The organism is Muricoccus harenae, assembly GCF_009848505.1.
In the GTDB taxonomy this organism is placed as follows: Bacteria; Pseudomonadota; Alphaproteobacteria; order Acetobacterales; family Acetobacteraceae; genus Roseomonas; species Roseomonas harenae.
Genome location: NZ_WWDL01000023.1, coordinates 1 through 96,091, shown reverse-complemented (window position 1 = coordinate 96,091; position 96,091 = coordinate 1). Strand labels below are relative to the sequence as shown.

The 96,091-nt window shown below is 69.4% G+C and carries 96 protein-coding genes; 51 read left to right on the top strand and 45 right to left on the bottom strand.

The annotated features are described in order from the left end of the window. Together GSE44_RS16850 and GSE44_RS16845 are read left to right on the top strand one after the other, a co-directional pair. A partial coding sequence (locus tag GSE44_RS16850; RefSeq protein ID WP_328799090.1) for a TCP-1/cpn60 chaperonin family protein occupies window positions 1-728 on the top strand: 728 nt, incomplete at its 5' end. Window positions 729-825: 97 nt separating this feature from the next. After that, complete coding sequence (locus GSE44_RS16845) at window positions 826-1,035, top strand: cold-shock protein (RefSeq protein WP_159349990.1); 210 nt, start codon at window positions 826-828, stop codon at window positions 1,033-1,035. A gap of 31 nt (window positions 1,036-1,066) precedes the next feature. Here the strand turns inward: GSE44_RS16845 and GSE44_RS16840 are convergent, their stop codons facing one another. The 3 genes from GSE44_RS16840 to GSE44_RS16830 form a co-directional block, all read right to left on the bottom strand. Next, window positions 1,067-1,564, bottom strand: a complete 498-nt coding sequence (locus GSE44_RS16840; protein ID WP_159349989.1) for a hypothetical protein — start codon at window positions 1,562-1,564, stop codon at window positions 1,067-1,069. A 217-nt stretch (window positions 1,565-1,781) separates the two neighbouring features. Next, window positions 1,782-1,934: a hypothetical protein gene (locus GSE44_RS16835; RefSeq protein WP_159349988.1), complete on the bottom strand. Its 153-nt coding sequence runs from the start codon at window positions 1,932-1,934 to the stop codon at window positions 1,782-1,784. Between the two features lie 144 nt (window positions 1,935-2,078). Next, the gene (locus GSE44_RS16830) at window positions 2,079-2,510 is read right to left on the bottom strand and encodes a TolB-like translocation protein (RefSeq protein ID WP_159349987.1); all 432 of its coding nucleotides are present in this window, start codon (window positions 2,508-2,510) and stop codon (window positions 2,079-2,081) included. Window positions 2,511-3,377: 867 nt separating this feature from the next. Here GSE44_RS16830 and GSE44_RS16825 point away from each other — a divergent pair. Further along, window positions 3,378-3,638 carry a hypothetical protein gene (locus tag GSE44_RS16825; protein WP_159349986.1) on the top strand — a complete coding sequence of 87 codons (261 nt, stop codon included), beginning with the start codon at window positions 3,378-3,380 and terminating at the stop codon, window positions 3,636-3,638. A gap of 58 nt (window positions 3,639-3,696) precedes the next feature. On the opposite strand, the gene GSE44_RS16820 is transcribed toward GSE44_RS16825, so the two are convergent. Together GSE44_RS16820 and GSE44_RS16815 are read right to left on the bottom strand one after the other, a co-directional pair. Next, window positions 3,697-4,131 (bottom strand): tellurite resistance TerB family protein, encoded by a 435-nt coding sequence (locus GSE44_RS16820; protein WP_159349985.1) that lies wholly within the window; start codon window positions 4,129-4,131, stop codon window positions 3,697-3,699. A gap of 51 nt (window positions 4,132-4,182) precedes the next feature. Next, a complete protein-coding gene (locus GSE44_RS16815; protein ID WP_159349984.1) occupies window positions 4,183-7,014 on the bottom strand; it encodes an ATP-dependent DNA helicase in 2,832 nt (943 codons plus the stop codon). A 207-nt stretch (window positions 7,015-7,221) separates the two neighbouring features. Between GSE44_RS16815 and GSE44_RS16810 the strand changes: the two genes are divergently transcribed. Both GSE44_RS16810 and GSE44_RS16805 read left to right on the top strand, forming a co-directional pair. Continuing rightward, window positions 7,222-8,730: a catalase gene (locus tag GSE44_RS16810; RefSeq protein ID WP_159349983.1), complete on the top strand. Its 1,509-nt coding sequence runs from the start codon at window positions 7,222-7,224 to the stop codon at window positions 8,728-8,730. 232 nt (window positions 8,731-8,962) lie between these two features. After that, entirely contained in the window at window positions 8,963-9,616 is a 654-nt protein-coding gene (locus tag GSE44_RS16805) for a hypothetical protein (RefSeq protein WP_159349982.1), read from the top strand. A 137-nt stretch (window positions 9,617-9,753) separates the two neighbouring features. Here the strand turns inward: GSE44_RS16805 and GSE44_RS16800 are convergent, their stop codons facing one another. Next, entirely contained in the window at window positions 9,754-10,761 is a 1,008-nt protein-coding gene (locus GSE44_RS16800; RefSeq protein WP_159349981.1) for an aspartate-semialdehyde dehydrogenase, read from the bottom strand. A gap of 205 nt (window positions 10,762-10,966) precedes the next feature. Between GSE44_RS16800 and GSE44_RS16795 the strand changes: the two genes are divergently transcribed. Further along, window positions 10,967-12,598: a lysine--tRNA ligase gene (locus GSE44_RS16795; RefSeq protein ID WP_159349980.1), complete on the top strand. Its 1,632-nt coding sequence runs from the start codon at window positions 10,967-10,969 to the stop codon at window positions 12,596-12,598. Continuing rightward, complete coding sequence (locus tag GSE44_RS16790; RefSeq protein ID WP_159349979.1) at window positions 12,595-14,526, top strand: phosphatidylglycerol lysyltransferase domain-containing protein; 1,932 nt, start codon at window positions 12,595-12,597, stop codon at window positions 14,524-14,526. Before GSE44_RS16795 ends, GSE44_RS16790 begins: the two co-directional genes overlap by 4 nt. Before the next feature lie 30 nt (window positions 14,527-14,556). On the opposite strand, the gene GSE44_RS16785 is transcribed toward GSE44_RS16790, so the two are convergent. After that, entirely contained in the window at window positions 14,557-15,192 is a 636-nt protein-coding gene (locus GSE44_RS16785) for a S24 family peptidase (protein ID WP_159349978.1), read from the bottom strand. Between the two features lie 124 nt (window positions 15,193-15,316). On the opposite strand from GSE44_RS16785, the gene GSE44_RS16780 reads away from it, so the two are divergent. The 9 genes from GSE44_RS16780 (at window position 15,317) to GSE44_RS16740 (ending at window position 22,457) form a co-directional block, all read left to right on the top strand. Continuing rightward, window positions 15,317-15,760: a hypothetical protein gene (locus tag GSE44_RS16780; RefSeq protein WP_159349977.1), complete on the top strand. Its 444-nt coding sequence runs from the start codon at window positions 15,317-15,319 to the stop codon at window positions 15,758-15,760. A 4-nt stretch (window positions 15,761-15,764) separates the two neighbouring features. Next, the gene (locus tag GSE44_RS16775) at window positions 15,765-16,295 is read left to right on the top strand and encodes a hypothetical protein (protein ID WP_235924897.1); all 531 of its coding nucleotides are present in this window, start codon (window positions 15,765-15,767) and stop codon (window positions 16,293-16,295) included. 197 nt (window positions 16,296-16,492) lie between these two features. Then, the gene (locus GSE44_RS16770; protein WP_159349976.1) at window positions 16,493-17,932 is read left to right on the top strand and encodes a portal protein; all 1,440 of its coding nucleotides are present in this window, start codon (window positions 16,493-16,495) and stop codon (window positions 17,930-17,932) included. Next, window positions 17,929-18,591, top strand: coding sequence for a hypothetical protein (locus tag GSE44_RS16765; protein ID WP_328799089.1), 663 nt, complete (start codon window positions 17,929-17,931; stop codon window positions 18,589-18,591). Before GSE44_RS16770 ends, GSE44_RS16765 begins: the two co-directional genes overlap by 4 nt. 538 nt (window positions 18,592-19,129) lie before the next feature. Further along, window positions 19,130-19,963: a phage capsid protein gene (locus GSE44_RS16760; RefSeq protein ID WP_159349975.1), complete on the top strand. Its 834-nt coding sequence runs from the start codon at window positions 19,130-19,132 to the stop codon at window positions 19,961-19,963. Between the two features lie 272 nt (window positions 19,964-20,235). Next, the gene (locus GSE44_RS16755; RefSeq protein ID WP_457852168.1) at window positions 20,236-20,670 is read left to right on the top strand and encodes a hypothetical protein; all 435 of its coding nucleotides are present in this window, start codon (window positions 20,236-20,238) and stop codon (window positions 20,668-20,670) included. A 139-nt stretch (window positions 20,671-20,809) separates the two neighbouring features. Further along, window positions 20,810-21,538 carry an NUMOD3 domain-containing DNA-binding protein gene (locus tag GSE44_RS16750; protein WP_159349974.1) on the top strand — a complete coding sequence of 243 codons (729 nt, stop codon included), beginning with the start codon at window positions 20,810-20,812 and terminating at the stop codon, window positions 21,536-21,538. After that, on the top strand, window positions 21,535-21,906 hold the full coding sequence (locus GSE44_RS16745; RefSeq protein WP_159349973.1) for a hypothetical protein: 372 nt from the start codon (window positions 21,535-21,537) through the stop codon (window positions 21,904-21,906). Before GSE44_RS16750 ends, GSE44_RS16745 begins: the two co-directional genes overlap by 4 nt. Before the next feature lie 101 nt (window positions 21,907-22,007). Then, window positions 22,008-22,457 carry a hypothetical protein gene (locus GSE44_RS16740; protein WP_159349972.1) on the top strand — a complete coding sequence of 150 codons (450 nt, stop codon included), beginning with the start codon at window positions 22,008-22,010 and terminating at the stop codon, window positions 22,455-22,457. 99 nt (window positions 22,458-22,556) lie between these two features. Here GSE44_RS16740 and GSE44_RS16735 read toward each other — a convergent pair whose 3' ends face one another. Then, window positions 22,557-23,105, bottom strand: coding sequence for a hypothetical protein (locus GSE44_RS16735; RefSeq protein ID WP_159349971.1), 549 nt, complete (start codon window positions 23,103-23,105; stop codon window positions 22,557-22,559). Window positions 23,106-23,315: 210 nt separating this feature from the next. After that, entirely contained in the window at window positions 23,316-23,831 is a 516-nt protein-coding gene (locus GSE44_RS16730; RefSeq protein ID WP_159349970.1) for a papain-like cysteine protease family protein, read from the bottom strand. Between the two features lie 844 nt (window positions 23,832-24,675). On the opposite strand from GSE44_RS16730, the gene GSE44_RS16725 reads away from it, so the two are divergent. Together GSE44_RS16725 and GSE44_RS16720 are read left to right on the top strand one after the other, a co-directional pair. After that, window positions 24,676-25,518: a hypothetical protein gene (locus GSE44_RS16725; RefSeq protein WP_159349969.1), complete on the top strand. Its 843-nt coding sequence runs from the start codon at window positions 24,676-24,678 to the stop codon at window positions 25,516-25,518. 55 nt (window positions 25,519-25,573) lie between these two features. Beyond that, window positions 25,574-26,695, top strand: a complete 1,122-nt coding sequence (locus GSE44_RS16720) for a hypothetical protein (RefSeq protein WP_159349968.1) — start codon at window positions 25,574-25,576, stop codon at window positions 26,693-26,695. 42 nt (window positions 26,696-26,737) lie between these two features. On the opposite strand, the gene GSE44_RS16715 is transcribed toward GSE44_RS16720, so the two are convergent. Both GSE44_RS16715 and GSE44_RS16705 read right to left on the bottom strand, forming a co-directional pair. Beyond that, a complete protein-coding gene (locus GSE44_RS16715; protein ID WP_159349967.1) occupies window positions 26,738-28,408 on the bottom strand; it encodes a recombinase family protein in 1,671 nt (556 codons plus the stop codon). Between the two features lie 285 nt (window positions 28,409-28,693). After that, complete coding sequence (locus GSE44_RS16705; RefSeq protein WP_159349965.1) at window positions 28,694-28,915, bottom strand: hypothetical protein; 222 nt, start codon at window positions 28,913-28,915, stop codon at window positions 28,694-28,696. Window positions 28,916-29,001: 86 nt separating this feature from the next. On the opposite strand from GSE44_RS16705, the gene GSE44_RS16700 reads away from it, so the two are divergent. From GSE44_RS16700 to GSE44_RS16690, 3 genes are read left to right on the top strand one after another with little or no spacing between them, the layout of a single operon-like run. Next, the gene (locus GSE44_RS16700; RefSeq protein WP_159349964.1) at window positions 29,002-29,361 is read left to right on the top strand and encodes a hypothetical protein; all 360 of its coding nucleotides are present in this window, start codon (window positions 29,002-29,004) and stop codon (window positions 29,359-29,361) included. Between the two features lies 1 nt (window position 29,362). Further along, complete coding sequence (locus GSE44_RS16695) at window positions 29,363-29,884, top strand: cell wall hydrolase (protein WP_159349963.1); 522 nt, start codon at window positions 29,363-29,365, stop codon at window positions 29,882-29,884. 17 nt (window positions 29,885-29,901) lie between these two features. Continuing rightward, window positions 29,902-30,258 carry a DUF952 domain-containing protein gene (locus tag GSE44_RS16690; protein WP_159349962.1) on the top strand — a complete coding sequence of 119 codons (357 nt, stop codon included), beginning with the start codon at window positions 29,902-29,904 and terminating at the stop codon, window positions 30,256-30,258. Between the two features lie 9 nt (window positions 30,259-30,267). Here GSE44_RS16690 and GSE44_RS16685 read toward each other — a convergent pair whose 3' ends face one another. After that, a complete protein-coding gene (locus tag GSE44_RS16685; RefSeq protein WP_235924896.1) occupies window positions 30,268-31,113 on the bottom strand; it encodes a DMT family transporter in 846 nt (281 codons plus the stop codon). A gap of 127 nt (window positions 31,114-31,240) precedes the next feature. Here GSE44_RS16685 and GSE44_RS16680 point away from each other — a divergent pair, with 127 nt between their 5' ends. From GSE44_RS16680 to GSE44_RS16670, 3 genes are read left to right on the top strand one after another with little or no spacing between them, the layout of a single operon-like run. Beyond that, the gene (locus tag GSE44_RS16680; protein ID WP_159349961.1) at window positions 31,241-32,299 is read left to right on the top strand and encodes a quinone-dependent dihydroorotate dehydrogenase; all 1,059 of its coding nucleotides are present in this window, start codon (window positions 31,241-31,243) and stop codon (window positions 32,297-32,299) included. Further along, window positions 32,299-33,156: a TIGR01459 family HAD-type hydrolase gene (locus tag GSE44_RS16675; RefSeq protein ID WP_159349960.1), complete on the top strand. Its 858-nt coding sequence runs from the start codon at window positions 32,299-32,301 to the stop codon at window positions 33,154-33,156. Before GSE44_RS16680 ends, GSE44_RS16675 begins: the two co-directional genes overlap by 1 nt. 7 nt (window positions 33,157-33,163) lie before the next feature. Beyond that, window positions 33,164-34,357 (top strand): multidrug effflux MFS transporter, encoded by a 1,194-nt coding sequence (locus GSE44_RS16670; RefSeq protein WP_235924894.1) that lies wholly within the window; start codon window positions 33,164-33,166, stop codon window positions 34,355-34,357. Between the two features lie 27 nt (window positions 34,358-34,384). On the opposite strand, the gene GSE44_RS16665 is transcribed toward GSE44_RS16670, so the two are convergent. Further along, a complete protein-coding gene (locus GSE44_RS16665) occupies window positions 34,385-34,609 on the bottom strand; it encodes a hypothetical protein (protein WP_159349958.1) in 225 nt (74 codons plus the stop codon). A 79-nt stretch (window positions 34,610-34,688) separates the two neighbouring features. Continuing rightward, window positions 34,689-35,810: a glycosyl hydrolase family 8 gene (locus tag GSE44_RS16660; RefSeq protein ID WP_159349957.1), complete on the bottom strand. Its 1,122-nt coding sequence runs from the start codon at window positions 35,808-35,810 to the stop codon at window positions 34,689-34,691. A 205-nt stretch (window positions 35,811-36,015) separates the two neighbouring features. Between GSE44_RS16660 and GSE44_RS16655 the strand changes: the two genes are divergently transcribed. After that, window positions 36,016-36,360, top strand: a complete 345-nt coding sequence (locus tag GSE44_RS16655) for an Hpt domain-containing protein (protein WP_159349956.1) — start codon at window positions 36,016-36,018, stop codon at window positions 36,358-36,360. Here the strand turns inward: GSE44_RS16655 and GSE44_RS16650 are convergent. Both GSE44_RS16650 and GSE44_RS16645 read right to left on the bottom strand, forming a co-directional pair. Beyond that, the gene (locus GSE44_RS16650) at window positions 36,357-38,966 is read right to left on the bottom strand and encodes a hybrid sensor histidine kinase/response regulator (RefSeq protein WP_159349955.1); all 2,610 of its coding nucleotides are present in this window, start codon (window positions 38,964-38,966) and stop codon (window positions 36,357-36,359) included. The two genes, GSE44_RS16655 and GSE44_RS16650, sit on opposite strands and share 4 nt — an antisense overlap. Before the next feature lie 213 nt (window positions 38,967-39,179). Continuing rightward, entirely contained in the window at window positions 39,180-39,857 is a 678-nt protein-coding gene (locus GSE44_RS16645; protein ID WP_159349954.1) for a GntR family transcriptional regulator, read from the bottom strand. A 92-nt stretch (window positions 39,858-39,949) separates the two neighbouring features. On the opposite strand from GSE44_RS16645, the gene GSE44_RS16640 reads away from it, so the two are divergent. From GSE44_RS16640 to GSE44_RS16630, 3 genes are all read left to right on the top strand, one after another. Continuing rightward, entirely contained in the window at window positions 39,950-41,176 is a 1,227-nt protein-coding gene (locus tag GSE44_RS16640) for a CaiB/BaiF CoA transferase family protein (RefSeq protein WP_159349953.1), read from the top strand. 41 nt (window positions 41,177-41,217) lie between these two features. Beyond that, window positions 41,218-42,033: an enoyl-CoA hydratase gene (locus GSE44_RS16635; protein WP_159349952.1), complete on the top strand. Its 816-nt coding sequence runs from the start codon at window positions 41,218-41,220 to the stop codon at window positions 42,031-42,033. Window positions 42,034-42,143: 110 nt separating this feature from the next. Next, on the top strand, window positions 42,144-43,124 hold the full coding sequence (locus tag GSE44_RS16630; protein WP_159349951.1) for a Bug family tripartite tricarboxylate transporter substrate binding protein: 981 nt from the start codon (window positions 42,144-42,146) through the stop codon (window positions 43,122-43,124). A gap of 108 nt (window positions 43,125-43,232) precedes the next feature. Here the strand turns inward: GSE44_RS16630 and GSE44_RS16625 are convergent, their stop codons facing one another. The 7 genes from GSE44_RS16625 to GSE44_RS16595 form a co-directional block, all read right to left on the bottom strand. After that, entirely contained in the window at window positions 43,233-43,541 is a 309-nt protein-coding gene (locus tag GSE44_RS16625; RefSeq protein ID WP_159349950.1) for a hypothetical protein, read from the bottom strand. Between the two features lie 425 nt (window positions 43,542-43,966). Further along, window positions 43,967-45,379 (bottom strand): hypothetical protein, encoded by a 1,413-nt coding sequence (locus GSE44_RS16620; protein WP_159349949.1) that lies wholly within the window; start codon window positions 45,377-45,379, stop codon window positions 43,967-43,969. Then, entirely contained in the window at window positions 45,337-46,671 is a 1,335-nt protein-coding gene (locus GSE44_RS16615) for a hypothetical protein (RefSeq protein ID WP_159349948.1), read from the bottom strand. Before GSE44_RS16615 ends, GSE44_RS16620 begins: the two co-directional genes overlap by 43 nt. Before the next feature lie 56 nt (window positions 46,672-46,727). After that, on the bottom strand, window positions 46,728-47,447 hold the full coding sequence (locus tag GSE44_RS16610) for a M48 family metallopeptidase (protein WP_159349947.1): 720 nt from the start codon (window positions 47,445-47,447) through the stop codon (window positions 46,728-46,730). Window positions 47,448-47,649: 202 nt separating this feature from the next. Beyond that, the gene (locus tag GSE44_RS16605; RefSeq protein ID WP_159349946.1) at window positions 47,650-47,964 is read right to left on the bottom strand and encodes a cupin domain-containing protein; all 315 of its coding nucleotides are present in this window, start codon (window positions 47,962-47,964) and stop codon (window positions 47,650-47,652) included. A 16-nt stretch (window positions 47,965-47,980) separates the two neighbouring features. Further along, a complete protein-coding gene (locus GSE44_RS16600; protein WP_159349945.1) occupies window positions 47,981-48,940 on the bottom strand; it encodes a dihydrodipicolinate synthase family protein in 960 nt (319 codons plus the stop codon). After that, window positions 48,937-49,461 carry a YcgN family cysteine cluster protein gene (locus GSE44_RS16595; RefSeq protein ID WP_159349944.1) on the bottom strand — a complete coding sequence of 175 codons (525 nt, stop codon included), beginning with the start codon at window positions 49,459-49,461 and terminating at the stop codon, window positions 48,937-48,939. The genes GSE44_RS16600 and GSE44_RS16595 overlap by 4 nt, the downstream gene beginning before the upstream one ends. 38 nt (window positions 49,462-49,499) lie before the next feature. Here GSE44_RS16595 and GSE44_RS16590 point away from each other — a divergent pair, with 38 nt between their 5' ends. After that, window positions 49,500-50,009 carry an MmcB family DNA repair protein gene (locus GSE44_RS16590; RefSeq protein WP_235924893.1) on the top strand — a complete coding sequence of 170 codons (510 nt, stop codon included), beginning with the start codon at window positions 49,500-49,502 and terminating at the stop codon, window positions 50,007-50,009. A gap of 143 nt (window positions 50,010-50,152) precedes the next feature. After that, window positions 50,153-50,710, top strand: a complete 558-nt coding sequence (locus GSE44_RS16585) for a DUF4142 domain-containing protein (protein ID WP_159349943.1) — start codon at window positions 50,153-50,155, stop codon at window positions 50,708-50,710. A 55-nt stretch (window positions 50,711-50,765) separates the two neighbouring features. Here the strand turns inward: GSE44_RS16585 and rfaE1 are convergent, their stop codons facing one another. Further along, window positions 50,766-52,217 carry a D-glycero-beta-D-manno-heptose-7-phosphate kinase gene (gene rfaE1 / locus GSE44_RS16580; protein WP_159349997.1) on the bottom strand — a complete coding sequence of 484 codons (1,452 nt, stop codon included), beginning with the start codon at window positions 52,215-52,217 and terminating at the stop codon, window positions 50,766-50,768. A 283-nt stretch (window positions 52,218-52,500) separates the two neighbouring features. Between rfaE1 and GSE44_RS16575 the strand changes: the two genes are divergently transcribed. The 5 genes from GSE44_RS16575 (at window position 52,501) to GSE44_RS16555 (ending at window position 56,005) form a co-directional block, all read left to right on the top strand. Next, window positions 52,501-53,070 carry a hypothetical protein gene (locus GSE44_RS16575; RefSeq protein ID WP_159349942.1) on the top strand — a complete coding sequence of 190 codons (570 nt, stop codon included), beginning with the start codon at window positions 52,501-52,503 and terminating at the stop codon, window positions 53,068-53,070. Further along, entirely contained in the window at window positions 53,028-53,255 is a 228-nt protein-coding gene (locus tag GSE44_RS16570) for a hypothetical protein (RefSeq protein WP_159349941.1), read from the top strand. Before GSE44_RS16575 ends, GSE44_RS16570 begins: the two co-directional genes overlap by 43 nt. Beyond that, window positions 53,252-54,427, top strand: coding sequence for a hypothetical protein (locus GSE44_RS16565; protein ID WP_159349940.1), 1,176 nt, complete (start codon window positions 53,252-53,254; stop codon window positions 54,425-54,427). The genes GSE44_RS16570 and GSE44_RS16565 overlap by 4 nt, the downstream gene beginning before the upstream one ends. Window positions 54,428-54,489: 62 nt before the next feature. Further along, a complete protein-coding gene (locus tag GSE44_RS16560) occupies window positions 54,490-55,116 on the top strand; it encodes a histidine phosphatase family protein (RefSeq protein WP_235924891.1) in 627 nt (208 codons plus the stop codon). 82 nt (window positions 55,117-55,198) lie between these two features. Beyond that, window positions 55,199-56,005 (top strand): lipid-binding SYLF domain-containing protein, encoded by an 807-nt coding sequence (locus GSE44_RS16555; protein ID WP_159349939.1) that lies wholly within the window; start codon window positions 55,199-55,201, stop codon window positions 56,003-56,005. A gap of 26 nt (window positions 56,006-56,031) precedes the next feature. On the opposite strand, the gene ggt is transcribed toward GSE44_RS16555, so the two are convergent. After that, complete coding sequence (gene ggt, locus GSE44_RS16550; RefSeq protein WP_201306112.1) at window positions 56,032-57,666, bottom strand: gamma-glutamyltransferase; 1,635 nt, start codon at window positions 57,664-57,666, stop codon at window positions 56,032-56,034. Between the two features lie 71 nt (window positions 57,667-57,737). Continuing rightward, window positions 57,738-58,943 (bottom strand): MFS transporter, encoded by a 1,206-nt coding sequence (locus GSE44_RS16545; protein WP_159349938.1) that lies wholly within the window; start codon window positions 58,941-58,943, stop codon window positions 57,738-57,740. A gap of 204 nt (window positions 58,944-59,147) precedes the next feature. Between GSE44_RS16545 and GSE44_RS16540 the strand changes: the two genes are divergently transcribed. Continuing rightward, a complete protein-coding gene (locus GSE44_RS16540; RefSeq protein WP_159349937.1) occupies window positions 59,148-59,888 on the top strand; it encodes an SDR family NAD(P)-dependent oxidoreductase in 741 nt (246 codons plus the stop codon). Window positions 59,889-59,918: 30 nt separating this feature from the next. Beyond that, entirely contained in the window at window positions 59,919-60,644 is a 726-nt protein-coding gene (locus tag GSE44_RS16535) for a haloacid dehalogenase type II (protein WP_201306110.1), read from the top strand. Between the two features lie 77 nt (window positions 60,645-60,721). Here GSE44_RS16535 and GSE44_RS16530 read toward each other — a convergent pair whose 3' ends face one another. Then, a complete protein-coding gene (locus GSE44_RS16530) occupies window positions 60,722-61,162 on the bottom strand; it encodes a hypothetical protein (RefSeq protein WP_159349936.1) in 441 nt (146 codons plus the stop codon). A gap of 9 nt (window positions 61,163-61,171) precedes the next feature. On the opposite strand from GSE44_RS16530, the gene GSE44_RS16525 reads away from it, so the two are divergent. Beyond that, complete coding sequence (locus GSE44_RS16525) at window positions 61,172-61,996, top strand: PAS domain-containing protein (protein ID WP_159349935.1); 825 nt, start codon at window positions 61,172-61,174, stop codon at window positions 61,994-61,996. A 289-nt stretch (window positions 61,997-62,285) separates the two neighbouring features. Here GSE44_RS16525 and GSE44_RS16520 read toward each other — a convergent pair whose 3' ends face one another. Continuing rightward, the gene (locus tag GSE44_RS16520) at window positions 62,286-63,131 is read right to left on the bottom strand and encodes an NUDIX hydrolase (RefSeq protein ID WP_159349934.1); all 846 of its coding nucleotides are present in this window, start codon (window positions 63,129-63,131) and stop codon (window positions 62,286-62,288) included. Between the two features lie 207 nt (window positions 63,132-63,338). Between GSE44_RS16520 and GSE44_RS16515 the strand changes: the two genes are divergently transcribed. From GSE44_RS16515 to GSE44_RS16500, 4 genes are all read left to right on the top strand, one after another. Further along, window positions 63,339-65,291, top strand: a complete 1,953-nt coding sequence (locus tag GSE44_RS16515) for an ABCB family ABC transporter ATP-binding protein/permease (protein ID WP_235924890.1) — start codon at window positions 63,339-63,341, stop codon at window positions 65,289-65,291. 38 nt (window positions 65,292-65,329) lie between these two features. Beyond that, complete coding sequence (locus GSE44_RS16510) at window positions 65,330-65,596, top strand: hypothetical protein (RefSeq protein ID WP_159349933.1); 267 nt, start codon at window positions 65,330-65,332, stop codon at window positions 65,594-65,596. Between the two features lie 150 nt (window positions 65,597-65,746). Beyond that, window positions 65,747-66,043, top strand: coding sequence for a 50S ribosomal protein L28 (gene rpmB / locus GSE44_RS16505; protein WP_159349932.1), 297 nt, complete (start codon window positions 65,747-65,749; stop codon window positions 66,041-66,043). Window positions 66,044-66,162: 119 nt separating this feature from the next. Next, entirely contained in the window at window positions 66,163-66,927 is a 765-nt protein-coding gene (locus GSE44_RS16500; RefSeq protein WP_159349931.1) for a sensor histidine kinase, read from the top strand. Here GSE44_RS16500 and GSE44_RS16495 read toward each other — a convergent pair. The 5 genes from GSE44_RS16495 to GSE44_RS16475 are packed head-to-tail and all read right to left on the bottom strand — an operon-like array spanning window position 66,912 to window position 72,068. Continuing rightward, on the bottom strand, window positions 66,912-67,886 hold the full coding sequence (locus GSE44_RS16495) for an esterase-like activity of phytase family protein (protein ID WP_159349930.1): 975 nt from the start codon (window positions 67,884-67,886) through the stop codon (window positions 66,912-66,914). The genes GSE44_RS16500 and GSE44_RS16495 overlap by 16 nt on opposite strands. 31 nt (window positions 67,887-67,917) lie before the next feature. Then, complete coding sequence (cobT, locus tag GSE44_RS16490) at window positions 67,918-69,795, bottom strand: cobaltochelatase subunit CobT (RefSeq protein ID WP_159349929.1); 1,878 nt, start codon at window positions 69,793-69,795, stop codon at window positions 67,918-67,920. Continuing rightward, on the bottom strand, window positions 69,792-70,427 hold the full coding sequence (locus GSE44_RS16485; RefSeq protein ID WP_159349928.1) for a glutathione S-transferase family protein: 636 nt from the start codon (window positions 70,425-70,427) through the stop codon (window positions 69,792-69,794). The genes cobT and GSE44_RS16485 overlap by 4 nt, the downstream gene beginning before the upstream one ends. Before the next feature lie 7 nt (window positions 70,428-70,434). Then, complete coding sequence (gene cobS / locus GSE44_RS16480; protein WP_159349927.1) at window positions 70,435-71,433, bottom strand: cobaltochelatase subunit CobS; 999 nt, start codon at window positions 71,431-71,433, stop codon at window positions 70,435-70,437. 47 nt (window positions 71,434-71,480) lie between these two features. Beyond that, window positions 71,481-72,068: a J domain-containing protein gene (locus GSE44_RS16475; RefSeq protein WP_159349926.1), complete on the bottom strand. Its 588-nt coding sequence runs from the start codon at window positions 72,066-72,068 to the stop codon at window positions 71,481-71,483. A gap of 90 nt (window positions 72,069-72,158) precedes the next feature. Between GSE44_RS16475 and GSE44_RS16470 the strand changes: the two genes are divergently transcribed. Beyond that, window positions 72,159-72,446, top strand: a complete 288-nt coding sequence (locus GSE44_RS16470) for a BolA family protein (protein WP_159349925.1) — start codon at window positions 72,159-72,161, stop codon at window positions 72,444-72,446. A 13-nt stretch (window positions 72,447-72,459) separates the two neighbouring features. On the opposite strand, the gene GSE44_RS16465 is transcribed toward GSE44_RS16470, so the two are convergent. Continuing rightward, window positions 72,460-73,014 (bottom strand): DUF2889 domain-containing protein, encoded by a 555-nt coding sequence (locus GSE44_RS16465; protein ID WP_159349924.1) that lies wholly within the window; start codon window positions 73,012-73,014, stop codon window positions 72,460-72,462. 93 nt (window positions 73,015-73,107) lie between these two features. Continuing rightward, the gene (gene aroB, locus GSE44_RS16460) at window positions 73,108-74,826 is read right to left on the bottom strand and encodes a 3-dehydroquinate synthase (RefSeq protein WP_235924889.1); all 1,719 of its coding nucleotides are present in this window, start codon (window positions 74,824-74,826) and stop codon (window positions 73,108-73,110) included. A gap of 126 nt (window positions 74,827-74,952) precedes the next feature. Here aroB and GSE44_RS25355 point away from each other — a divergent pair, with 126 nt between their 5' ends. Both GSE44_RS25355 and GSE44_RS16455 read left to right on the top strand, forming a co-directional pair. Further along, entirely contained in the window at window positions 74,953-75,099 is a 147-nt protein-coding gene (locus GSE44_RS25355; RefSeq protein ID WP_201306108.1) for a hypothetical protein, read from the top strand. 24 nt (window positions 75,100-75,123) lie between these two features. Continuing rightward, window positions 75,124-76,014, top strand: coding sequence for a tyrosine recombinase (locus GSE44_RS16455; RefSeq protein WP_159349922.1), 891 nt, complete (start codon window positions 75,124-75,126; stop codon window positions 76,012-76,014). 58 nt (window positions 76,015-76,072) lie between these two features. Here the strand turns inward: GSE44_RS16455 and GSE44_RS16450 are convergent, their stop codons facing one another. Further along, a complete protein-coding gene (locus GSE44_RS16450) occupies window positions 76,073-76,819 on the bottom strand; it encodes an SDR family oxidoreductase (protein ID WP_159349921.1) in 747 nt (248 codons plus the stop codon). 37 nt (window positions 76,820-76,856) lie between these two features. Then, window positions 76,857-77,852 (bottom strand): Bug family tripartite tricarboxylate transporter substrate binding protein, encoded by a 996-nt coding sequence (locus GSE44_RS16445; protein ID WP_159349920.1) that lies wholly within the window; start codon window positions 77,850-77,852, stop codon window positions 76,857-76,859. Between the two features lie 194 nt (window positions 77,853-78,046). On the opposite strand from GSE44_RS16445, the gene GSE44_RS16440 reads away from it, so the two are divergent. Together GSE44_RS16440 and GSE44_RS16435 are read left to right on the top strand one after the other, a co-directional pair. Further along, window positions 78,047-79,003: an acetyl-CoA carboxylase carboxyltransferase subunit alpha gene (locus tag GSE44_RS16440; protein ID WP_159349919.1), complete on the top strand. Its 957-nt coding sequence runs from the start codon at window positions 78,047-78,049 to the stop codon at window positions 79,001-79,003. Next, a complete protein-coding gene (locus GSE44_RS16435; protein WP_159349918.1) occupies window positions 79,000-79,347 on the top strand; it encodes a hypothetical protein in 348 nt (115 codons plus the stop codon). Before GSE44_RS16440 ends, GSE44_RS16435 begins: the two co-directional genes overlap by 4 nt. 16 nt (window positions 79,348-79,363) lie before the next feature. Here the strand turns inward: GSE44_RS16435 and GSE44_RS16430 are convergent, their stop codons facing one another. The 3 genes from GSE44_RS16430 to GSE44_RS16420 form a co-directional block, all read right to left on the bottom strand. Next, the gene (locus tag GSE44_RS16430) at window positions 79,364-79,738 is read right to left on the bottom strand and encodes a hypothetical protein (protein ID WP_159349917.1); all 375 of its coding nucleotides are present in this window, start codon (window positions 79,736-79,738) and stop codon (window positions 79,364-79,366) included. A gap of 124 nt (window positions 79,739-79,862) precedes the next feature. After that, window positions 79,863-80,978, bottom strand: coding sequence for a bifunctional DNA-binding transcriptional regulator/O6-methylguanine-DNA methyltransferase Ada (gene ada, locus GSE44_RS16425; RefSeq protein WP_457852167.1), 1,116 nt, complete (start codon window positions 80,976-80,978; stop codon window positions 79,863-79,865). Between the two features lie 75 nt (window positions 80,979-81,053). Further along, window positions 81,054-83,354 carry a penicillin acylase family protein gene (locus GSE44_RS16420; RefSeq protein ID WP_159349916.1) on the bottom strand — a complete coding sequence of 767 codons (2,301 nt, stop codon included), beginning with the start codon at window positions 83,352-83,354 and terminating at the stop codon, window positions 81,054-81,056. Window positions 83,355-83,509: 155 nt separating this feature from the next. On the opposite strand from GSE44_RS16420, the gene GSE44_RS16415 reads away from it, so the two are divergent. Together GSE44_RS16415 and GSE44_RS16410 are read left to right on the top strand one after the other, a co-directional pair. After that, window positions 83,510-84,205 (top strand): GntR family transcriptional regulator, encoded by a 696-nt coding sequence (locus GSE44_RS16415; RefSeq protein WP_159349915.1) that lies wholly within the window; start codon window positions 83,510-83,512, stop codon window positions 84,203-84,205. Between the two features lie 67 nt (window positions 84,206-84,272). Then, on the top strand, window positions 84,273-86,438 hold the full coding sequence (locus GSE44_RS16410) for an alpha-ketoacid dehydrogenase subunit alpha/beta (RefSeq protein WP_159349914.1): 2,166 nt from the start codon (window positions 84,273-84,275) through the stop codon (window positions 86,436-86,438). A 62-nt stretch (window positions 86,439-86,500) separates the two neighbouring features. Here GSE44_RS16410 and GSE44_RS16405 read toward each other — a convergent pair whose 3' ends face one another. Both GSE44_RS16405 and GSE44_RS16400 read right to left on the bottom strand, forming a co-directional pair. Continuing rightward, complete coding sequence (locus GSE44_RS16405) at window positions 86,501-88,012, bottom strand: ABC transporter substrate-binding protein (protein WP_159349913.1); 1,512 nt, start codon at window positions 88,010-88,012, stop codon at window positions 86,501-86,503. A 139-nt stretch (window positions 88,013-88,151) separates the two neighbouring features. Continuing rightward, a complete protein-coding gene (locus GSE44_RS16400) occupies window positions 88,152-89,732 on the bottom strand; it encodes an ABC transporter substrate-binding protein (RefSeq protein ID WP_235924888.1) in 1,581 nt (526 codons plus the stop codon). 197 nt (window positions 89,733-89,929) lie between these two features. Here GSE44_RS16400 and GSE44_RS16395 point away from each other — a divergent pair, with 197 nt between their 5' ends. Together GSE44_RS16395 and GSE44_RS16390 are read left to right on the top strand one after the other, a co-directional pair. Then, on the top strand, window positions 89,930-91,363 hold the full coding sequence (locus tag GSE44_RS16395; RefSeq protein ID WP_159349912.1) for an amidase: 1,434 nt from the start codon (window positions 89,930-89,932) through the stop codon (window positions 91,361-91,363). A 90-nt stretch (window positions 91,364-91,453) separates the two neighbouring features. Further along, window positions 91,454-92,095 carry an ABC transporter substrate-binding protein gene (locus GSE44_RS16390; RefSeq protein WP_159349911.1) on the top strand — a complete coding sequence of 214 codons (642 nt, stop codon included), beginning with the start codon at window positions 91,454-91,456 and terminating at the stop codon, window positions 92,093-92,095. Between the two features lie 89 nt (window positions 92,096-92,184). Here the strand turns inward: GSE44_RS16390 and GSE44_RS16385 are convergent, their stop codons facing one another. The 3 genes from GSE44_RS16385 to GSE44_RS16375 all read right to left on the bottom strand — a co-directional run. Beyond that, the gene (locus tag GSE44_RS16385; protein WP_159349910.1) at window positions 92,185-92,922 is read right to left on the bottom strand and encodes an MlaA family lipoprotein; all 738 of its coding nucleotides are present in this window, start codon (window positions 92,920-92,922) and stop codon (window positions 92,185-92,187) included. 78 nt (window positions 92,923-93,000) lie between these two features. Then, on the bottom strand, window positions 93,001-95,595 hold the full coding sequence (gene hpnN, locus GSE44_RS16380; RefSeq protein ID WP_235924887.1) for a hopanoid transporter HpnN: 2,595 nt from the start codon (window positions 95,593-95,595) through the stop codon (window positions 93,001-93,003). A gap of 140 nt (window positions 95,596-95,735) precedes the next feature. Continuing rightward, on the bottom strand, window positions 95,736-96,091 hold a 356-nt coding region (locus GSE44_RS16375), incomplete at its 5' end, for a transketolase C-terminal domain-containing protein (protein ID WP_328799088.1).

Sequence of the window (96,091 nt, the reverse complement as noted above, 5' to 3'; positions counted from 1 at the left end):
TCAAGCTCGAGACCGTGACGCTTAACCAGCTCGGCCGTGCGAAGAACATTCGCATCGAGAAGGAGAACACCACGATCATCGACGGCGCCGGCGAGAAGGAGGCCATCCAGGGCCGCGTCGAGCAGATTAAGGCGCAGATCGAGGAGACCACCTCGGACTACGACCGCGAGAAGCTGCAGGAGCGCCTGGCGAAGCTGGCTGGCGGCGTGGCCGTCATCCGCGTCGGCGGTTCCTCCGAGGTCGAGGTGAAGGAGCGCAAGGATCGCGTCGACGACGCGCTGCATGCAACCCGCGCCGCGGTCGAGGAAGGCATCGTTCCGGGTGGTGGCGTGGCCCTGCTGCGCGCCAGCCTGAAGCTGTCCGAGCTCAAGGGCCTGAACAACGACGAGCAGGTCGGTATCGAGATCGTGCGCCGCGCGATCGCCGTGCCGCTGAAGCAGATCGCTGAGAACGCCGGCAAGGACGGTGCGGTCATCGCCGGTGAGGTGCTCCGCAGCGACGCCTATGAGTACGGCTATGACGCCCAGACCGACGAGTACAAGAACCTCGTCGAGGCCGGCATCATCGACCCGACCAAGGTCGTGCGCACGGCCCTGCAGGATGCGGCTTCCGTCGCCTCCCTGCTGATCACCACCGAAGCGATGGTGGCTGAGCGTCCGTCCAAGGCTTCTGCCCCGGCCGGTGGCCCCGGCGGCGGCATGGGCGGCATGGGCGACATGGACTTCTGATCCGTTCGCGGACCAGGACTTCACGAGAGGGGGCGGCCCGGCGACGGGCCGCCCCTTTTTCGTTATGGAATTCGAGGATTTCGGCGGGAGGCGCGCGATGCCGACGGGAACGGTGATCTGGTACCAGCCGCACAAGGGCTACGGCTTCATCCGGCCCGATGATGGCGGACCTGACGTGATGGTACATGCCTCGGCCGTGGAAGCTGCCGGGCGGCGGGAGCTGAAGAAGGGCGAGGAGATCGCCTATGAGGTGGAGCAGCGGCCGAAGAAGCCGGCGCCCTCCGTCACGCGCATCCTGCCGGGCTAGCCAAGACGGCCAGCCCGGCGTCGGTGGGCGGCTATTCCTCCCAGACGCGCAGGGCGGAGGCGTTGCGGAGCACGCCCTTCGCCCGTTCAGCATGGTCCGTGTTGGCCGCCGCCACGATCAGCACGGCGACCGCCTTCTCCTCATCAGGCTTGACGTCGGGGTTGGCCGCGGCCGCCACGCCTTCGCTCGCGGCGCCGGCGCCCAGCCCGGCCAGAGCGGCGGCCGCGATGGCCGGCAGGGCCGCGCCACCCGTGGCCACGACGACACCCGCCGCCGCCATTCCGGCGCCCGAGGCTGCCAGGCCGGTTCCCATGGTGCGGAGGTTGCGATGCTCATCCTCCTGCAGCCGGTCGTCCATCTCATTTGGCGCGTGCGGCGGCTCCTGGCTCACCTCGGCGGTGCGGATGGTGATCCGGTCGCGGGGGATGGCTTCGGCATCGAGGTACTGAAGGGCGGACTCGGCCGCTTCCCGGGTGGCGAAGGTCGCCACGACGTGGCGGTGCGTGCCCTGGTTCTGTGTCTCCGACATGTCCTGCTCCCTTGCGCTGTCATGCCGAGGAACGCGGCTGCGGCGGGGTTGTTGCCGCCTTCAGGTTCCGAAGTCTCAAAGGCCGGCCGCCGGTGCTGAACTCTGGCTCAGCGCGGTAAACCACGGGATGGGCCGCGGCCGGGGCCCCGCGCCACCGAGGTCGATCGGTCCCCTGCTTGCATGTGGCAGGGCGAGACCGGAGGCGCGGAGGGCTTGCTTAGCTCGTGGCTGCGATCAGGTCCGCCACAGGCACCACGGCGACATCGGCCACGCCGCGGACGAGGGTCGTATAGATCACCACGCTGTCGGATGCGTCGAACTTCGGATGGGGGTGCTGATGCAGGGCATCTTCCGCGGGCGCCTCCGGCATCCGGGCGATCTCCACCATCCTGCCGGTCGTCCGGTTGAGGAAGCGTACCAGCCAGGCGGGGCCTCCCTTATTGGCCCCGATGCGATGATCGGCAACGATATAGCGCTCACACGTGCTGACATGGGCATGCCAGCCCGTGCCAGGCTAGACGAGCTCGGCCTCGCCGCCGTCCACCGGCACGCGCATCACCCCCTGGCGATAGGCGACGATCCAGACATGCTGGCCATCGGCGCTCCAGACCTCATGGCCATAGCCACGGCCTGACGGGCCGAAAGGCGTGAGGCGCCCGTTCAGGTCATAGAGGAACATGCGGTGGTCATAGGGCGTCGTCTCGCCCGTGATCAAGTTTACATCATCATCCCTTGCGAGAAGCACCAGATCGGGGTCGGTTGGCGAAAATTGCGCGTGGTTGAAGTTCAGCGGGCTGCTGAAGTGCGGCGTGTAGGTCTTGCTCTCCAACTCGACGGTTCCAAGGATGCTGTGCAGGCCGATGCGGCTATCCAGGAATGCGTGCTTGCCATCGGCGCTGAGGCTGATCTGCGTTGCCACGCGCCGCACGAACCGGTTCTTGATCATCTCGTAGGGCTAAGCCTCCGCAGAAGCTCGGCACACTGTCCGGCAGCGGACCTCGCCGCCATACGCCGGTGGTGTTGCACCATACCACCTCGCCGGTGTCCGGGAGGGCCACGGCACATGCCTCCGTGAACTGCATGTCCCCGAAACTTCGGATTTCCCGCCGAACCAGATCGACCACGCCCAGCATGCGTCCGCTGGCTGCGGTTCCCGCCCAAGGTGTTGACCAGGCGAACCAGAGATAGCGGAAATCCCGGTCGCAGCAGGATCTGCTGAAGTAGAGAGACTGCTGCGAATACCCGGCCGTGCTCCGCAGGTGATAGCCTGTGATCCCGCTTCTTTCGCTGGTCACAGGCGTGAAGAGGTCGTCCCCGGTCAGGGCTTTCATGACAGCCGATGTGCTCGCATGGGCCAATATTGTCTCGCCCTCTTGTGACGGGGCAAGGCAAGGCTTGTGGCAAGGCGTTCTGATCACTGGATCGTCCTCGAGCCGAGCGTCGCGCGTTCCGGCGGAGCATGGCGGCCATCAGGCTGGCCCTGCGGACAAATCGCGGCCGCATAATTATTTCTGGAAGTAACCGTTCCATTCTTGTAAACGGGCGCCGACCCGGCCCTGCGAAGGACTGGATAAGGTTGCCGGCGGGCTGGGGACCAGTTCGCCAACCTGCCGGTGACCTTTGTGAGCCGATGACGAAGTCCTGTCTGGCGCGTGAGGCCCCCTTTGTGTGGTGCCTCTGCCGCTCACACGTGAAATTTCTGAAGCTGCAACGGAATTGCTTGCTGCATTCGTGAGTACGTTAACTAACTGCCCCCTAGAACGTCCGAAGTGTTGCAAGCCGGGGGGCTTACGGACGCGGGAGGGGGAAGCTCATGACCGAGAATCGGCAATCCGGGCCAGATGTCGTCAAGCGGGCGGTTCAGCCCGTGCTTGAGGCATTATTCCAGGAACGATGCTGCGAAGGTGACCTCACCTCAAGCATGGCGCGGTTTCGCGCCGCGCTTGCGTTAGCCCTGGAAGCACCGCCGACTGAGACTGATGTCGTGAGTGTGATGATGAGCCGTGCCGTCATCGCCGCTGGCTTCGAGGCCGCGTTGCAGGAGATCGAGGAAAAGGTGATGGGGCCGCTCTAGCGGGCGGCCGTGGCGGCGCGGGCTGATCGCGCCGCCCGGAGCCGGTCTGGCGCGGACTTCAGATAACCTGAAAGCGTGCCTTGGCTGCTCGCTCGATGGCGCCGGCAACCAGGCGATCAATATCGAGGGTTATGCGGAAATCCTGGAGGAAGCGAAGTTCCTCCTGAGTGGCGTCGCCATCGGCCGCGGCGATCTCGCAGGCGAGGAGATAGGCCGTTTCGCGCAGGCGGGGCGGCAGGGCGTCGCGGATCATCTCCGCGGCCCGGTCGAGGCCTTCCGTCTGGTCGAGCAGCGTGAGGACGACCTCCGTCACCGTGCCGATCTCGTTGGTGTGGAAATCGCTGAAGACCGGCAGCTCACGCACCAGGCGGGACATGGCGGCAAGCTCGGCATCGGACATGCCGCGGTCGCTCACCCCCATCAGCACCATGGCGCAAACCAGGGCTTCCTGCGCCGTGAAGCGCGTGGGAAGGGAGGTGGGGGCGGTGTCCATGAGGTTCGTGTCCATCGTGGTGAAAGGCTTCGCAGGCTGCGGGGCGCGCCGTCAATTGCCTGGGTGATCACCATTCAGGAAGCGGCGGGTTTCGCGCACCGCCTCGGCCAAGCCCATGCGGTGCGCGATGACGCCATCCGGCAGCCCCGCAAGCAGGCGGGAGGGGGCGCGGGCATCGAGCAGGACGAAGACGCCGCGGTCGTCGGCGCGGCGGATCAGCCGGCCAAAGGCCTGGCGCAGCCGGTGCCGGGCGATAGCGTCGTCATAGGCCTTGGGGCGGGCGCCGGAGAGATGGGTGCGCCGCTCCCGGTGCAGGATGGTGGGGCGGGGCCAGGGGATGCGGTCGAAGACCAGCAGGCGGAGGGAGCGGCCGGGTACGTCCACGCCATCCCGCAGGGCGTCGGTGCCGAGGAGGCAGGAGTCTTCCTCGGCGCGGAAGACGTCCACCAGGGTGGCGTTGTCCATCGCGTCGACATGCTGGGCGTAAAAGGGAAGGCCGGCGGCCTCCAGCCCCGGGGCCATGCGGGCATGGGCGTCCCGCAATCGGCGGATGGCGGTGAAGAGGCCGAGGGCGCCGCCGCCGGAGGCGCGAAAGAGCTGCTCCATGGCCATGGCGGCCTGGGGGCCTTCGCGGGAGACATCCGTCACCACGATCGCCAGGGTCTGGTTTGGATAGTCGAAGGGTGAGGGCACCGCCGCGCGGATGGCGGGGGTGGGAAGGTGGATGGCGCCGGTGCGGGTCTCGGCCTCCTCCCAGGCGTGCTCCGGGTCGCCCTCGCCGCTATCGCGGAGAGTGGCGGAGGTGATGAGCAGGCCATGCGCCGGCGCGGCAACGGCGGCGGCGAAGGGCTCGGTCGGATCAAGAAAATGGCGGTGCAGCGCGGCGTCGATCACCCGGCCATCGCGGCGGGTGATGGCGAGCCAATCCACATGGGCGGGGCGGGTGCCGGGCTCAGGGGTGCGATCGGCGAGGGCCCTGAGCATGGAGCGCCAGGCGCCGAGGGGGCGCAGGCCCCGGCGGTCCACGGTGCGGCGTGCGGTGTCCAGCCGGATGCGGTCGCCGGTTTCGAGCTCGGCGTCCGGATCCTCGAGCAACCCGCTGATGCGGGCGTGGAGGGCACGGAGCGGAGTCTCGATGAGGGCAAGGGCTGCCTCCAGCGCCGCGCCCGCCTCGGAGACACCGGGGTTGAGCGGGTGGAGGTCGCATTCGGCATCGTAGCCCGTGTCGGCCTCCGGGCTGCGGGCGAGGACCTGGAGGATGATGGTGCGGAGGAAGGCCTCGCCCGGGTTGGTCCTGGCGGGAACGCCCGGAAGGGGCTCCTCCTCCTCCAATTCATAGGGGTCGTGCTCCTCCGGCTCGCCGAGACGCGAGCCCCATCCGGGGCCGGGCAGGGCGCCGGCATGGCGCAGCGCCTCATCCACGAGCGGGAGGAGGGCCGGGTGGTCGGCGGTGATCTCCTCCAGGCGGCGGCGCAACCCGCGGGCGCGGCCGCGCGCGCCCTCGGCGCCCAGGAGCCAGCGGCGGAGCTCCGCCATCTCGCCGCCGCTGATCTCGGCGGAGAAGGCGCTGTCAGCGGCATCGAAGAGGTGGTGGCCTTCGTCGAAAACGTAGCGCAGCGCAGGGCGGTCCTCGCCGCCGCCGAGCGCGGCATGGATCATGACCAGGGCGTGGTTGGCGATGACCAGCCGCGCGGTGCGGGCGCGGCGGATGGAGTGCTCCACGAAGCAGCGGCGCCAATGCGGGCAGGCGGAGTGGATGCATTCGCCGCGGCGGTCGGTCAGGCCCGCGACATGGCCCCAGGGGAAAAGCTCCGCGATCCAGCCGGGGAAGTCGCCGCCCTGCATGTCACCATCCCGCGTGGCGGCGGCCCAGCGGGAGACAAGGGAGAGTGCGAGCAGGCGGGAAGGCATGGCGCCGTTCACCGCCTCCTCGTGGTTCAGCAGGCAGAGGTAGTTCTCGCGGCCCTTGCGGATGACGATGTGGCGGCGGCGGTCTTCCGGGTCCGGGTAGAGGCGGAAGAGTTCCTGGTCGATCTGGCGCTGCAGATTGCGCGTGTAGGTGCTGATCCAGACCGGGGCGCCGTTGCGCTCGGCCCAGAGGGAGGCCGGGGCGATGTAGCCGAGGGTCTTGCCGGTGCCGGTTCCTGCTTCGGCCAGGACGAGCTGCGGCTGGCCCTCGGCCTCGCGCGGGGCGAAGGCGAGGGCGGCGGCGGAGGCATAGTCGGCCTGGGCGGGGCGCGTCTCGGCACCCTCGCCGAGGATTTCGGCCAGGCGCTTGCGGGCTTCCAGCGGGGCGACGGGGATGGAGGCGGGCGGGGTAGGGGGCGCCGTTTCCTCCCATTCGGGAAGGCGGCGCCAGACCTTCAGCGCGTCGGTCGATGGGCGAGGATCGGGCTGGCCGAGGGCAGCGAGGATGCTGGGCGCCCACACCCAGTCTGAGGCGTCGCGCAGCCGGGCGGCGAGCTGTCCGGCATCGCGGTTGAGCAGCGTGTGGCGGCTGCCGGCGAGGCGGCGGAGGAGGGTGGTCGCGATCTCCGGCAGGAGGATAGCGGCGGCTTCGTCATCCTTCGGAGCGTCCAGCTCCAGCGCCTGGGCCAGGCCGCGCGGCGTGGGGGCGGCAGGCTGGGCGGGAAGGATGAAGGCGAAGAGCTCGAGCAGGTCGTAGGCGACGGAGAAGGGGGCGAGGTTCAGGCGCCTTGCCGTCGCGGGGGCATGGACCAGCAGAGGGGGCGGAAGGTCGGCGAGGCGATGGGCGAGGGCCCCGTTCTGGAGCGTCCCGATCTCGCCGTCTGGAGTAACGAGCGTGGCGCGGCCGATTCCGGCCACCAGGGCGGGCGCTTCGGGCAGCAGCAGGCGCGGCGTGGTGGACGAGTTAGGCGGCATTGGCGGCTTCTTAGCGGGCTTGGGCGCCGGTGCCTATTTGTTCCCTGGAGCAGAAGGCGGACGGTTATCCACCACGAAGTATTGAGAACGCGAGCTTGGCCTGTTTCGGCGAGATCGGACTAACTACGCCTGTATTTATTGCGCCGGCTGAAACGATGCGGAGACATCGGAGGCGCACGGCGAGGGTGACAGAAGGAGAGAATCAGTATGGCGGACGAGAGGAAGAGTGTGTCGGGCCCAGGCCTGACGACGCGCCAGGGACATCCCGTCTACGACAATCAGAACACGCGCAGCGTCGGACCCCGTGGGCCCCTGGTGCTCGAGGACTATCACTACCTCGAGAAAATCACGCATTTCGACCGCGAGCGCATCCCGGAGCGGGTGGTGCATGCCCGCGGCGCCGCCGCCCATGGCATCTTCATCCCGACCGGCATGGCGGGCGACGACCCGGTCACAAAATACACACGCGCCAAGGTGTTTCGGAAAGGCACGCAGACGCCGATCTTCCTGCGCTTTTCGACGGTGATCCATGGCGGGCACAGCCCGGAGACTCTGCGCGACCCGCGCGGCTTCGCCATCAAGTTCTACACTGAGGACGGCAACTGGGACCTGGTGGGGAACAACCTGAAGGTCTTCTTCATCCGGGATCCGCTGAAGTTCCCGGACATGGTGCATGCCTTCAAGCCGGACCCGATCCACAACCGCCAGAAGATGAACCGGTTCTTCGACTTCGTGAGCATGTCGCCGGAAGCGACCCACATGATCACCTGGCTGTTCTCCCCATGGGGGATCCCGGCTGACTACCGCCACATGCAGGGTTCCGGCGTGAACACCTACAAGCTGGTGGACCCCGAGGGGAAGACGGTTCTCTGCAAGTTCCACTTCCAGCCACGGCAGGGAATCAAGAACCTGACGCAGGCGGAGGCGCAGGCGATCCAGGCGAAGGACTTCAACCACGCCACTGGCGACCTCTATGACTCGATCGAGCGCGGCGAGTTCCCGGAATGGGACATGTTCATCCAGGTGATGAGCGATGACGAGCATCCGGAGCTGGATTGGGATCCGTTGGACGTCACCAAGCTCTGGCCTGAGGATCAGTTCCCGATGCTGCATGTCGGGCACATCCAGCTGAACCGGAACCCGTCCGACTACCACAATGAGGTGGAGCAGGCGGCCTTCGGCACGGGGGTGCTGGTGGACGGGATCGACTTCTCCGAGGACAAGCTGCTGCAGGGCCGCACCTTCGCCTATTCGGACACGCAGCGTTACCGCGTGGGGCCGAACTACCTGCAGCTGCCGATCAACGCGCCGAAATGCCCTTACGCTACCAACCAGCGCGGTGGGCAGATGAGCTACAAGGTTGATGGGGCCGACCAGGGCGCCGATCCGCACATCAACTTCGAGCCGACCAACTTCAAGGGACTGCAGGAGCAGCAGCGGACCGCGCCACCGCCGCGTCCCTTCGTGCAGGGCGAGATCGGGCGGCAGAGGATCGAGCGAACCGCCAACTTCAAGCAGGCCGGGGAGCGCTGGCGCGCCTTCAGTGATGAGGAGCGGAACGAGTTGGTGATGAACCTCGTTGGTGCGCTGTCCGAATGCGAGCCGGTGATCCGGGAGAAGATGGTTAGCCACTTCACCCAGGCCGATGCTGAATACGGGCGCCGGGTGGCGGAAGGGCTGGGCATGGCCGCGCCGTCGAAGCAGGCTGCGGAGTGAGGTGAGGCCGCCCGGCGACGGGCGGCTTCAGGACAGGAGGCGGAGGAGCAGGTGCTTCTCCGCCTTTTCTCTTGGCGGGCTGCCGCGGCCGGCGAAGCACTTCGTTACGGACGCCCTCTGTAAGTGCCGGAAATCGCTTCCTATCCTTTGGCCAAGCCGAGCCCCGCTGCATGCTTTCGGCGGCTTCGCCCTGTGTCCTCTTCGCGCTGTTTGCATGAGCACGGAGATCATCATGCCTAAGACCAAGACTGCACTCCTTGCCGGCGCTGCCGCGCTGGCCCTTACCAGCTTCGCCGGACTGGCCGAGGCCAGGAGCCCTGACTTCCAGGTCATGACGATCGAGCTTCCCGGTCGCGGGATCGGGGAGATCCGCTATGTCGGGAATGTCGCGCCCCGGATCGTCCTGGCACCGGTTGCCGTGCCAGTCGCAGCCTGGGCGCCGGCTGCACCTCTCTTCTGGGCCGGGTCGCCCTTCTCGGTGCTGAACCAGATTTCGCTCGAGATGGACCGGCAGATCGCCAGCCTCCTTCATGCCCAGGCGGCCACCCTGCGGCAGGTCGCGCGCCCTGATGGGCTGGGCGGGATCGGCACCGGGACGATTCCTCCTGGCAGCGTCGGCTTCACCTCCGTGACCACCTCCACGGGCAGCGGCGTATGCACCCAGACCGTGCGGATCATCCGCGCACCGGGCGAGGCGCGGCCTAATGTCGTGTCCTATCGTTCCGGTGACTGCGGGCCGCAGGTGAATGGCACCCTGCCGGTGGAGGTTCCGGCGCTGCGCCCGGCCGAGCGCCAACCGCGGACCCTTTCGGTGGAGACGGAGGCGCCGCCATCCAGTGCGCGGCCGGGCACCGGGCTGCTGCGCTGGACCTCCTGGCGCGGCTGACGCCCCGCCCGGCTGCCTGTTACGCCACAGGGCGACGACTGCGCGTGCGCATTGCGCTTGCGCATAAAGAAAGGGGGGAGAGCCGCCGGCTCTCCCCCCTTCATCATGGAACGGCCGGGGCAGGCGCCCCGCCTGGTTCAGGCCGCCAGCTTGACCGGCAGGGCCTCGGCGATCTGCACCGCGTTCAGGGCGGCGCCCTTGAGGAGCTGGTCGCCGCAAACGAAGAAGTCGAGGCCGCAATCGCCGAAGACGGGGTTGGACCGGATGCGGCCGGCCTCCACGTCGTAGCGGCCGCTGGCGGTCAGCGGCATCGGGTAGACGGCATTCGCCACGTCGTCCGTCAGCTTCACGCCCGGAGCGGTGGCGAGGACGGCGCGCGCGGCCTCCGGCGTCACGGGGCGCTCGGTTTCGATCGTCACAGCCTCGGCATGGGCGCGGAGCGTCGGGACACGGACGGCGGTGCAGGAAATCAGGAGATCCGGCAGGCCCATGATCTTCCGGGTCTCCCAGGTCACCTTCATCTCTTCCCGCGTGTAGCCATTGGGTTGGAAGCTATCGATATGCGGGATGAGGTTCATCGGCAGCGGGTGGCGGAAGACGCTGTTCTTCGCCTGGCCGCCATTCACCAGAACCTCGCGCAGGCCCTGTTCCAGCTCCTGCATCCCCTCGGCGCCGGCGCCGGAGGAGGCCTGGTAGGTGGAGACGATCACGCGCTTCAGGCCGAATTCACGGTGCAGCGGGGCCAGCGCCACGGCCAGGATGGCGGTGGTGCAGTTCGGGTTCGCGATCAGCCGGGCACCGTGGCCGGCCGAGGCGTTCACCTCTGGCACCACCAGCGGAACGTCAGCCTCAAGCCGGAAAGCGGAGGAATTATCGACCACCACGGCCCCGGCCGCGACCAGGTGTCGGGCATGGGCCTTGGACCAGTCGCCGGAGACGGCGAGCAGGGCCAGGTCCAGCTTCGGCGGATTGGCCGGGTCGTAGACCTCGATGGTTTTCTCCCCGAAGGGGGTGGGAATTCGGGTCCCTGCGCTGCGGGTCGAGGCGAAGAGGCGCAGCTCGGTCACCGGGTAGCCACGGTCCCCCAGGACCTGCACCAGTTCCTTACCGACCGCGCCCGTCGCACCGAAAACCCCAACGCGCATGACCTGCCATCCTCTCGAGGCGTTGTTGGGGGGCGGTCCCGGAGGGCCCACCCCTGCCAAAGTGGCAGTGGGCTTATACAGGTGGTGGAGCCTGATGCGAGACGCGCGTTTCGTAGGGCAGGAATGCCCGCGTGTCGGCCACGCGAGCGGGCAGGAAGGCCTCCGCGTTGACCGCGCAGGGGCGCGGGGGCAATTGGGGGCCGCCATGGAACGTCTCCCCGCCGATCCCTCCCTGCGCGACACCCGCGCCTGGCCCTTCGAGGAGGCGGCGAAGGTCGCCGACCGCGCCTCGGTGAGGGCGAAAGGCGTGGCGCTGTTCGAAACGGGCTACGGCCCCTCGGGCCTGCCTCATATCGGCACCTTCGGGGAGGTGGCGCGGACCACTTGGGTACGCCGGGCCTTCGAGCGGCTGACGGGCCTGCCCACTCGCCTCCTGGCGTTCTCGGACGACATGGACGCCCTTCGGAAGGTGCCGGACAACGTCCCCAACCCCGAGTTGCTGCGGGCCAATCTGGGCAAGCCGGTGACGCGAATTCCCGATCCCTTCGGCACGCATGACAGCTACGGGGCGCATAACAATGCCCGGTTGCGCGCCTTCCTCGACGAATTCGGCTTCGACTACGAATTCGCCTCCTCGACCGACTATTACACCTCCGGCCGCTTCGACGCGGCGCTGCTGCGGATGCTGGCGCTGCATGAAGAGGTGCGGCAGGTGATCCTGCCGACGCTGGGGCCGGACCGCCGCGCCACCTACTCACCCTTCCTGCCGATCCATCCAAAGACCGGGCTGGTGATGCAGGTGCCGGTGGATGAGACGCGGCCGGAGGCCGGGACCATCGTCTGGCGCGATCCGGAGACGGGGGAGCGTTTCGAGACGCCGGTGACGGGTGGCCATGTGAAGGCGCAGTGGAAGGCCGACTGGGCGCTGCGCTGGTATGCGCTGGGCGTCGATTACGAGATGTCCGGCAAGGACCTGATCGACAGCGTGAAGCTGTCCTCCGCCATTTGCCGGGTGCTGGGCGGCGAGCCGCCGGTGGGTTTCACCTATGAGCTGTTCCTCGATGCCCAGGGCCAAAAGATCAGCAAGAGCAAGGGCAACGGGCTGACCATCGACGAGTGGCTGCGCTACGCGCCGCCCGAGAGCCTGTCGCTCTTCATGTTCCAGCAGCCGGGCCGGGCGAAGCGGCTGCATTTCGACGTGATCCCGCGGGCGACAGACGAGTATCTGGCGAATGTGGAGAAGCTGCGGGCCACACCGGACCCGGCGAATCCGGCCTGGCACATCCATGGCGGGGTGCTGCCCAACGGCGCGGGCAGCCCGATCACCTTCACGCTGCTGCTGAACCTCGCCGTCGCGGCTAATGCCGAGACGCCGGAGATGCTGTGGGGTTATCTCCGCCGCCATGCGCCGGAGGCCACGCCCGAGGCATCGCCCATGCTGGCGGTGCTGGTGGAGCGGGCCTCGGCCTATTACCGGGACATGGTGAAGCCGACGAAGCGCTTCCGCCTGGCGACGGAGCCCGAGCGCGAGGCGCTGCTGCACCTGGCCTCGCTGCTGCGGGAAAACCAGGCGCGGATTGAGGCACTGCCCGCGGGCGAGCGGCCCTCGGCCATCCAGGACCTGGTCTATGACGCGGGCCGGCGGGAGCCTTTCCTGCAGCCGGGCAAGGATCCATCCCGCCCCGGCGTATCGCGGGCCTGGTTCGCGGCGATCTACCAGGTGCTGCTGGGGCAGGAGGAAGGGCCGCGCTTCGGCGGCTTCGTCGCGCTCTATGGCATTTCCGAAACCGTCGCCTTGATCGAGGGCACGCTCGCGCGGAGTGCGGACGCCGTATGAACTGGGCGCTGATCCGCAGGCACGGACCAACCGTCTTCGGACTGATCCTGCTGGTCGGCGCGCTCTATGTCGTGCAGCGGGAGTTCCGAAACCTCTCGGTGGAGGATGTGGGGAGCGCGCTCGAGGCGACCTCGGCGCGCCAACTCTGGGTGGCCGGGGCCTGGACGGTCATCGCCTATGCGGTGTTGACGATCTACGATCGGCTGGGTTCGGTCTATGCCGGCAAGCCGATCTCCTACCTGCGGACCTCCCTGGCTTCCTTCTGCGCTTACACGCTGGCGCATAATCTGGGCTTCGCGGCGGTTTCCGGCGCCGCGGTGCGCTACCGCTTCTACGCGGCCTGGGGACTGACCTCGGTCGAGATCGCCAAGGTCATCGCCTTCACCTCCCTGACCTTCGGCCTGGGTGGATTTGCCCTGGGCGGGCTGGTGCTGGTGCTGGAACCCTCCGTCCTGCCCTGGGTGGGTGAGGGGGAGCTGGTGCCGCCCTGGGCGGCGCAGGCGGTCGGCGTCGTCATGTGGTGCATCTCCGGCACCTATGTGCTGCTCTCGCGCCTCTGGCCGTCCTTCACCATCTTCGGCCATCAGATCGACCTGCCGGGCTTCCGCATGGCGGTGGCGCAGGTGCTGCTGGCGAGCGTGGACGTGGCCGTGACGGCGGCGATCTTCTACGCGCTACTGCCCGAGGCGCCGGGGCTGACCTTCTGGAAGTTCCTAGGCATCTACATCGCCGCCTATACGGCGGGGCTGGCGGCCAGCGTGCCGGGGGGCCTCGGCGTGTTCGACGGCTTCATCCTGCTCAGCCTGGAGCCCTACCTGCCCTCCGCCCAGGTGGTGGGGGCGGTGCTGCTGTTCCGGCTGTTCTACTACATCGTCCCGCTCTTCCTGGCGGGCGGGCTCTTCGCGACCTTCGAGCTGAACCAGCGACGCGCCGTCATGGGGCGGATGCAGGCCGAGACGCGGGTAACGGGTGCGCTGGAAGTGCCGGTACTGTCCGGGCTGACCGGCCTCGGCGGGGTGGTCCTGCTCTTCGTCGGCGCGCTGCCGGCGCATGGGGCGGATATCGCACGCTGGGGCGGGGAATGGGCGGCGCTGGCGAGCCAGTTCGCAGCCTCGGTCGTCGGCTCGCTGCTGCTGGTGGTGTCCTACGGCATGCTGCGGCGGCTGCGGATCGCCTGGTGGGCGGGGCTGTTCCTGCTGCTGAACGGAGTGTGGATCCTGGCCGTGCGGGGCGATCCCTGGTGGGTGGCCGCCGCCTATCTTGGCACGGCGCTGTTCCTGGCCGTCATGCGGCACGCCTTCTACCGGGATGCGCGGCTGACCGGGGAGCCGCTGACGGGCGCGCGGGTGTTCTCCCTCGCGGCGGGGGTGATCTGCGGGCTGACCCTGGCAACGGTCGCCTATCACGGGCGCTTCTCGAACGCCGCCTGGTGGGAGGTGGTGGTGGAGTCCGGCGCTCCGGCGCCGCTGCGCTTCGCGGTGGGGGCGGCGGCGGCGCTGATGCTCTACGCGGCCTTCCGGCTGCTGCGGCCGGCGCGGATCCAGGCCGAGGATTACGACGAAGCGGCACAGGCGCGGCTGGCGGCGCTTGGGGCCCGGGTGCCGGCCCATGCGGATGGCGTGGTCTTCGCCGATGGTGGCCGGGCGGGCTTCGCCTTCCGGCGGCTGGAGGGGGTCTGGGTGGCTGAGGGCGATCCCGCCGGTGCGGCAGAGGCGAGGATCAACGCCATCTGGCGGTTCCGGGACCTGTGCGATGCCGCCGGGGTGGCGCCGGCTTTCGCCGGGGTCGGGTCCGGGATGTTGCGGGCCTATGAGCAGGCGGGGATGGCCTCGGTCACGCTGCCTGATGGGCAGGTGATGGCACTGTCGGGTGAGCAGGACCCGAAGAACGTGCTGCGGCTTCTCGCTGCGGGTGCGGCGGGAGACTGAAGGCGGAGCCCGGCCGGGGCTGCCGGGCCGCTACTGGCTGGCCCAGACGATCCGATGCATCCAGGTCAGCTCCTCAAGCTCGAAGCTGTAGTTCGGATGGGCCGGGTTGAGGCTGGCCAGCTCCACGCGCCGGGCGGATTGCCGCAGCAACTCCTTGGCCATCACCTCGCCGCCATGGGTGCGGACCACGACCCGGTCGCCGCGGCGGACAGGGGCGCTGGGGGAGACGATGATGACGTCGCCATCCCGGAACACGGGCTCCATCGAATCGCCGCTGATCTCGAGGGCATAGGCATTGGGATCGCCGACCTCAGGCAGGCTGATCTCGTCCCAGCCGCCGCCCACCGGATAGCCGCCATCGTCGAAGTAGCCGCTGCTGCCGGCCTGGGCGAGGCCGATCAGCGGGATACGGCGGCTGGGCCGGGCCGTGGTGCGGAGATTGCCGGTGATGAGGCTGGCGAACTCGTCCATGCCCGTGCCGGTGGCGGAGAGCACCTTCGCAACGCTCTCGGTGGAGGGCCAGCGGGCGCGGCCGTCCGGGCCGGTGCGTTTGGACGGGTTAAAAGCAGTCGGGTCGAGTCCCGCCTTGCGGGCAAGGCCGGAGGCTGAGAGTCCGTTCTCCGCCGCGAGTGCGTCGAGCGCCCGCCAGATGTCGCCGTGCTGCATTCCGCCATTCTATAGGCGCGAAATCTGGGGACAACAGGAATTCCATCATAGAATCGTCTTGACGGTCACAAGCCCGTGGGTTGATGTTCTTGTTGTGTTCACAACCGGCGAGGATCAGCCCCCGATGACCCGTCCCGCTTCCGGTGCGCTCCGCACCACAGCGCCGACCCTTTCAAGTCTGGACAAGGTCCAGCCCTTCCGCAGCGCGGAGGAGGCTTGGTTCTGGACCATGGCCGCCCTCATCGCCCGGCGAGACGGGGCGCGAATCGTCTCCGGGCGCGGGCTCGTCGCCCGGCCCTGTGAGCCGGACGACGTGGTGAAATGCCTCGACCGGCTGTACCGGCAGCGCCGGATCGACCTGGCCCATGCGCGGATCATGCGCATCTGGGGCGAGCGCGGCACCTCGCCCGATCCCGCGGCCCTTCGCGAGCGCGGCGACCACCGGTTGTGGCGCGAGGCGATGGATCGGCTCGAATGGCCTCTGCGGCTCAAGGGGATCGTGGCCGGGCCGGAAAGCCCCGGCGACTCTGGCTCCGTCGTGCCTTTCGCGGCGCCCCGGCCGGCCTGACGCCATGCAGGGCACGCCTTTCGTGCCGGCACCCGATCTGCTCGCCGCCGTTCCGGGAAACCGGGACGGCGATGTGCATTCCGGGGCCCGTGTCGGACCGGGCCACCGCCGGGCAGCGGAGTCGCGGCCGCAGACACTGTGGATCGCCTTCGGCGGCGGCGCGGACCAAGCCTGGATGCGGCTCCTGCGGCCTGGGTTCCGGCACTGCTTCGCTGGGCTGCAGGACGAGGACGGCTGGACGGTGCTTGATCCACTTTCGGGGCGGCTGTTGGTGACGCGGCTGGCGGTCGGGCCGGGCTTCGACCTGCCAGGCTTCTGGCGCAGGGCCGGCTGCCGCGTCCTCGGGCCGTTCGTGCCCGCCGCGCCCGCGCGGCGCTGGCCAGGGATGCTTCCGCTTTCCTGCGTGTCGCTCTGCCGGGCGCTTCTGGGACCAGGGGCCCCCTTCGCCGTGACGCCGCACGGGCTGTTCAATGGCCTAAAGAAAATGTTCCCTTCAGAGGAAAATTTTCTTGACGAACGGCGATCCGCCAGCTAGAACCCCTCTTGTCAATGGGCGAATTGCGCCCGGTGGCGATCCTCCCCGATCCCCTGAACTCGCACGCCCGGCCCGGACCCTTCCGGCGCCGGGCCTTTGTCGTTTGGGCGCCCTTCAGAACGGGCCGGGGTTCCGCAGACAGGAGCGAGCAGGCCCATGGGCGACAGGACTGATTCCTCGCCGCGAGGTGGCGCGGCATGACGCCCGACGAAATCATTGCCCGCGCCGAGCGCGCGCTGGACCGCCGCCGCCCATGGGAGGGCGTCTGGCGCGACTGCTACGAGCATGTGCTGGCCACCCATCCGGGAGCGGGCGGGCCGGCGCTGCATGACGGCACCGCCGCCGATGCCGCGGAGAACCTCGCGGCCTCGCTGCTGGCGGAGCTGACCCCGCCCTGGTCCCGCTGGTTCGGCCTGGCCCCGGTGGACGAGGGCGCGGATCCGGAACTGGCCGCGGTGCTGGAACGCGCGGCGGAGACGCTGCAGGGGCATCTGGACCGCTCCAATTTCGCGCTCGAGATGCATCAGGCCTTCCTGGATCTCGTGGTGGCCGGCACCGGCGTGGTGCTGGTGGAGGAGGCGCCACCGGGCGAGGCCTCGGCCCTGCGCTTCACCGCCGTGCCGCTGCGTGAGGCGGTGCTGGAGGAGGGCGCCTCAGGCTGGTTGGATACGGTGTACCGCCTCGTGCGGATGACCGCCGAGGCGATTGCCCTACGCTATCCCGGCGCGATGTTGCCGCCGGCGCTGTTCCGCCCTGACGAGGCCGAGGTGACGCATCGGGTGATCGAGGCGGTGTGGCCGGCCTTCGGTGGTCCGCGCTTCGCGGCGGTGCTGGAGCGCGACGGCGCCGGAATCCCGCTGGCCGAGGGGCGCTTCGAGGAGAGCCCCTTCCTCGCCTTCCGCTGGATGAAGGCGCCGGGCGAGACCTATGGGCGCGGTCCGGTGATGAAGGCGCTGCCGGACATCCGGACCGCCAACAAGGTGGTTGAGCTTGTGCTGAAGAACGCTTCCATTGCGGCGACGGGTATCTGGCAGGCCGACGATGACGGCGTGCTGAATCCGGCCACGGTGCGGCTGGCGCCGGGGGCGATCATCCCGAAGGCGGTCGGCTCCTCGGGCCTCACGCTGCTGGCGGCGCCCGGTTCCTTCGATGTGTCGCAGCTCGTGCTGTCCGACATGCGTGCCCGCATCCGCTCAGCCCTGCTGGCGGATCGGCTGTCGGCACCGCAGCGGCCGAACATGACGGCGACTGAGGTGCTGGAACGTAGCGCCGAAACGGCCCGCCTGCTCGGCGCCACCTATGGCCGGCTGCAGGCGGAACTGCTGACGCCGCTGGTGTCGCGCTGCCTTTCCATCCTGCGGCGCCGCGGCGAGGTACCAGCGATCCTGCTGGATGGGCAGGAGGCACGCATCGCCTACCAGTCGCCGCTGGCCCGCGTGCAGGGGAGGGCGGATGCGGCGAACACGCTGCTCTTCCTCCAGGCCGTGGCGGCGCTCGGACCGGCGGCTTCCGCGGTGGTCGATCTGCCTGCCGCAGCGCGGCACCTGGCCCGCACCCTTTCGGCGCCCAGCGCGGTTCTGGCGCCTCTGGCACCCAGCGCCGCACAGGCGCCCAATCAGGAGCAAACCGGCGCATGAGTGAAAACCTGCTGGAGACTGAGCCGAAGCCAGGACCCGAGGCCCCCGCGACGGCGGAGGTGCCGGAGACGCCAGCCAAGGTGAAGCGGCCCGAGGACGTGCCCGAGAAGTTCTGGGATGCGGAGCTTGGCGCATTGCGCGTGGATGCGTTGCTGAAATCCTATCGCGAGCTGGAGAGAAAGCTCTCCGCCCGTTTCGCCCCGCCGGGTGATGACGCGCCGGAGGAGGAACGGATCCGTTTCCGCCGGGCCATCGGCGTGCCCGACACGGCGGATGACTACGCCGTCGAGCCGCGGCATGTGTTGATCGGTTCCGATCCGGAGGTGAATGCGGCGCTGCACCGTGCGGGCTTCACGCCCTCGCAGGTGCAGCTCGTCTATGACCTGGCGGCGGAGCGGTTGTTGCCGATCGTGGCCGAGGCCGCATCCCAGTTCGAAGCCGAGCGGCAGCGCGACCGGCTGCGCGCCGAGTTCGGCGGCGAGGAGCGCTTCCGCCGCACCGCGCGACAGATTGCCGCCTGGGGCCGCGCCAACCTGCCCGGGGAGGTACTGGCAGCTCTCTCCACCACCGCCGATGGGGTGATGGCGCTGCACCGCATGTATGGAGAAGGGCGAACCCGCGCTGGCGCGCCAGGCGGCTGCCCCCGAAGCCATGGATGAGGCGGCGCTGCGCAAGATGATGCGCGACCCCCGCTACTGGCGCTCCCGCGAGCCCGACTTCGTCAAGCGGGTGACCGATGGCTTCCGGCGGCTCACAGGAGGGTGATGCTGCAGCCTCATCTGCATCTTCAGGAATTTCGGCTAAGCCCCTGAAACCTGAGTCGAGAACTCGCGTTTTTCCGATGCCTCTCTGCGACGGGCGGTCACTGACTGCATCCCCCCCAAGGGTGACCCCCCATTGCTGCCGGACCCGCATCCCCCCTCATGCGGTCCGGCTACGGGGGCGGGTGGCACCCTACTTCCCCCTGGTGCCGCCCGCCCCCGTCTCTTTTCTCCCGAAAGGGCCTCGTCCGGAACCGGGCGAGGCCCTTTTCGCATTCTCCCATTCTGGCGCGACCAACCCGCAACCGGCCCTGCCCCAAAAGGCGGCGCCGGGCGCGGGCGCGTGCCGTTCCGCGGCCTGCCCGGCCTCGTCCGCATGGACGTGCCAACCTGGCAGGGCGCATTCCCCTGAACCCATCTCCGAAGGAGGACATGCGTGTCCGCCACGATCGACCAAGCTTTCGTCAAGCAGTTCCAGGCCGAGGTGCATGAGGCCTTCCAGCGCCAGGGTAGCAAGCTGCGCCCGACGGTGCGTTCCAAGACCGGCGTGTCCGGCGCCTCCACGGTTTTCCCGCGCGTGGGTAAGGGCACAGCGGCGGCCAAGGCGCGCAACGGCGTCGTGCCCGTGATGAACCTCGACTACTCCGCGGTGGAGTGCTTCCTGCAGGATTATTATGCGGGCGAGTGGGTCGACAAGCTCGATGAGATCAAGACCAACGTGGATGAGCGCGCGGTGGTTGCCAATGCCGGCGCCTATGCGCTCGGCCGCAAGACGGACGAGCTGATCATCGCGGCCCTCGACACCGCGACGCAGGAGGCCGTCAGCACCGCCGCCGGCACCACGGACTCGGATGGGCTGACCAAGCAGAAGGTGCTGATGGCCTTCGAGATGCTCGGCGCGTCCGATGTGCCCGATGACGGCAACCGCTACGCCGTCGTCGGTTGGAAGCAGTGGAGCCAACTGCTGCAGATCGAGGAATTCGCCAACTCCCAGTATGTCGGCGACGCCGACCTGCCCTGGAAGGGGATGCAGGCGAAGCGCTGGCTCGGCGCGCTGTGGATGCCGCATTCCGGCCTGACCAAGAGCGGCAACCTGCGCTTCTGCTACTTCTATCATCGCACCGCCGTCGGCCATGCGGTGGCGCAGGACGTGATGACGGACATCACCTGGCACGGCGACCGTGCGGCGCATTTCGTCAACAACATGATGAGCCAGGGCGCCGTAATGATCGACGACCTCGGCGTCGTGCGGATGCGCGCCGCGGAATAGTTCCGGACGCGGGCCGCGGCGTGATCAGCGGACCTGCAGCGTGACGGCTGCATGAAGGCAATGCGCGCGACGAGCGATCGTCGCGCGCATTCCACACGGATGATCGAGACGATGCGCGCGCCGCCCATACCCGGGCCGGCGCGCGCCGCGCGTGGGGCCGGGCGCATGGACGCGCCGCCTGTTCCGCGCCGGCATGGCGCGACGTTCGCGGCCGCGCCGGTGCCTGGCTCCACGCGCACCCTTTCCAACACCCATCAGGGAGCCACGAACCGATGGCGCTTTCCGCCCTCGTCCTCTGCTCGCGTGCGCTGCTCAAGGTCGGCGCGCTGCCGGTTGCCTCCCTCGAGGAGGGAACGGCCGAGGCGGAGGTGGCCGCCAACCTTTATCCAGGCACGCGGGATGCGCTGCTGTCCTGCCATCCCTGGTCCTTCGCCACGGGGCAAATGAAGCTGAACCGGCTGGAGGCAGCGCCGGTCGCGGATCTGGCCAATGCCTTCCAGTCGCCGGCGGACCTGTTGCGCGTGATCTCCGCGGGAAGCGGGCGGGGTAGGGGCATTCCCTACCGCATCCAGGAGGGCCGGCTGCATGCCGACCCGTTCCAGATGGTGCTCACCTCTATGTCTTCCGTCCGGCGGAGAGCGAGTTCCCGCCGTTTTTCGCCGCCGCCCTCGTCGCGCGGCTGGCGGCGGAGTTCTGCCTGCCGCTGACCGAGAACACGTCCCGTGCCGAGATGCTGCACCGGATCGCAGAATCCGAACTGCGCCAGGCGCGGTTGGCCGACAGTCAGCAGCAGACGCCGAAAGGCATCGAGGACTTCCCGCTCCTCGATGTGCGGGGCTGATCTCCATGCCAGCCATCAGGCGTGCCAAGACCGCCTTCACGGCGGGAGAGCTGGCCCCGGAGCTCCTGGGACGCGGCGACATCTCGGCCTGGACGAATGGCGCCGCGCGTTTGCGCAACGTCTTCATCCAGCCCACCGGCGGCGTGCAGCGGCGGCCGGGATTGCGCCATCTGGCGAACCTGCCGGGACCCGCGCGGCTGATCCCCTTCGAGGCGAGTTCGGACCAGACCTATCTGCTGGCGCTCGTCAACGGTGCCATGTGGGCCTTCCAGGGCGATAGCCTCGTCGCGATCCTGCCCGGTCCCTGGACAGAGGCGGCGCTGCCGCAGATCACCTTCACGCAGAATGCGAGCATGCTGCTGCTGCTCCACCGCGACATGCGGCCGCAGGCCATCACCCGTTCGGACGCGGGCGTCTGGGGCATCGCCGACTTCGCCTTCAGCGCAGGACCCTTCGCGCGCCATGCGCCTGCCGGCGTCACCCTGGCCACCAGCGGCATGTCGGGCAGCGTGACGGTCTCTGCCTCGGCCCCCGTGTTCAATGGCGGTCATGGCTGCGTAGAGGAGCACCGTCGCAAGATCAGCGACACCATGCGGGGCATCAAGCGCTCGGTTGAAACGCGTCAGCGCATGAGCGACAGCAAGAAGGGCCGCGTCTTCAGCGACGAGACGCGCCAGCGTATGAGGGAGGCTCAGCAGCGCAGGCGTGCAGCCGAAAAGGGGGATGCAGCATGAGCGGCTTCACCTTCAACAGCGACAGCGCCTACAGCGACGAGACCATCCAGCGGGCATTGGACCAGCTGAACAGCATTCCAGGTCCGCTGGCAGGGCCGCTCAACGCGCTCCGCAGGAGCATGCAGGCCGAGCTACGGGTCCGCAGCGCCAAGCCGCTAATCGACACGGCCGCGCTCAAGGCCCGCAAGGATGCCGATGCAGCGCTCAAAGCCGATCTGCACTACCTGGCCAACGAGGCACAGGTCAGCAGCGCCGACGAGGTCTTCCTTGTCGAAGTCGCACAAGACCTAATCGCCCATCGTACCGTCACTCCAGCCGCGAGGGCTCGGGTGCATCAACTGGCCGACCAGCAAAGGGCCACGGCGTAACGCGCATGCGTTTGAGTCTGTGTTCAGGAGTTTCCTTGCTCAATGGATAAATAAAGGTGCCAGAGAGAAACACGCTCCAGCACTACAAGGAGAAGAAAAACATGAGCAAGGGAAACCCAGCAGTCGTCGCATTCCTCAAGGAACTGATCGCAGTCACGGACGAGGCTTACAAAGATCGTGGCACGGGCGCACTGGCCGATTATGAGCGCTACGGCAGTCTCAGCCCCAAGCGCATCGCATGGGCCAAGCAGAACGCGAAGATCAAGAAGGTCACCGTGCCAGCTGAGTTCGACAGCGTGCCGGTGTTCGACAACCAGGTCTATTCCGTACCTGTCAGCAGCACACCCGCACTACCGCCACCCACCGTCATGCCGAGTGCCCAGCAGGCAGCCAAGCTGCTCGACATCACGACGGCGATCCGCAACGGACGCATCAGCGTCAACGCCCAGCAGGTCCAGCAGGACACGCTAGCCATTGAGGCAGCGGCCTTGTTCTCGAACCTCAGCACGACCTACGCGGCGCTCGCTGCTCTATTCGAGCGCAACGCCTAGTAGCCATCGCTCAGACAGAGAAAGCCCGGCCGAGTGCCGGGCTTGAGTGTCAATTGGCTGCCTTCACATCTGAGCAGCTCAGTGCGCCGGATCAGTTCGTTAGAAATCGATCTGCTTCACCTTGGCTTTCCTGCCAAGCCAAATCAAATTGGCAGTTCGGCGGAAGGCGTCATACTCGACAATGTCAGCCCAGCCGGCAGACGGTCGGTCTTTGGAAGTGTATTCGCCAGTTGCAGAGTTGTAATCCCACCAGCGGTTCAGCAAGACGCAGGAGGAGTTAGGGGCGCCGACAGTCTTCTTGGTATTCAATGGGGGCTTAAGAAAGTAGACGAGAGCCCATTCGGCGCTAGCGAAGTGAGGGTTGGTCTTCTGTGTGCGTTTCCCCGGGATGCCCGGAACTGACACTTCGCCCAGCCAGATCTTTGCATGCTCAATCTCATTGTGCTTGTGGTGAGATGAGGCCAGGCGGGCAGCTACGTTCTCGCTTATCCCTACGTAGAGTAGCTTGCGCGGCCCACGTGTACCCACCAGTTTATGACCTACTGCGGCGTAGAGGCCCCTCAGGCCCCATTCGCCTGCGTGTTTCGGCGCCTCACTTCGTGTGTAGGGGCCGAACCAATCGACAACGGTTGCGATGTTCTCCGCCAAGTAGCGCGTCCTCCCAAACGTTGCGCCGGGAGACTAGAACTGAGAAGCGGCCTGTTGGCTAGTGGAGGGACGCGGGGGTCTGGTAATCACGTGTATTTCTTCTCGTCGCTCGAATTGGCGTGCTTGTCCACACCAACGTTCACCTCACGCCAACTGCCAGCCAAATGTAGCCTGGCACGCTAGGCCGCGTGCCTGTGTGCGTCGAGGCACCTAAAACGTGCCTGCCGACAGCTTGTACAGAATAGGTACAAACCATTGTGCTCGGTTGTTGAAGTCCGCAAGAGGGTAGCTGTCGGCCCATGAGGGGTCGGAGGGATCATTCACCATCACCTGAGGACCCGACGCCGTAGTCACGATCCCATTCACAACGATGATGTGGTGGCCTCCACGCTGGTTGTTGCCGGCGTATATCCAGACCCAAAGCGGGCCGCACCGAAGGAGAGTGTTTGCATAGTCTTTTTTGTCCCGTTGAGAGAGGAGAATGTTGCTGGGGCGCGAATTCAGACCGCACTCATTTGCAAAGTCCTGCACTAAGGCTGCGGACAGACCTTTGTTTAAGAAGTACCGATTGAGAGAAGCGATGCTATTGGTGTCAGTTATCATCGAGGTGGCTGAACGGTAGGCGAGAAGCATCTGCGCGGCAGCCAGCCAGCAGGACATTTCCTTACTTTGCTTCATCATGGGGACTTGCAGAACTACGTCGTCCTTTTGTGGTGCAAGTGCCATGGTTCTTACCTCGTAATGCGTTACGGGTGGAGCATTGTTACAGGAAAGCACCGAAAACGGAAGATGTTTTGGTGCTTCGTTCGCATATCTCTCCACACGTCAGCAGGCGCTTGGCACTTGGGGGGGCCTTTTACCCCCTTCACAAAGACAAGCCGTTTGCCCGGCCTGTCAGCCACTAAGGCGGGGCCGTGGGCACCCCTAGCTCGCGTGACATGCTGCGCTGCCCGCTGCTGTGTCCCTCCCGCTGTGCAGGGTCCGCAGGGTCCGCAGGGGCTGCCGGGGGCGGGGCAGGGGTCGTGACTAGTAGTCATGGCCTACTGACGAGAAACCCGGCCTCCTTCATGGGGACCGGGTTCGTTTTGCAGCATCGAAGTTTGAGCAGCCGAAGCACTCCCTGTTGCGCCTGTATTTAAGCGGTGGTCCTGAGCACTTTCCTGAAGCGCAAAGCCGGCCAGTTCGATTGACAATACTGACCGCATGATGTAATGACCCTTCCGTCTGCGCTTATCCGGCGCAGGCATCACCAGGGCATGCAGATCCGGTACTGCCCTTGAGAGCAAACCGACGCGGCGGGCGTATCTCCCGCCACCAGATGGTGCACCATCTGGTGTTCAACGTTTCGGTTGTAGAGTGGGACTGAGCGACCCCGTTGGTTGATTGGGTCTGTTAAACCACTCCTCGGACAGCAGGCATGCTGCTCCATGTTTTCGGGCCTCGTAAGGGCCTGGGAACTCCGCCCTGGTGAGGCGGTCGTTCGTAACAACCCAGCTTGGGTGTTGCGGGTGACCGCGTATGTCCGATGACACCGGCCCTGCACACCCTCGCGCCTTGCGAGGACCGCTAGATGACCACTCTTTCTCTGAACGACCGCGTTAACCAGTTCTCTAAGCTGGTTGTGGAAGACAGCAGCAGCCGCGCTGACTTCAAGGCCGCCGAGAGCAACTTCGATACCAGCAGCCGCGCGCGAACCTACGCGATGCTGGCTGATGCCCTGGCAATTCTGAGCGACTACCTCTTCACCACCGAAGATAAGAAGGTCGCTGAGCTAATTCGGGCTTACAACGAGCGCCAGATTGCCCAACCCAAGCCGCACGAGAACCCGTTTTTTTCTGGCGTGAAGATGCTCTGGGGCAGCTTCCACGAGACGGAGACTGTGGACTATTTGGAAGTGAAGCGGAGGAAGTTCATTCCTAACTCCAGCGCAAACAAGTACGCCTATGCGTTGCGCTGGCTCTACGAGAATGATGTGCCGGACAGGGAGATTGTCGCTCGCATCGAAGGCTTTAAGGGCAAGATGCACGGTATCATCGAGGCTGATAAGGCCGCGCATCGTTCTGACAGCGATAAGGCTGCCCGAGTTCAGAAGAAGGTGGAGGAACTGACCAACCCCGCGCTCAGCATCAGCGATGCGGTCGAGGACCTGCCCACGCCCGTGCTGGAGGACCTGAGCAAGATCAACTACGTGCTCGCCGCTCTGCGTAAGGCTCCCAATGGCGAGTGGGTGCTGATGGAGTTCGTGAAGGGCAGCGAGAAGGACGCGGAGCGTGTCGTCCGCAAGCTCGCTCAGGATGCTCTTCGTGCTGAGGACAAGACAAAGCCCAAGGTTGAGAAGGTGGTGAAGGCCGCAAAGAAGACTGGCAAGCGCGGGGCCAAGAGCGCCGCCTCACAGTCTCCCGCAACTGTCTGATCCACCAACCGCCTAGGGACACGGGGAGGGCCAATAACCCTCCCCGTGCTGCTGCATGACACCGCGTGAACTCACGATACTCAAGATCACTTTGGAAGATTACATCGAGAAGGGGCAGCCTGATCCGCTGGACAAGCCGAGCAAGGCGTTCAACCACCTGCTCTCCAGCGCGGCCATCAAGAAGATGGAGGAGCGTGTCGCTGAGTTGAATGCGCTCCGACTGCATTTCTGGAAGGAGGCCAAGACGGAGAACAACAGGTCAGCGACCTACTGGTATGAGGAGGACAAGGCGCATGCCAAGCAGGATTTGGAGCGTTGGCAGACCGTGATGGTGGAGTTCCCGCATCAACTCTATCTTCGCGCTTACATGACTGCACTGCGAGCGTTCCATCGGTGGAGTGAAATGCCGAAGACTGAGAGGCAGGCTTACACTTGGCCGGGTGAACCTCTCAACATCAAGCGCATGCCTGAGACGGCAGAAGAGCTAATCGAGCGGCTGCCCTACTTCGACAAAGCGCGGTGGAGCAAGGATCACGACTGGGACAGGTGCCGACAGCCTGCAAAGACGGCCGCCATCGAGGCACTGGAAGAACTAATTGCGGCAGGGGAGCGGGAGCTAGCGCAGCAGCAAGCACCAGCGCCCACGTTGGAACCGCCACCGCAGCGGGTAGTGGTTGAACCAGCCAAGCCCCGGATGCGACCCGCGAGGTCCAAGCGGAGAGACAAAGAGGAGGAGCAGCGTCGGAGGGCGGAAGCTGCCGCGCGGGAGTATGAAGAGGAATACCGGGCATGGCGCGAGCAGCAGGATCGGGACTTGGAGGCTTCCGAGCGCTCTTTGGCTGAGGCAACTGAACGTTCCAGGCAAGCCGAGGAAGAGCTAGAGCGCACGCGTCAGAAGTTTCGCCGTCTTTGTGATGATCTGAATGCGCAGTCCGGCAAGCGGTTTGCGCTTCGTAAGCTGGAAGAGGAGCACAAGCAGGCGGTGGCCGAGTTGGATGCCTTGACGGTTGATGCACCACCTGTTGAGCGGAGCAGGGTTGCGTACCGGAAGGCGGCTCTGAATTACCAGCTTCACAAAGGCGGTGATGCTGCACTCTTCTCCGAAGCACAACGCGAGTTGATGCAGGCGCAAAGCGACATGCTCGCCTTGGAAGAGGCCGAGCGGCAAACTAGCTGACGCCGCCCATGGAGACGGCCTTGGACAGTCCAAGGCCGTCTCCTATTCGGCAGCCAGGGCTACCATCGTGCCGTTGGACTGGAGGGCATGCCACACGCCCCGCACATTGAATGCCACGTCCTCGACCTCGCCCCGGACCACCCGGAAGCGCAGGCTGTCATCGGCCAGTGTCACGTGAGCTACCTTGTCGCGGTCGAACTCGATGCGCCCGATCACGCTGCCCATCATGACCATGAGCCGGTTGCGGGCCGGTAGGCAGATGTCTAGGTCCGCACTGCGTGAAGCGGCCTCTAGCTCATCAGCCTCGCGGATCATGTCACCGATGAGGGTGGTGCCCTTGCTCATGGCGATCCGCCTTTCCAGGTCGGCTTTGCGATCCTCCCAGCTGTCCAGTTCACGGCCCAGCTCGCGGTAGGCTGTGCGGATCGCTACACTGTCCTCTTCGGCCAGCATCTCGCTGAGTGCGTCGAACCTCTTCTGCTTGCGCGCATGCTCGTCAGCCAGTCCGGCCAGCTGCTCGGTCAGGGCGCGGGCCTGTGCGTTCTCGCCAGTCTGCTGTTCCCAGAATGCCTGACGGAACTTGAGGCCAGCCAGCACGCCCTTCTCGATCTGGTCGATGTCTGAGTTCACCCGGTTGGTGCAGGTGCCAGTGCCGCGTTCAACAGCACCGCACTTGAAGTAGTTGTACCTCTTGCCGCCTTTGACGTGGTGATGCAGGCGAGGGGGATTGCCGCAGTGGTGGCAGAAGACCCGACCACGGAAGATATTGCCCACCCTGCCGTCTTTGCGACCACCTCCCGTTTTGTCGTTCTGCGCTCGCACGGCGTGGACGCGGTTCCAGAGATCATGCGAGATGACCGCAGGGTAGTAATCAGCGATGGGCTGCACACGGCTGTCAGGCTTGTAGACGCCGGGGCTGACCTGCTGGCGTGGGTGGAACTCGCCCAAGACACTGCGGCTCTTGAGGATCTTGCCGATGGTGCTTGGCTGCCAACCAGGCTCCGTGCCCTTGCTGTGTGTCTTGCCGGTGAATGTCGGAACGCGCTCCGCATTCAGGATGCCTGCCAGCTTGACCATGCCCGTGCCCTCGTCGGCAGTCATGGTGAAGATGCGCTTCACGACGGCCACGCGATCCGGGATCAGGTCCCAACGCTTGCTCGTGTCGTTCCAGCGGAGCCACTTGGGGCCGCGAGAGGTGAGGGGCTTGTCGCGATTGTCACTCAGCTTCGCCCGCTTGTTGGCCCATGCGTCGCAGATGCGCCGCGACTTGGTTTCGCTCTCTTCGTTGGCGCGTGACATCACCATCAGGCTGCCCATCAGCAGCAGGGGTTGATCGCGTACTGTCTCCCAGGAGTAGAGGCGGCGATCAGTGAGCGTGACGATCTCGATGCCAGCTTTGAGCAGTGCCTGGAACTGCGTGAGCGCATCTAGTGGATGGGCGCGAGATATACGGTCCAAGCTCTCGACGATCAGCACGCTGCCACGTGGCACGCGACCTCCTTCGACTTCGCGGAGGAAGGCACCGAACGCACCTTTGCTGACGTGATGACCCTTGTATGCGGACAGCCCTTCATCCTTGAGGCTGTGGTCCAACTCCCATCCCTGTTCGGCCGCGTAAGCTGCCGCCAGTTCCATCTGTCGCCGGATGGAGTTGCCCTTGGCTTGTTCGGGATTGGAGAAGCGCAGGTAGCTGTATGCGAGACGTTTGGCCATTGCAGCTTGTTCCGCTAGTGGAATGTCCGGCCTAGCGTCGCAGGCGCAAAGCAAGCAAGAGCATCCAGCATGCGCTGTACGGACAGGGGCCTAAGCTCTTGATACCACGACGCCCCCTGTGCCCGCAAACTACCTACCACTTGCAGGAGATGGCGGAATGGAAGCCCGGCGCGAATGGCGTACGGGATGATGCGCTGGACGCGGTGGCAGGCTGTCTCCTGGCCGAACCGGTGCGGATGCCGGGGCTTCCCCCGGTGGCGCGCGGCGCGTCCTGGCGCGGCTGACTCAGGCCGCGGTCTTCTTCAGCACCTCGGTTCGGTGCCGCTTCGCTCCGTCCTCGGTCATGGCGAAGCGGCCGGGGGAGACTTCCTGCGCGAAGCCCATCCCGCACAGCCTGCGCAGACAGGCCTCATCCGGCAGCCCGGCGGGGCGCGTCCCGCCATGCGTCAGGAACAGCCGGTGCAGGGCCGACCGGCAACAGGTCTCGAGATACGGCTCATTCCACATCGCCTGCACAAAGCACCCCTTCTGGCACCCCGGCAAGTCGGGGCGCCGCTCCGCGCGATCAACCCCGCACCCCCATGGAGGACCCCATGCCGTCCTTTAACCCCGATCCGCAATGGATCGCCGCCGCGGTGGAAACGCCCTTCATGGCGGTGCTCGCCTGGATGCTCCACTCCCTCCGCCGCAGCATCGCCCAGGGCGAGGCCCATCAGCCGGAGCGCGAAGCCGCCGACCATTCCCAGCAGCAGGCCGCCCTGGAGCGCACGCGCGACGATCTGGCCGCCTTCAAGCTGGAGGTCGCCCGCACCTACGTCCCTCTCTCCCTCATCAGGGACGTGGACGGACGCCTGACCGCTCATCTCATTCGCATCGAGCAGAAGCTGGACGAGGCCACCCGCGCCGCCCACAGCACCGCCGCCCAGATGCGCGTGCTCGCCGAGGACCGCTGACATGAACCCTGCAGAAACCACGGCCGAGACCTTGGCCCGCACCCTATACGCCGAGGCCGGCACGCGCCCCGTGCGCACCATCGAAGCCCTGGCGGCCCTCGCCATGAACCGCGCCCGCGCCGCCATGCCGCGCCCCATCCGCCAGCCAGGCGCCGCGCCCTTCGCCCCCGGCGGCCATGCCCGCCTGCCCGATCCCGGCCCCGGCGAGGTCCTGGCCGCGTGCCGTGACCCCTTCCTCTTCCCGGCCTGGAACCCGCGCCACCCGTCCCACGCCCTGCTGGCCTCTCCGCCCGAGGCGGACCCCGCGCTCGCCATGTGCCGCCGCATCGCCGCCCGTGCCCTGGCCGGCGCCCTGCCGGACCCGACCGGCGGCGCCACCCATTGGCACGGAGAGGATCGCCTCCCCGCCTGGGCCCTGGCGCACGACTCCATCGCCGAGATCTCCGGCCTGACCTTCTATCGCCTGGAAACCGGCGAGCGCCCGGCCCAGCCCTCTCGCCCCGCCCTGGTGGCCGTCGCCTGAACGGCTAGAAGGGCCGTATGGAACCCCTGATCCACACGCTGATGCGCGGCGCCGACTGGCGTGCCGCGCAGGCGGCCGGCGCCTATCATGGCAGCGCCGACGACCGCCGCGACGGCTTTCTCCACTTCTCCACCGCCGCCCAGCTCCGCGCCAGCGCCGCGAAGCACCGCGCGGGCGAGGCCGACCTCTGGTTGATCAGTGCTGAAAGCACCGCGCTCGGCCAGGCGCTGCGCTGGGAACCTGCCGCCGGTGGCACCCGCCCCGGCCTCTTTCCCCATCTCTACGCGCCCCTACCGCTCACCGCCGTTCGCGGCGCCGTCTTCCTGCCTCTGGGCACGGACGGGTTGCACCGCTTCCCCGCCTGGGTGCCCTGATCCCGGCCCTCAATGCGCGCCGCGCCGCTGCGCCATGATCCCCGCGAAAGCCACGATTGCCGCGCCCACCCAGACCCAGGCCGAAGGCCAGGTCCCCCAGAGCGCCACATCCATCACCACCCCGAAGATCAGCGCCGAGAATTCCAGCGGCGCCAGCCGCCCCGCGCTCGCATGGCGGAAGGCGGAAGCCAGCGCCACAGTGGCCCCGCCCGCGAGCACCCCATTCGCCGAAAGCGCGAGGGCATCCGGCCAGGACGGCGTCACCCATTCCAGCGCCGCCCAGGGCAGCAGCGCCGGCAGGGCAGGGCCCGCGCTCCAGAGGACCAGCCGCGCAAGCCCCGGCTCGTTCCGCAGGCTGCGGTTCATCACCAGCACCAGCGCATGGCAGGCCGTGCCCAGCAGCGCCCAGGCATAGGCGCCCCAGGATGCCCCGGCCGAAATCCCCGGCCACAGTGCCAGCAACACACCCAGGAACCCCACCCCACACCAGCCCCAGGCCGAGGCGGGAACCGCCTCCTTCAGCAGCAGGCGGAACATCGCCAGCAGCATGAAGGGCGCGGTGAAATACACGAGGTAGCCCTCGGCCAGCGGCAGGCTCCGCAGCGCCATGAAGAATCCGGTGCCGGAGCCCACCATGAAGCCCGCGCGCAGCAGCTGCGCCAGCGGCCGCCGTGTCTCCAGCCCGCCCCCCGCGCCCCGCCGCGCCATCCGCGCGAGCGCCAGCAGCCCCAGCAGCACCGCATAGCGGAAGGCCAAGACCTGGCTGACATGATATCCGCTGGAGAGCAGCTTCGAATTCGCGTCCAGCACCGCGAAGAGCGCCAGCGCGGACAGCAGCAGCACGGGTCCGCGCAAGCGGCGTTTCCTCCGGTTCCTCGCTGCCGCTTGTCCCGTGCCGGCGCCATGCCGTCAACGCGACCCCCGGCCGTGGGGTCCCGCCGCCCCTGGCCCTTCTCGCCGCACTGCGGCAAAAGCGGCGGCGATGCTTCCCGCCCTCGCCTCCGCCCTCATGCCGCTCGTCCGGGGCCTCGACCCGGAGCGCGCGCATGAGCTGTCGCTGCACGCTCTGAACTGGGGCCTCGCCGGGCGCGACCCGATGACGGACGACCGGGTCCTCGCCATCCACGCCATGGGACTCGACTTCCGCAACCCGGTCGGGCTCGCCGCGGGCTTCGACAAGAACGCCCTCGCCATCCTGCCCCTGATGCGGCTCGGCTTCGGCTTCGTCGAGGCCGGCACCGTCACCCCCCGCCCGCAGGAGGGCAATCCGAAGCCCCGCCTGTTCCGCCTGGAGGAGGACCGAGCGGTCATCAACCGCATGGGCTTCAACAATGCCGGGCTGGAAACCTATGTCGCCCGGCTCCAGGCCCTGCCGCGGCCGCTGCCCGCCGTCCTGGGTGCCAATATCGGCATCAACAAGGAGGGCGCCGAGCCGGAGCGCGACTACCCCGCGCTCTACCGCCGCGTCGCGCCACTGGCCGACTACGTCACCGTCAACGTTTCTTCCCCCAATACGCCCGGCCTGCGGGACCTACAGGGTGAGGCCCGCCTGGCCGCCATCCTGGACGCCACCCTCGCGGCACGCGCCGAACTCCGCCAGCGCCCGCCCGTGCTGGTGAAGATCGCGCCCGATCTCGCCGAAGCCGCCGTCGAATCTATCGTCCAGACCTGCCTGGGCCGCGACATCGCCGGGTTGATCGTCTCCAACACCACCATCGCCCGGCCGGAAACGCTGCGCTCGCCTTGCAAGGGCGAGAGTGGCGGCCTTTCGGGCCAGCCCCTCTTCCACGCCTCCACCGAACTCCTCCGCCGCGTCCACCGCCTGTCTCGCGGCCGCCTCACCCTGATCGGCGCGGGCGGCGTGGACAGCGGCGAGACCGCCTATGCCAAGATCAAGGCGGGCGCCTCTCTCGTGCAGAGCTATGCCGGCTTCGCCTATGCCGGCCCCGCCCTCATTCCCCGGATCCGCCGCGACCTCGCCGCCCTGCTGCGGCGCGACGGCGTGAAAACCCTGTCCGAAGCGATCGGAGCCGAAGCCTGATGCGCATCCTCGATAGCGTCGCCGAACTCACGGAGCGCTACCGCGGCTTCGTGCTCGATATCTGGGGCGTCGTGCATGACGGCCGCGCCGCCTTCCCTGGCGTGGCCGATGCGCTCGCCCGCATGCGGGAGAAGGGCGCCCGCATCGTCTTCCTCACCAACGCCCCCCGCCGCTCCTATGTCATCGAGGGTCAGCTCACCGGCTTCGGCATCGACCGCAGCCTCTATGACGGCGTGATGTCGAGCGGCGAGATCACCTGGCGCCTCCTGCGTGATCGCACCCATCCCTTCGTGCGGGACTTCGGCCCTCTCGCGCTGCATATCGGCACCGCCCGCGACCATTCCGTGGTCGAGGACCTCGGCGTCACCCTCACCGAGGATGCCGCGCAGGCGGACTGGCTGCTGAACACCGGCCCATCGCCCAATCCCGGCGCCACCTCCGTCGATCCGTACCTGCCGGCCCTCAAGGCCGCGCGCGCCCGCAACCTGCCCATGATCTGCGTGAACCCGGACCGCACCGTGGTGGTGGGCGGCCGGCTGCTCCTCTGCGCCGGCGCCCTTTCGGAGAGCTACATGGCCCTCGGCGGCCAGAGCCTCGAAATCGGCAAGCCGGACCCCACCGCCTATGACCCGGTGATGGAACTGCTGGACCTGCCCCGGGACCAGGTGGTCGCCATCGGCGACAGCCCGCACACGGATCTCGCCGGCGCCCAGGCCGCCGGGCTGGACGCCGTCTGGGCCCTCGGCGGCGTGGCCGCGGAACAGGGGCTGGCGGATGCCGATTCCGCCACCCTCGCCGCCCGGGCCAAGGCCGAAGGCGTCTCCCCGATCGCCGCGCTCCGTGGCCTGCGCTGGTGATAGCCTCTTGAAGGAAACACCCGGGGCGCGACCCCCGGCGCGCAAGCCCGCCCTTTGGCTGCTGGTGGCGATGACGGGCATCGGCCCCTTCACCATGCAGATCCTGATTCCTGCCCTGCCGCGTGTGGCGGCGGATCTCCGCGTGCCCTATGCGGTCGCGCAGCTCACACTCACCCTGTACCTGGTGGGCGTCGCACTCGGGCAGCTTCTCTACGGACCCCTGGCGGACCGCTTCGGGCGAAGGCCCGTGCTGCTCTGGTCGCTCATTCTCTATCTCACTGCCTCAGCCCTCGCGGCCCTGTCGCCAAGCATCGCCTGGCTCGAAGTCGGGCGCGTGGCGCAGGCCATGGGGGCCTGCTCCGGCATGGTGCTGGGCCGCGCTATCATCCGTGACGTGTGGCCGCGCGAGGAAGCCGCCAGCCGCATCGCCTATGTCGTCATGGCCATGACCCTGGCCCCCATGGTGGCCCCGATGGCCGGCGCGCTCATCGAGGAGCGCTTCGGCTGGCGCGCCACCATGATCGCCTGCCTCCTTTTCGGCGCACCACTGCTCATCGCCGTCTGGCGCCGCCTGCCCGAGACCCTTCGTGAGCCGCAGCCGCTGCCGGGGCTGCGCGGCATGGGCCTTGCCTATATGTCCCTGCTGCGGATGCCGGCCTTCCGTTGGATCGGCGCCGTGGGCGCAGCCTCCACCGGCGTGTTCTTCGCCTTCATGGCCGGCGCGCCGCAGGTGGTGGAGCAGTTGGGCTACGCCCCACGAGTCTTTGCCACCGCCTTTCTCGGCATCTCCGTCAGCTTCGCCCTGGGCTCCCTGCTGGCCGCGCGCCTTTCGACGCGGATGGGGATGGTGCGCATGCTCTCGGCCGGCCTGTGGCTCATCATTCTCGGTGCAGCGGCGATGCTGGCGGTGCAGCTTCTCCTGCCCCACAGCCTGGCCGGCTTCTTCCTGCCGATGATGCTGGTCGCGCTGGGCAACGGCATCTCCCTGCCCAATGCGGTGGCGGCCGCGATCAGCGTGCGCCCCGAGCGCGCGGGCACCGCATCGGGCCTGCTGGGCGCCGTGCAGATGGGCTTCGGCGCGCTGATGACCGTGGTGAACGCCACGCTGGAATCCGGCTCGGGCGTGGCCACCGCCTCGGTCATGGCCTTCTGCGGCGTGCTGGCCAACATCGCCCTCTGGGGCGCGCGCCGCCGCCTCTGACGCCCGCGCCCCGGTCGGGGGAGGCGCTCAGCGCCGGTCCGGATCGACCCGCTCGCCCACCCAATTCCCGGCGCGGTCCAGAGCGGCGCCGGTATTCCGCGCCGCGCCTCCCACCGCTGAGCCTGTGCGTTCGGCCGCCCGGTCCACCGAGCGCCCGGCGCGTTCCGCCGGGCCGCGATCGGCGCAGCCAGCCATGGCCAGCACAGCAATGGCGATGAAGGGCGCGATCAGGGGCAGGAGAGGACGATGCATCGGGCGCTCCGTCGGATGAAGGACGCAGCCAGGATGCCGCGGCACTTGCCGGTCCGCCAGCGGAACGCGCCTTGTACCCTTAGACGATCGGCGCGCCGGCCCGGGCTTCCTGCCAGGCGATGCGAGACAGCATGACAAGGGAAGCGCCGTAATAGTCGGTCGCCTGCGCGACGCGCGGCAGGTCGCTTATCTTCATGTGCCGCTGCTGCGTGGCGCAGGCCAGCTGCGCCACCGCCCGCACGCCCGCATGGCCCGGATAGGGCGCGGGGATGTTGCTGCGCAGGTCGGTCCAGGCCGGCAGGCTCTGGTTCTCCGGATCGGTCCAGAATTCCACGCAGGCCCGGAGCGCCGGATCCTCGTTCTGCCGCGCCCAGGCGAGGTAGAGCGGCACGCGCACCGCATCCCAGGAGAAGCGGGTGGGCCAGCCGGCCGCGAGGCGGGGCTTGAAGGTCGCCTCGCGCGAGAACTCGATCCAATCCGCCGGCAGGTTCCAGCGGCCGAACCGTGCCTCCCGGAAGATCGCCAGCCCGTCCGCGATCAGTCGGCGCCATTGCGGCCCCGGCACCACCTTCTCGAACTCCATCAGCGCCGGGAAGACGTAGTAGGACGGGTTGAGGATGACGTGGTCGCGCTTCTCGAAGCCCTGCACCGCCGGCAGCAGCACCAGCTTGCCGCCAACCTCCCGCGTGCAATGCGCCAGGACGTCGCGGCAGATCAGCGCCGCCTCCCGCGCCAGGGCGGGGCGCGCGAACAGATCGGCTCCACGCATCAGTGCCCAGGCGATCATGATGTCGCCATCCGTCGCATTGTTGCGGTCCGCCACCGCATCCACCGCGTCGCCGCGGTAGCGCCACGCGTGCAGGTTGTCCCGGCTGTGCCGGAGGTAGCGGCGGGTCCAGTCCAGGATCCTGTCGAAGGTGACGATGTCCCCTGCCTCGGCCGCGAAGAGCATCCCGAAGCCCTGGCCTTCCGTATGCGTCTCGTCGCCCTTGCCGACATCGAGCATGCGGCCTTCGCGGGTGACAAAGCGGCCGCGAAACTGCGCCCACTCGGTCTTCAGCTCGGCCAGCCATTCCGGCATTCCCTGCGCCCGCAGCGCGCCAGGCCCGGCCAGGACCGAGGCTGCGGCAAGGCCGAACAGGCCGCGCCGGCCGGGGCCGGGGGAGGAGGAGCGGGCGGACACGGCGGCATCGGTCTGCATCGCGGCGGGAACCTGCTCCTGGAGAGAAAGGTGTTTCTCCGGAATTATTCACCACGCGTTAAGGTTACATACAAGCCGAGTCTGCGCTCACGAGTGGTGACATTCTCGCCAGCTATCGGTCGGCGGATGGGTTGGTGCGGCGACTCGCCCATTGCCGGCGCATGCGCGTTGACCGCCCGGTATTCCAGCGGGCAACCTGCGCGGCGTGAGCGCTATTGACCCTGAAGTGGCCGGCCAGCTGGCGGCGGAACTTCCCCGAGATGTTTTCGTAAGCATCGTGCGGACCTTCGAGCAGGATCTTGCCCGGCTTGTCCGGCAGATGATCGACGCCGCCCGGGCTGGGCAGGTGGAGGAGTATCGCCGTGCCGCCCATGGCCTCGCCGGCGCGGCCGGATCCATCGGCGCCAAGTCCCTCGAGTCGCTGGCCCGCCAGGCAATGCGCTCAGATGACCGCACCCCGGCGCAGCAGATGATCCTCGGCATCGGTGATGCGGCGAAGGCTGCACTCGCCGAGCTGGCCGCCATGTCGGCGAAGGGCGGCCCCGCCTAAGCTGCGGGCGCGCCGACCGGTGGCGCCGGTCCGATCACCAGATTGAGCTGATCGCGCTGCACCGGCTTGGAAAGATAGTCGTTCATCCCGGCCTCGCGGCACTGCCGCTCGAATTCCGGCCCCACTGCCGCCGTCAGCCCGACGATCCGCGTGCGGCGGTTCAGCCCGTCGCTGCGGATCGCCCGCGTCGCCTCCAGCCCGTCCATCACCGGCATCTGCATGTCCATTAGGATCACGTCGAAGACCCTGGCGCGGCAGTGCTCCACCGCCTCGGCACCGTTCCCGGCCAGCGTCACCTCCGCGCCGAGCCGGGCCAGCAGCGCCTGCATCAGCAGCTGGTTGGTCGCATTGTCCTCCACCAGCAGGACGCGCCGCGGCCGCTCCTCCGCCAGTTCACGGCGAAGGGGAAGTTCACGCCCCGCCATCGGCGCCAGCGCCTGCAGCACTGCCTCCAGCAGCCGTCCCGGCAGTGAAGGCTTGAGCAACATGGCATCGACCAAGCCGGGCGGCGGCCCGCCATCGGGCATCTGATGCGCCTCCACCCCGAAGGAGCAGAGGACGAGGGCGGGATTGCCGAGCACTACCGCCTCCGCCCGGATCTGGCTGGCCAGCTCCAGCCCGCCCATGCCCGGCATGGAAGCGTCGAGCAGGGCAACGTGGAAGGCGGTGCCGCGCCGTGCCGCAAGCCGCAGCAGGTTCAGCGCCGCCGGGCCGCTCTCCGCCGCCAGGGCCGAGGCGCCGGCTGCGTTGAGCTGGCGCACCATCACCTCCCGGTTCAGCAGCAGGTCGTCCGCCACCAGGATGCGCCGTCCGGCAAGGGGGGAGGGGCGGCGCGCCGCCTGTGGCATCTTCCTCACCACGATCCAGAAGCGGAAGACGCTGCCGCCGCCCTTGCGCGGCGTCGCCTCGATCCCGCCGCCCATCTGCTCCGCCAGCTTGCGGCAGATCGCAAGGCCGAGGCCGGTGCCGCCATACTTGCGGCTGATGGACGCATCGGCCTGGGTAAAGCGCTCGAACAGTATCGGCACCTTGGCCGCATCCACGCCGATGCCCGTATCCGCCACCGAACAGGTCAGGCGCAGCGCACCCTCCTCGTCCTCCAGCGGCGTGGCGTTGATCGACACCTCGATCCAACCGCTCTCGGTGAACTTGATCGCATTGCCGACGAGGTTGAACAGGACCTGCCGGAAGCGCCCCGGATCGCCCAGCACCTGCTCCGGCAGCTCCGGCGGCAGGGAGGCGACCATCTCCACGCCCTTCGAGGCCGCGCGTGCCGCGAACAGCTCGACGATGGTCGAGATCTCATTCTCCAGCGTGAAGGGAATGTGCTCGTGCTCGATCATCCCCGCCTCCAGCTTGGAGAAGTCGAGGATGTCGTTCAGCACCATCAACAGGTGCTCGGCGCTGCCCTGGATCGTCTCGGCATAGCGGCGCTGGATCGGATCCAGGTTGGAATCCAGCAGCAGCCCGGTCATGCCGATCACGCCGTTCATCGGCGTGCGGATCTCGTGGCTCATCGCCGCCAGGAATTCCTCCTTCGCCCGCGTCGCCGCCCGCGCCTCGCCCTCGCTCTCGCTCAGCGCATCGCCTTGCGCCTTCAGCGCCGCGGCCTGGCGGGACATGAGCCACAAGGCGACGAGCATGATCGTGGCGACCGCGATGCCGCCGCCGATCAGCAGCGCGCCCAGCCGCTCGACCCCTTCGAAGGCCGCCGCCTTCCGCCGCGCCGCCTCGATCACCATCGTGCCCTGGCGGATGGTGGAAAAGGAGGCAAAGACATCCTGCCCGTCCTGGTCGAGCCCGGAGAAGGTGCCGCTGTCACGGCGCGGCAGGAAGTCGCGGAACAGCCAGGCGGAGGCATTGGCCTCGCCCACGCCGTCCACGCGCCCGTCCGATCGCGCGAGCAACAGCCCGCTCAGCGAGTGGATGCGGACGGTGACGCCGAAGGCCTCGGCATGCCGCCGCCCGACGGAGATCAGGTAATCGGGGTTCAGCAGCGCGATGGCCGCGCCGTTGAAGTCGCCGCGTTGCGTGCGCAGCCCGCGGGCGCGGGGGATGGACCACACGCCCGCCGCCTGGATGGCGCGCGCCTGCATGGCGGCAGATCCGCCCAGGAAGCGACCGGCTTCCGGCGCGCCCAGCCGCAGGGTCGGCCCGCCCAGGCGCAGCATGCGGAACCATTCCCGGTCCGCCACCGAGGCGCCGCGCAGGCTCTCCACCGTGGAGGCGGTGACGGTGCCGTTGGCGTCGACGATCAGCACGGCGCGAAGCTGCGGCACGTCGCGGATGCGGCCCGCCAGGGCGCGGGCGGTGTTGGCCGGATCGGCGTCGATGCTGCGCTCGGCCATGTCGAGCAGCACGAAGTCCACCGTCTGAATCGCGCGCGCGAGCTGGTCCGCCAGCGCCGCGGTCACGCCCGAGGTGAGGCGCTCCGCGTCATTCGCCGCCTCGCGCTCGCCGCGGTCGAAGAGGATCAGGTAGACGACAGCAAAACAGAATCCCACCACCAGGACCGTGGCGGCAAAGAGCCGCCAGGGACGTGGCGTTGCCGGCCGCGCGGGGCCCAGCTTCAGGACCCGCCGGAGCGGAGATGGGGTAGGGTTCATCGGGTGCACGACCGTCCCCACCATCGCAGGGCTGTCTCTCTTTTGCGAGACTGTATCGATACTTCGAGGCATTTTCCGACAAGTTTCGGAAACGCCTAGCGAATTATGCAACCCGAGGTAGAAATAGACCTTGGCTTCAGGACCACCGAACCTGCCGCCCACAACTGCCGGAGAGCCGAACCGAGGGCCGTCCGAGCCGGCACTGCCGCGCCATTACCCCTCGGAAAGCGACTCCAGCCAACGCCGCTTTCCGCCCAGCGCCACATGCGCCTCCCCCAGAGCCCGGGCCCGGATCACATCGCCTGCCGCCACAGCATCCAGCATGGCGGCGTGCTCGGCATTGCTCTCGCGCATTCCGGCAGGACGGGCGAGGGAGCGCTGGCGCGCGAGATGGCTTTCCTTCAGCAGGGATTCGTAGAGACCGGCCGCACGCCGATGCCCGGCAGCATCGTGCAGCGCCGTGTGGAAGGCCAGGTTGCGCGCATAGTAGCTGGCGGCATTCCCGGCCTCGGCATCTTCCACCATGGCGGCGACCTGCGCGCGCAGGTCTTCCAGCGTGCCGGGCGGGAGCGTTCCCTCCGCCACGCGCTGCGCCAGCCGCGCCAGGATGAAGCCCTGCAGCAGGGCGCGCATGTCATAGAGTTCGGCGATCGCCTCCGGCTCCAGCCGACGCACGCTCATGCCCTGGCCCGCCGGCCCCGCCGCCACCAGCCCGTCCCGCTCCAATCCGCGCAGCGCCTCCCGCAGCGGCCCACGCGAAAGGCCGAGGCGGGCGGCGAGCGCCACCTCGTTCAGCCGCGTGCCGGGGGCGATCTCGCCGGACAGGATCAACTGCTCCAGCGCCGCGCGCGCGCGTTCGGGCAGCGGCACCGGCGGGGGAAGTGTGTCCATGGCCCACGGCATCACGGAGGTGCCAGACCTGTCAACACCCTGTTGACAGGGACGCGCCAAGGCCGCAGCCTGACCGGAACGGAGGAACCAGCATGCTCGACGCCCCGCGCCCGATCCCAGCCGACGCGACCCCGAACGCCACCGCCGGCGGGGCTCTCTCCCGCTACACGGTGCTCGACCTCACCCGTGTCCGCTCTGGCCCGACCTGCGTGCGCCAGCTCGCCGACTGGGGCGCGAAGGTCATCAAGATCGAGATGCCGGAAGGGCTGGACCAGGGTGACCCGATGGGCGGCCCGCGCGGCGGCCCCGACTTCCAGAACCTGCACCGCAACAAGCGCGGGCTGACGTTGAACCTGAAGTCGCCCGAGGGCGTCGAGATCCTCAAGAAGCTGGCCGCCGAGGCCGATGTGGTGGTGGAGAACTTCCGCCCCGACGTGAAGGACCGCCTGGGCATCGGCTATGAGGAGCTCTCCGCCGTGAACCCGCGGCTGATCTACGCCTCCATCTCCGGCTTCGGCCAGGACGGCCCCTATGCGCAGCGCCCGGGCTTCGACCAGATCGCGCAGGGCATGGGCGGGCTGATGTCCATCACCGGCCTGCCGGGCCAGGGCCCCGTGCGCGTCGGCATCCCCATTGCCGATCTCTGCGCCGGCATCTTCGCCGCCCAAGGCATCCTGGTCGCGCTGCTCGAACGTGAAGTCTCGGGCAAGGGGCAGTGGGTGCAGACTTCGCTGCTGCAGGCCCAGGCCTTCATGCTGGACTTCCAGGCTGCGCGCTGGCTCCAGGCCGGCGACGTGCCGAAGCAGGCCGGCAACAACCACCCCACCAGCATCCCGACCGGCGTCTTCAAGACGAAGGACGGCCACATCAACATCGCCGCAACCGGCAATGCGATCTGGAAGCGCTTCACCCAGGCCGTGGGCGCGCCGGAATGGCTGGAGGACCCGCGCTTCAAGGACTCCAGCTCGCGCTCCGAGAACCGCGACGCGCTGAACGCGCTGATCGACTCCAAGATCGCCGAGCGCACAAGCGAGGAATGGGTGACGGCCCTGAACGAGGCCGGCGTGCCGGCGGGCCCGATCTACAGCATTGACCAGGTCTTCGCCGACCCGCAGGTGAAGCATCTCGGCATCGCTGCCACCTTCGACGATGGCGCGAAGTCGCAGACCTATGTGGCGCAGCCCTTCACGCTGTCCCGCACGCCCAGCCGCATCGCCAGCCACCCACCCGCCATCGGCGAGCATTCGGCGGAGGTGCTGCGCGAGGCCGGCTACCCAGAGGACCGGATCGCGGACTTCAAGTCCCGCCAGGTGATCTAGGCCGGGCGCGAGCCCGACCCGCAACAGGACAGGACTGACACATGCCCGACGCGCTCCCGCCGCCGAACCCGGCCCTCGGTACCGATAAGATGCTCTCCCGCAAGGAGGGCGGCGTCGGTTGGATGATCTTCAACAACCCCGAGCGCCATAACGCCGTCTCCATGGAGATGTGGGTCGCGGCGGAGCGGATCCTCAACGACTTCGCGGCCGATCCCGAGATCCGCGTCGTCGTCGTCACCGGCGCGGGCGGCAAGGCCTTCGTCTCCGGCGCCGACATCTCGAAGTTCGAGAGCGAACGTGGCTCGAAGGAGGCGGTGGACGCCTATCAGGCGCAAACCGCCAAGGTGTACGAGGCTCTCTCCAACTTTCCCAAGCCGACCATCGCGGCGATCCGCGGCCATTGCATCGGCGGCGGCAGCGCACTCGCCGTCTGCTGCGACATGCGGATCTGCACGGAGAAGTCCTCCTTCGGCATCCCGGCGGCCAAGCTCGGCCTCGGCTATCCGCTGCCAGGCATCCGCCGCCTCGTGCATCTCGTCGGCCCCTCCTTCGCCAAGGAGCTGTTCTTCACCGCCAAGCGCTTCTCCGCCGAGGATGCGCGCATCATGGGGCTGGTGAACCGCGTGGTCGCGGATGACGCGCTGGACGCCACCATCGCCGATTACGCCAACACCATCGCAGGCAACGCGCCGCTCACCGTCGGCTCGGTGAAGGCGATCGTGGCCGAGGCGCTGAAGGCCCAGCCGGACGAGGAACTCTGCAACCGCCTCGTCCTCGGCTGCTTCGCCAGCGAGGATTACATCGAGGGCCGCCGCGCCTTCATGGAAAAGCGCCCGCCCCAGTTCCAGGGCCGCTGAGATCCCGGGTGCCGCGCCATGCCGCGGTGCCCGGTCAAGTGCATTGAACCGGTCCCTCGGCAGACCCGCAGCAGACGGGCCCGGGGGCATCGACCGAGGAGGATAGTCCGATGCTTCACCGACGCACCCTGCTGGGTGCCGGGCTGGGAGGGCTTGCCCTTTCCATCCCCGCACTCCGCGCCCGGGCGCAGGCGCCCTGGCCCAACAAGCCCATCCGGATCGTGGTCGGCTTCGCGGCCGGCGGCGCCACCGATATCAGCACGCGGGTGATGCAGCAGAAGCTCGGCGCGCTGCTGGGCCAGCCCATCGTCATCGACAATCGTCCCGGCGCAGGTGGCAATTTGGCCACCGACCTCGTCGTACACGCGCAGCCCGATGGCTACACCTTCCTGATGGGCACGATCGGCGCGCTGGCGATCAACCCCACCCTCTATTCCAACCTGAACTTCGATCCGCAGGCGGACCTCGTGCCGGTCTCCATGGCCGGCAACGTGCTCAACGTGCTGGTGGTGCCGGCCGACCGCCCCTGGCGTAGCGTCGCCGACCTGATCGCGGCGGCGAAGGCGGCACCGGACACGATCACCTACGGCTCCTCCGGCGTCGGCGGCGCCGGGCACCTGGCGGGCGCGCTGCTGGACCAGATGGCCGGGGTGAAGACCGTCCATGTGCCCTATCGCGGCGGAGGGCCGATGATGACTGACCTGATGGGCGGCAAGGTAGACTACGCCTTCTCCACCGCGCCCACCGCCCTGCCGCAGGTGCAGTCCGGAAAGCTGCGCCTGCTGGCCGTGCCCACCGCGCAGCGCATCCGCTCGCATCCGAATACCCCGACGGTCGCCGAGACCCTGCCGGGCTATGAGGTGCAGAACTGGTACGCGCTGGTCGGTCCCAAGGGCCTGCCGCCCGCGATCGTCACCCGCATGAACGCCGCCATGCGGGAGGCGCTGGCCGATCCCACCGTTTCCGCCGCGCTGGAAGGGCAGGGGGTCGAGCCCATGCCAACCTCGCCTGAGGATCTGGCGCGCTTCATCCGCGAGGAAACGGCCAAATGGGCGCCCATCGTCCGCACCACCGGCGCGAAGGCGGAATAGGCGGAAGAAACTTGAATGAGGGGCCGCCATCCGCTGGTGATCGGCGGCTCCTCCGGGTCCGGCATGCGGCGCGCCCTCTATCGCGCTCCGCGGTCCTTCAGCCGGAAATCAGCCATGGCGACCCATGGCGTAGTGGATGGGAGTCTCCTCGCCGCGCCGCCGCAGGGGCTCGAAGCGGCGCAGCGGATCCCGCGCCGTCCGCGCGCATTCCTCTCCCGTGGCCCCACCGGCCTCGCCACGGCGCCGCAGCGCCTCCAGCCGGTGCAGGGAATTCCGGGCGTTCTTCGCACATTCCTCCCCGGTCACTGTCGCCGCGGGGGCCTCCGGCTTCTGCCGCCAGAGAAGAGCAAGCCGGGAAAGGGCCTTCGCATCCGTCCGCAGACGCCTGATCCGCCGTTCGAGATCATCGCCGTTCATGATGTCTCCTCTCCTGTCCGAAAGGCACGCCGGAAAGCTAGGACCCGCCGCCGCCCATTGAAAGGTCCGGCGCCCTATCCGTCCGGTCTGCGCCCTTCACTCGCCCACACTGCCGCGCAGGCACGGCAGACGCTCCCGTCACGCGGAGCGATCAGCCTCCGAGCCAGTTTCCGTGGGCGGTCCGGGCGGCGCCTTAGCCGTGCCGGCCTTCTTCCTGCGGCGCGCCGGCTTGGCCGCCGGCGCCGGGGTGAGCCCCGCGAAACCTGGGTCCAACTCGTGCAGAAAGCAGGCAGGCGATGCGTACTCGCCCGGCTCCTCACGATCGTCTCCGCCCATGTTCCGCTCCTCGACCCGCGGCACCAGCCGGCCCTGGACAGGCGTCACAGGACCGCCTTTCGGCACATGGGCACCGCCCCAGGCGGTTTTCACCCTCGGCCGCCCAGCCGCAACGCCAGCGTGGTCAGCTTCGTGATATCCGGCCCTGCGCTCCGCACCCCACCCATCGTGCCGCCGCCGAGCAGCGCCACGAGGCTGGACAACTCCACCAACTGCGCCGAACCCGCCCCAGCCGCATGGCTGGCCCCCACCACCCCGCCGAAGAGCCCGGCCAAGTCGAGGCTGGTCACGGCCTGGGCAGCCCCTATCGCGCGATAGGCCCCCACCGCTGCCGCCAGCGCCTGTGCGGGGATGGCCGGCCGATCTGGCCGGATGGTGGCCAAGAGGGCCGGGGCGGATGTGCCGCCATAGACCGCCGCGTCCCGCAGGATGCGGTCGAAGCCGGATTCCGCCGCATCCTCCGTCCGCAGCGCCGCCAGCGCATTGATGGAACGCGTCCCGGTGGCGCGGGCGGTGATCTCCAGCGCCGGGCTGTCGGTGATCAGGCCTGTGGGGCCCGTCTTTCGCGCCACCACCAGCAGGTCCTGCGCGCTGCCCGCCGGCCCGGCCTCGAACATCAGGGCGGCGAATTCCGCCCCCGTGAACTCGCTGCGCCCCGTCACCGCCTCGCCGTTCAGGATCAGCCTGCCGCCGCCGCTTCCGGAGGGATCGTCGCGCATCGCCACGCGATAGCTGGCGCCTTCGTCGAACACGCCGCCCGCCGTGTCGAACAGCGTGTTCATCGAGAACCGGTCACCTGCCGCCGCCGTGAAGTCGCCCGCGGCGGAGAGGCGCGGCGCCACCTGCCCGGCGAAGGGCGCATAGACGGCCGCATCCTGCGCGATGCGCGCATAGGCATCCTCTGGCGAGGCATCCCGCAGCGCCGGCAGCGCGTTGATCGAGCGCTCGCCCGTGACGGAGGCCGTGACCTGCACCGCGCGGCTGTCCACGATTCCCGTGCCATCCGCCTTCGCGCTGCGCGCCACCACCAGGATGTCCTGCGCGCCGCCCGTGGTGCCGGCCACGAACTGCAGCGAATTGAACTCCGCCGCCGTGAAGCCGATCCGCTGGGTCACGTCCTCCCCATCCAGCATCAGCTTCGCGCCCGAGGACAGGTCGGAATCCCGCAGCGCCACGCGATAGCCCGTCACCTCCACCGTCGCGCTGTAGGGCGAGGTGAACGGGTCCCGCAGCGCGTAGCGGTCGCCGGCGGCGGCGGTGAAGTTGCCCGCCGTGGACAGGCCTGGCGCCACCTGGCTGGAGAGCGGCGCATAGAGCACGGCCTCCGACGCCACCCGCATGAAATCCGCATCTGCCGAGGCGGGGTCCACTGCCGTCCGCAGCGCCTCCGCCGTGTTGAGGGAGCGCGTTCCCGTCACCGCCGCGCGCAGCAGCGCCGGCGGGCTGTCGGCAATGGCGGTCAGCCCGCCGGTGCCGTCCTCGCGTCCGGCCCGTGCGACCACCAGGATCTCCTGCGCACCGCCCTCCGGCCCCGCGACATATTGCAGCGACAGGAATTCCAGCGGCGAGAAGTCGTGCGCCCCGTCACATCCGCCCCGTCCAGCAGCAGCCGCCCGCCGGACGGCCCACCCGGCTCATCGCGCAGCGCCACCCGGTACAGCGCCGCCTCCACGGTTCCACTCACTGGGAACAGGTCGCGCAGGGACAGGCTGTCCCCCGCCTTCACCGTTACCTCGCCGGGTCCCGACACGACTGGCGCCTTGCGCCCGGCCAGCGGCGCGAAGATCGCCGCCTCCTGCGCGATCCGCAGGAAGCCCGCATCCCCGTCCCCCGGATCGACGGGGCTGCGCAGCGCCGGCGCGGCATTGGCGGAGCGCGCCCCCGTGACCGTGGCGGTGATCTGCACCGCTGGGCTGTCCACGATATTGCGCCAGACCCCCGCCTCATCCTTCGTGCCGGCCCGCGCCACCACCAGGATCTCCGCCGCGCTGCCATCGGGACCTGCCAGGAATTGCAGGCTACTGAATTCCTCGGGAGTGAAGTCGATCCGGTGGGTGACGTCCTCCCCCTCCAGCATCAGCCTTGCGCCAGGGGCCGCCGCATCGTCGCGCAGTGCCACCCGATACAGCGCCGTCTCCGCCCCGGCGCTGAACAGGTCATGCAGCGCGAGCGCATCGCCCGCCTTCAGCGTGACATTCCCCACGGTCGAAAGGGCAGGGGCCTTCTGCGTGCCATAGGCGGCGAAGATCGTCGCGTCCTGCACGAGGCCGATGACATCCGCATCCGCCTCGCCCGGCAGTGCCGCCGTCCGCAGCGCCGCGGCCGCCTCGATGGAGCGGATGCCGGTGACGCAGGCGGTAATCTGCACGGGTTCGCTGTCCGCGATGTTACGCCAGACGCCCGCCGCATCCTTCGTGCCGCTGCGCGCCACCGCCACGATTTCCTGCGCACTGCCATCGGCGCCGGCGACGAATTGCAGCTCGTTGTAGTCCAGCGGATCGAAATCGGTCCGGCCCGTCACATCCTCGCCGCGCAGCACCAGCCGCCCGCCGCCATCCCCGCGCAGGGCCACGCGCATCAGCGCCGCATCGGGGGAGCCGAACAGCTCCCGCACCGAATAGCTGTCCCCCGCGCGGGCGGTGAAGGCGCCCGCGGGCAGGGGCACGCGGATGTCCACGATATCGGTGACCGCCGACCCACCCGTGCCACCTGCGGTGGAGGAAGTGGCCGGCGCGTAGCCACTGGGATAGCTCGTGTAGAAGGCGGCGGTGCCGCTGCTGATGGCACCCGCCATGGGCTTGCCTCCGCGAACCCCCGGAAGCTAGGGCCTGCGCCCTAACCGCGCGTGAATCACCCCACGCGCAGCAGCGTCGGCCCGTGGCGCCGCAGCCAGTCCTGTGCCGCCTCCCGATGCGGCGTCAGCCGCGCGACATGGGCCCAGAAGCGGTCGGAGTGGTTCAGCTCCCGCAGATGCCCCACCTCATGGGCCACCACGTAATCCAGCACCCAGTCCGGAGCCATCACCAGCCGCCAGGAGAAGGCGAGGGTGCCATCCGGGGCGCAGCTTCCCCAGCGTGACCGCGTGTCCTTCAGCGTGATCCGGCGGAACTTCACCCCAAGGGTCGCGGCATGGCCGGCGGCGAGCACCGAGATGCGCCGCTTCGCCTCCACCTTGAGGAAATCGCCCACGCGGCGTGCCAGAAATGCCTTGTCCCCCGCCACCACGATTTCGCTGTTCCACAGGATGGCGGGGCCACGCGCATCGGGGTCGTGCCGGATGGTATGGGGCACCCCGCCGAGCGGAACGCGCTGCCCCTCGGCCAGCGGCACCGCCGGGGCGAGGCTGCCGAGCCGTTCCTTCACCCAGGTGGCATGGGTGTTCAGCAGCGCCATGCCCGCCTTCCGGCCAGAGCGGGGCGGCAGCGTCACCACCACCTCCCCCGCCCGCGGATCGATGCGAAGGGAAACCCGGCGCGCCCGGGTCGAGCGGTTCCAGCGCACCGGAGTCGGCGTCGGCAGCGCCAGGGGATGGGCGCGAAGTGGGACGCTCTCGATCTCGTTATGTTCCATGAAGCTGAGAATGGACCCGCAATGGGGTCCGGTTCAACGGCTTGACAGAGCCATGGAAAGTCCTGTGGCCGCTGCGGTGCAAAAGCCGGGAGAAAACAACTTCTTAAAAGGTATGTTGCTTGCGATCTATCTGCCTGCGGCCTCGTTGACCAGCCGCCCGGCTGTGCATGGCACCAAGCGCCATGCGCAGCCGGGCTCCGGCTCAGCCCGGATGCGCCTTGAACTCGATCTCCACGAAGGAGAAGGGCACGGTCCCCGCATTAACCACATTGTGCTCCACCCCCGGAGGACGCGTGTAGGAGACGCCGGCCTTGATGCTCGCCTCCCGCGTCGCCCCGCCCGGCTCCTCCAGCAGCATCGTCCCATCGGTCACGGGCACCACCAGATAGCCCCAGCCATGGCGGTGCCACCCGGTCTCGGCCCCCGGCGGGAAGTCCCAGCGGGTGACGCGGGCGGTGTCGTCATCCGCCTGCACGGTGGCGACGGCGGGGATGCGGCAGCGAAGCGGTTCGGACATGGGACTCCCTTCGGAATCACTCGGCGGCGGAGGCTAGTCCTTGCCCTGCCAGGCCGGGGAGGGGAAGGGCGCCCGTCGCCTGCCAGGCGGCCCAGACGGCATCGGCCTGGGCGGGCGAAAGCCGGGTATGGGGCGGGCGGATATGGCGCCAGGCCTCGTCCCCGGTGCTCCGGGCCAGAATTTCCCGCAGGCCGGGAATCAGCGGCACGGTGCCGGCGGCGGCGCGGCAGGCATTCATCATGGCTTGGGCGGCATCGGCCTCGGGCCCCGTGCGCCTGGAATAGACCACCTGAGCGAAGCACGCGGTGAGGTTGGTGGCCGCCGTGATGCAGCCCGCCGCTCCCAGCGCCAGCATCCGCTGCAGCAGGTTGTCCCCGCCCGGATAGACCTCGAAGCCCCGCGCCGCGAAGGCCGAGATGAAGGCCTCGGCCTGGGCCGCATCGCCGGTGCTGTCCTTGACGCCCCGCACCACGCCCGGAAAGGCCTCCAGCAGCCGCCCGATCAGCTCCACCGAAAGCGGCACCGCCGACTGGGCGGGGAAGTGGTAGAGATACAGGGCCAGCCCCCCGCCGATCCGCTCGATCACCTCGGAGAAATAGGCGTAGAGCCCCTCCTCGCTGGGGTTCTTGTAGTAGAAGGGCGGCAGCACGAGCACGCCGGGGCAACCCAGGTCCCGCGCATGGCGCGACAACTCCACGGTGTCGGTCAGGTTGGTGCAGCCCGTGCCCGGCATCATCCGGGTGACCGGCACGTCATTCGCGACGAGTTGCTCCAAGACCTCCCGGCGCTCGCGCAGGCCGAAGGAATTGGCCTCGCCCGTGGTGCCCAGCACGCCCAGCCCGTCGCAGCCATTCGCCAGAAGCCATTTCGCATGGGCGGCGGTGCGCTGGTGGTCCGGCGACAGATCCCCGCGCATCGCCGTGATCAGCGCGGCATTCACCCCGCCATACAGCGCCCCCGTCCTTGCCTGGCTCATCCCGCTTTCCTCTCCCTTGGCTTCGTGCCCGGCTTTGGGGGCGCCCCCGGCGCCGCGCGAGGTGCGCGGCGCGCCGGCCAGCGCCCCGGCCAGGTCACGACATGATCCTCCAGCGCCCCGGCCTCGCGCTCAGAGACGGCGCGGCCGCGAACGGAAATCCCGGCGCGATGGACGCTCTCCGGATCGCCGGTCACCAGCGGGTGCCAGTCCGGCAGGTCCTGCCCCCGGGCAAGGAGGTGGTAGGCGCAGGTCGGCGGCAGCCAATCCAGCGCCGCCAGCATCTTCGGCTTCAGCTGCACGCAATCCGGCACATGATCGCGCCGGTTGGCATAGTCGCGGCAGCCGCAGCCCTGGGTGTCCAGCAGCCGGCAGGCGACATTGGTGAAATGGAGCTCTTCCGTGTCCTCATCGCGGATCTTGTGCAGGCAGCAGCGGCCGCAACCGTCGCACAGGGATTCCCATTCCGCCTTCGTCATGGACGAAAGGGATTTCCGCTTCCAGAAAGGCAGGGCATCGGACACGCCACCCTCCTACACCCTGCACGGATCGCACGGGAAGCTTGACCTGCCCTGCAGCCCGGCGCGACACGGAGGCCATGCCGCTGGATCTCACCATCCCCGAGCGCACGGCCACCACCTGCCGCGCCGCCATGCGCTTCTGCGCCCGCAACCGCTGGGCGCCGCTCGCGGAAATGCCCATCCCCTGCGGCCGCCGCCTCGACATCATGGCGCTCACCCCCGAAGGCCATCTCGTCGCCATCGAGGTGAAGTCCGGCCCGCGCGACTTCCTCTCGGACTTCAAGTGGCAGGAATACCGGGACTGGTGCGACCGGCTCTATTTCGCCGTGGATTGCGACTTCCCGCAGGAGCTGATCCCGGAGGATGTCGGGCTGATCGTCAGCGACGGCTTCGATGCCGAGATGGTGCGGGACACGGAGCACAGGCCCCTGGCCGGGGCGCGGCGGAAGTCGCTCATGCACCGCTATGCCGTGCTGGCGGCGGGGCGGCTCGCCGCACTGTGCGACCCGGTGGGCGCCCAGGAGATGCGGGCCGCGCTCCTCTGCGAATAGCGGTACGCAGCCTCGCCTGCGGGACCTGACGGCGCCCCGCGACCCAGGCCCGGCGATTCCATCGCACGGAACCACTGCCCCCCCAGGCCGTTTCCATCCGGCGCCCCAACCCCCCGGGGGCGTCTTCTGGGAGCATCGCCACCATGCAACGCCGTTCGCTTTCGCTCGCCCTCGCGGGCGCCACCCTCGTTCCCGTTGCCGCCATGGCCCAGGGAACGGCAGGCCGCGCCCCCGGCCCGGGCGCCACGCCGCAGGCCAATACCCCGCCAGCCAACATGACCAGCATGCCACCCGAGCGCCTGGCGATGATGACGCATGAGGCCGGCCACTTCTCCCTCCTCTCGGCGCGGATGGGCGTGGAGAAGGCCTCGAGCGCCGAGGTGAAGCGCTTCGCCAATTTCGAGGTGCGCGAGCAGGAGGGCATGGCCCAGGCCATGAAGATGGCCGGGCACAACTTCCCCGAGCCGCGCTTCGGCGGCGAGAAGACCCAGGTGATGCAGCGCCTGCAATCCGCCAGCGGCGCTGACTTCGACAAGATGTTCCTGCAGGTGCAGGAGCAGGGCCATCAGGAACTGCTGAACCTGACCACGGCCATGGCCGGGAGCCAGGCGCCGATGCCGGACAAGATCATGGCCCTGCTGGCCAGCGACCGCATCCGGGAACACCTGATCGATATCGGCGTGCTGCAGGGCCGCAGCTGAGGCGGCCCCGGGGCGCGGCGGTCCGCCGCCGTGCCCCGGCTTCCATCCTGGGGCGTCAGCCCCGGATGCGCGCCACGGTGGCCGTGGTGGAATTGCCCGGCAGCAGCTCGGCCAGCCGCACCACCCCGCCCCATTCCTGCACCAGCGAGCCGCCGACCACCTGGTCCACCCGGTAGTCCGCGCCCTTCACCAGCACGTCGGGGCGGATCGCCTCGATCAGCGCCTCGGGCGTGTCCTCCTCGAACAGCGCCACGAGATCGACCGTGGCGAGGGAGGCCAGCACCGCCGCCCGTGCCGCCTCGGATTGCACCGGCCGCGTCGGGCCCTTCAGCCGCCGCACGCTCTCATCCGCGTTCAGCCCGACCACCAGCCGGTCGCACCAGCTCCGTGCCTGCTCCAGCAGATGCACATGGCCCGGGTGCAGCAGGTCGAAGCAGCCATTGGTGAAGCCCACACGATAGCCGCGCTGCCGCCAGCGCTCCGCCTGCTCGGTCGCCTTCATGCGGGAGACCACCTTGCGCAGCGCGCCCCGCTCGGCGCTCAGCGCCTCCAGGATGTCGCTGTCGCGCGCCACCGCCGTGCCGACCTTGCCCACCGCCAGCCCGGCCGCGATGTTGGACAGCCGCGCCGAGACCGCGAGCGGCAGCCCCGCCGCCATGCCGGCGGCCACCACCGCCACCACCGTGTCCCCGGCGCCGGAAACATCGGCCACCTCGGGTGCCTCGGCCGGGAAATGGTAGATGGCATCTCCCTCCACCAGCGTCATCCCGTCCTCGCTGCGGGTGACCAGCACGGCGCCGAAGCCATGGCGGTCCCGCAGCACGCGGGCGGCGGCGACGAGGGAGGGCTCGCTCTCCACGCTCATCCCCGTGGCCAGCCGCAGCTCCGCGCGGTTCGGGGTGATCAGATCGGCCCCGGCATAGATGGCGTAGTCGTCGCCCTTCGGATCGACGATCACCTTGCGCCCGGCGGCCCGGGCGGCGGCGATCAACCGCTCCGGCACGTCCCCGGCCAGCACGCCCTTGCGGTAGTCGGACAGCACCATGACCTTGGTGGCCGCGACGGTGTCCTGCGCGATCCGGACCATCCGGTCCGCCAGCCGTGGATGGATGGCGCGCGCCACCTCATGGTCGGCGCGCAGCATCTGCTGGCCGGCGGCGATGAAGCGGGTCTTGGTGGTAGTGCAGCGGCCGCCCTGCACCAGCAGCCAGGGCTCGACGCCCGGCTGGCCGCCGATCAGCCCAGTCAGGTCGGACCCCGCCTGGTCGTCCCCCACCACGGAGAGGAAGGCGACCGCGGCGCCCAGGGCGGTGAGGTTCCGGACCACGTTCCCGGCGCCGCCCGGCATGGCGACCTCCCGGTCCACGCTCAGCACCGGCACCGGCGCTTCGGGCGAGATGCGGCTCACATGGCCATAGACATAGCGGTCCAGCATCGCATCCCCGACCACGAGGACGGAGGCGCGCTTGAGTGCCCGCACGGCCTCCGACAGGTCGGCGGTCGCCATGGGCGGGATAGGGGTATCGGGCGCTGGGCCAGTCATCGCCCTGGGCGTAGCCCGCCGTTGGGGCGGGTGGCAACCGGCCGTTGCGCGTAGTGATGGTCCTGTTAACCCCTCCGGGCGCAATTTCGGCCTGCGATGATCCCCGTCACGCTTCCCGCCCAGCATGGGCCAGCCGCCCGAACGCCCTTTGGAGCGCTGCTGTTCCGCCCCGGCCCCGGCCTGGCGCCGGATGCCCATCGGGTCGCCCATGCCCTGCTGCAGGACGCCGCCCGCAACCGCGGCGGCCGTGTCTCCTCCGCCGAGCATGGCGCCTGGCGGCTGGAGGCCGCGCCTCCGGCGCTGGAATTCCCCCGCCGCGCCCTTTACCGCCGTGTTGCTCGGGCGGGATGCCGTCCTGGTGACGGAGGCGGTGGCGGCACCCCCCGCCCCGGAACCCTCCGGCACCGGCCCCGAGGCCATCCTGGCCGCCCTGCCGCTGCACGCCCTGCTGGAGCGCCGCCCCATTCTCGGCTTCGGCCTCGGCGGGGTGCCGCGCCCGGCCGGTCTTCGCCTGCTACCGTCCGCCACCGCCACCGCGGCCGCGCTCGGTCCCGCCTGGGCTGGCGAGCCCTGGCAGGCGCATGGCTGGGATGCGGTGGCGCGCCGGGCCCTTTCCTCCTTACCGCCGGCTGATGGCCCACTGCACCTGGACGTGCCGCCGGAGGTCCTGCCGGCCACCGGCGCGGCGCTGCTCCCCGTCCTGCCGCCGCGCGCCCTGTCTCGCCCCCCGCCATGCCCTTCGCCCTCGCAGGGATCAGTCCCGCGCTGCTGGCGTTGCTGGACATCGCCCATCTTCCTGGCGTCGTGCTGCACCTAGCCCGCAACCCGACCCTGGACGCCCTGCCCACCGATTTCTGGCGCGCCCTGGACCCGGCGCGGGTGGTGCTCGAAGGCGCGGCGGAGGCGGAGGCGCTGGAATGGGGCCTGGCGCGGGGCATCACGCGCTTCGCCGGGCCGCAGGCCGACCGGCTGCTCGTCGCCCTGCGTCGCCGCGCGGAATGAGCCTCGCCCTCGACATCCCCATCACCCGGGTCGCGCGCCCGGTGGATCCGCCGCCCTTGACCGGGCCGGATGGCGGTGCGGCGGATCTGGCGGCGCTGGTGCGGCGCTGCCTCACCTCCGGCGCGGTGAGGGACATCCTCTGGCTGCGCCTATCCCGCCTGCCGAAAGGCCTGGACCGCCCGCATCACCGCCGCCTTCTGCGGGAGGCGCTGGCCCTGCCGCAACATGCGCGCCGCGCCCGCGTCTTCCACCTGCCCGATGGCGACATGGCCGTGGCCACGGCCCCGCCCGACACGCTGCGCCCCAGCATCCTGCGCGTGCTGGATGGGGCGGTGGAGGAGGAGGCGATCGGACAGGTCCTCCGCGCCCTGCGCCTGCCGGAGGAGTCCGGCGCCTTGCTGGCGGGGCTCGAGGAAAGCCTCGGCCTTGCCCCGGCTGCGCGCACCGAGGCGCCCGAGCCGCCGCCGCTGGAGGCGGAGGCCCTCGCCGCCATCCTTCCCGGCCTCTCCCGCGCCGATCCCGCCCCCTATCTGCGCCGCCAGCCCGTCTGCCGCCTGACGCCGGAAGGCGAGTCCGCCCTGGCGGCCGAGGCCCTCGCGCCCATGCCCGGCGCGCTGCGGGACCGGCTGCTCCCAGGCCGTGGGCTGGATACCGTCCCGGCCCTGGCCGCAAGGCTGCGCCTTTCGCTGGAACTCCTCATGCTGGCCGGCGTCGCCCGGCTGGAATTCCTCGCCCGGCCGGCCCCGCTGCATCTCTCCCTATCGGTGGCGGCCCTGACCTCCGAACCCTTCCTGGCCCTGGATGGCCGCCTGCCCGGGGCGGTGCGCCCCATGCTCACCCTCGCCGTGCCCGCCGCCGAGGTCCTCTCCGATCCCGCGGGCTTCGCGCTCGGGCGCGATCTTGCGGTCAGCCGCGGCTACGGGCTGGCGCTGGAGGCGCCAAGCGGGACTGTCCTCTCCTTGCTGCCGCCCACCCGCCTGGGGGCGGGAATGGTGCGCCTCGCCTGGGACGAGTCCCTCCCGTCCAGCCCCGGTCCCGTAGCCGCGCTGGCAGGGGAGGGGATCACCATGGTCCTGACCGGCGCCGACCGTGCCGCCGCCATTGCCTGGGGCTGGGAGAATGGCATCACCCATTTCCAGGGCCGGGCGACCGATCGCCACCTCCGCCGCTGATGCAGGCCTGAGGCCGGACTTCGGGGAGTAGGCGGGTGCTCCGCGGCGGAGTAGAGGGCGCCATGCCGGACATGACCCGAATCTTCCTCATCCGCCATGCGCTTGTGGAAGCCGCCGCGCGCCTCACCGTCTATGGCGCCAAGGACGTGGCCCTCTGCGAGGAGACGCTGACGCGCGAACGCCCCGCCCATGCCTGGCTGGCCCGCCGCCTGCCCACCCGGGCAAGGTGGTACTGCACCCCGCTGGCCCGCACCCGCGCCACCGCCATGGCCATCTTCGCCGCCGGCTATCCCGAGCAGGAGCTGACCGACCTGCCGCATTTCGTGGAGCAGCATCTCGGCGAATGGCAGGGGTTGACGCATGAGGAGTTCACCGCCGTCCTCCGCGACCCGCCGCATCCCTTCTGGGACCATGGCGCCGACGAAAAGCCGCCCGGCGGCGAAAGCCTTTCCGATGTGGTGGCCCGCGTCGGGCCGACGCTGGAGGCGGTGGCGGATGAGAACGAGGGGGCCGATGCCGTGATCGTCGCCCATGGCGGCTCCATCCGCGCGGCCCTGGCCCATGCCTGCAATTTCACGCCCTACCAGGCCCTGCAGTTCAGCGTGAAGAACCTGTCGGTGACCAGGTTGGAACGCCAGGACGGCCACTGGAAGGTTGGCTGCGTGAACGAGGAGCCGCCCCTCGCCTGAGAGAGCTCCGGTCTCCGCGCTGGCCTAGCCCGGCCCGAACCGCTAGTCTCCCGGCAGAGCAAGGGGTTGGGGGAAGAACTTCATGCGACGCAGGATGATCGCGCTTGGGGCGCTGGCCGCTGTGATGGGCGCCGTTCCACGCCTGGCCCACGCCCAGGCGGAGCAGCAGGCATTGGTAGACCGGGCCACGCTGACGGTGCAGGAAATGATGTCGGACGGCGATCCGAATGCCCTGCGGGATGCCAACACCACCCTCTCCCGGGCACGGGCAGTGATCATCTGCCCGCGGATCTTCCGCGCCGGCTTCCTGTTCGGTGGCCAGGGCGGGGATTGCGTGCTGACGGCGCGTGACGGGGCGGGGTCCTGGTCCTCGCCGGCCTTCTACACCATCGGCTCGGCCAGCTTCGGCCTGCAGATCGGCGTGCAGGACATGTCGGTGATGATGATGATCCTGACGGATAAGGGCCTGAACGCCGTCATGGACAGCCAGTTCAAGATTGGCGCCGACGCCTCCGTGGCGGTCGCCGCCATCGGCGCCGGCATCGCGGGCGCCACCACGGCGGCCGTGGGCGCGGATATCGTCAGCTTCGCCAGGACGCGCGGCCTCTATGCCGGCATCTCGCTGGAAGGCTCGCTTCTCTCCAGCCGCAGCGACTTCAACCAGGGCTATTACGGGCAGCCCGTGGCCGCGCGGCAGATCGTGGTGGCCATGCAGGCGCATAACCCCGCGGCCGATCCGCTGCGCGCGACGCTGATGCGCTACAGCACCCCTGGCCAGCAGCCCATGGCGGCCGCGCCGGCCCAGGGTGGCACGCCGATGCAGCAGGGCGGCACGCCGATGATGCAGGCCGCGCCGAGCGGCGCAGTCACGCGCGAGACGCTGCGCTAGGCAGCACCGGACCACGCCGCCAGGGATCAGGCGATCCCGGCGGCGTAGCCGTCCCGCTGCGGATCGGCGCCGCCCTCGATCGCGCCGTCATACATCGTGATCCCATGCACGGCGGCAAAGGGATAGCTGGTGGGGTTGCGCCTCACCGCATAGCCCATCTCCTCCAGCGCCTTCTGCGTGGCGCGCGGGATGCGGTTGGAGATGTCGATCGCATCGCTGGTGGAGGAGAAGCGCGGCGCCATCACCGCCTCCTGCATCGTCATGCCCCAGTCGAGCAGGTTCAGCAGCACCTGCGCGATGGCCACGCCGATCCAGGCCCCACCCGGCGCGCCCAGCGTCGCAACGGGCGTGGTGCCGTCGAAGACGATGCCGGGGGACATGGTGGAGAAGCGCCGCTTGCCCGGCGCGATGGAACCCGCACGGCCCGGGCGCGGATCGTAGTTGTTCATGCCGCCGTTCAGCATGAAGCCCGTGCCCGGCGGGATGACGCCAGAGGGCAGGCCAAGCGTGTGGGTGAGGGACACCACCATTCCATCCGCGTCCACGCAGGAGATGGTGGTGGTGTGCTTCGCATCCGTGCCGATGCGCGGCAGCGACACCTTCTCGCCCGCGCGGATGCCCGCCGCGCATTCCTCGGCATAGGTATCGGACAGCAGCCGCTCCAGCGGCGGCGGGATGAAGTCCGGGTCGCCGATATGGCGGTCCTTATCCCGCATGGCCGTCTTCATCGCCTCCGCCACCACGCGGATGTAGTCCGGCGTGTTGTGGCCGAGCGCGACGAGGTCGAAGCGCTCGAGGATGCGCAGGATCTCCGCCACCACGATACCGCCCGCCGGCGGCGGCGGCACCGCGATGCCATAGCCGCGGTAATCAACCCGCATCGGCTCCCGCCACTGCGGCATGAAGCCCGCCAGGTCCTCCGCCGAGAGCAGCCCGCCATGCGCCTGCATGTCCGCGACGATGCGGCGCGACAGCGCGCCCGTGTAGAATGTCTCCGCCCCCTCCCGCGAGACCAGCCGCAGGCTATCGGCCAGCCCCGGATTGTGGATCACCTGGCCCAGCCGCTTCGGCGCGCCATCCGCGCCCATGTAGATGCGGCGCCCTTCCTCGGTGAAGCCGAGCTTCGCCGAATAGCTCAGGCGGCCATAGGCCTTCTCGTCGAGGTGGAACATGGTCGCCACATGCGGGCGCACGATCCAACCTTCCTCGGCAAGGCCGATGGCCGGGGCGAACAGGCTGTCCCAGGCCGCGCGGCCAAAGCGCTCATGCGCCATGCCGAAGACGCGCAGGATGCCCGGCGTGGTCACCGCGCCATGGCCGAGCTCGTTGACATGATCCTTCACGATGAAGCCGAAGCCATCCGGGCACTCGCCGACATAGCGATCCGCCCACATGTCCTCGCGGCAGGCCTTCGGTGCGGCGGAAAGCCCGTCCAGGATCACATGCTTGCCGGTCCTCGGGTCCAGCAGATGCAGCACGCCCAGCCCGCCGAGCCCGCACATCATCGGATCGACCACGCCCTGCGCCAGGGCGCAGGCCAGCACGGCATCCAGCGCGTTGCCGCCCGCCCGCAGGATGGCCTCGCCGGCCTCCACCGCCTCGGGCTGCGGGGCGACGATCATGGCGCGGGCGGCCGGAAGGCGGCGGGCAGGTCTCGGCATATGGGGCGACTCCTTCGGGCGCGAAGCTTGCCCCGTTTCCCGCCCCGCGTCGCTCCCCGGGCTGGCGGGAATCAGGCCGGCTGCGGCAGCGTCCGCAAGCGCCGCGCGGGCGAGGCCAGGATCACCCCCGCCTGCACCAGGAACCCCGCCGCCGAGGCCGCGAGGCAAGCCCCCATCCCGTAGCGCGCCGCCAGCAGTGCCCCGATCGCCGCGCCGAGCGGCCGGGCACCATAGGTGGCCGTGAGCACCACCGCCGAAACACGGCCAAGCATCGCCCCCGGCGTCACCGCCTGGCGCAGCGTGGTGGTGTTGATGGTCCAGAGGATCGGCCCTGCGCCGAAGAGGAACATCGCCGCCCCGGCCAGCGCCGCCGAGGGCAGCGCCAGCGTTCCCAGCATCAGCAGCGCCGCAAGGGCCGCGACACATGGCCCGATGGCGATCAACCCGCCGAGCGGAATGCGCGCGGCCAGCACCGGTGCCGCAAGCGCCCCCGCCATCATCCCCGCCCCGAACAGCCCAAGGGTCACCCCCACCCCGGCCGCCGTCAGCCCGAGGTGATGCACGGCATGGGGGACATAGGCCGCGAGCAGGATGAACCAGGCGGTGTTGAACACCACCGCCGTCACCAGGATCGGCCGCAGCAGCGCATGGGAGAGGACGAAGCCCACCCCCTCGCGCAACTCCCGCCCCAGCTGCCGGCGCGCCGGGGCGGGGCGCGGCGGTTCCACCATGCCGGCCAGCAATCCAGCCGACAGGAGGGATAGTCCGATCGCCACCCCATAGGCCGGCGAGGCGCCGATCCAGCCGATCAGCGCGCCGCCCAGCGCTGGCCCCGCCGTGAAGGCGCCGCTGCGCCCCAGCTCCAGCCAGCGGTTGGCGGCGGCGAGCCCCGCCCGCGGCACCAGCCCCGGCAGCAGGGCAGGGGCCGCCACCCCCTGCGCCACCGTGCCGGCCGCGCCGAGGAAGCCCAGCGCCGCCAGCGACGCCAGACCGAGCCGCCCGGTCCCGGCGAGGAGAAGAATGGCCAGCAGCACCACCGCCCGCAGCGCCTCCGCGCCGATCATCAGGCGGCGGTGGGAGAAGCGGTCCGCCAACACCCCGGCCGGCATCGCGAGAAGAAGGAAGGGCAGGGTCTGCGCTGCCTGCAGCCACCCCGTCTCCGCCGCTCCCGCCCCCAGCGCCAGCACGGCGATCAGCGGCGCCGCCGCCAGGGCCAGCTGCTCGGAGGACTGGGCGGCCAGGTTGGACCAGGCGAGACGGCGGAAGGCATGCGGCATGGGGGCGGATCCGGCGGTAGCTTCCCAGCTTCGCCGGACGGGCCAGGCGGCGCGTCCCGTTGCTTGCGGCGCAATCCCGGGAAGGCGCGCTTGCGCCGCGCCGGTGCCTCGCGGCATGTGGCACGGGCGGCCGCCCAAAGGCGCCTCGAAGCGGGATCAAGACGCGATGCCACACCGACTTCCCTCCGCGCGGGCCATCAGCCCATGAGCGAAAGCCCCCGCATCATGCTGCTGACCGGCGCCAGCCGGGGCATCGGCCATGCCACGGTGAAGCGCTTCCAGGGCGAGGGCTGGCGCATCCTCACCGTCTCCCGACAGCCCTTCTCGGAGGAATGCCGCTGGCCCGGCGCCCGCTGGGGCCATCTTCAGGCGGACCTCTCCGATCCCGCGCAGGTGGCGGAGCTGGTGGGCCGCGTGCGCGAGCGCCTGCCGGAAGGGCGGCTGCACGCCCTGGTCAACAATGCCGGCATCTCGCCCAAGGGGGCGGAGGGCGGCCGCCTCGGCGCGCTGGAATCCGACCATGCGATCTGGACCTCGGTGTTCAACGTAAACCTCTTCTCCACCGCCGCCCTGGCCCGCGGCCTCTTCCCCGAGCTGAAATCCGGGGGTGCCAGCATCGTGAACGTCACCTCCATCGTCGGCTCGCGCGTGCATCCCTTCGCCGGCGCCGCCTATGCCTGTTCCAAGGCCGCGTTGGCCGCGCTGACGCGGGAGTTGGCTTATGAATTCGGCGCTCATGGAGTGCGGGTGAACGCCATCGCGCCGGGTGAGATCGACACCGCCATTCTCTCCCCCGGCACGGAGGACATTGTGGAGCGGCAGATCCCCATGCGCCGCCTGGGCACGGCCGAGGAGGTGGCCGAGACCATCCTCTTCCTCTGCTCCAAGGCCTCCTCCTACGTGAACGGCGCGGAAATCCACATCAACGGCGGCCAGCACGTTTGAGGGTCGCTCCTCGGGGAGCCGATTGCCCCGATGGCGCGTTCTTCCCAGCGACCGATGGCGGAGGACGCGATGTTCGGGCAGGGCAAGCCGAAGCGGCCGGAGGTTGTCGCCTTCGACATCATCGAGACGGTCTTCCCGCTCGATCCTCTACGTCCCACCATCGTGGAACTCGGCCTGCCACCCTCGGGGTTGGAGAACTGGTTCGCCGCCGGGCTGCGCGACGCCTTCGCCCTGTCCTCGACGGGCGACTTCAGGCCATTCCCGGAGGTGCTGGACGGCGCATTGGATCAGGTCCTCGGCGAACAGGGGCTCTCGCCGCCCGTGGAGGCCAAGGCCCTGCTCAAGGAGCGCATGAAGAGTCTGGCGGCGCGGCCCGATGCGCGGGAGGCCTTCAGGATCATCTTGCGGGCGGGCATGCGGATCATGGCGCTGAGCAACGGCGCCGCCGCGACGACGCGGCTGCTCCTCCAGGGCGCGGGGCTTGATGATCTCGTCGGGCACGTCGTCTCGGTCGAGGAGGTGAAGCTCTTCAAGCCCCGGCGCGAGGTCTACGAGCACGCCGTCCGGACCGCGGGCGTCGAGCCGGAGCGGCTGGCGCTCGTCGCCGTGCACCCCTGGGACGTCCATGGCGCGAAGGCAACCGGCCTGACCACGGCCTATGTCTCGGTCGAGCGGCCCTTCTCCCCGGTCATGCGCCGCCCCGATCTGGAGGCGGCTTCGCTGAGCGAGGCCGCCCTTGCGCTGGTCGCACTCTGATGGGGTGAGACAAACGCTGGGGGGAGGTATCCCACCCGGACCGCTTCTGTATGTGTTCGCGCTTGTCGTTACTAGCTCTACTCGACTTCCCGCACGATCGCAGCGAAATCGGCAAAGGCTGCATCCGCCCGCGCTGCGAGGAAGTTCAGCGCCCTTGGAGTGGGACGCAGCAACTTGAGGCGGCCTTGCGCTGAGGACGTATGCTCTGAGACCAAAATCCCCCGCTCTTCCAACTCGACCACGACCCGCGACAGGGTCGGCGCACTCAGCAATCCAGCGGCGCGGGCCACGAGGTCCCGCAGCGCAATCGCCTCGCCGCCTAGTTGGGCCTGGATAACCTCAAGGGTAACCCAGAGTGCTTCGCGGGCTCGATGCGGCGCATCCTCACCGTAGATATCGCGGATGGCCACAAACTGCCTCCTCAGGGCAGCAAGATGTAGCGCTGCAACCGCCTGGGACTTGGCGCTGTCGGTGACGACGCCATCCTTTCCGTGAGGTGCCTTGGCACTCGCGTTCATGCCAGCTGCATGCGGCAGCAACTGACTGGCTGTACATTCCATGGAGCACCAAGCGTTCGTGGGACCTTAGTTACGGTGCACAACTGGAACACGCCATCTTTGGTGGGGTCACATGCATGCGACCTTAGGAACGCCAGATCAGGCCAGCTTTCCGCTCGATTCGGGGCAGCAGTTCAAAAACAGATCTTGGAAACAACATGTGTTAAAAATGTGAGTTGCTCTGCGCGGTACTCCACAGCGGAACGTCCCGGTATGACCTCAATGCCCGTAAACGCCTCGGTAGCTGACGAGATGGTACAGGCCGCTGTTAAGGCGGTTCGACAGGGCGGCCCGAATCTCCATCAGGAGCTGGATAGGCTTCCGGCAGCGATTTACGCCACCGATGCCCACGGCGTGGTCACCCACTTCAATCGAGCCTGCATCCCCTTCGCTGGGCGGACGCCGCGTATCGGACAGGATATCTGGTGCGTCACTTGGAAGCTCTACACAGAGGATGGCGAGTTCCTTCCCCATGAGGAGTGCCCCATGGCGGTTGCGATCCACGAGAGGCGAGCCATCCGAGGTGTGGAAGCCGTGGCGGAGCGCCCTGATGGCACCCATGCCCATTTCCGGCCGCACCCAACGCCGATGCTCGACGAAGAAGGTAATTTCCTCGGCGCGGTGAACCTGCTCCTGGACGTGACCGCCCGAAAACGCGCGCAGTTCCTGCGGCGCGAAGCCGCGAAGTGCCTCCGCCTGGTAAATCTCATGTTCGACGAGCAGAGCAGGGAAGACCTGAAATCTATGGCGGCTGCTCACGAGGCGATGGCTCTTGGGTTGGAGCGGTCCAACTGACCGGCCTCGGCCGAACCTGTCCGATTGTCCTCCTGGGACTCCTCATCACGGCCCCCCCATACTCAAGACCCGGCTTGGCGCGATCGCGTCGAACGGATTGAGCTGCCGACGCAGGAGGCCGCTGGCGAATTCGCAATCATGCGACGCGGATATACTCCGGTCGTCCGAGCTCGAGCCTGCTGCCCCATGTCGGTTTTTCGGGTGTAGCGTTGGCACGCGTGTGACGCTGTTGCATCCCAAACCCGAAGAAAGGTGAGGCGAGGAGAATCCCTTTTCCGGCGCCTCTGCGTCAGGCGAGTTGATCCAACCCGGCCCGCAGCGACCCGGCCGGATCCTGCACCAGCCCCTCCCGCAGGAAGAGGTCGATCAGCACCAGGTTCACGTTGAACTTCACCGAATCCGTGTCCCGCACCGCCTCCAGCACCCGAGCGATAGGCCACAGCTCGAAGCGCTCGACCTCGTCGTCATTCGGCCGGGGGACGACATCCTCGGGCAGCTCAAGGTCGAAGACGTGCAGCAGGTCCCGCCGCATCCCCTCATCGGTGCGCATGATGTAGGAGACCCGCCCCGCCGGCCGCGCCTGCACCGCCAGAGCGGCAGGGATGGAAGCCTCCTCCTCCGCCTCCTTCACCAGGCAGCGCTCCGGCGTCAGCCCGGCCGGGATGCCGCCCGCCACCACATTGTCCATCTGCCCCGGCGCCACCGCCTTGTCCTTCGCGCGCCAACCGACCCACAGGTGCAGCCCGTCCGCTCGGCGCACCAGCCCGTTCACATGCACCCCCTGGCTGATGATCCCCATCGCCGGCAGCACGCCACGGTCCACTGTCGCCAGCACCGGCCCCTCCGGGCTGGCGCGGACGTCAAACTCCTCCCCCCGGATACGGCCGAAGCCGGCCTTGGCCAGCACCCGCGCCATCTCGGCCAGGGCGGCGCTGCGGGCGGCCACCCCTCGCAGCCCGGCGGCCAATGAGACCCCACCGGGGCCGAAATGCACTGCCTTGGGTAGGAAGGTGAGGGCGCGGGCCGCATCCGGCTCCAGCCATCCCACCTGGGCCTCCCCGATGCGGAAGGGCAGGTATCCGGCCGGGGAGGGAAGGTTGTTGCAGGCGGCGATATGACGAGCGAGGCGTTCCATCGGGCCATTCTGCAGCGCGAATCGGCTCACGGCATCCCCGCCATGCGACACGATGGCTGGCGCACGGGCCGGGAAGGCCCCATCTGCAATCCGAAGCCGCCCCCGTCCCCGACGGAGTCCGGCACCCCATCCCGGACCCGCCGAGCGCGGTGACGGCCCCCGAGGGCCGCCCGCGCCCGGCCGCGCGCCCCGCCTCGGAGTTCCCGCGTGCCCCCCGCCCAGCCCGCCCCAACCGCCCAGCGCGGCGACCTGTCCACCCTGCGAAGCCTCGCCCCCTATCTCTGGCCGAAGGGGGAGACGGGGCTGCGTGTCCGCGTCGTCATCGCCCTGCTGTTGCTGGTGGCGGCGAAGGTGGCGAATGTCCTCGTGCCGATCGCCTATGCCCGTGCCGTCGATGCCCTGACGCCCCATGTCGGGCCCCAGGCCGGAGTGGCGGCGGTGCTCGCCGTGCCGGTGGCGCTGGTGGTGGGCTACGGCCTGCTGCGCGTGGCCTCCAGCGCCTTCGGGGAGCTGCGCGACGCCGTCTTCACCAAGGTGCAGGCTCGCGCCGCGCGGCGGATCGCGTTGCAGGTCTTCACCCATCTGCACGCCCTGTCCCTCCGCTTCCACCTGGACCGGCAGACGGGCGGTGTCTCCCGCATTATCGAGCGCGGGACGAGGGGCATCAACTTCGTCCTCGACTTCATGCTCTTCAACATCATCCCCACCATCTTCGAGATACTGATGGTGGCCGCGATCCTGTGGAAGCTGTTCGACTTCTCCTTCGCCGCCGTCACCCTCGGCACCATCGCGCTCTACGTCACCTTCACGCTGATGTTCACCAACTGGCGCCTGCAGTTCCGCCGCCGGATGAACGATACCGACCAGGAGGCGAACACGCGGGCCATCGACAGCCTGCTGAACTACGAGACGGTCAAGTATTTCGGGAACGAGCGGCACGAGCAGCGCCGCTACGACGCCTCCCTGGCACACTACGAGCAGGCCTATACCCGCTCCGAGATCTCGCTGAACTTCCTCAACATGGGCCAGGCCGCGATCATCGCGGCGGGGCTCACGGCGGTGATGCTGATGGCCGCGAGCGGCGTCGCCGCGGGCCGCATGACGGTCGGCGACTTCGTGCTGGTGAACACCTACCTCATCCAGCTCTACCTGCCGCTGAACTTCCTCGGCTTCGTTTATCGCGAGATGAAGCAGGGGCTGGTGGACATGGAGGCGATGTTCTCCCTGATGCGGGAAGATCGCGAGGTGGCCGACAAGCCCGGCGCCCCCGCTCTGCCGCCCGGCAATGGCGAGGTGCGCTTCGAGGACGTCCGCTTCGGCTACGCCCGGAACCGCGAGATCCTGCACGGCGTCAGCTTCACCGTGCCGCCCGGGAAGATGCTGGCCATCGTCGGCCCCACCGGCGCCGGCAAGTCCACCATCTCCCGCCTGATGTTCCGCTTCTACGACGTGTGGGACGGCCGCGTGACGATCGACGGTGCCGACCTGCGGGACGTGACGCAGGAGAGCCTGCGCGCCGCCATCGGCGTGGTGCCGCAGGACACGGTGCTGTTCAACGACACCATCGGCTACAACATCGCCTATGGCCGCCCCGACGCCTCCAAGGATGAGGTGATCCAGGCCGCGAAGCTGGCCCAGGTGCATGACTTCGTGATGCGCATGCCGGAGGGCTACAAGACCCGCGTCGGCGAGCGCGGCCTCAAGCTCTCGGGCGGCGAGAAGCAGCGCGTCGCCATCGCCCGCACCATCCTGAAGAACCCCCGCATCCTGATCCTGGACGAGGCGACCAGCGCGCTGGACACCCGCACCGAGCAGGATATCCAGACCGCCCTGCGCGGCGTGGCCCAGGGCCGCACCACCCTGGTCATCGCCCACCGCCTCTCCACCGTGGTGGAGGCGGACGAGATCATCGTGCTGGCCGAGGGCCGGATCGCGGAGCGTGGCACCCATGCCGAGCTGGTGGCCGCCGAGGGGATCTATGCCGGCATGTGGCGCCGCCAGGCCCAGGCCGTCGCCCTCGCCGAGGCCGCCGCGGCCGCGCGGGACACCGCCTCGCCCCTCCAGGAGGCGGGACGCAAAGCGGAAGGAGACGAAGAAACCACCCGTGAAGATCTGGACAGCTCTTCACCCATGGGGTCTTCCGCTCCCGCATCCGCCTGACCATCTGCACGTAACATTTGATATAGGAGGCCCCGGGAATGTCCCTGGACCCGCAAGGAATGGCGCCTGAAGACCTGAGCCACGCCGGCTCGGTGACCGACAAGGCAATCGAGTACATGATCGAGCAGGGCATCGCCCCGATCTCCGTCGCCTCCGCCCTGCTCGGCGGGGCGCTGGGGCTGATGGCCCGCACAATGGAGGACCAGGCCATTGCCCGGGTGCTCCGCAGCGCGCTCATGTCGGTCGAGAGCGGGGAGTTGCAGGAGATGCGCGGGCAGCAGCCCGAGGCGCCACGCGCTTCCTGACCCGACCAGCTGACTTGACCAGCTGACTTGACCAGCTGACTTGACTCTGGGGCGCCGCGCCGCCATACGCCGCCCTTCCAGACAGTTCACCACCCGTGCCCCGTGCCGTATCGCATGGCCGCGCGGCTCGAAGACCCAGGGGTTTCCACCATGTCGCGCCGCTGCAGCATCACCGGCAAGGGCGTCCAGGCCGGCAACAACGTCAGCCACGCCAACAACAAGACGCGCCGGCGCTTCCTGCCCAACCTCCAGCAGACCTCGTTCTTCTCGGACGTTCTGGGCAGCTCCATCCAGCTGCGCCTGTCCACCCGCGGCATCCGCACGGTGGAGCACAATGGCGGCCTCGACTCCTTCCTGCTCGGCACGCCCGACCGGAGCCTGACGGTCGAGGCGAAGGTGCTGAAGCGCCGCATCGAGAAGGCCCAGGCGAAGAAGGAAGCGGCGTAAGCCCCTTCCCGCCGGTCAGCGAGACGATCCAGGGCGCGAGGGGTATCCCCTCGCGCCCTTCGTCTGTTCGGGCGCCCCCGTTAACCCTCCGACAGGCAGGGCTCGGGCAGGCTGCGCCGATGGAGATGATTTCCGTCGCCCTGGCGGCTGCTGCTGCCCCCCTCCTCGCCCTGCTGGCCTGGCGCCTGCTCACCCGCGCCCGCATGGCCGAAACCCGCGCCGCCCAGGGGGAATTGCGGCTCGGCGCGGCGAGCCGCTCCCTGGGGCTGGTGGCGCGGGAGCTGGAAGGGCCGGGCCTGTCGCTTCTTGGCCTCGCCACCCGCCTGCCCGCCGAAGCCGCCCCGGCCGTGGAGGCCGAGGGCCGCCGCCTGCTCACCCTCTCCGAGGAGGTGAGCGACCATCTTGCCACCCCTGGCGGCTCCCGCAGCCTTGCGGAAAATCACGTCCCCCTGGGCCCGCTGCTGCGGGAGGCGGTGGCGGAGGTCGCGCTGCCGATGGGGGAGGGAGCCCGCCGCTGGCGCATCGCGCCCGAAGCCGAATCGCTTATCCTCCTGGCCGATCGCCGGGCCCTGCGCCGCGTCCTGTCCCAATCCCTCGCCAGGGCTGCCCGGGAGACGCGGATGGGCGACCGCATCGCCCTGCGCCTGGTGCGCGCCGCCGAGACGGTGGCGCTGGTGATCGAGGATGAAGGCGCTGGCCTTCCCCATGGCGACCTGGCGGGCGGCCAGGGCACGCGCGGCCTCTCCCTGGGCCTGTCTGCCGCGAGGGAGCTGATGCGAGCCCATGGGGGCGAGCTGACTCTCGAATCGGTGCCCGGGATCGGGGCCCGCACCTGGCTTACCCTGCCCCGCGCCCGGGTGCTGGAGGATCAGCTGGCCGCCTGACTTGCCCAGGCTAGAACCATCAGCAGCGTGCGCTGGAACAGCATCGAATTGTCATCCGACACCACCGCCACCAGGTCACGCCCGTTGTAGCGGAAGGCGCTGATGCCCTCCCAATTGTCGCTCGGCAGTGGCGGCGCCAGATGCGCCACCTCCTGCCCCTCCATCAGCCCTGGTGCGGCCGGGATGGGAGGCAGGCGCCGGATCCGGGCCGAGAAGCCCTCGAAGGGCGTGAAGTGCCGCTCCAGCACCAGCGCCCCGCCATCCGGCAGGGGGCAGAGATCGCTGGGATAATGCCCCGGCGCGGGACGGTAGGCGAAGCGCTGCCAGCCGCCCGGGCCGCCAACCCATGCCATGCGGGCGGTATCGTCGCCGGGCGCGAGTTGCGCTTCCGAAATCGCCAGCCAACGCCCATCCGGCAGCACACCGAGGGATTCCAGCGCCCCGTTGCTGGGCGCGCGGCGGAACTCCGCCGGGACGCGCACCGGCTCGGCCGGACCGTCCAGCCGGCGGTAGCGCCAGATCCGGTGCAGCCTTTCGAAGCCGACCAGCCAGGAGCCGTCGGGCAGGGCCGCGAGGCATTCGGCATCGCTGAGCAGGGCACGGGGCAGGGGGCGGCTCGCGATATCCCGCAGCGGCCCTGAGCGCGGCGCCTCCAGCCGCAGGGGCCTGCCATCCGGCGCCAGGACCAGCCGCGCTTGGCACCAGCGCCCCCGGTCAGCGATGGTCGTGAGTGTCAGGTCCGGACCGACATGCAGCCCCGAGAGCCCGTCCGCCCCCAGAACCGCCGTATTAATTGCCATGGTCCCCAGCGGCCGGAGCGGCGTCTCCGCTCCGACGAAGGGCAGGGTGTGGGACAGTCCAAAGCTCGGCCGCTGGCAGGCCGCGGCGCCGAGCAGGGCGGCCATCGCCGCGCGCCGCCCGATGACGCGGCGCCTCAGCCCCTGCACGGGCTGGACCAAATGGGAGTCCGGGAGGCTGAGCCCCCCGGCCTCACACCATCACCGGCGCCCGTTCCGCCGCCGCACGCTGCCAGGCCGTCGCCGCATCCTCGTCGAACAGCTCCGCCAGCTTCTTCATCATGGTGCCGCCAAGCTCCTCGGCATCCACGATGGTCACGGCGCGGCGGTAGTAGCGGGTGACGTCATGGCCGATGCCGATGGCGATCAGCTCAACGATATCGCGCCCCTCGATGTCGTGGATGACCTTGCGGAGATGGCGTTCCAGGTAGTTCCCCGGGTTTACCGAGAGCGTGGAGTCATCCACCGGCGCGCCATCCGAGATCACCATCAGGATTCGGCGCTTCTCGGGCCGGGCGAGCAGGCGCTTATAGGCCCAGTCCAGCGCCTCGCCGTCGATATTCTCCTTCAGCAGCCCCTCGCGCAGCATCAGCCCGAGATTCTTGCGGGCACGGCGCCAGGGCGCATCGGCCGACTTGTAGACGACATGGCGCAGGTCGTTCAGGCGGCCCGGATTGCGCGGCTTGCCCTCATGCACCCAGCGCTCGCGCGACTGGCCGCCTTTCCAGGCACGAGTGGTGAAGCCGAGGATCTCCACCTTCACTGCGCAGCGCTCCAGCGTGCGGGCGAGAATGTCGCAGCACATGGCGGCGACGGTGATCGGCCGCCCGCGCATGGAGCCGGAATTGTCGATCAGCAGCGTCACGACCGTGTCGCGGAAATCCGCCTCGCGCTCGCGCTTGTAGGAGAGCGCCAGCATCGGGTTGACGACGACGCGGGCGAGGCGGGAGGCGTCGAGCATCCCCTCCTCCAGGTCGAACTCCCAGGCCCGCTGCTGCTGCGCCAGCAGGCGCCGCTGCAGCCGGTTGGCGAGCTTGGAAACCACGCCCTGCAGATGCGACAGCTGCTGATCGAGCTGCTGCCGCAGCCGGGCCAGCTCCTCGGCATCGCACAGGTCGTCGGCCGAGACCTCCTCGTCGAACTGGCGGGTGAAGGCGCGGTAGGCCGAGGCGTCGTCGGTGGCGACCACCTCCTTGCGCTGCTGCGGGCCGCCGGGGCGGTCCTCGCCCTCGGCAGCGGCGCCGTCCTCCTCCTCGTCCTCGCCGGCCTCTTCCTCGCCGGCCTCGCCCTGGGTCTGCTCCGGCTGGGCGCCCATCAGGCTCTCGGATTCCTGGGGCTTGCTCTCGCCCTCCCCGGAATTGTCCTGGGCGCCGGCGGTCTCGCTGCCCTCGTCCTCCTGGTCCTGGGACTCCTCGGATTCCGCCTCCACCTCGGCCTCGGCGAGGTCGAGGGCGGCCAGCAGCTTGCGGGCCGAGCGGCCGAAGGCGTTCTGGTCCTCCGCATGGGCGGCCATCTCGGCCAGGGCATCGTCGGCGCGGGGGCCGAGCGTATCGCGCCAGAGATCCACCACGCGGCGCGCGGCATCGGGCACCGCCTCGCCGGTCAGCTTCTCCCGGGCCAGCATGGACAGCGCCGCGGTCAGCGGCAGCTGGTCCTTGCGGGTCATGCGGTCATAGCCCTCCGCCTCGGCCTGCTCGGCCTGGCGGGCGCGGAGATTGGCGGCGACGCCGGCCATGTGGCGGCCGCCCACGGCCTCCACCCGGGCCTGCTCCAGTGCATCGAACACCTCCCGCGCCTCGCGGCGGCCGGGGGTGCGGGCGGCATGGGTCGCCTCGTCATGGTGACGGAGCTTGAGGGCCACGGAATCGGCGGCGCCGCGCAGCTTCGCCATCTCGGCAGGGGGCAGGGCGCGGGTGGGCAGCGGCAGGCGGGCGCGCTTTCCGGCCAGGCCCGAGGGGCCCGGCTGGAAGGCGACCTGCACATCGGAGGAGCGCGCGATGGCGCGCAGCGTGCCGGCGGTGGCGCGCTTGAACTCCTCCTGCCGGGTGGTGTCCTTGTTGCTGCCGCTCATGCCGGCGCGGCTCCCTTGCGGATGGCGGCCTGCCTCGCGGGGCGGGCCTCGATGGCGGTAAGATAGCGGGCGACGTTCGGGCCGGGCTGGAGCAGGCCCCATTCGGTAACCCAGGCCAGCAGCCCACCGATATTGATGTCAGCCGCCGTGAAGCCGTCCCCGATCAGCCAGGGACCGACGGACAGGGCGGCCTCCACGCGGGCCACGGCCTCGGGGAAGGGCGGCCAGCCAATGGCGCGGGCGGGAGCCTCCTTGGCGCGGGGGAAGGCGAAGTCCGCCATGGCAGGCTCCAACACGCCAGGACCATAGGTCATCCAGGTGGCATAGGCGGCGCGGGCGGGGGTGCCGACCGGCGGGGCGAGATGGGCCTCGGGCAACGCATCGGCGACATAGGCGCAGATCGCGGCAGCTTCCGTCACCACGACGCCCTTCCAGTCCTCCGAGGGGCCGTGATCCACCAGGGCGGGCAGCTTCCCGGCCGGGTTGATCGCGGAATAGGCGGCGCTCTTGTGGGTCCCGGCCTCGAGGCTGTGCCACTGCAGATCGTAATCCGCCCCCGCCTCCTCCAGCAGCCAGAGGCTGCCGGCGGAGCGGGACCGGGGCGCGTGGTGCAGCAGGAAGCGCGCCGCCATGGCCGGACTACCGCTTGACGTAGAGACCCGTCGGGATCTCCTCGTTGAAGCAGCGCTGGTAGTACTCGGCCACGGTGGAGCGCTCTGCCTCATCGCACTTGTTGAGGAAGGTCAGGCGGAAGGCGAAGCCGACATCGCCGAAGATCTTCGTGTTCTCGGCCCAGGTGATGACCGTGCGCGGGGACATAACCGTGGAGATGTCGCCGGCGATGAAGCCTGCGCGCGTCAGGTCGGCAAGGGCGACCATGGCCTCCACCTGCTTGCGGCCCTTGGTGTCGTTCTCGGCCAGGCCCAGCTTGGCCGTGACGATCTGGGTCTCCTGCGCATGCGGCAGGTAGTTCAGCGTCGCCACGATGTTCCAGCGGTCCATCTGGCCCTGATTGATCTGCTGGGTGCCGTGGTACAGGCCGGTCGTGTCGCCCAGGCCCACCGTGTTGGCGGTGGCGAAGAGGCGGAAGGCCGGGTGCGGCCGGATCACGCGGTTCTGGTCCAGCAGGGTCAGCTTGCCCTCGACCTCGAGCACGCGCTGGATGACGAACATCACGTCCGGCCGGCCGGCGTCATACTCGTCGAACACCATGGCGCAGGGATGCTGCAGGGCCCAGGGAAGGATGCCTTCCTTGAACTCGGTCACCTGCTTGCCGTCCTTCAGGACGATGGCGTCCTTGCCCACCAAGTCGATGCGGCTGATGTGGCTGTCCAGGTTGATGCGCAGGCAGGGCCAGTTCAGGCGGGCGGCGACCTGCTCGATATGCGTGGACTTGCCGGTGCCGTGATAGCCCTGGACCATCACGCGCCGGTTGAAGGCGAAGCCGGCCAGGATGGCGAGGGTGGTGTCGCGGTCGAACTTATAGGTGTCGTCCACCTCCGGCACATGCTCGGTGCGGACGGAGAAGCCGGGCACCGTCAGATCGCTGTCGATGCCGAAGACCTCGCGGACCGAGATCTGCCTGTCCGGCAAGTCGATCATGGGGCGGCTTTCGGCGATGCTGGCGACCTTGTTCATGGGCGGGTCCGGTTCCGTGAGAAGGTGGTGAGCGGCGTGCCTCGCGGTCAGGCCGCCTTCTGCTGCTGGGAGAGCGTGGCGAGGCGCTTGCGGATGAGGCTGTAGGCGCGATTGATGTCCTTCAGCCGCTCCTCCGACGACTTGTCGCCGCCGTTGGCATCGGGATGGTAACGCTTGGCGAGGTCCTTGTACCGCGCGCGCAGCCCATCTTCGTCGATCGGCCAGCCGAGGCCCAGAACATCGAGCGCGGCGCGAAGCTCCGGCGGGGCCTCCCTCGCGGTCTTCTTGGGCGTCGGCTTGGTGTCGGCGAAGAGGCCGAGCGGGTCACGCAGCGCCTCGGGCCCAAGATGGGCCTGCGCACCCAGCCGTCCAAGGGGCCAGGTGGGGCGCTGCCAGCCGGAATCCTCGCGCAGGTTCTGCTCGATCTCCTCCGGGCTCATGCCGCGGTAGAAATCCCAGGCCTGGTTGTAGGCCCGGACGTGCTCCAGGCAGAAATGATAGTAATCCCGCAGGCGGGAGCGATCGCGCGGGGCCCGGAACTCCCCGACGGCTTCGCAGCCGGGGGCGTCGCAGGGCCGCGAGGAGCTGCCGGGAGGGACGGTGGATCGGAGGGGCGTTGCGCCGCGTCGGGCCATGGTTGGGACCTTATGAGCGCAGGCGACTTTGTGGGCAAGGTACGAAACGTGCCTTCACACCCGCCTGCAAGACATGGAAAAACCTCTTGAATGAACACCAGCGAAACAGGCACGCGGGCCGAGCGCCTCCGCACCACCCTGCTGCACGCCTTCCCCGGGGCGGAGGTGACGGTGCGCGACGATAGCGGGCTCCATGCCGGCCATGCCGGGGCGCGGCCGGGAGGCGAGACCCATTACGCCGTGCGGGTGGTAGCCCCCGGCTTCGCGGGCATGTCCCGGCTGGCGCGGTCCCGCGCGGTGCATGCGGCGCTGGAGGCCGAGTTCGGCGGCGGGATGCACGCCCTGGCGCTGGAGCTGCGGGCGCCGGGGGAGGGCTGAGGCCGGTGCCGGCCTAGTCCGGCTCGGCCGTCCCGAAGCGCAGCGTCACGATCGGGCTGTCCGGCGCATAGGCGAAGCAGGTGCCGACCATCCGGTTCCGCGCCGCCTCGGCCGCCGCCGGATCCTCCTGCTCCTTCTTCCGGCGCACCGGATAGATGGTCTGGAAGGCGACGGTTGCCATCTGGGCAAGCATTTCCCGCAAATGGGTGCAGCCATGCACCCCGCCCACCCGCTCCTTCACCGCCCGGGTGAAGCCGGGACCGATCCGCACCCCCTCCAGCGCCGCGAAATTCGGCGCCGCCTGGGGGCAGATGGAATAGGGCGAGAAATCCGTGGCGGCCTCGCAGGCGACGATCAGCAGATCGTCATCCACCGTCAACCGGATCCACATGCCGTGCAGCGCCTCGCCGGGCTGGATCGTGCCGCGGTCCAGGTTGCCGAAGGCATAGGTCTTCGTATCGACGAGATGCCCCTCGATATCGAAGAGGCCATCGGCGCGGCGGTAGCCGTGCATGGTGATGTCGCGCCGGTGAAGGTCTTCCCGGTCGGTGGGGGGGGAAAGCGGCATGGTGCGGTGCAAGGTAAGCGCCGGGACCGCAATTAGCCATAGCTTCGCCGATGGCCGGCCCGAAACGGGCCCGCCATCCGGACGCGGGGCGGATCACTCCGCCCCTTCGTCCCGCAGCAAGGCCTCCACCGCCGCGGGAGGAACCTCGGCCGTGGTGAAGACCGCCCCGGCGCCGCGCATCAGCACGAAGCGCAGGGCTCCGTCGCGCACCTTCTTGTCCTTGTGCATCCGGCCAATCAGCGCCTCCGCCGAGAAGCCGCGCGGCAGGTCCCGCAGCCGGGCAGGCAGGCCGACCATGGAGAGATGCTCCATCACCCGCCCCGGCCATTCCTGGGAGCAATGCCCAAGCCGCGCCGAAAGCGCCGCCGCCAGCCCGAGGCCGACCGCCACCGCCTCGCCATGGAGCAGGGTGCCGTCATAGCCGCATTCCGCCTCCAGGGCATGGGCGAAGGTATGGCCCAGGTTGAGCAGGGCCCGGCCGCCCTCCGGCGCCTCCTCCCGCTCGTCGGCCACCACCACCCCGGCCTTGAGACGGCAGGATTCCAGCACGGCATGGCGCAGCGCCGCCGGGTCACCCTGCATGGCCGCCGGGCCATGGGCCTCGCACCAGTCCCAGAGGGGGCCCTGGAGGAGACCGTGCTTCGCCACCTCGCCCCAACCCGCGCGCAGCTCGCGCAAGGGCAGGGTGGAGAGGGTGCCGGTATCGGCCAGCACGATCCGCGGCTGGTGGAAGGCGCCGGCCAGGTTCTTCCCGGCCCGGAGGTTCACCCCGGTCTTGCCGCCCACCGAGCTGTCCACCTGGGCCAGAAGGGTGGTCGGCATCTGCACGAAGGGCAGGCCGCGCAGGGCGACGGCGGCCGCGAAGCCGGCCAGGTCCCCCACCACGCCGCCGCCCAGGGCGATCACCGTGGTACCGCGGTCAGTGCCGGCGGCAAGGATGCGCTCCAGCACATCCTCCAGCACGGAAAGTCGCTTGGAGCCCTCGCCCGGCGGCACCGTCACCTCCGCCCGGATCTCGAAGCCCGCCTCCGCCAGCCCCGCGCGCAGTGTGGGCAGGTGAAGGGCGGCGACGGCGGCATCGGAAACGACGGCGACGCGGCGGGAGGGGAGATGCGGCGCCAGCAGCCCGCCTGCGCGGGGAAGCAGCCCGCTGCCCACCACCACCTCATACGGATTGGCGGAAAGGGCGACGGGAAGGCGGGCCGGGGGCTGCCAGCCGGCAATGGCCTGTTCGACGCGCAGCGTGGTTTCCTCCGGTGTGTCCTCGCCGCAATCCAGCGAGAGGTCGGCCTCGGCATAGAAGCGGGCGCGGGCAGCCATCAAGTTGTGCAGCACCTCATCCGGATCCTGACCGATGAAGAGTGGCCGGTTGCTGCGCCCGGCGATGCGGCGCTTCAGCGCCGGGATGTCGGCGCGCAGCCAGAGGGTGAGGGCGCCGGCCTCCCGCAGCGCCTGGCGCGTGCGGGGATCGACATAGGCGCCGCCCCCCGTGGCCAGCACCACCGGCGGCCCGGCCGCGATGCGGGCGATGACGCGGCGCTCGCCATCGCGGAAATGCGCCTCGCCATAGCGGGTGAAGATCTCGGCAACGGTGAGCCCGGCGGCGTTCTCGATCTCGGTATCGGCGTCGAGGAAGGGCAGGCCGAGCCGCGCGGCCAGGCGGCGCCCGATGGCGGATTTCCCGGCGCCGGGCATGCCCACGAGCACGATGCTCCTGTCCGGCGGCACCGAATGGCTGGGGGAGGGGGACCCGTCCGGCGCCTCATCAAGGCACGGCTGGGAAATGAGGGGATCGGCGAGGTTGCGTGACACGGCGAGCGAGGCTAGCACAGCCCGGCCGCCGCGTCGTCCCGGGGGGCTTGTCCGCCGGACCGCCATGGCAGACGACCCCGGCCGATCTGCCTGGCGACGAGCCGATTTCGGGAAGCCGACCGCCCTATGTTCCGACGCCCCCTCCTGCTGCTGATCTTCCTGCTGATCATCGCGGTCGTCGGCACGCTGCTGGCCGTCGGCGCCTTCCCGCCGGGCGTGACGCAGCAGCCGGTGGAGCGCGTGCTGCCGAACGAGCGCTTCGGCACCCGCTGATCCACGCCTGACGCGGCTGCGGGCGTGAATCGCCACCTCGAAGCCTTCCTGGAGATGCTGGCGGCCGAGCGCGGCGCCGCCCGCAACACCCTGGCCGCTTATCGCTCCGATCTTGAGGACGCCGCCGGCTTCGCCATGCGCAAGGCGGGGGAGCGGCCCGAGGCGATGAGCGCGGAGACGCTGCGCCGCTATGTCGGCGGGCTGACCGATGCCGGGCTCTCCCCCCGCACCGCCGCCCGGCGCCTTTCAGCCCTGCGCCAGTTCCAGCGCTTCCTGGCGCGGGAGGGCGTGCGTGCCGACGACCCGACCGAGGCGCTGGACAGCCCCCGCAAGCCCGCCCTGCTGCCCCGCCCGCTGCGGGAGGAGGAGGTGGAGGCGCTGATCGCCGCCGCCGGGCGCCTGCCGGAGAAGCGCGCCCCGCTGGCCGTGGCCGTCTGCGAACTCCTCTATTGCTCCGGTCTGCGCGCGAGCGAGCTGGTGGAATTGCCCGCCACCGCCCTGCGGGAGGATTCGCCACTGGTGACCGTGCGCGGCAAGGGCGGGAAGGAGCGGCTGGTGCCGATCAGCGCCCGCGCCCGGCAAGCCGCCCTGGCTGCCCGGGCCGGTGCGAAGGGCAGCGAGGCGTCACGCTGGCTTTTTCCCTCTCGCGGTTCCTCTGGGCATCTGACGCGGCAGAGCCTGAACAACCTGCTCTGCGAGGCCGCCCTGGCCGCCGGGATCGATCCGGAGCGGGTCTCGCCGCATGTGCTGCGGCATTCCTTCGCGTCCCACCTGCTCGGCCGCGGCGCCGACCTCCGCAGCCTGCAGGTCCTGCTGGGCCATGCCGACATCGCCACCACCCAGATCTATACCCAGGTCCTGGAAGAGCGCCTGCGGACCCTGGTGGAGCAACATCACCCCCTGGCCCGCCCTTAAGCTCGACGAATTAGAAGGGGGGCCGGGGGGGTACCTCCCCCCCGGCCTTCCATTTCCGTCAGCGCCCCCCCGCGATCGGGATCAGCGCGCCCGTCAGATAGGCCGCCTCCCCGGAAAGCAGCCAGAGGATGGCCTCCGCGCATTCCTCCGCTGTCCCGATCCGCCCCGCCGGCACCGCCGGCGCGAGTTTCGCCAGCCGGTCGCCGACGCCTGCCGCCGCATGGATCTCGGTGTCGATCAACCCCGGCAGCAGCGCGTTCACGCGGATGCCTTCGGGCGCCAGCTCCTTCGCCAGGCCGATGGTGAGGCTGTTCACCGCGCCCTTGGCCGCCGCATAGCCCGTCCATTGCCCCGCGCCGCCGAGGGTGGACGCGACCGAGGAGAGATTGACGATCGAGCCGCCCTTCCCGCCATGGCGGGTGGACATGCGCCGCAACGCCTGCTGGGTGCAGAGCATGGTGCCGGTGACATTGACGTCGAGGATGCGGCGCAGCGTCGCCGCGTCGTAATCCTCGGAGCGCGTGGCGGGGCCGGTGATGCCGGCATTGTTCACCAGCCCGGTGAGGGGGCCGAGTTCGCTGTCCAGCGCCGCGAACATCGCCTCGACCTCGTCCTCCCGCGAGACATCGGCGCGGCCCAGGGCGGCGCGGCCGCCGCCGGCGCGGATCTCGTCCACCACGGCGCGGGCGCGATCCTCGCGCTCCGCATAGTTCACGAAGACCGCATGGCCACGCCGCGCCGCGAGCCGCGCGGTCGCGGCACCGATGCCGCGACCGGAACCCGTTACCAGAATCACACCCGCCACGCGGCTTCTCCTTCCTGACTTCGACCTGGGCCTGAAGCTATTCCACCTGCAGCTTCAGCTCCGCGACCAGCGGGCGCACCCGGGCCACCTGCTCGCTCACCGCCTGGCGCAGCTCGGCCGGGCTGGAGCCGACCGGCTCGGCGCCCACCTCCGCCATGCGGCGGCGCACATCCGGATGGGCGGAGGCCGCGGCGATCTCGCGCTGGAGGCGGGCGATGACCGGCTCCGGCGTGCGGGCGGGGGCGAAGAAGCCGTTCCAGCCGCGCAGCTCCATGTTCGGGAATCCCTGTTCCCGCACCGTCGGCACGTCGGGCAGGGCGGCGGTGCGCTCGGCGGCGAGGGTGGCCATCGGCTTCAGCGTGCCGCCGCGCACATGGGGCAGGGCGGTGGAAAGCTGGTCGCCCCCGAACTGGATGCGCCCGGCGACCATCTCCTGCACCAGCGGCGCGGCGCCGCGGAAGGGCACATGCTCCATGGAGATGCCGGCGTCGCGCTTCAGCACCTCGCCCGCCAGGTTCATGATGCTGCCCGGACCGGTGGAGCCATAGAAAACGCCCGTCTGTCCCGGGGTCTTGGCGAAGGCGACGAACTCGCGCAGGTCCCGCGCCGGCACGGCGGCCGAGGCGACCAGCAGCATCGGCACGTTGGCCGCCAGCGACACCGGGGCAAAGTCGCGCTCGATGTCATGCGGCGCACGATTGGCAAGCTGCAGCGCCGCCGTGGTGGAGGTGAAGGTGAGATTGTGGAAGAGCAGCGTGTAGCCATCCGGCGCCGCCTTCGCGACCACATCCGCGCCCAGCGAGCCGCCTGCGCCACCGCGATTCTCCACCACCACCGGCTGGCCGAGGCCCTCCGTCATGCGCTGGGCAAAGAGGCGCGCGAGCATGTCGGTGGTGCCGCCAGCAGGGAAGGGCACGACCACGCGGATCGTCCGGTCCGGGAAGGCGGCCTGGGCACGGGCCCCGGCGCCGGGCCAGGCGGTGGCAAGGCCGGCGCCGAGCAGCAGGCTGTTGCGGCGGGTGAGCAAGGGCATCGCGATCCTCCGTTGCCGCCCGTGTTCCCGGGCAGTTTCGGAAGAGCGTAGATTGTTTCCTTGCGTGACAGGAAGACTTTGAAACGGCAGCGGGAACCACCTGGACCGGCGCGCAACCCCGCGATCCGGGCTGGCAGCTGGCGTGACGCGGGCGGCTGCGCTAATCCCCCCACGCCCCCGAACCGGACTTTTGGATGCGTCATTTCCTGGATTTCGAGAAGCCGATCGCCGAGCTGGAAGGCCAGATCGAGGAGCTCCGCCGGACCACCGATGCCGGCGGCATCGATGTGGCGGACGAGATCGGCAAGCTGCGCGACAAGGCCGAGAAGCTGCTGGCCGCGACCTATGCGAAGCTCACCCCCTGGCAGAAGGCCCAGGTGGCGCGGCATCCGGACCGTCCGAAATGCCTCGCCTACATCGCCGGGCTGATCGAGGAGTTCACCCCGCTGGCCGGGGACCGCGCCTTCGCCGACGACCAGGCGATGGTGGGCGGACTTGGCCGCTTCCGGGGGCAGGCGGTGATGGTGCTGGGGATCGAGAAGGGCTCCGACACCGAGAGCCGCATCAAGCATAATTTCGGCAGCCCGCGGCCGGAGGGCTACCGCAAGGCGCGGCGCCTGATCGAGCTGGCGGGCCGCTTCAACCTGCCGATCCTCTCCTTCGTGGATACGGCCGGCGCCTTCCCGGGCGTGGAGGCCGAGGCGCGCGGGCAGGCCGAGGCCATCGCGCGCTCCATCGAGGCGGGGCTGGAGGCGCCGGTGCCCTTCATCGCCACCATTATCGGCGAGGGCGGCTCGGGCGGCGCCATCGCCATCGCCGCGGCGGACCGGGTGCTGATGCTGGAGCATTCCATCTACAGCGTGATCAGCCCCGAGGGCTGCGCCAGCATCCTGTGGCGCGACGCCGCCCAGGCCGCGACGGCCGCCGAGGCGCTGCGCCTGACGGCCGAGGACCTGAAGCGCCTGAACCTGGTGGATGCCGTGGTGCCCGAGCCCATGGGCGGCGCGCATCGCGAGGCCGCCGGCATGGTGGCGAAAATGGGCGACCGCATCGAGGCCAGCCTGGAGCCGCTGCTGGCGCTGGATGGCGCCACGCTGAAGGCGCGGCGCCGCGAGAAGTTCCTGGAAATGGGTCGTACAGGGCTGATGTGACCGCCCAGCCCCGTCCGCCCCGGGTCTTCGCCTTGCGCCTGCTGGCGCTGGCGGCGTTCCTGGCGGTGGCGGGGATCGCGCTGCTGGGCATTCCGGGCGCGGTGTGGCTCGAACTCGCCTCCCCGCTGGCGGGGCTGTTCACCGAGCATCGCGCGGAGGCGGATGCCGGCTGGCCCATGGCCATCCTGCACAGCCTGCTCTGGCCCTGGTGCCTGCCGCTCGCCTATCTCGGCGCCGTCGCCGTGCTGCCGCGGGGACGGCGCGTGCTGGCCACCCTCGCCGGCACGGCCGGCGCGGCGCTGCTGCTGGCGACCGCCTTCCAGCTCGCTGCCGGCCGGATCTGATCCCGCTTCGGCGCCCTTACCAATGGCGGTGCCGCGGGCCGTAATGCCGGTCGCGGTAATAGCCGCGGCCCCGGTAGCCCCGGTCGCTCCGGTCGCGCCCGCTGCCAGCGATGACGGCGCCGGCCACCGCGCCGAGCACGCCCGCCGCGACCGCCGTGCCGACCACGGCATTGTTCTGCTGCTGCTCCTGCGCCGCCTCGTAATTCGCGGCGGGCGCCAGGTTCTGGTAGTCGTAACACGCTTGCTGGATGCCCTGCTGGCAGGCATAGGCGGCGTTGTTCGCTTGCGTCTGATAGGGACCGGAGCCCACCGGCGTGCAGGCACCGAGGGTGCTTCCGGCCGTCAGCAGTGCCATCAGCCGGAAGGCGAAGCGTTGTCGTGACGTTGTCATGGCGACCGGGTTTCCTTTCCGTTGCTTTATGAAGCCAACGCCTTTTAAGCCCGGCGGTTCCGGCCCCGTCGCCACAGCATAGTCGCCGCCGGCCGGACCCGCGACCCGGCCGGTTCCGTGCGCTTCACGCGGCGCCCGTCTGCTCCCGCGCCAGCAGGTTTCGCTTGCGCTCGATCCCCCAGCGATATCCCGAGAGACCGCCATCGCTGCGGACCACGCGGTGGCAGGGAATGGCAACGGCGATTGCATTCGCCCCGCAGGCCGCACCCACCGCGCGCACCGCGCCCGGCGCGCCGATGCGCCGCGCGACCTCGGCATAGCTCACCGTTTCACCGGGCGGGATCTCGCGCAGCGCCTGCCAGACGCGCTGCTGGAAGGCCGTGCCGCGCAGGTCGAGCGGAAGGTCCAGCCCGATGCCCGGCGCCTCCACGAAGCCGACCACCTGCGCCACCAGCGCCTCGAATTCCGCATCGCCGCCGATCAGCCTGGCGCGGGGGAACCGGTCCTGCAGGTCGCGAAGGAGTGCCGCCGGATCGTCACCTATCAGGATGGCGCAGACGCCCCGCTCGCTGCGCGCCACCAGGATGGCGCCGAGCGAGCACTGGCCGATGGCGAAGCGGATTTCCGCATGGGCGCCGCCGGCCCGGTAGTCGGAAGGTGTCATGCCGAGCATCGCATCCGCCTGTTCGTAGAAACGGCTGCTGGCATTGAAGCCGGCGCCATAGATTGCCTCGGTGACGCTTTCCTGCCGCCCCAGCGCCTCCCGCACGCGGCGGGCGCGATGCGCATCGGCATAACCCTTGGGGGTGAGGCCGGTGACGGCGCGGAAAAGGCGGTGGAAGTGGTGCGGACTCAGCGCCGCTTTCTCCGCCAGCTCGGCGAGGGGAGGCGTCTCCTCCGCTGTCTCGATCAGCCGGCAGGCGTCGGCTACCAATGCTGCCTGCCGCGCCCGTAGCGGGGGCTGGTTCGGCTGGCAGCGCAGGCAGGGGCGGAAGCCGGCGGCCTCCGCCTCGGCCGGGGTGGCGTGGAAGCGGATGTTGCGCGGATTGGCGCGCCGGGCGGCGCAGGAGGGGCGGCAATACACCCCCGTCGTCCGCACGGAATAGACGAAGCGCTCATCCGCCGCGGGATCGCGGGCGAGCAGCGCGGCCCAGCGGGGGTCGCGCTCCGCCGGGGTGCCGCCCGGCTGCGGGGTGTTCATGCCGTCCATGGCCGGTGCCTTTCCGATGCCCTGGGTCATGCACCCAATCTGGCCCTTCCGCACACGCGCCGCACTCCGGCCCTTGCGGCCAAATCCGATCAGGGCGTGAAGGGACTAGGGCGTGAAGGTCTGCGTCGCCTTTGCCTCCGCCTCGATCCCGCGCCAGTCATAGCGCATCGGCACCATTTCGCAGGCCGACCAGGGGATGTTCTGGTCGGCGTAATGCGGGCTGCCCGGCTGGCCGGAGGTCCCGTGGAACACGGCCCATCGGCTGGCCTCCCAGTTCCCGACATCGAAGGCGTAGCGCGCCAGCGGACCATAGGCGGCGGCAGGCCCTGCGGTGCAGACCACCCCATCGGCCAGCACCGTGTCCCCATCGCCGCCGATGGGCAGCGCCGGCGGGTCCAGGAGCGCGGCGGAATCGGGGAAGAGCGGGGAGAGGGGATGGATGAAGCGCGGCCGATGCGCCTCGCCCCAGGGCTGGGTCGGGGTCGTGGCCGCCTGGGCCAGCGCCGCCCCGATCGCCTGCTCCCAACTCCAGCCACCGAGCATCGAGGCGTCATCCGCGCGCAGCAGCGCCGGCAGTGCCCACCACAACTGGTTCTGCGGCGCGACACCAGGTGAGGGCGAAAGCCAGGGATGGCCGGAAAGCCCCGCCAAGCCGCTGCGCTCCGCGAGGATTGCCGTCAACGCTCGGCGCAGCGCGATATAGGCGGAGGCCGCCTCGCTGCCCGCCGTCATCCGCCCGTCCCAATCCAGCAGCCGCGCATGCATCGCCGCCTGCGCCGCATCCGACCGCACGGGAAGGGCCGCCAGCCGTTCCCGCAGAAGCAGGGCGATGGGGGAGAGCGTGTCGCCATGGATGGCGCCCGCCGCCTCCGGCGCATGCGGTCCCTCAGCCAGCAACTCGGCGATCCGCCGCGCGCGATGCGGCGGGTGGCAATCGGTGCAGAGGTAGTCGGGGTGGCTGTCATCCACCACGCGGTTGTTGGCGGTGACGATCACCCCACCTGGCGGATTGATCGCCACCGGCATGTCCTCATGCGCGATCCAGCCCTGCCATTCATGCTCCCCGGTCCAGCCGGGCACGGGCAACCAGCCATTGCTGCGCGGGCGGCGCGGCACCTTGGCGCGTACGAGATGGCCGATATGGCCGGAGATATCCGCGGCGACCAGATTGTGGTCGATCACGCCCCAGCCGCGCGTTGCCGTGAACAGCTCCTCCACCCCGCCAGTGCGCAGCATGCGTGGCAGGCAGTCGAAGGAATGGTCCGTTTCCGCGAACTGCACGGATCGGAGCGCCAACGCCGTGCCATTGCCCGGATCGCCCGCAATCACCGGCCCATGCACGGTTTCGACGATATCGATCGTGCGGGGAGCAGCGCCGCGCACCTGCACCGTCTCGGTCCGGCGCGTCACTGGCTGCCAGCCACCGGCCGTCTGCGTCTTCGCGCCCGCTGCGTCGAAGCGCTCCAGATACAGGTCGTGGATGTCCATGAAGGCGTGGGTCACGCAATAGGCGACGCGGCCGTTATGCGCGAAATGCGGGAAGCCCGGCACGCCCGGCACCGTCAGCCCGATCACGTCGAAGGCGTCGCAGGCCAGGTGGTGCTGCGCATACATGTTCGGGACCTCAAAGACCCGGTGCGGGTCCCCGGCCAGCACCGGCCGCCCCGTGGCGCTACGCGATGGTCCCACCGCCCAGTTATTGCTGCCGCCGCCCGTGGCATCGGCCCCGGAGGCCTCCAGCAGCGCCGTGATGGCGGGCGCCAGCGCCGCCAGATCGGCCTGCCAGCGCGCCGCCTCCACCCCGGGAGGAATGCAGAGCAGGTCCCGCCCACCATCGTCGTAGCGCAGCTTCGCCGCGTTCTCCGCACCGACAACGGGCAGGGCCGCGGCGCGCCAGAGCTTGAACCACACCGAACCCATCAGCAGGCCGAGGCGCCGCATCACCGCGATGGGATGCCAGGGTTCCCAGGGCTCCGGCTGGGTGCCGAGCAGCCCGTATTCCACCGGGAGCGGCGCGCCGGAGGAGAGAAAGGCGTTCACCCCGGCCACATAGGCGGCCAGCATGTCCCGCGCCTCGGGCGAGGCGGCCTCGTGGTCGCGGCGGCTTGCTGCCTCGATGCCAAGGCGGTGGGCGAGCGCATCACTGTCGGCCGCCGGGGCGCCCAGCCATTCCGCCGCGCGGCCCAGGGCGCGGCGGCGGTTCAACTCCATCTGGAACAGGCGGTCCTGCGCATGCACCGCGCCGAGGGCGAAGAAGGCATCGGCCTCGCCCTTGGCCTGGATATGCGGGATGCCCCAGGCATCGCGATGGACCGTCACCGGCGCCTTCAGCCCCGAGAGGCGCAGCGGCCCGGAGAGGGGCGGCAGGGCGGCTTGCAGGGCCGCGGCATCGAGAGGATGAGGCATGAACGAATCCGAGGCTTGTTGACCGCAGGATGATATATCAAATAGGCGATGGAGCCGAAGAGATCGTGGAGACCCTCGATATTGTCAGCGGCGAGCACCCGCCTGGAGCCACGAGCCCAGTCCCCGGCCCGATGGCCGGAGTTGGGGCGCGCGTCATGAGCGCGGACCCGCTGGGTTCCCTCGCGCCGGTCGGCCGCGACAATCTGGCCGGCCGCGTCTATGCCGAGTTGCGCGCCGCCCTGATGGAAGGGCGCATGTCGCCGGGGCAGCGGCTCAAGATCCGCGACCTCGCCGCCGCCATGGGTGTCTCGGAAACCCCGGTGCGCGAGGCGGTGATGCAGCTGGTGCGGGAACGCGCGTTGCGGATGGAAGCGGCCAAGGCCATCACCGTCGCTGGGCTGACGCTGGACCAGTATCTGGAGCTGCGCACCATCCGGTTGGAACTGGAAGGGTTGGCCGCCGAGGCCGCCGCGCTGCGCATCTCCCCGGAGGCGATCGAGGAGCTGGCGGTGGCGCATGAGGCGCTGGTCGCGGCCGAGGCGGCGGGCGACGCCCCCGCGGCCAACCGCGCCAACTGGGCCTTCCACCACGGAATCCACCGCGCGGCGGCGATGCCGGAGCTGCTGGCCATCATCGAGGGGATCTGGCTGCGCAACGGCCCGACGCTGGCGCATCTCTACCCGCATGCGCCGCCGACCTATCCCGGCCGCCACCGGCATCTGGACGTGCTCGAAGGGCTGCGCGCCCGCGACCCCACCACCACCCGCGCGGCGCTTTCGGCCGACATGATCGAGGGCGGTGCCGGGCTGGTGCGCCGCCTGCGCGAGTTGGAAGAGGCGGCGCAGCCGTGATGCGGGGCCGGCCGGGAACAGAAAGGGGCGTCCCGGCCTGAAGGGACGCCCGGAGAGGGGATGCCAGGTGAAGCGCCAAGCGATCCGCAGCGAGACTGAGTGGTTCCGGCTGGATTCCGACGAGGCTGACTGGGCTGCCGAGGACCCCGCCGATCTCGCCCGCTGGATGGAGCAGCTGCTCGTCATCCGCCGCTTCGAGGAGAAGATCCTGGAATTGCACGGCCAGGGGCTGATCCATGGCCCGGCCCATGCCTCCATCGGGCAGGAGGCGGGGGCGGTCGGCGCCATGTCCATCCTGGACAGCGGGGACAAGATCAACGGCACGCATCGCGCGCATCATCAGATCCTGGCCAAGCTGCTGAACCATGCGACGCCCGCCGGCTACGACCCGCGCCATGACGCGCCCGTGCCCGAGGCCGGGGCGCTGGTGCAAGGTGCGATGGCCGAGATCATGGGGCTGCGCACCGGCTTCTGTGGCGGGCGTGGGGGTTCCATGCATATGCGGCACGCGGAATCAGGTGTGGTGGGCAGCAGCGCCATCATCGGCGGCAACGTGCCTCATGCGGTAGGCTACGGCCTGGCCGACAAGGTGCTGGGGCGCGACCAGATCTCGGTCGTCTTCTTCGGCGACGGCACGCTGATGGCGGGACAGACGCTGGAAGCGATCAACCTTGCCGCCCTCTACACCCTGCCGGTCATCTTCTTCCTGGAGAACAACTTCTATGCCGTTTCCACCCATGTGAAGGAGCAGACGCGCGAGACGCGGCTGACGGGGCGTGGCGCCATGTTCGGCGTGCCCTCCATCGAATGCGACGGGATGGACGTGCTGGCCGTGCGCCGCGCGATGCAATGGGCGGCGGAGACCATCCGTTCCAAGGGCGGGCCGGTCTTCATCGAAGCGGTCTGCTACCGCTTCCTGCACCAATCCGGGCCGCTTCTCGGCAGCCAGCTTGGCTATCGCTCGAAGGAGGAGGAGGCGGAATGGCGGGCGCGGGACCCGCTGGTGACCATGCCCGAGCGGCTGAGATCGATGGGCGTGCTGGACGATGCGGGCCTGGCCGCGCTGGAAAGCCGTGCCCGCGCGGTGGTGGAGAATGCGGCTGCCGCGCTGACGGAGACCGACCCTGGCGCCAACGCGCCGCGCGTGCGTCCCGGCCTCTACCCGAAGCCGGAGGAGGTGGACCACGGCATTCGTGGCGATCTCTCCGAGCTGCGCAGCGAGACCTTTCGCGAGGCCGCTTCGGTTCCCGCCGAAGCGGCGCGCGAGATGAAGTATATCGACGCCATCGCCGCCACCCTGCTGCGCAATATGGAGCGCGATCCACGCATCGTGGTGATCGGGGAGGACATCCACCGGCTGCGCGGCGGCGTCTCCGGCTCCACCCGCGGCGTGATGGAGCGCTTCCCCGAACGTGTCTTTGCGACGCCCATTTGCGAGAACGGCTTCACCGGCATGGCGCTGGGCGCCGCGCTCTGCGGGCTGCGGCCTGTGGTGGACATCATGTTCGGTGATTTCACCATTGTGGCCGCGGACCAGATGTTCAACGGCATCGGCAAGTTCGCGCATATGTTCGGTGGCGGCTTCGGCATTCCGCTGGTGGTACGGGCGCGGGTGAACCCCGGGGCCGGGTACGGCTCGCAGCATTCGATGGACCCATCGGCGATCTTCGCCATGTATCCGGGCTGGCGCATCGTCTCGCCCTCCACGCCGCATGACTATGTGGGGCTGATGAATGCCGCGCTGCGCTGCGAGGATCCGGTGCTGGTGATCGAGCATCAGGACCTGTTCCAGACCAGTGGCCCCGTGCCGCAGGATCTCGATTACTGCGTCGAGCTCGGCAAGGCGCGCACCGCGCGGCCCGGCAGCGCCTGCACCGTGCTCACCTATGCCGCGATGGTCCGCGCCAGCGAGGAGGCGGCCGCGGAGACCGGCATCGATGCCGAGATCATCGACCTTCGCACCCTGGATCCGCGCGGCCTGGACTGGGCTGCTGTGGAGGCAAGCATCCGCCGCACCAACCGCGTGCTCATCGCCGAGCAGACGGCGCGCGGCACCTCCCATGGCGCGCGGCTGGCGCAGGAGGTGCAGGAGCGCTGTTTTGACTGGCTGGATGCGGAGATCCTGCGCGTCTCGGGCAGCGAGGCCGCGCCCGTGGTGTCGAAGCCGCTGAACATGGCCGCGCTGGCCGATACCGCGAAGGTGGCTGCAGGCATGCGGCGCCTGCTGGCCTAAGCCCGAACGCTACGGACAAAAATGGAAAGAAGGCCGGGGGGATACCTCCCCCGGCCTTCCTTTCACCCCCGCAACTTCAGTCCCTGCACCCGCACCAGCCCATCCGGCATCGCCCGCAGCCCCTCCAGCCGCGAGGAGCCGCCATGCAGCACCCGCGAGTGCCAGAGATAGATGTAGGGGCGGTCCGTCAGCAGCACGCGCATGGCGCGTTCATAGGCGGCGGCGCGGCGGGCCGGGTCCACGCTCGTGCGGCCCTCGCGCAGCGCCGCGTCGGCTCCGTGTGAGCAATACTTCCCGCCATTCAGGCTCTCGCCGCAGGCGTTGAAGCCCCAGAGGTTTCCGTCCAGGTCCACGCGGCCCGACCAAGCGATGAGCAGGCTTTCGAAATCGCCGGATGTCCATTGACGCAGCAGCGTCGCCGTCTCGATCACCTGCAACTCGATGTCGATACCGGCCTCGGCGGCCATGGCCTGAATGACCTCGGCGGCCTGGGTGTATTCGCTCGTGTTGGGAACCGACATGCGCATCTTCACGCGGCCGGTGAAGCCGGCCTCGCGCAGCAGGGCGCGGGCGCGGTTCAGGTCCCGGGCGGGAACGGGCAGGGACTTCACGTAGTTCGGGCTGGCGGGCGAGACGGACTGGTTGCCGGGCAGGTACTGGCCGTCGAAGGCCACCTGCACCAGCGCCGTGCGGTCGATGGCCAGATCCAGTGCCTCCCGCACGCGGCGATCGCGGCCGATCGGCGTCTCGGCGCTGGCGCCATTCGCGACGTTCACGGCAATGTAGACGCTGTTGAGGCTCGGCACGCTCGCGATCTGCACGCGGCGGTCGCCGCGCATCTCCGGCAGGTCGGTCGCGGCCACGCGCTCCACCACCTCCAGCGTGCCGGAGCGCAGGTTGGCGGCGGTGACGGTGCTGTCGGTGATGGGGCGGTAGACCACGCGGTCGAAATGGATGTTGGCGGCGTCCCAGTATTCGGGGAAGCGCTCCAGCTCGATCCGGTCCTGGGCCACGCGGCGGACAAAGCGGAACGGCCCCGCGCAGGAGGGCTCGCGCGCGAATTCCTGGTTCACCCGCCCGGCGGCGCGTGGCGAGACGATCATGCCGGCGCGGTCGGACAGCGCGGCCAGCAGCGGGGCGAAGGGCTGTTCCAGCCTGAGCGTCACCTCCAGCGGACCGGTCGCCACCACCTCCCGTACCGGGCCCATCTCGCCGCGGCGGGTGGAGCCGGGCGTTTCGAGATGGCGTTTCAGGCCGGTGACCACCGCTTCGGCGTCCATGTTGGCGCCGTCATGGAAGCGGACATTGGGGCGCAGCGTCAGGACGAGGCGGCGGCCTTCGTCCTCCCAGCGCCAGGCGGTGGCGAGCTGCGGAACGAAGCGGAGTTCCGCATCCACCTCGATCAGCTTGTCGCACATGGCGGCGAAGACCTGCCGGCCGGCAAGGCTGCGGGAAAGAGTGGGGTCCAGCACGTCGGGATCGCTGACGATGCCAATCCGCAGGGTCTGGGCCGGGGCCGTGCCCGCCCAGAGAAAGGCGGTAAGGCCGAGTGCGGCAAGGCGGGACCAGCGCATGCGGAATCCTCAAAGGATGGTTGCTCAAAGCCTGCCCATAACGATCCCGCACATCAAACGAGAAGCGATGGGCCGCCGCCCTCTCGCCGCCAGGGCAGGTTTCCGGGCCGACGCGCGAAGCGCGCGCCGGCCTTCGTGCCTAGACCGAGACTTCCCAGAAGATCGGAAAGCTCGAGCGGGGCAGGCCCTTCAGCCGGTCACGGTAGCCGGCCGGGCGCGCGAACTGGCCCCACATGAGGTTGGGCACCAGCTCATAGGCGATGGTCTGGATCTCATCGGCGAGCCGCTTCTTCTCCGCCATGGTCTCGGCCTTCGCGAATTGCGCGAGCAGCGGCGGGATGCGGTTGTCGCAGCTCCAGCCGGGGTAATCGGCGCAGGTGCTGGCGATATAGAAGTGGTTGAGTGGCGAGACCATGTCGATGCCGTTGGAATAGACGGGGAATATGGACCAGCCTTCCTTGTTGGCGCGGCGTGCGAGCACCGTGCCCCAGTCCATCACCTGCTCGTCGACGGTGAAGCCGGCCTCCTTCATCGACTGCGCCAGCACTTGCGCGGCGGTCTGGGAGATGGAGGCGGAGACCTGCAGCATCACCACCGGCTCGCCCTTGTAGTTCGTGCGGCGGAGCATCTCGCGCGCCTTCGCGACGTCGAAGCGGGCGGCCTCGCTGCCCGCCTTCGTCTCCAGCGGCGCGTCGCACATCCAGAAGGAGGTGCAGTCGGATTTCGCGAAGCGGGCCGGGATGCCGATGGCCTGCATGATGCTCTTCTGGTCCACCAGATGCAGCATCACCTTGCGGATCTCGGGATCGGCAAAGGGGCCGCTCGCATGGTTCAGGCGGAAATTGCCCTGGAACATGTGGATGCCGGTGAGGCCCATCAGCTCCACGCCGCGTGCGCGCTCCAGCCGCGAAAGCTGGTCGAAGCCGAGATACTGCACATAGTCGACCTCGCCGACAGCCAGCGCGCTGGCGGCGGTGCCCTCATCCGGCATCACGCGCAGGACCAGGCTGTCCACCTTCACGCGCTTGCCGCCCGCGAGGAAGTCCGGCGCCTCCTCGCGCGGGACATAGTTCGGGTTGCGGTCCAGCACCATGCGGTCGCCGGCGCGCCACTGGTTCTGGCGGAAGATGAAGGGGCCGGAGCCGATGATCTCGGTGATGCGCCCGTTGCCCGCGGCCTCGATCACGCGTGCGGGCAGGATGAAGGGCACGGGCGCGTTGGGCTTGCCCAGCACGTCGAGCAGGAGCGGGAAGGGCTCCTTCAGCACCAGGGCAAAGCTGTTGGCGTCCCTCGGCTCGACCGAGGCGGTGACGGCCTGCAGCATGCGGCCGAGCGGATCGCGCGGCATCCAGCGCTTGAGGGAGGCGACGCAGTCGGCGGCGGTGACGGGCGCGCCGTCATGGAACTTCAGCCCGTCGCGCAGGGTGAAGGTCCAGGTCAGGCTGTCGGGCGAGGTGGTGTGGGAGCGCACCATCTGCGGCCGGATCTCGCCATTCTCCGCCATGGCGAAGAGCGTGTCCCAGACATGGTAGCCAAAGGTGCGGGTGATGGCGGCCGTGGTCGCATAGGGGTCGAGGATCACCACCTCGGATTCGAGCACCAGCGTCAGCGTGCCCGCGGCCTGCGCTGCGCGGGGAAGGGCGGGCAGTCCGGCGGCGGCGAGTCCGGCGATGGCACCGGCACGCATCAGGGCGCGCCGCCCGGGGGGCTGCGTCAGCATGGCGATTTCCTCTGGGGCTGGATGGAAGACGGCGCGCGGAAAAGCCACCGCCTGACGCGGTGTCGGGGCTCGACGGTCCTGGACGCGGAGTCGGGCATGCGGTGGCTCCTTGGAAGCCTTGTCAGAACGATATATCACATATCGAGCGTTCGGCTCCAGCGGGATCGACAGCCCGCGCCGGCGCAGGGGACCGTCCGATGCCGAATGATGACCTGCTCTTCCTCACCGCGCGCAAGGCGGCGGCGTTGATCCGGCGACGGGCCTTGTCGCCCGTCGAGTATGTGGATGCCGTGCTGGCAGCTGCCGAATCGGCGCAGCCGCGGCTGAACGCCTTCGTCACGCTGGTGCATGAGCAGGCGCGGGCGGCAGCACGGGCGGCCGAGCAGGCCGTGATGGATGGTGCGACGCTCGGGCCGCTCCATGGCGTGCCGGTGAGCGTGAAGGACCAGGTGGACACGGCGGGAATCCGCACCACCCATGGCTCTGCCATCTTCGCCGAGAACGTGCCGGCGCGGGACGACATCACCGTCACCCGGCTGCGCGAGGCGGGGGCGATCCTGATCGGCAAGACGCGGATGCCGGAGTTCGGCCACAAGGGCCTGACGGACGGGCCGAGTTTCGGCGTGACGCCCAATCCCTGGGATCTGTCGCGCACCTCCGGTGGATCGAGCGGCGGGGCGGCGGCCGCGCTGGCGGTCGGGCTGGGGCCGATCGCGCTCGGCACGGATGGCGCGGGTTCCATCCGCATCCCGGCAGCCTGCTGCGGCGTGGTGGGGCTGAAGCCGACCCTTGGGGTGGTGCCCTGGGAGGCGGCGGCGGATGCCTTCGGCAACTACACCTATGCCGGGCCCATGGCACGCAGCGTGACGGATGCGGCGGTGATGCTCGGCGTGATCGCCGGGCCCAGCCCGCGCGATCCGTGGAGCCTGAACGCGCCGCCCGTCACCGCGCTTTCGGCCGGGCTGATTGGCGGGGATCTCTCGGGGCTGCGCATCGGCTTCCTCGAGCGCACGGCCAATCCGCGGCTGGACCGGGATATGGAGGCGAATACCCGCGCCTCGCTGGATGCGCTGGCGGCGATGGGCGCGGAGGTGGAGCCGGTGACGGAGTCGGTCGACTGGATCGAGTTCCCGGGCCGCGTCATGTATCAGGGCAACTTCGCCGTCGCGATGGCCAAGCACCTGCCGGAATGGCGGGACCGGATGGACCCCGTGCTGCTCGCCTTCATGGAGCGGGGGGAGGGGTTCAGCCTCGCCCAATTCCGTCAGGCGCAATATGCGCGCACCGGGCTCTTCCGCGCGGTGCAGGCGCTGCTGGAGCGGTATGACGTGCTCGTCTCGCCCACCCTGACCCGCACCGCCCTGCCGGCGGATTTCGACGCCGCGAACGACGAGGTGGAGGTCGAGGGCGAGAAGTCCGGCATCACCCGGCAGGGGTGGAGCGCCTATGTCTATCCCTTCAACCTCACCGGTCATCCGGCGCTGACCGTGCCCTCCGGCTTCGCCGCGGACGGGCTGCCCACCAGCGTGCAGATCGTGGGGCGCTGGGGGGCGGATCTGGACGTGCTGCGACTCGGCGCGCTGCTGGAGGCGGCGCGGCCCTGGAACGGGCGTCGGCCGCCCGGGGCGTGAAGGACCGCCGCAGCCGATCGGCCAGAGGATCGTTGCGCTTGGGAGGGGCGGCCTGCGACCCTCCGCTTCCCTGTGGTAAGGTCCGCCGGCATGGATGATCTCCGCTCCTCCCCCAGCCCCATCCACCCGACGCGCCGGCTGATGCTGGCGGCGGCGATCCTGTCGGCGGGGGCAGTGCCGGCCTTCGCGCAGGCAGCGCCGGCCGAGGTGGTGGAACGGTTCCACGCGACGCTGATCGAGGTGATGCGCGATGCGCGCCGGCTCGGCGTGCGCGGCCGATTCGATCGGCTGCGCCAGGCCATGGACGCCGCCTTCGACCTGCCGGCCATGACCCGGATCGCGGTTGGCCCAGCTTGGACGCGGATGACGCCGGAGCAGCAGGCGCAGCTGACGCAGGCCTTCTCCGAATGGTCCATCGCTACCTATGCCAACCGCTTCAATGGCTATGCGGGCGAAAGCTTCACCACGGCCGGCACCACGCCGCTGCAGAGCGGCGACCAGCTTGTCCGCACGGCGCTGAACCGCGTGAACGACACGCCCGTGCATCTAAGCTACCTGACTCGCCGTTCCGCAGGCGGCAACTGGCGGATCGTGGATGTGTACCTAACGGGGACGATCAGCGAGCTGGCCTCGCGCCGTTCGGAATTCGCCGCGATTCTGCGCGCGGATGACGGGCCGGAGCGGTTGGCGGCGGATCTGCGCCGGCGCTCGGCGGAACTCCTCCAGGGCTGAAGGCTGGAGCATTGGACGTGCACTTACGTGCATGTCCAATGCCCGGCTTCCTGTTCGGAGAGTGGAGTTCGATCCTGCGGCGACCCGTACTAGCGGGCCGCGCCGGGGTCCTCCAGCACGTCGAGCCGGTCGCCCGTGTCGCCGCTGCGGCCCAGCTCCGCGTCGCGGCGCTGCTGCCAGACGCTGCGGAGTCGTGCATAGAAGTCGAGCGACCCGCTGCGGAGTGCGTCCAGCCCCTCGATGTTCTGCTCGCGCGTGTCGATGCCGTCCACGACGACGCGGGCGACGTCACCCTCGAAGGGCAGCAGCCAGTTGATCGGATTGAGGAAGCCGTCGCCCACCGTGCCCACCAGGTCACGCGTGTTGGAAGGGCCGACCAGGGGCAGCATGAGATAGGGCCCGCCATCGACGCCCCATGTGTGCAGCGTCTGGCCGAAGTCGCCGCTGCGGCGCTCGATGCCCCAGGGCGTCGCGACGTCGAAGAGACCGCCGAGCCCGATGGTGGAGTTGAAGACGAAGCGTAGGGTGGTGTGCCCCGCATCGAGCAGCCGGCCCTGGAGGATGTTGTTCGCCAGGATCCGCGGCTCCTGCATGTTCGCGAGGGCGTTGCGGACGCCGGTGCGGGCGAATTCGGGCACCACTTCGCGGTAGCCGAGGGCCACCGGCCTGAGCACCGCATCATCGATGGCGAGGTTCACGTCCAGGACCTCGCGATTGACCGGCTCAAGTGGATCGCCGGGCGTGCTCGCTTCCATGCCCTCCCGGGTTGCGCAGGCCCCGAGTGAGAGGGCCAGGGCGAGGACGACCGCGAGGTTCTGATGGCGCATGGATGAAGCATAATGGCCGGAACATGGCCGCACAGCCGCGATTTGCGCACGAGCCTGTGATGGTGCCCCGCCGGGTTGCTAGGGCGCGGGCGGGCGGGCGAGCAGGGCGGGGCGGAACAGCAAGGTCACCAGCAATTCCCAGCCCAGCGAGACCATGAGCAGCCGGCCCATGCTGGCGGTGCCGGGATGGCTGGAAAGCCACAGGGCGCCGAAGGCGGTGGCGGTGGTCATGGCGCTGAAGACCACGGCGCGCGTCAGGCTGGATTGCAGCAGGTCGTGCTCGCCCGCGCGCCAAGCCATCACGAAATAGATGTTGAAGGCCACGCCGATGCCGAAGAGCAGCGGCAGGGCGATGATGTTGGCGAAGTTCAGCGGCAGGTCGAAGACCACGCAGGACGCAAAGGTGAGCAGTCCGCTCAATAGAACGGGCAGCATGGTCAGCACCACATCGCGCACCCGGCGCAGCACCAGGGCGAGCAGCAGCGTGATCGCCAGGCCCGAGAGCACGCCGGCCTGGAGGAAGGCGGTGACGATGCTGTCGCCGGCTTCGCGGATGGAGATGGGCGGTCCGGTGGCCTCCGGGGCAACGGCCTGCACGGCATCGGAGAAGCGGCGGAGGGTTCCGTTGTCGTTCGAGTCGCCGCGGGGGAAGAGTTCCAGCCGGGCGCGGCCGTCCTTCGTGATCCAGTCTGCGACGAGATCGGGCGGCAGGGTTTCGGCGGTCACGGGCCCGGCCTGGAGCAGGTCGCGCGTCTGGTCCAGCATGATCTGGAGAGGCGTGACCAGCGCCTCCGCGGCGGTGGCGCGGGCGGAGGGCGGGGCGGTGCGGAGGCGGTCCAGCGCATCGGCCAAGCGGCGTGCCGCAGCGGCGGGCGGGTCCGTCTTCCCGGCCGCCGCCTGCCGCAGCGACTCCGTGGTGGAGGTGAGGGTGCGCAGGATCTCCGCATCGGTGGGGGGCGGCAGCGGCTCCAGCGCCTCCAGTACGGGGCTGAGGAACATCGCGGCATCCTGGATCAGCGCCAGCTTCTCCTCCTGCTGGGAGGGGATGAAGCTGCTCAGCGTGACCGTGCGCGCCACCTCCGGCAGGGTCCCGAGCCGCCGCCCAAGCGCATCCGCCTCGGCCAGGGAGGGGGCCAGGATGCTGATCGTGTTGGGCGTACGGTCCGGATCTGACATCAGGTCCCGCAGAGTCGACATCGACTCGACCTTCGGGCTGCGGAGATGCAGCGGGTTGAAGTCGAAGCGCAGCATCGGGAGCAGCGCGACGCAGCCGAGGGCGGCGAGGCCCGCAATGGCCAGGACCGCGGTGCGGTTCCGCGTCAACGCCGCCTCGACCGGGGCAAGGGCGGGGTAGCCCATCTCCGCCAGTCCGCGCGGCGGCGGGCGCAGCAGGACCAGCAGGGCTGGGAGCAGCGTGACGCTGAGGGCGAGCGCGACGACCATGCCGAGGCCCGCGATCGCGCCAAGCTCGGCGACGCCGATATAGGTGGTGGGCAGGAAGGCAAAGAAGCCGACGGCGATAGCCACCGCCGCAAGGGCCAGGGCGCGGCCGACGCCACGGCCGGCGGCCGCCAGTGCCTCCTTCAGCTCGGGATGGACCAGGCGCTCGGCGAGGCAGCGCACGCTGAGCTGGATGCTGAAATCGACGCCGAGGCCGACGAAGAGCGGGATGAAGGCGACGGAGATCAGGTTGAAGCGGCCGGTGGCCAGCAGGCCGAGCCCGGCGGTGACCACGAGGCCGAGCAGGGTGGTGGCCAGGATGGCAATCACGAAGCGCACCGAGCGGACGGCGTGCCAAAGGATGCCGATCAGGGCCAGCAGCATGGCGCCCGTCACCAGCTCGGCATCATCGGCGAGGGAGGCGAATTCCTCGTCAGCCAGGGGCACTCCGCCGGTCAGGCGCAAGGTAATGCCGTGCTCGGGGGTGAGGCCGAGGTCCCGCGCGGTGCGGCGGATGGCTTCGCCCGCCGCGGCGCCGGGCTGGAGGGCGCCGTAGTCCATCACCGCCTGCACCAGGACGAAGCGGCGCGTCTCCTGCGGCCCCGGCGGCTTGCCGGCGAAAAGGCTTCGCCAGGAGAAGAAGGCAGGCCGGCCTTCCGCGGCCGCCTGGAGCGGGACGGCGAGGGCTGTCATGGCGGGTTCGAGATCGGCCAGGGTCGCATCGCCGCGCGCGACCCCCTCCAGCGCGTTGGTGAGGCTGGTCAGCACGCCGCGGAGGCTGGGATCGGCCGCCAGCGGGCCGAGGAAGGGCTGAGCGCGGATCAGCTGCTCGGTCGTCGCCTGGACATCTTCCAAGGGGCGCAGCAGCAGGCCGTTGCGGCGGAAGAAGGGGCCGCCATCGGGTTGCCGGGCGCTGCGGAACAGGTCCGGCTGGCCCTGCAAGGCAGCGGTGAGGCGGGCGGCGGCGGCATCGGCCAATTCGGGCGTGGCACCGTCGATCACCGCCAGGATGAGGTCCTTCTGCTGCGGGAAGGCGGCGGCATAGGCGATCTCCCGCTGCCGCCAGGCTTGGTCGGTCGAGATCAGCTCGGCGGTGTCGGTGGTCATGGCGAAGTGGCGCGTGGTGTAGAGCAGGGCGCCAAGGGTCAGGAGCAGGGCCAGGAGAAGCGTGACCCAGGGATGGCGGCAGCTGGCGGCGACGATCCGGCCGGTCAGCGAAGGCTGTTGGGGCACGTCGGCGCCTCGCATTGGGCGATCAGGGCGATCGGCGGTTCAGTTCGGGCGGCAAGGTCCGAGGCGCGGCCAAGCCGTTTCCCCGATACACGATCGTCCGCGGGGAAACCAAGGGGAGGGCAGGGCGATGGCCCCTCCCTTCACGCTCTCACGGGCAGTGTTGTTGTGCTGTGTCCGAGTGTGTTGCGGGCGGCTTGTGCGATCTGTGGGGCGTTGAGGCCGGCGGTGTCGTACTGTTTTTTGGGTGTTTCGTGGTCGATATAGAGGTCGGGCAGGGTGAGTGGGCGGAAGCGCAGGCCGCCGTCGAGCAGTCCGGCATGGGCGAGGTGGTGGGCGACGAGGCTCCCGAAGCCGCCCACCGAGCCCTCTTCGACGGTGAGCAGGACGGCGTGGTTGCGGGCGAGGCGCTCGACGAGTTCGGTGTCGAGCGGCTTGGCAAAGCGCGCATCCGCCACCGTGCAGGACAGCCCCTGGGCGGCGAGTTCGTCGGCCGCGC

Bases quoted from the DNA above. Each gene is read 5' to 3' on its own strand.
- GSE44_RS16845 (WP_159349990.1), top strand. From the start codon at position 826: ATGCCGACGGGAACGGTGATCTGGTACCAGCCGCACAAGGGCTACGGC.
- GSE44_RS16840 (WP_159349989.1), bottom strand. From the start codon at position 1,564: ATGTCGGAGACACAGAACCAGGGCACGCACCGCCACGTCGTGGCGACC.
- GSE44_RS16835 (WP_159349988.1), bottom strand. From the start codon at position 1,934: ATGCCGGAGGCGCCCGCGGAAGATGCCCTGCATCAGCACCCCCATCCG.
- GSE44_RS16830 (WP_159349987.1), bottom strand. From the start codon at position 2,510: ATGATCAAGAACCGGTTCGTGCGGCGCGTGGCAACGCAGATCAGCCTC.
- GSE44_RS16825 (WP_159349986.1), top strand. From the start codon at position 3,378: ATGACCGAGAATCGGCAATCCGGGCCAGATGTCGTCAAGCGGGCGGTT.
- GSE44_RS16820 (WP_159349985.1), bottom strand. From the start codon at position 4,131: ATGGACACCGCCCCCACCTCCCTTCCCACGCGCTTCACGGCGCAGGAA.
- GSE44_RS16815 (WP_159349984.1), bottom strand. From the start codon at position 7,014: ATGCCGCCTAACTCGTCCACCACGCCGCGCCTGCTGCTGCCCGAAGCG.
- GSE44_RS16810 (WP_159349983.1), top strand. From the start codon at position 7,222: ATGGCGGACGAGAGGAAGAGTGTGTCGGGCCCAGGCCTGACGACGCGC.
- GSE44_RS16805 (WP_159349982.1), top strand. From the start codon at position 8,963: ATGCCTAAGACCAAGACTGCACTCCTTGCCGGCGCTGCCGCGCTGGCC.
- GSE44_RS16800 (WP_159349981.1), bottom strand. From the start codon at position 10,761: ATGCGCGTTGGGGTTTTCGGTGCGACGGGCGCGGTCGGTAAGGAACTG.
- GSE44_RS16795 (WP_159349980.1), top strand. From the start codon at position 10,967: ATGGAACGTCTCCCCGCCGATCCCTCCCTGCGCGACACCCGCGCCTGG.
- GSE44_RS16790 (WP_159349979.1), top strand. From the start codon at position 12,595: ATGAACTGGGCGCTGATCCGCAGGCACGGACCAACCGTCTTCGGACTG.
- GSE44_RS16785 (WP_159349978.1), bottom strand. From the start codon at position 15,192: ATGCAGCACGGCGACATCTGGCGGGCGCTCGACGCACTCGCGGCGGAG.
- GSE44_RS16780 (WP_159349977.1), top strand. From the start codon at position 15,317: ATGACCCGTCCCGCTTCCGGTGCGCTCCGCACCACAGCGCCGACCCTT.
- GSE44_RS16775 (WP_235924897.1), top strand. From the start codon at position 15,765: ATGCAGGGCACGCCTTTCGTGCCGGCACCCGATCTGCTCGCCGCCGTT.
- GSE44_RS16770 (WP_159349976.1), top strand. From the start codon at position 16,493: ATGACGCCCGACGAAATCATTGCCCGCGCCGAGCGCGCGCTGGACCGC.
- GSE44_RS16765 (WP_328799089.1), top strand. From the start codon at position 17,929: ATGAGTGAAAACCTGCTGGAGACTGAGCCGAAGCCAGGACCCGAGGCC.
- GSE44_RS16755 (WP_457852168.1), top strand. From the start codon at position 20,236: ATGGCGCTTTCCGCCCTCGTCCTCTGCTCGCGTGCGCTGCTCAAGGTC.
- GSE44_RS16750 (WP_159349974.1), top strand. From the start codon at position 20,810: ATGCCAGCCATCAGGCGTGCCAAGACCGCCTTCACGGCGGGAGAGCTG.
- GSE44_RS16745 (WP_159349973.1), top strand. From the start codon at position 21,535: ATGAGCGGCTTCACCTTCAACAGCGACAGCGCCTACAGCGACGAGACC.
- GSE44_RS16740 (WP_159349972.1), top strand. From the start codon at position 22,008: ATGAGCAAGGGAAACCCAGCAGTCGTCGCATTCCTCAAGGAACTGATC.
- GSE44_RS16730 (WP_159349970.1), bottom strand. From the start codon at position 23,831: ATGGCACTTGCACCACAAAAGGACGACGTAGTTCTGCAAGTCCCCATG.
- GSE44_RS16725 (WP_159349969.1), top strand. From the start codon at position 24,676: ATGACCACTCTTTCTCTGAACGACCGCGTTAACCAGTTCTCTAAGCTG.
- GSE44_RS16720 (WP_159349968.1), top strand. From the start codon at position 25,574: ATGACACCGCGTGAACTCACGATACTCAAGATCACTTTGGAAGATTAC.
- GSE44_RS16715 (WP_159349967.1), bottom strand. From the start codon at position 28,408: ATGGCCAAACGTCTCGCATACAGCTACCTGCGCTTCTCCAATCCCGAA.
- GSE44_RS16705 (WP_159349965.1), bottom strand. From the start codon at position 28,915: ATGTGGAATGAGCCGTATCTCGAGACCTGTTGCCGGTCGGCCCTGCAC.
- GSE44_RS16700 (WP_159349964.1), top strand. From the start codon at position 29,002: ATGCCGTCCTTTAACCCCGATCCGCAATGGATCGCCGCCGCGGTGGAA.
- GSE44_RS16695 (WP_159349963.1), top strand. From the start codon at position 29,363: ATGAACCCTGCAGAAACCACGGCCGAGACCTTGGCCCGCACCCTATAC.
- GSE44_RS16690 (WP_159349962.1), top strand. From the start codon at position 29,902: ATGGAACCCCTGATCCACACGCTGATGCGCGGCGCCGACTGGCGTGCC.
- GSE44_RS16680 (WP_159349961.1), top strand. From the start codon at position 31,241: ATGCTTCCCGCCCTCGCCTCCGCCCTCATGCCGCTCGTCCGGGGCCTC.
- GSE44_RS16675 (WP_159349960.1), top strand. From the start codon at position 32,299: ATGCGCATCCTCGATAGCGTCGCCGAACTCACGGAGCGCTACCGCGGC.
- GSE44_RS16665 (WP_159349958.1), bottom strand. From the start codon at position 34,609: ATGCATCGTCCTCTCCTGCCCCTGATCGCGCCCTTCATCGCCATTGCT.
- GSE44_RS16660 (WP_159349957.1), bottom strand. From the start codon at position 35,810: ATGCAGACCGATGCCGCCGTGTCCGCCCGCTCCTCCTCCCCCGGCCCC.
- GSE44_RS16650 (WP_159349955.1), bottom strand. From the start codon at position 38,966: ATGAACCCTACCCCATCTCCGCTCCGGCGGGTCCTGAAGCTGGGCCCC.
- GSE44_RS16645 (WP_159349954.1), bottom strand. From the start codon at position 39,857: ATGGACACACTTCCCCCGCCGGTGCCGCTGCCCGAACGCGCGCGCGCG.
- GSE44_RS16640 (WP_159349953.1), top strand. From the start codon at position 39,950: ATGCTCGACGCCCCGCGCCCGATCCCAGCCGACGCGACCCCGAACGCC.
- GSE44_RS16635 (WP_159349952.1), top strand. From the start codon at position 41,218: ATGCCCGACGCGCTCCCGCCGCCGAACCCGGCCCTCGGTACCGATAAG.
- GSE44_RS16630 (WP_159349951.1), top strand. From the start codon at position 42,144: ATGCTTCACCGACGCACCCTGCTGGGTGCCGGGCTGGGAGGGCTTGCC.
- GSE44_RS16625 (WP_159349950.1), bottom strand. From the start codon at position 43,541: ATGAACGGCGATGATCTCGAACGGCGGATCAGGCGTCTGCGGACGGAT.
- GSE44_RS16615 (WP_159349948.1), bottom strand. From the start codon at position 46,671: ATGGCGGGTGCCATCAGCAGCGGCACCGCCGCCTTCTACACGAGCTAT.
- GSE44_RS16610 (WP_159349947.1), bottom strand. From the start codon at position 47,447: ATGGAACATAACGAGATCGAGAGCGTCCCACTTCGCGCCCATCCCCTG.
- GSE44_RS16605 (WP_159349946.1), bottom strand. From the start codon at position 47,964: ATGTCCGAACCGCTTCGCTGCCGCATCCCCGCCGTCGCCACCGTGCAG.
- GSE44_RS16600 (WP_159349945.1), bottom strand. From the start codon at position 48,940: ATGAGCCAGGCAAGGACGGGGGCGCTGTATGGCGGGGTGAATGCCGCG.
- GSE44_RS16585 (WP_159349943.1), top strand. From the start codon at position 50,153: ATGCAACGCCGTTCGCTTTCGCTCGCCCTCGCGGGCGCCACCCTCGTT.
- rfaE1 (WP_159349997.1), bottom strand. From the start codon at position 52,217: ATGGCGACCGCCGACCTGTCGGAGGCCGTGCGGGCACTCAAGCGCGCC.
- GSE44_RS16565 (WP_159349940.1), top strand. From the start codon at position 53,252: ATGAGCCTCGCCCTCGACATCCCCATCACCCGGGTCGCGCGCCCGGTG.
- GSE44_RS16560 (WP_235924891.1), top strand. From the start codon at position 54,490: ATGCCGGACATGACCCGAATCTTCCTCATCCGCCATGCGCTTGTGGAA.
- GSE44_RS16555 (WP_159349939.1), top strand. From the start codon at position 55,199: ATGCGACGCAGGATGATCGCGCTTGGGGCGCTGGCCGCTGTGATGGGC.
- ggt (WP_201306112.1), bottom strand. From the start codon at position 57,666: ATGCCGAGACCTGCCCGCCGCCTTCCGGCCGCCCGCGCCATGATCGTC.
- GSE44_RS16545 (WP_159349938.1), bottom strand. From the start codon at position 58,943: ATGCCGCATGCCTTCCGCCGTCTCGCCTGGTCCAACCTGGCCGCCCAG.
- GSE44_RS16540 (WP_159349937.1), top strand. From the start codon at position 59,148: ATGAGCGAAAGCCCCCGCATCATGCTGCTGACCGGCGCCAGCCGGGGC.
- GSE44_RS16535 (WP_201306110.1), top strand. From the start codon at position 59,919: ATGGCGCGTTCTTCCCAGCGACCGATGGCGGAGGACGCGATGTTCGGG.
- GSE44_RS16530 (WP_159349936.1), bottom strand. From the start codon at position 61,162: ATGAACGCGAGTGCCAAGGCACCTCACGGAAAGGATGGCGTCGTCACC.
- GSE44_RS16525 (WP_159349935.1), top strand. From the start codon at position 61,172: ATGCGGCAGCAACTGACTGGCTGTACATTCCATGGAGCACCAAGCGTT.
- GSE44_RS16520 (WP_159349934.1), bottom strand. From the start codon at position 63,131: ATGGAACGCCTCGCTCGTCATATCGCCGCCTGCAACAACCTTCCCTCC.
- GSE44_RS16510 (WP_159349933.1), top strand. From the start codon at position 65,330: ATGTCCCTGGACCCGCAAGGAATGGCGCCTGAAGACCTGAGCCACGCC.
- rpmB (WP_159349932.1), top strand. From the start codon at position 65,747: ATGTCGCGCCGCTGCAGCATCACCGGCAAGGGCGTCCAGGCCGGCAAC.
- GSE44_RS16500 (WP_159349931.1), top strand. From the start codon at position 66,163: ATGGAGATGATTTCCGTCGCCCTGGCGGCTGCTGCTGCCCCCCTCCTC.
- cobT (WP_159349929.1), bottom strand. From the start codon at position 69,795: ATGAGCGGCAGCAACAAGGACACCACCCGGCAGGAGGAGTTCAAGCGC.
- GSE44_RS16485 (WP_159349928.1), bottom strand. From the start codon at position 70,427: ATGGCGGCGCGCTTCCTGCTGCACCACGCGCCCCGGTCCCGCTCCGCC.
- cobS (WP_159349927.1), bottom strand. From the start codon at position 71,433: ATGAACAAGGTCGCCAGCATCGCCGAAAGCCGCCCCATGATCGACTTG.
- GSE44_RS16475 (WP_159349926.1), bottom strand. From the start codon at position 72,068: ATGGCCCGACGCGGCGCAACGCCCCTCCGATCCACCGTCCCTCCCGGC.
- GSE44_RS16470 (WP_159349925.1), top strand. From the start codon at position 72,159: ATGAACACCAGCGAAACAGGCACGCGGGCCGAGCGCCTCCGCACCACC.
- GSE44_RS16465 (WP_159349924.1), bottom strand. From the start codon at position 73,014: ATGCCGCTTTCCCCCCCCACCGACCGGGAAGACCTTCACCGGCGCGAC.
- GSE44_RS25355 (WP_201306108.1), top strand. From the start codon at position 74,953: ATGTTCCGACGCCCCCTCCTGCTGCTGATCTTCCTGCTGATCATCGCG.
- GSE44_RS16445 (WP_159349920.1), bottom strand. From the start codon at position 77,852: ATGCCCTTGCTCACCCGCCGCAACAGCCTGCTGCTCGGCGCCGGCCTT.
- GSE44_RS16440 (WP_159349919.1), top strand. From the start codon at position 78,047: ATGCGTCATTTCCTGGATTTCGAGAAGCCGATCGCCGAGCTGGAAGGC.
- GSE44_RS16430 (WP_159349917.1), bottom strand. From the start codon at position 79,738: ATGACAACGTCACGACAACGCTTCGCCTTCCGGCTGATGGCACTGCTG.
- ada (WP_457852167.1), bottom strand. From the start codon at position 80,978: ATGACCCAGGGCATCGGAAAGGCACCGGCCATGGACGGCATGAACACC.
- GSE44_RS16420 (WP_159349916.1), bottom strand. From the start codon at position 83,354: ATGCCTCATCCTCTCGATGCCGCGGCCCTGCAAGCCGCCCTGCCGCCC.
- GSE44_RS16415 (WP_159349915.1), top strand. From the start codon at position 83,510: ATGAGCGCGGACCCGCTGGGTTCCCTCGCGCCGGTCGGCCGCGACAAT.
- GSE44_RS16405 (WP_159349913.1), bottom strand. From the start codon at position 88,012: ATGCGCTGGTCCCGCCTTGCCGCACTCGGCCTTACCGCCTTTCTCTGG.
- GSE44_RS16400 (WP_235924888.1), bottom strand. From the start codon at position 89,732: ATGCTGACGCAGCCCCCCGGGCGGCGCGCCCTGATGCGTGCCGGTGCC.
- GSE44_RS16395 (WP_159349912.1), top strand. From the start codon at position 89,930: ATGCCGAATGATGACCTGCTCTTCCTCACCGCGCGCAAGGCGGCGGCG.
- GSE44_RS16390 (WP_159349911.1), top strand. From the start codon at position 91,454: ATGGATGATCTCCGCTCCTCCCCCAGCCCCATCCACCCGACGCGCCGG.
- GSE44_RS16385 (WP_159349910.1), bottom strand. From the start codon at position 92,922: ATGCGCCATCAGAACCTCGCGGTCGTCCTCGCCCTGGCCCTCTCACTC.